This window comes from Flavobacterium yafengii (assembly GCF_030010375.1).
GTDB lineage: Bacteria > Bacteroidota > Bacteroidia > Flavobacteriales > Flavobacteriaceae > Flavobacterium > Flavobacterium yafengii.
Genome location: NZ_JASCRY010000003.1, coordinates 519,044 through 628,758, shown reverse-complemented (window position 1 = coordinate 628,758; position 109,715 = coordinate 519,044). Strand labels below are relative to the sequence as shown.

Annotated in this window: 89 protein-coding genes and 1 pseudogene (1 of these 90 cut by a window edge); 40 read left to right on the top strand and 50 right to left on the bottom strand. The window is 33.2% G+C overall.

Features of this window, described 5'->3' with window-relative positions; all coding sequences use genetic code 11:
- A partial coding sequence (locus QLS97_RS12955; RefSeq protein ID WP_282717210.1) for a T9SS type A sorting domain-containing protein occupies window positions 1-2,446 on the top strand: 2,446 nt, incomplete at its 5' end.
- Window positions 2,447-2,860: 414 nt separating this feature from the next.
- Here QLS97_RS12955 and QLS97_RS12950 read toward each other — a convergent pair.
- The 4 genes from QLS97_RS12950 to QLS97_RS12935 all read right to left on the bottom strand — a co-directional run bounded on the left by QLS97_RS12950 (window position 2,861) and on the right by QLS97_RS12935 (window position 9,280).
- Entirely contained in the window at window positions 2,861-4,177 is a 1,317-nt protein-coding gene (locus QLS97_RS12950) for an ammonium transporter (RefSeq protein WP_282717208.1), read from the bottom strand.
- 338 nt (window positions 4,178-4,515) lie between these two features.
- Window positions 4,516-4,893, bottom strand: coding sequence for a PH domain-containing protein (locus QLS97_RS12945; protein WP_282717206.1), 378 nt, complete (start codon window positions 4,891-4,893; stop codon window positions 4,516-4,518).
- Between the two features lie 9 nt (window positions 4,894-4,902).
- Window positions 4,903-6,207, bottom strand: coding sequence for an amidohydrolase family protein (locus QLS97_RS12940; RefSeq protein ID WP_428831793.1), 1,305 nt, complete (start codon window positions 6,205-6,207; stop codon window positions 4,903-4,905).
- Window positions 6,208-6,283: 76 nt separating this feature from the next.
- The gene (locus QLS97_RS12935) at window positions 6,284-9,280 is read right to left on the bottom strand and encodes an amidohydrolase family protein (RefSeq protein ID WP_282717203.1); all 2,997 of its coding nucleotides are present in this window, start codon (window positions 9,278-9,280) and stop codon (window positions 6,284-6,286) included.
- A 230-nt stretch (window positions 9,281-9,510) separates the two neighbouring features.
- Here QLS97_RS12935 and QLS97_RS12930 point away from each other — a divergent pair, with 230 nt between their 5' ends.
- Window positions 9,511-11,046 (top strand): YifB family Mg chelatase-like AAA ATPase, encoded by a 1,536-nt coding sequence (locus QLS97_RS12930; RefSeq protein ID WP_282717202.1) that lies wholly within the window; start codon window positions 9,511-9,513, stop codon window positions 11,044-11,046.
- Window positions 11,047-11,202: 156 nt separating this feature from the next.
- Window positions 11,203-11,901, top strand: coding sequence for a pseudouridine synthase (locus QLS97_RS12925; RefSeq protein WP_282717200.1), 699 nt, complete (start codon window positions 11,203-11,205; stop codon window positions 11,899-11,901).
- Between the two features lie 642 nt (window positions 11,902-12,543).
- Here the strand turns inward: QLS97_RS12925 and QLS97_RS12920 are convergent.
- Entirely contained in the window at window positions 12,544-13,572 is a 1,029-nt protein-coding gene (locus tag QLS97_RS12920) for an SHOCT domain-containing protein (RefSeq protein ID WP_282717199.1), read from the bottom strand.
- Window positions 13,573-13,638: 66 nt separating this feature from the next.
- On the opposite strand from QLS97_RS12920, the gene QLS97_RS12915 reads away from it, so the two are divergent.
- The gene (locus tag QLS97_RS12915) at window positions 13,639-14,076 is read left to right on the top strand and encodes a hypothetical protein (RefSeq protein ID WP_282717197.1); all 438 of its coding nucleotides are present in this window, start codon (window positions 13,639-13,641) and stop codon (window positions 14,074-14,076) included.
- Between the two features lie 515 nt (window positions 14,077-14,591).
- On the opposite strand, the gene QLS97_RS12910 is transcribed toward QLS97_RS12915, so the two are convergent.
- From QLS97_RS12910 to panB, 8 genes are all read right to left on the bottom strand, one after another.
- A complete protein-coding gene (locus QLS97_RS12910) occupies window positions 14,592-15,881 on the bottom strand; it encodes a DEAD/DEAH box helicase (protein WP_282717196.1) in 1,290 nt (429 codons plus the stop codon).
- A 199-nt stretch (window positions 15,882-16,080) separates the two neighbouring features.
- Window positions 16,081-16,941 carry a KPN_02809 family neutral zinc metallopeptidase gene (ypfJ, locus tag QLS97_RS12905; protein ID WP_282717193.1) on the bottom strand — a complete coding sequence of 287 codons (861 nt, stop codon included), beginning with the start codon at window positions 16,939-16,941 and terminating at the stop codon, window positions 16,081-16,083.
- An 86-nt stretch (window positions 16,942-17,027) separates the two neighbouring features.
- Complete coding sequence (locus QLS97_RS12900) at window positions 17,028-20,963, bottom strand: PAS domain S-box protein (protein WP_282717192.1); 3,936 nt, start codon at window positions 20,961-20,963, stop codon at window positions 17,028-17,030.
- Window positions 20,964-21,175: 212 nt separating this feature from the next.
- Entirely contained in the window at window positions 21,176-21,958 is a 783-nt protein-coding gene (locus QLS97_RS12895; protein ID WP_282717191.1) for a hypothetical protein, read from the bottom strand.
- 32 nt (window positions 21,959-21,990) lie between these two features.
- A complete protein-coding gene (locus QLS97_RS12890; protein WP_282717190.1) occupies window positions 21,991-22,728 on the bottom strand; it encodes a nitroreductase family protein in 738 nt (245 codons plus the stop codon).
- Window positions 22,719-24,047 (bottom strand): aldehyde dehydrogenase, encoded by a 1,329-nt coding sequence (locus QLS97_RS12885; protein WP_282717189.1) that lies wholly within the window; start codon window positions 24,045-24,047, stop codon window positions 22,719-22,721. Before QLS97_RS12885 ends, QLS97_RS12890 begins: the two co-directional genes overlap by 10 nt.
- 162 nt (window positions 24,048-24,209) lie before the next feature.
- Entirely contained in the window at window positions 24,210-24,899 is a 690-nt protein-coding gene (locus QLS97_RS12880) for an RluA family pseudouridine synthase (RefSeq protein WP_282717188.1), read from the bottom strand.
- A gap of 33 nt (window positions 24,900-24,932) precedes the next feature.
- Window positions 24,933-25,751: a 3-methyl-2-oxobutanoate hydroxymethyltransferase gene (gene panB / locus QLS97_RS12875; RefSeq protein WP_099715002.1), complete on the bottom strand. Its 819-nt coding sequence runs from the start codon at window positions 25,749-25,751 to the stop codon at window positions 24,933-24,935.
- 102 nt (window positions 25,752-25,853) lie between these two features.
- Between panB and QLS97_RS12870 the strand changes: the two genes are divergently transcribed.
- The gene (locus tag QLS97_RS12870) at window positions 25,854-26,285 is read left to right on the top strand and encodes a Cif family virulence factor (protein WP_282717186.1); all 432 of its coding nucleotides are present in this window, start codon (window positions 25,854-25,856) and stop codon (window positions 26,283-26,285) included.
- 48 nt (window positions 26,286-26,333) lie between these two features.
- On the opposite strand, the gene QLS97_RS12865 is transcribed toward QLS97_RS12870, so the two are convergent.
- The 8 genes and pseudogenes from QLS97_RS12865 to QLS97_RS12830 all read right to left on the bottom strand — a co-directional run bounded on the left by QLS97_RS12865 (window position 26,334) and on the right by QLS97_RS12830 (window position 31,552).
- Window positions 26,334-26,681: a hypothetical protein gene (locus QLS97_RS12865; RefSeq protein WP_282717185.1), complete on the bottom strand. Its 348-nt coding sequence runs from the start codon at window positions 26,679-26,681 to the stop codon at window positions 26,334-26,336.
- Between the two features lie 6 nt (window positions 26,682-26,687).
- Complete coding sequence (locus QLS97_RS12860; RefSeq protein WP_282717184.1) at window positions 26,688-27,320, bottom strand: SatD family protein; 633 nt, start codon at window positions 27,318-27,320, stop codon at window positions 26,688-26,690.
- Between the two features lie 113 nt (window positions 27,321-27,433).
- A complete protein-coding gene (locus QLS97_RS12855) occupies window positions 27,434-27,604 on the bottom strand; it encodes a hypothetical protein (protein ID WP_282717183.1) in 171 nt (56 codons plus the stop codon).
- Between the two features lie 291 nt (window positions 27,605-27,895).
- A pseudogene (locus QLS97_RS16940) lies at window positions 27,896-28,102 on the bottom strand (L-serine ammonia-lyase, iron-sulfur-dependent, subunit alpha); the annotation flags it as partial.
- Window positions 28,103-28,245: 143 nt separating this feature from the next.
- Window positions 28,246-29,121, bottom strand: coding sequence for an HAEPLYID family protein (locus tag QLS97_RS12845; RefSeq protein WP_282717182.1), 876 nt, complete (start codon window positions 29,119-29,121; stop codon window positions 28,246-28,248).
- Between the two features lie 84 nt (window positions 29,122-29,205).
- Window positions 29,206-29,595 carry a hypothetical protein gene (locus tag QLS97_RS12840; RefSeq protein ID WP_282717181.1) on the bottom strand — a complete coding sequence of 130 codons (390 nt, stop codon included), beginning with the start codon at window positions 29,593-29,595 and terminating at the stop codon, window positions 29,206-29,208.
- Between the two features lie 273 nt (window positions 29,596-29,868).
- Window positions 29,869-30,039, bottom strand: a complete 171-nt coding sequence (locus QLS97_RS12835) for a hypothetical protein (protein ID WP_282717180.1) — start codon at window positions 30,037-30,039, stop codon at window positions 29,869-29,871.
- 85 nt (window positions 30,040-30,124) lie between these two features.
- Window positions 30,125-31,552, bottom strand: a complete 1,428-nt coding sequence (locus tag QLS97_RS12830; RefSeq protein WP_282717178.1) for an L-serine ammonia-lyase — start codon at window positions 31,550-31,552, stop codon at window positions 30,125-30,127.
- 238 nt (window positions 31,553-31,790) lie between these two features.
- Here QLS97_RS12830 and QLS97_RS12825 point away from each other — a divergent pair, with 238 nt between their 5' ends.
- Complete coding sequence (locus QLS97_RS12825; protein ID WP_282717176.1) at window positions 31,791-34,298, top strand: M14 family zinc carboxypeptidase; 2,508 nt, start codon at window positions 31,791-31,793, stop codon at window positions 34,296-34,298.
- Between the two features lie 75 nt (window positions 34,299-34,373).
- On the opposite strand, the gene tamL is transcribed toward QLS97_RS12825, so the two are convergent.
- The 4 genes from tamL to QLS97_RS12805 all read right to left on the bottom strand — a co-directional run bounded on the left by tamL (window position 34,374) and on the right by QLS97_RS12805 (window position 44,493).
- Window positions 34,374-36,668 carry a translocation and assembly module lipoprotein TamL gene (gene tamL, locus QLS97_RS12820; protein WP_282717174.1) on the bottom strand — a complete coding sequence of 765 codons (2,295 nt, stop codon included), beginning with the start codon at window positions 36,666-36,668 and terminating at the stop codon, window positions 34,374-34,376.
- 12 nt (window positions 36,669-36,680) lie between these two features.
- On the bottom strand, window positions 36,681-41,663 hold the full coding sequence (locus QLS97_RS12815; protein ID WP_282717173.1) for a translocation/assembly module TamB domain-containing protein: 4,983 nt from the start codon (window positions 41,661-41,663) through the stop codon (window positions 36,681-36,683).
- Between the two features lie 167 nt (window positions 41,664-41,830).
- A complete protein-coding gene (locus tag QLS97_RS12810) occupies window positions 41,831-43,513 on the bottom strand; it encodes a Na/Pi cotransporter family protein (protein ID WP_282717171.1) in 1,683 nt (560 codons plus the stop codon).
- 167 nt (window positions 43,514-43,680) lie between these two features.
- Window positions 43,681-44,493, bottom strand: a complete 813-nt coding sequence (locus QLS97_RS12805) for an NIPSNAP family protein (RefSeq protein ID WP_282717169.1) — start codon at window positions 44,491-44,493, stop codon at window positions 43,681-43,683.
- Window positions 44,494-44,678: 185 nt separating this feature from the next.
- Between QLS97_RS12805 and QLS97_RS12800 the strand changes: the two genes are divergently transcribed.
- Window positions 44,679-45,527 carry a transglutaminase-like domain-containing protein gene (locus tag QLS97_RS12800; RefSeq protein WP_282717168.1) on the top strand — a complete coding sequence of 283 codons (849 nt, stop codon included), beginning with the start codon at window positions 44,679-44,681 and terminating at the stop codon, window positions 45,525-45,527.
- A gap of 33 nt (window positions 45,528-45,560) precedes the next feature.
- On the opposite strand, the gene QLS97_RS12795 is transcribed toward QLS97_RS12800, so the two are convergent.
- The 3 genes from QLS97_RS12795 to QLS97_RS12785 form a co-directional block, all read right to left on the bottom strand.
- Window positions 45,561-46,115 (bottom strand): hypothetical protein, encoded by a 555-nt coding sequence (locus QLS97_RS12795; RefSeq protein ID WP_282717166.1) that lies wholly within the window; start codon window positions 46,113-46,115, stop codon window positions 45,561-45,563.
- Window positions 46,116-46,209: 94 nt separating this feature from the next.
- Window positions 46,210-46,893, bottom strand: a complete 684-nt coding sequence (locus QLS97_RS12790; RefSeq protein ID WP_282717164.1) for a 2'-5' RNA ligase family protein — start codon at window positions 46,891-46,893, stop codon at window positions 46,210-46,212.
- Window positions 46,894-46,938: 45 nt separating this feature from the next.
- Window positions 46,939-47,376 carry an acyl-CoA thioesterase gene (locus QLS97_RS12785; protein ID WP_282717163.1) on the bottom strand — a complete coding sequence of 146 codons (438 nt, stop codon included), beginning with the start codon at window positions 47,374-47,376 and terminating at the stop codon, window positions 46,939-46,941.
- Between the two features lie 261 nt (window positions 47,377-47,637).
- Here QLS97_RS12785 and QLS97_RS12780 point away from each other — a divergent pair, with 261 nt between their 5' ends.
- Complete coding sequence (locus QLS97_RS12780; protein WP_282717161.1) at window positions 47,638-48,018, top strand: hypothetical protein; 381 nt, start codon at window positions 47,638-47,640, stop codon at window positions 48,016-48,018.
- Between the two features lie 118 nt (window positions 48,019-48,136).
- Here the strand turns inward: QLS97_RS12780 and QLS97_RS12775 are convergent, their stop codons facing one another.
- The 3 genes from QLS97_RS12775 to QLS97_RS12765 all read right to left on the bottom strand — a co-directional run bounded on the left by QLS97_RS12775 (window position 48,137) and on the right by QLS97_RS12765 (window position 51,332).
- Window positions 48,137-48,721, bottom strand: coding sequence for a hypothetical protein (locus tag QLS97_RS12775; RefSeq protein WP_282717160.1), 585 nt, complete (start codon window positions 48,719-48,721; stop codon window positions 48,137-48,139).
- Window positions 48,722-49,572: 851 nt separating this feature from the next.
- Complete coding sequence (locus QLS97_RS12770) at window positions 49,573-50,067, bottom strand: hypothetical protein (RefSeq protein WP_282717159.1); 495 nt, start codon at window positions 50,065-50,067, stop codon at window positions 49,573-49,575.
- 293 nt (window positions 50,068-50,360) lie between these two features.
- Entirely contained in the window at window positions 50,361-51,332 is a 972-nt protein-coding gene (locus QLS97_RS12765) for a C1 family peptidase (RefSeq protein ID WP_282717158.1), read from the bottom strand.
- Between the two features lie 696 nt (window positions 51,333-52,028).
- Here QLS97_RS12765 and dnaK point away from each other — a divergent pair.
- On the top strand, window positions 52,029-53,915 hold the full coding sequence (gene dnaK / locus QLS97_RS12760; RefSeq protein WP_282717156.1) for a molecular chaperone DnaK: 1,887 nt from the start codon (window positions 52,029-52,031) through the stop codon (window positions 53,913-53,915).
- A 254-nt stretch (window positions 53,916-54,169) separates the two neighbouring features.
- Here dnaK and QLS97_RS12755 read toward each other — a convergent pair whose 3' ends face one another.
- Window positions 54,170-56,743, bottom strand: coding sequence for a zinc-dependent metalloprotease (locus QLS97_RS12755; protein WP_282717155.1), 2,574 nt, complete (start codon window positions 56,741-56,743; stop codon window positions 54,170-54,172).
- Between the two features lie 344 nt (window positions 56,744-57,087).
- Here QLS97_RS12755 and corA point away from each other — a divergent pair, with 344 nt between their 5' ends.
- From corA to QLS97_RS12705, 10 genes are all read left to right on the top strand, one after another.
- On the top strand, window positions 57,088-58,158 hold the full coding sequence (gene corA, locus QLS97_RS12750; protein WP_282717153.1) for a magnesium/cobalt transporter CorA: 1,071 nt from the start codon (window positions 57,088-57,090) through the stop codon (window positions 58,156-58,158).
- 54 nt (window positions 58,159-58,212) lie between these two features.
- The gene (pta, locus tag QLS97_RS12745; protein WP_282717152.1) at window positions 58,213-60,306 is read left to right on the top strand and encodes a phosphate acetyltransferase; all 2,094 of its coding nucleotides are present in this window, start codon (window positions 58,213-58,215) and stop codon (window positions 60,304-60,306) included.
- 106 nt (window positions 60,307-60,412) lie between these two features.
- Entirely contained in the window at window positions 60,413-61,612 is a 1,200-nt protein-coding gene (locus QLS97_RS12740) for an acetate/propionate family kinase (protein ID WP_282717151.1), read from the top strand.
- A 97-nt stretch (window positions 61,613-61,709) separates the two neighbouring features.
- A complete protein-coding gene (locus QLS97_RS12735; RefSeq protein ID WP_282717149.1) occupies window positions 61,710-64,460 on the top strand; it encodes a helix-turn-helix and ligand-binding sensor domain-containing protein in 2,751 nt (916 codons plus the stop codon).
- Between the two features lie 242 nt (window positions 64,461-64,702).
- Window positions 64,703-67,699, top strand: coding sequence for a SusC/RagA family TonB-linked outer membrane protein (locus QLS97_RS12730; protein ID WP_282717148.1), 2,997 nt, complete (start codon window positions 64,703-64,705; stop codon window positions 67,697-67,699).
- A gap of 4 nt (window positions 67,700-67,703) precedes the next feature.
- The gene (locus tag QLS97_RS12725; protein WP_282717147.1) at window positions 67,704-69,161 is read left to right on the top strand and encodes a RagB/SusD family nutrient uptake outer membrane protein; all 1,458 of its coding nucleotides are present in this window, start codon (window positions 67,704-67,706) and stop codon (window positions 69,159-69,161) included.
- A gap of 82 nt (window positions 69,162-69,243) precedes the next feature.
- The gene (locus QLS97_RS12720; protein WP_282717145.1) at window positions 69,244-70,617 is read left to right on the top strand and encodes a glucoamylase family protein; all 1,374 of its coding nucleotides are present in this window, start codon (window positions 69,244-69,246) and stop codon (window positions 70,615-70,617) included.
- Between the two features lie 6 nt (window positions 70,618-70,623).
- Window positions 70,624-71,325: a carboxylesterase family protein gene (locus QLS97_RS12715; RefSeq protein WP_282717143.1), complete on the top strand. Its 702-nt coding sequence runs from the start codon at window positions 70,624-70,626 to the stop codon at window positions 71,323-71,325.
- A 1-nt stretch (window position 71,326) separates the two neighbouring features.
- Window positions 71,327-73,627, top strand: coding sequence for a beta-glucosidase BglX (gene bglX / locus QLS97_RS12710; RefSeq protein ID WP_282717141.1), 2,301 nt, complete (start codon window positions 71,327-71,329; stop codon window positions 73,625-73,627).
- Between the two features lie 235 nt (window positions 73,628-73,862).
- Complete coding sequence (locus QLS97_RS12705; RefSeq protein WP_282717140.1) at window positions 73,863-75,242, top strand: M28 family peptidase; 1,380 nt, start codon at window positions 73,863-73,865, stop codon at window positions 75,240-75,242.
- 39 nt (window positions 75,243-75,281) lie between these two features.
- Here QLS97_RS12705 and QLS97_RS12700 read toward each other — a convergent pair whose 3' ends face one another.
- The 4 genes from QLS97_RS12700 to QLS97_RS12685 all read right to left on the bottom strand — a co-directional run bounded on the left by QLS97_RS12700 (window position 75,282) and on the right by QLS97_RS12685 (window position 78,955).
- Window positions 75,282-76,373, bottom strand: a complete 1,092-nt coding sequence (locus QLS97_RS12700) for a PAS domain-containing sensor histidine kinase (RefSeq protein WP_282717138.1) — start codon at window positions 76,371-76,373, stop codon at window positions 75,282-75,284.
- A 250-nt stretch (window positions 76,374-76,623) separates the two neighbouring features.
- On the bottom strand, window positions 76,624-77,469 hold the full coding sequence (locus QLS97_RS12695) for a hypothetical protein (RefSeq protein ID WP_282717136.1): 846 nt from the start codon (window positions 77,467-77,469) through the stop codon (window positions 76,624-76,626).
- A gap of 17 nt (window positions 77,470-77,486) precedes the next feature.
- Window positions 77,487-78,305: a 3-deoxy-8-phosphooctulonate synthase gene (gene kdsA / locus QLS97_RS12690; protein ID WP_282717134.1), complete on the bottom strand. Its 819-nt coding sequence runs from the start codon at window positions 78,303-78,305 to the stop codon at window positions 77,487-77,489.
- 200 nt (window positions 78,306-78,505) lie between these two features.
- Window positions 78,506-78,955, bottom strand: coding sequence for a 2-dehydro-3-deoxyphosphooctonate aldolase (locus tag QLS97_RS12685; RefSeq protein WP_282717132.1), 450 nt, complete (start codon window positions 78,953-78,955; stop codon window positions 78,506-78,508).
- Between the two features lie 193 nt (window positions 78,956-79,148).
- Between QLS97_RS12685 and QLS97_RS12680 the strand changes: the two genes are divergently transcribed.
- Together QLS97_RS12680 and QLS97_RS12675 are read left to right on the top strand one after the other, a co-directional pair.
- Window positions 79,149-79,709 (top strand): YeeE/YedE family protein, encoded by a 561-nt coding sequence (locus QLS97_RS12680; protein ID WP_282717236.1) that lies wholly within the window; start codon window positions 79,149-79,151, stop codon window positions 79,707-79,709.
- 45 nt (window positions 79,710-79,754) lie between these two features.
- Window positions 79,755-80,171: a DUF6691 family protein gene (locus tag QLS97_RS12675; protein WP_282717130.1), complete on the top strand. Its 417-nt coding sequence runs from the start codon at window positions 79,755-79,757 to the stop codon at window positions 80,169-80,171.
- A 44-nt stretch (window positions 80,172-80,215) separates the two neighbouring features.
- On the opposite strand, the gene QLS97_RS12670 is transcribed toward QLS97_RS12675, so the two are convergent.
- From QLS97_RS12670 to QLS97_RS12635, 8 genes are all read right to left on the bottom strand, one after another.
- Window positions 80,216-80,887 (bottom strand): lysoplasmalogenase, encoded by a 672-nt coding sequence (locus QLS97_RS12670; RefSeq protein ID WP_282717129.1) that lies wholly within the window; start codon window positions 80,885-80,887, stop codon window positions 80,216-80,218.
- A 9-nt stretch (window positions 80,888-80,896) separates the two neighbouring features.
- A complete protein-coding gene (locus QLS97_RS12665; protein ID WP_282717127.1) occupies window positions 80,897-82,168 on the bottom strand; it encodes a sterol desaturase family protein in 1,272 nt (423 codons plus the stop codon).
- 93 nt (window positions 82,169-82,261) lie between these two features.
- The gene (locus tag QLS97_RS12660) at window positions 82,262-82,537 is read right to left on the bottom strand and encodes an ATP-dependent Clp protease adaptor ClpS (RefSeq protein WP_282716208.1); all 276 of its coding nucleotides are present in this window, start codon (window positions 82,535-82,537) and stop codon (window positions 82,262-82,264) included.
- Window positions 82,538-82,582: 45 nt separating this feature from the next.
- On the bottom strand, window positions 82,583-83,443 hold the full coding sequence (prmA, locus tag QLS97_RS12655) for a 50S ribosomal protein L11 methyltransferase (RefSeq protein ID WP_282717125.1): 861 nt from the start codon (window positions 83,441-83,443) through the stop codon (window positions 82,583-82,585).
- Between the two features lie 110 nt (window positions 83,444-83,553).
- Window positions 83,554-84,306, bottom strand: coding sequence for a triose-phosphate isomerase (gene tpiA, locus QLS97_RS12650; protein ID WP_282717123.1), 753 nt, complete (start codon window positions 84,304-84,306; stop codon window positions 83,554-83,556).
- Between the two features lie 52 nt (window positions 84,307-84,358).
- The gene (locus tag QLS97_RS12645; protein ID WP_282717122.1) at window positions 84,359-84,856 is read right to left on the bottom strand and encodes a TlpA family protein disulfide reductase; all 498 of its coding nucleotides are present in this window, start codon (window positions 84,854-84,856) and stop codon (window positions 84,359-84,361) included.
- A gap of 230 nt (window positions 84,857-85,086) precedes the next feature.
- Window positions 85,087-86,187, bottom strand: coding sequence for a BT_3928 family protein (locus QLS97_RS12640; protein WP_282717121.1), 1,101 nt, complete (start codon window positions 86,185-86,187; stop codon window positions 85,087-85,089).
- Between the two features lie 16 nt (window positions 86,188-86,203).
- Entirely contained in the window at window positions 86,204-86,752 is a 549-nt protein-coding gene (locus QLS97_RS12635; protein ID WP_282717120.1) for a DUF1599 domain-containing protein, read from the bottom strand.
- Between the two features lie 88 nt (window positions 86,753-86,840).
- On the opposite strand from QLS97_RS12635, the gene folP reads away from it, so the two are divergent.
- Window positions 86,841-87,665 (top strand): dihydropteroate synthase, encoded by an 825-nt coding sequence (gene folP, locus QLS97_RS12630; protein ID WP_282717118.1) that lies wholly within the window; start codon window positions 86,841-86,843, stop codon window positions 87,663-87,665.
- A gap of 2 nt (window positions 87,666-87,667) precedes the next feature.
- A complete protein-coding gene (locus tag QLS97_RS12625; protein ID WP_282717117.1) occupies window positions 87,668-88,300 on the top strand; it encodes a hypothetical protein in 633 nt (210 codons plus the stop codon).
- Window positions 88,301-88,314: 14 nt separating this feature from the next.
- Here QLS97_RS12625 and rlmH read toward each other — a convergent pair whose 3' ends face one another.
- From rlmH to QLS97_RS12610, 3 genes are all read right to left on the bottom strand, one after another.
- Window positions 88,315-88,788: a 23S rRNA (pseudouridine(1915)-N(3))-methyltransferase RlmH gene (gene rlmH / locus QLS97_RS12620; protein WP_114753979.1), complete on the bottom strand. Its 474-nt coding sequence runs from the start codon at window positions 88,786-88,788 to the stop codon at window positions 88,315-88,317.
- A 118-nt stretch (window positions 88,789-88,906) separates the two neighbouring features.
- A complete protein-coding gene (locus tag QLS97_RS12615; RefSeq protein WP_282717116.1) occupies window positions 88,907-89,398 on the bottom strand; it encodes a CIA30 family protein in 492 nt (163 codons plus the stop codon).
- Window positions 89,399-89,532: 134 nt separating this feature from the next.
- Window positions 89,533-90,009 (bottom strand): hypothetical protein, encoded by a 477-nt coding sequence (locus QLS97_RS12610; protein ID WP_282717115.1) that lies wholly within the window; start codon window positions 90,007-90,009, stop codon window positions 89,533-89,535.
- Between the two features lie 251 nt (window positions 90,010-90,260).
- Between QLS97_RS12610 and nadC the strand changes: the two genes are divergently transcribed.
- From nadC to priA, 4 genes are all read left to right on the top strand, one after another.
- Complete coding sequence (gene nadC / locus QLS97_RS12605; RefSeq protein ID WP_282717113.1) at window positions 90,261-91,118, top strand: carboxylating nicotinate-nucleotide diphosphorylase; 858 nt, start codon at window positions 90,261-90,263, stop codon at window positions 91,116-91,118.
- Window positions 91,115-92,023, top strand: a complete 909-nt coding sequence (locus tag QLS97_RS12600) for a YihY/virulence factor BrkB family protein (protein WP_282717111.1) — start codon at window positions 91,115-91,117, stop codon at window positions 92,021-92,023. The genes nadC and QLS97_RS12600 overlap by 4 nt, the downstream gene beginning before the upstream one ends.
- A 92-nt stretch (window positions 92,024-92,115) precedes the next feature.
- The gene (locus QLS97_RS12595; RefSeq protein WP_282717109.1) at window positions 92,116-92,544 is read left to right on the top strand and encodes a DUF2147 domain-containing protein; all 429 of its coding nucleotides are present in this window, start codon (window positions 92,116-92,118) and stop codon (window positions 92,542-92,544) included.
- 75 nt (window positions 92,545-92,619) lie between these two features.
- Window positions 92,620-95,070, top strand: a complete 2,451-nt coding sequence (gene priA / locus QLS97_RS12590) for a replication restart helicase PriA (RefSeq protein WP_282717108.1) — start codon at window positions 92,620-92,622, stop codon at window positions 95,068-95,070.
- A gap of 11 nt (window positions 95,071-95,081) precedes the next feature.
- On the opposite strand, the gene QLS97_RS12585 is transcribed toward priA, so the two are convergent.
- Entirely contained in the window at window positions 95,082-95,777 is a 696-nt protein-coding gene (locus QLS97_RS12585; protein WP_099715088.1) for a LytR/AlgR family response regulator transcription factor, read from the bottom strand.
- A 164-nt stretch (window positions 95,778-95,941) separates the two neighbouring features.
- Here QLS97_RS12585 and rpsF point away from each other — a divergent pair, with 164 nt between their 5' ends.
- The 7 genes from rpsF to QLS97_RS12550 all read left to right on the top strand — a co-directional run bounded on the left by rpsF (window position 95,942) and on the right by QLS97_RS12550 (window position 103,757).
- Window positions 95,942-96,283 carry a 30S ribosomal protein S6 gene (gene rpsF / locus QLS97_RS12580; RefSeq protein ID WP_035671622.1) on the top strand — a complete coding sequence of 114 codons (342 nt, stop codon included), beginning with the start codon at window positions 95,942-95,944 and terminating at the stop codon, window positions 96,281-96,283.
- A 5-nt stretch (window positions 96,284-96,288) separates the two neighbouring features.
- Window positions 96,289-96,585 carry a 30S ribosomal protein S18 gene (gene rpsR, locus QLS97_RS12575; protein WP_007138295.1) on the top strand — a complete coding sequence of 99 codons (297 nt, stop codon included), beginning with the start codon at window positions 96,289-96,291 and terminating at the stop codon, window positions 96,583-96,585.
- A gap of 65 nt (window positions 96,586-96,650) precedes the next feature.
- A complete protein-coding gene (gene rplI / locus QLS97_RS12570) occupies window positions 96,651-97,091 on the top strand; it encodes a 50S ribosomal protein L9 (RefSeq protein ID WP_099715089.1) in 441 nt (146 codons plus the stop codon).
- 98 nt (window positions 97,092-97,189) lie between these two features.
- A complete protein-coding gene (locus tag QLS97_RS12565; protein ID WP_282717103.1) occupies window positions 97,190-100,369 on the top strand; it encodes a TonB-dependent receptor in 3,180 nt (1,059 codons plus the stop codon).
- Window positions 100,370-100,474: 105 nt separating this feature from the next.
- Window positions 100,475-100,948: a DUF6495 family protein gene (locus QLS97_RS12560; RefSeq protein WP_282717101.1), complete on the top strand. Its 474-nt coding sequence runs from the start codon at window positions 100,475-100,477 to the stop codon at window positions 100,946-100,948.
- A gap of 75 nt (window positions 100,949-101,023) precedes the next feature.
- A complete protein-coding gene (gene ligA, locus QLS97_RS12555) occupies window positions 101,024-103,027 on the top strand; it encodes an NAD-dependent DNA ligase LigA (protein WP_282717099.1) in 2,004 nt (667 codons plus the stop codon).
- 13 nt (window positions 103,028-103,040) lie between these two features.
- Window positions 103,041-103,757: a hypothetical protein gene (locus QLS97_RS12550; protein WP_282717097.1), complete on the top strand. Its 717-nt coding sequence runs from the start codon at window positions 103,041-103,043 to the stop codon at window positions 103,755-103,757.
- Here QLS97_RS12550 and QLS97_RS12545 read toward each other — a convergent pair.
- The gene (locus tag QLS97_RS12545) at window positions 103,747-104,658 is read right to left on the bottom strand and encodes a bifunctional metallophosphatase/5'-nucleotidase (RefSeq protein WP_282717096.1); all 912 of its coding nucleotides are present in this window, start codon (window positions 104,656-104,658) and stop codon (window positions 103,747-103,749) included. The genes QLS97_RS12550 and QLS97_RS12545 overlap by 11 nt on opposite strands.
- A gap of 140 nt (window positions 104,659-104,798) precedes the next feature.
- Window positions 104,799-105,578 (bottom strand): 5'-nucleotidase C-terminal domain-containing protein, encoded by a 780-nt coding sequence (locus QLS97_RS12540; protein ID WP_282717095.1) that lies wholly within the window; start codon window positions 105,576-105,578, stop codon window positions 104,799-104,801.
- A gap of 47 nt (window positions 105,579-105,625) precedes the next feature.
- Here QLS97_RS12540 and QLS97_RS12535 point away from each other — a divergent pair, with 47 nt between their 5' ends.
- The 6 genes from QLS97_RS12535 to porD all read left to right on the top strand — a co-directional run.
- The gene (locus QLS97_RS12535; RefSeq protein ID WP_282717094.1) at window positions 105,626-106,144 is read left to right on the top strand and encodes a DUF6913 domain-containing protein; all 519 of its coding nucleotides are present in this window, start codon (window positions 105,626-105,628) and stop codon (window positions 106,142-106,144) included.
- Between the two features lie 7 nt (window positions 106,145-106,151).
- Window positions 106,152-107,039, top strand: a complete 888-nt coding sequence (gene dapA / locus QLS97_RS12530) for a 4-hydroxy-tetrahydrodipicolinate synthase (protein WP_282717093.1) — start codon at window positions 106,152-106,154, stop codon at window positions 107,037-107,039.
- A gap of 128 nt (window positions 107,040-107,167) precedes the next feature.
- Entirely contained in the window at window positions 107,168-107,962 is a 795-nt protein-coding gene (locus QLS97_RS12525) for an outer membrane protein assembly factor BamD (protein WP_282717091.1), read from the top strand.
- 8 nt (window positions 107,963-107,970) lie between these two features.
- Window positions 107,971-108,288 (top strand): DNA-directed RNA polymerase subunit omega, encoded by a 318-nt coding sequence (locus tag QLS97_RS12520; RefSeq protein ID WP_026709525.1) that lies wholly within the window; start codon window positions 107,971-107,973, stop codon window positions 108,286-108,288.
- 8 nt (window positions 108,289-108,296) lie between these two features.
- Window positions 108,297-109,508 carry a bifunctional phosphopantothenoylcysteine decarboxylase/phosphopantothenate--cysteine ligase CoaBC gene (gene coaBC, locus QLS97_RS12515; protein ID WP_282717090.1) on the top strand — a complete coding sequence of 404 codons (1,212 nt, stop codon included), beginning with the start codon at window positions 108,297-108,299 and terminating at the stop codon, window positions 109,506-109,508.
- Between the two features lie 78 nt (window positions 109,509-109,586).
- Window positions 109,587-109,715: the 5' portion of a type IX secretion system protein PorD gene (gene porD / locus QLS97_RS12510; RefSeq protein WP_282717089.1), read on the top strand. It continues 756 nt past the right edge of the window; 129 of the gene's 885 nt are visible here — the first part of the coding sequence; it begins with the start codon at window positions 109,587-109,589; its stop codon lies off the right edge, out of view.

Genomic DNA, 109,715 nt, shown 5'->3' with positions numbered 1-109,715 from the left:
ACCAGCATCAGGCACAATCTTAAATGCGGGTGTTGCACAAGACCTAACGGTTAATGTAGCAGGAACTGCTGATTATAACGCAGCAAGTAAAACAGTTCAGATCAATGTAAATAAAGCCAATTTAACAGTGGTTAACACAAATCGTTCGAAAGTATATGGAGCTGTATTAGCCAATGCAGATTATGCAGGAAGTATAACAGGTATCCAAGCGAGTGATAATCTTACTATTACACGTGCAAGTACGGGTGATGCAGCTAATGCAACAGTAGCAGGTTCTACTTATCCAATCGTAGGAACGTTAGTGGATCCAAATGGAAGATTAGCGAACTATACAGTAAGCAATCCTGATGGCGCCTTGACGGTGACTAAAGCGGACTTAACAGTGGTTAACACAAATCGTTCGAAAGTATATGGAGCTGTATTAGCTAATGCAGATTATGCAGGAAGTATAGCAGGCATCCAAGCGGGAGATAATATTACCATTACACGTGCAAGTGCAGGAGGTGTTGCTAATGCAACAGTAGCAGGTTCTACTTATCCAATTGTAGGAACGTTAGTAGATCCCGATAATAGATTAGCGAACTATACAGTAAGCAATCCTGATGGCGCCTTGACAGTAACTAAAGCAGACTTAACAGTGGTTAACACAAGTCGTTCGAAAGTATATGGTGTTGCATTAACGAATGCAGATTATGCAGGAAGCATAACAGTAATCCAAGCAAATGATAATATTACTATTACACGCGCCAGTACAGGTGGTGTTGCCAATGCAACAGTAGTAGCGCCGGGTCCAACATATCCAATTATTGGAACGTTGGCAGATCCTAATGGTAGATTAGCGAACTATAATATAACTAATCCAAATGGAGTATTAACTATAACTCCAGCTCCAGTAAATTCAACTGTATCTGTTAGTCCAACTGCTGTTCAATACAGTGATCAGGCTACGTTTACATCGAGAATTGTAGGTGGAGCTCCGTTAGTAAGTGGTGGTCCGCAAGCGGCAGTCTCTGCTACCTTTAAAGTAGGAACTCAAACAATGGGTACAGCTAATTTTAATGTAATTGGTTCAGATTTAGTTGCCACAAGTACCTATGCTTTAGTAGAAAGTGTAGTGGGTCAAATGTCTCCTGGAAGTAGAACAGTAACAGCTTTTATTAATGGTGCGGATAGTAATTTTGGCATCAGTAACTTAGCTCCAACAAATACTTTAACTATTAATAAAGAAGATGCATGGGTTGATTATACTGGTGATATAATGAAAGCAACAGCTAGTTCATCTACAAGATTTGCAACAGTTGAATTGAGAGCTAATATCTTTGACATTTCAGTGCCTGGAGATCCTGCTTATGATGTATTCCCTGGGGATATTCGAAATGCTAAAGTGAAGTTTGTAAATAGAGAGACTGGTGCAGATATATCTGGTTGGATTCCTGTAACTACTTTACTAAATCCAACAGATACGAAAGTGGGAACCGTATCCTATAACCATTTAGTAAATTTACCGAGTAATGCTGATTATATATTTCTTAACGTAGGTGTTATTGTAGATAATGGTTATTATATCCGTAATAATCCAGACGATAATACAGTTGTTACAGTTTACTTACCGGTAGGAGATTTTATAACTGGAGGTGGTTACATCGTACCTACACAATCAATTGGTACAATGGCTTCAACACCAGGTAAAAAAGTGAACTTTGGATTTAATGTGAAGTTTAATAAAACAGGAAAAAATCTGAATGGGAATATGAATATTATTTTCCGCAGATTAGAAAATGATGGTATTGTACATTCATATCAAATAAAAGCGAATGCAATGTTATCATTAGGAGTGAATGCAACTAATCAAGCGAGTCAGACAGCTGAGTATGTTTCAAAAACTAACTTAACTGATATAACTAATCCACTTTCAACTATTTCTATGGGAGGTAATAAATATCTATATGTTAAGATGACAGATAATGGAGAGCCTGGTTTAAATGATATGATATCTTTTGTATTAGTTGAAGGGACTGCAGATCCAACTGTTCCAGCAAATATTATTTTCTCTAGTAATTGGGTGTCATTTAAAACTCAACAAATGAAATTGGCAGGTGGAAATCTGAAAGTCCAAAGCGGATTTAATTTAGGAATTCCAACAGCTCGGACAAATTCAGGGCCGGATACTGTAAAACAAGAAATTGAATTACCAACAGATCCAATAAATTTCAATGTTATAGCATACCCCAACCCGTCAAACCAATACTTTAATGTAGAGATGAAAGGCGGCAGCACTGAAAAAGTTGACATAATGGTGTACGATGTTCTGGGAAGAACAATAAAACACATAGAAAGTATTGATGGTCAATTTATTAGGTTTGGGAACGACCTGCCATCTGGAACTTATATTGCAATAATCAGTCAGGGTATGAACCAAAAAACCGTTAGACTGATAAAACAATAATAGTTATTTTGCAAACAAATTTTAAACTAACTCCATTTCAATTTTAATTGGGATGGAGTTTTTATTGTTTTAGCATTTTAATTTTTCTGAAAAGGAATATATTCAGTTTTATTGATTAGGTATGGGTTTTCAATCGAATGATTTCAATTCAATTTCTATAAAAGTAATTCGAATATTTAAAAATAGAATAGTTATAAAGTAAACTGAGATTAGTTTGTAATATAATTTTATAGAAGCATATTGGGTTTATTTAATTTAAAATAAATAAGAAGTTCTGTTTTAATAGAGACATGTGTTTTTAACTGATGATGAAGTTTGATTTGTAGTTTAACACCACTTATTACTTAGATTTTAAGCAAAAAAAAACACTCTGAGACATTCAGAGTGTTTTTAATTTAATGTATGAAAATCGATTTATAGAAACTCACCATGTTGAGAAATATCTAAACCTAATTCTTCTTTTTCTTCACTTACTCTTAGTGGAGTTATTTTGTTTACAATAAAGAAAAGGAAATAAGACGCTGAAAATGCGAATACTGAAACTATAACTAAAGCAGTTAATTGGTTTAAAAACAATGTAGCATCACCAAAAATAAGTCCTTGATTATCTCCTACTACTGAGTTAACAGATTTAGAAGCAAACACACCTGTTAATAACATACCAACCATACCACCAACCCCGTGACAAGCAAATACATCTAAAGCATCATCAATTTTACCTTTAGGGAATTTACTAACAACTAGATTACTAACAATACTGGCAAAAATACCAATGAACATTGCATGAGGAATAGTTACAAAACCCGCAGCAGGCGTAATAGCTACTAAACCTACAACAGCACCAATACAAGCTCCCATTGCAGAAAGTTTGTGTCCAAGAATTTTATCAAGAAATACCCAAGCCATTCCAGCAGCAGCAGCAGCTACAGTTGTTGTACCTAATGCTTGTACAGCTAAACCATTAGATCCTAATGCTGAACCTGCATTGAAACCAAACCATCCAAACCATAATAAACCAGTACCTAACAATACGTAAGTAATACGAGCAGGATTAACTTTTTGTATTTTTCTTTTTCCTAAGAAAATTGCTCCTGCTAGTGCAGCCCATCCAGCGCTCATGTGAACTACCGTTCCTCCAGCAAAATCTAATACTCCCATTTTAAAGAAAACACCATCTGGATGCCAAGTCATGTGTGCTAATGGAGCATAAACAAGTAATATGAATAATACCATAAATAATAAGTAAGCCCAGAAACGAATTCTTTCTGCAAAAGCTCCTGTTATTAAGGCAGGTGTAATGATTGCAAATTTTGCTTGAAATAAAGCAAACAACATGAAAGGTATTGTTGGAGCAAGACTCCAAGCGGTATTTGTATTAACACCTTGAAAAAACAAATTAGGTAACGGATTACCAATTATCCCTCCTATAGTAGGGCCAAATGATAAACCAAAGGCGATAACTACCCATAAAACAGTAACAATTATCATAGCCATAAAACTTTGAAGCATAGTACTGATAACATTCTTTTTTCCTACCATTCCCCCGTAGAAAAAACCAAGTCCTGGCGTCATTATTAATACAAGTGCTGTTGCAACGATCATCCATGCTGTATCGCCGGTATCAAATTTTACAGCTTCTGTTGGAGCAGGAGTATCAATTATGAAATAATTTGAACAAAGGGTTAATACCAAAATCGTGATTAATATCACACTTAAAATAATTTTTCGCATTGTTTTTTAGTTTTAAATTTCGATAAAAATATAAAAATCATTAATAAGCCCCTTTAAAAATATGACTTAATGTTTTATTTTTGTCATTTTTTTAGTCTAGACCCTGTTTCATTATGGGTATATTATAATTTAAAGTTAAAATTTACAATTTGTTAAAGTAAGGTTAAGAGAAATTATCTTTTTAGGAGATTACAGCACAATAATTATAAGAATTTAGAGGTATTATATTCGAATGGGTTTTATTTTTTCTACTAAAAGTTGAATATCATTAAAAAAAAATGCACCAATCGAAATGAATACAATTGGTGCAATTATTTAAAGTTAATGAATAATGTTCTTTATTTTAAAAGATGTTGGCTTAAAATTTTATACACTTCATTGATGTTATTCCCTCCTTTACCAAATTGTTTGACAATTGGTGTATTATCGTTATTTAACCAAATTTTTAATTCAGCATCCATATCTAATATTCCAGCACTTTCTTTAGAGAATTTTTTGATACTGGAGTAGGGGATTGACATATAATCAACTTTGGTTCCAACCAATTGTTTTTCGACTAAGATTAGCCTTTTATTGGTAAAAATAAACATATCCCGAATAAGTTTGTATGCTTTTTCAATTATTTCTCCATCAATTAAGATTGGCTCAAATTCATTCGAAACATTTTCAATGTTAACTTCTGATGCATTGCCTAAGATGGCGTTAAATAGTCCCATTATATCACTTTATTTTTGATTGTATTTTGTTTTATATCTGTCGTTCAGCTTTGTTTGATGGGTGTCCAGACTAATCATTCTACCTTGAATAAAAGCATTGGTCAATTTATTGGTTCTCATATCCAAAGCATCCCCTTCGGAAATAAATAGTGTAGCATCTTTTCCTTGCTCTAAGGTACCACATTGCGCATCAATTCCTAATATTTTAGCAGTATTTGATGTAATTAATTGTAAAGCTTGTTCTTTGTCTAGTCCATAAGCTGCGCATGTTCCAGCTAAAAAGGGTAAATTTCTAGTGTTCATTCTTTCATGCGCACCACTATTTTCTAAACCTACAATAACTCCTTTGTCGGTCAATAATTTAGCTGATTTATATGGTAAATCAATATCATGATCATCATTTTCTGGCATGTCATGGACGCGTCTAAGCAATACGCCAATATTGTTTTTTTGTAATAATTCAGCCGTTTTATATGCTTCATATCCACCAACAATTACCATCTTCTTTACTCCATTTTCTTTGGCAAATTGCACGGCATCGATAATTTGTTTTTCTTCATTGGCATGAATATACAAAGTCTGGCTTCCATCAAATAATCCTTTTGTAGATTCTAAGACTAAATTTCGATCTTTTGAACTATCGCCTAAATAGGCTTTAGCATTTGATAAAAAAACGGATAATTCTAAAACTTGTTTTGAATAATCCTTATTGGCTTCGATATTTCCTGGTTCAAACCTAGAACCACCTCTTCTAAAGCTAGTAGGGAAGTTTACGTGAATTCCATCATTTTCTTTTATCAACGCATCATTCCAGTTCCATGCATCCAGTTGAACAATTGATGAAGACCCAGAAACTGTTCCGCCACGAGGTGTAATCTGTGCCATTAAAATCCCGTTTGGTCGTACTGTTTCTATTACTTTAGAATCAGCGGTGTAAGCAATAATACTTCTTACATTGGGATTCATAGTTCCAATTTCGTCTTCATCATCAGAAGATTTCACGGCATCAATTTCAACCAAACCCAATGTTGAATTAGGAGCAATAAATCCAGGATATACATGTTTCCCTGCGGCGTCAATTGTAACATCATAGGCACCTTCGGCTAATCGGATTACTCGGGCATCTGCAACCAAAGTAATTTTTCCGTCCACAAATCCTATGGCGCTGTTCTCAATTATTTCACCATTACCTAAATGTGCTGTAGCATTAAGAATTAAAACTGACTTTGATTGCTTGGGAGCAGGTGTTTGTTGTGCTTTTGTAAGTATTGATAAACTAAATACCAATAGCAATAGATATGTTTTTTTACTCATCATATTTGTATTTTTTTATTTGGAATTGCTTTGCCTCTTGGCAAAAGCGCTCGCAGTGAATTTTAGATTTTATTTTTTATTCTTCTAAAGTATCACAGTGGTATTCTCTCTTTTCCGTTTTTTTAGGCTCTTGAGTGATCATTCCTTTATTCTTTTCTTGTAATAATTGACCAATCAACTCATTTCGTTCTTTAGCGATAGCTACTCTTTGTTCTACATCTTTTTGAACATCATAATACACTACACCTTCGATTAACGTTTTTTCAGCTTTTGCATAAATAGACAACGGATTAGCGTTCCACAATACAATATCAGCATCTTTACCTACTTTTATACTTCCTACTTTATCATCAATATGCAGTAGTTTAGCAGGATTAAGAGTTACAAATTTCCAAGCATCTTCTTCTGAAATATTACCATATTTTACTGCTTTTGCTGCTTCTTGATTCAATCTTCTTGACATTTCTGCATCATCAGAGTTATAAGCTACTACAAGTCCTGCATTGTGCATAATTGGTCCATTGAAAGGAATGGCGTCATTTACTTCAAATTTATAAGCCCACCAATCTGAGAAAGTTGAAGCTCCTACGCCGTGTTCTTTCATTTTATCGGCAACTTTATATCCTTCAAGAATATGGGTATACGTATTTACTTTAAAATTAAATTTATCAGCTACATTCATCAGCATCAAAATTTCCGATTGTACATAAGAGTGACAAGTAATGAAGCGCTCTTTATTTAATATCTCAGCTAATGTTTGCAATTCTAAATCCACTCTAGGTGCTTTTCCTTTTGCTTTTTTGCCAGATGCATTGTAATTTTTCCAAGCGGTATCATATTCTTTAGCGCGTTGAAAGTAATCTGTAAAAACTTGTTCCACACCCATTCTGGTTTGAGGAAAACGGGTAGGATTAGTGATTCCCCAGTTTGCTTGTTTTACATTTTCTCCCAAAGCAAACTTGATAAATCCAGGTTGGTCTTTGTAAAGCATTTCTTCTGCTGAAGCACCCCATTTCCATTTTACAATCGCTGAACGTCCGCCAATAGGGTTTGCAGAACCGTGTAATAATTGCGAAGTGGTAACTCCACCGGCTAAGTCTCTGTATATATTGATGTCTTCAGAATCCACTACATCCTGAATGGTTACTTCGGCACTGGAATTGTGTCCGCCTTCATTTACACCATTAGAAATTGCAATATGAGAATGCTCATCAATAATTCCGCTGGTTAAATGTTTGCCTTTGGCATCAATAATAGTTGCTGAAGCGTCAGAAATATTTTTTCCAATAGATGCAATTTTTCCGTTTTTAACCAATACGTCAGTTTCTACTAAAATACCGTCTTTTTCGTTGGTCCAAACAGTGGCATTTTTAAATAAAAGTGTTTGTGTCGTTGGTTTTTTCAAATTACCATAAGCAACATTAGGGAATGTTGTTGGCATAATTGCGTTGTTCTTTTCAATTTTTGAGGAATCAATAGCTTTTATAAAAGGAGCTGTTTTTATTGCAGACCATTTCACTTCATTTCCATTGAATAAAACTGCTTTTCCTGAAAGAGTCTGATTGTCTTCAACGTATCCAATTAATCTTGTGAAGCTGGTTTTAGTAGAATCAATAGGTTTGATTACCGTTGAAATCCAGTTATTGGTAAACGTAAGTTTTGATTTTATTTTTTTATTATCAACTGTAGTTACCTCAGATTTTGGTGCTGCAACTTCGCCATCAATCTTCCATTTATATTTTTCGGTGTTAATGGTCAAATCATAGCTACCGCGAATATCTTTAATTGTAATATCGTTTATAACAAATTTGTTTCCTTGAACCCAGTTTTCATATAGTATTGTTTTTTCATTGAAAATCTCGCCGGATGCAATAATAAAATTAGCTAAACTTCCTATTTTCAAACTTCCTATTTCATTACTTTTCCCTAAAAGTGAAGCGGGAATAGTAGTCAAAGCTTCTAATGCTTTCGTTTTATCAAATCCGTATTTAATGGCTCTTAATAAGTTTGGTCTAAAATCTTCCAATTTCTTTAACTTGTCTGTCGTCAAAGCGAAAACAATTCCATTATGTGATAGAACTTTAAGATTCGTTGGTGCTTGATTCCAAAAACGCAAATCTTTCAATTCCATTTGGTTGGCTTGATTTGGGTCAGAAACATCATAAGCTTCCGGGAAATTGATCGGAATAATAAATTTCGAATTTGTTTTTTTGATTTCTTCAATTCGTTCAAATTCATTTCCGTTTCCTTTCAAGATATAATTTAACCCAAATTCCTTAGCTATTTTGGAAGCTCTCAAACTGTTTAATTTGTCTTCAGAAGCAAATATTTGAACTAGTTTTTCATTATTGGATAAGGCTTCCAAGGATAAATCTTTGGTTGTGGAATTTCCTTTTTTGTACCAATCCAAATCTAAATACATCTGACGAAGTAATGCCATCATTCCCATCAATGAACTTGGATAAGCTTGATTTGTTGTGGCACTTTTAGTAAAAGCAAAATGGTTGGTTACTTTATCGGATAATAATTGGTTGCTTTTATCAAAATTATTCAAAGCAATCAGTGTTCCTGATCCGCGAGCAATTCCGTCAGGAACGTGAGTTCCCACGATACCAAATCCTGCTTTTAATAATTCTTCGGCTTTAGGTTGGTCGTATTTAAAGCTTTCATATCCATTTACTTCTGAACGAATACTTTCATTCCAGTAATGCCCTGTTTTTTTGGTGTCATATAAAGGATTTCTTTCAGTACTGGTAATTCCTTTTGGTTTTTCGATTCCAAAACTGGTGTACATATCAATAAATGAAGGATAAATTGATTTTCCTTCTAAGTTAATAGTCATGCAGTTTTTAGGAATTGCGATGTTATTTCCTGCGCCAATAACTTTTCCATTTTGGATTAGTAACGTACCTTTTTCAATAATTTGTGTTGGTGTAACATAAATTTTTGCATTGGTAAAAGCGGTAAAATTGGTGTTTTTGTTTTGAACACTTTCATTATTAGGAAAGTATTCTTGTGCGTAGGTTTTTGGCAATAAAACACTGAAATAGAGTAGAAGTAAGATTTTTTTCATAGGATAGTTTCTAATTATTCTCTAAAAGTAAAAAAAGGAATATGTTAAGCATTATTTTTTTTTGATTTTAACATTTGTTTTTTGAAGAAAAAAAACAAATTGAGCGACTCCGTCATATTATTCTAATTATTTTGACATAATTTCTACTATTCTGTATCATTTTTAAATTTTGTAGGAATAATTATAATAATTAAAAATGTTTAGCTAATTTTAGAATCAAATAAGTAAACATGTTAGTTAAAGTTTTTGGTAGTGCTGTTTTTGGAGTGGAAGCCACAACAATTACCGTAGAGGTAAATATTGATAAAGGTATTGGATATCATTTAGTTGGTTTGCCAGACAATGCTATTAAGGAGAGCAGTTACAGGATTGCGGCGGCTCTCAAAAATAACGGATATGCGATGCCTGGAAAAAAAATCACCATCAATATGGCGCCTGCTGATTTGCGTAAAGAAGGTTCTGCTTATGACTTGACTTTAACCATAGGAATTCTAGTTGCTTCGGGTCAAATAAAAGCGGATGATGTTGATAAATACATCATTATGGGGGAACTTTCCCTTGACGGCAGCCTTCAACCGATACGAGGAGCTTTACCAATTGCGATTAAAGCCAAAGAAGAAGGTTTTAAAGGTTTTTTTCTTCCAAAGCAAAATGTAAAAGAAGCCGCAATTGTGGCCGGATTAGACGTGTATGGAATCGAAAATGTGCAGGAAGTAATTGATTTCCTGGAAGGAAAAGGTACTCTGGAACCAACAACAATTGACACGCGAGCCGAATTTTATAAAACATTAGACTTTCCAGAATTTGATTTCTCAGATGTCAAGGGACAAGAAAGTATCAAGCGGTGTATGGAAATTGCCGCTGCCGGAGGACATAATATTATCTTGATTGGACCACCGGGCGCAGGAAAAACAATGTTAGCTAAGAGATTACCCAGTATTCTCCCGCCCATGACGTTGCGTGAAGCACTAGAAACGACTAAAATTCATAGTGTTGCCGGAAAACTAAAGGAAGTAGGTTTGATGAATCAACGTCCGTTTCGAAGTCCGCACCATACTATTTCGAATGTTGCGCTTGTCGGAGGAGGAAGTTATCCGCAGCCCGGCGAAATTTCTATGGCGCACAACGGTGTTTTGTTTCTAGATGAGTTGCCGGAATTTAAGAGAGACGTTCTGGAAGTGATGCGTCAACCACTGGAAGATCGGGAAGTGACGATTTCCAGAGCTAAGTTTACCGTGACGTATCCATCGTCATTTATGTTGGTGGCAAGTATGAATCCGAGTCCGAGTGGTTTCTTCAACGATCCCGATTCGCCACAAACTTCATCACCACATGAAATGCAACGGTATTTGAGTAAAATTTCAGGTCCATTATTGGATAGAATTGACATTCATATTGAAGTGACGCCGGTTCCTTTCGACAAATTATCCGAAGATCAAAAAGCAGAAAGCAGTGTTGACATTCGGAAAAGAGTTACTGCGGCAAGAGAAATCCAAACGGAACGCTTTGAGCAAATGGAAAACATCCATTACAATGCGCAAATGAATACCAAACACATTCGGGAACATTGTGCGTTGGATGATGTATCCAAACAATTATTAAAAACTGCAATGGAACGATTGAATCTTTCCGCTAGGGCCTACGACAGGATTTTGAAAGTGGCACGCACAATCGCCGACTTGGATGCAGCTCCAACAGTAATTTCGAGCCATATTGCTGAGGCCATTCAGTATAGAAGTTTGGATAGAGATGGTTGGTTGGGCTAAAATAGATTTTAGATTTTTGATTAACGATATTTGATTTTAGATATTTAATAGCTGCAAAATTGAGAATACGCTCGCGCTAGTGGAGAAAAAAGAAAAGTATAGAAATAAATAAGTCAAAAAAGAGATTTCGATAGAAATCTCTTTTATTTTTGCCAAATGTTAGAAATTCTTTACCAAGACGAATATATTATTGCAATTAATAAACCAAGTGGATTGTTGGTCCACAAATCATTTTATGCGCGCGATGCAAAAGTTTTTGCGATTCAAGAATTGAGAAATCAAATAGGAGGGCAACACGTTTATCCTGTTCATCGGTTAGATCGCAAAACATCTGGTGTCTTGTTATTTGCGTTGGACAAGGATGTTTTAAAAATTATGAATGATCGTTTTGCCACACGCGAAGTCGAAAAAAAATATTTAGCAATTTTACGTGGCTGGTCACCTGAAGAACTAACGATTGATTATGATTTAACCAATGATGATGGCATTATACAAAATGCAGTAACCTACTTTCATCGATTGCAAAGTACCGAAATTGAGTTAGAATTTAACAATAAACCAACGTCACGATATTGTTTGGTAGAAGCGATTCCTGAAACTGGACGTATGCATCAATTACGAAAACATTTCAAACATATTTTTCATCCCATTTTAGGAAGTCGGCCACATGGTTGTAACAAACAAAATAAATTATGGTTGGAGAATTTTGAACTGAAAGGAATGATGCTTCATGCACATCAGTTAATTTTTAATCATCCAATAACAAATGAACCACTTATCTTGAATGCAAAGATTAATGAAGAGTTTAGTAGAGTAGGTACTATTCTTAATCTAGATTTGAATATGTACGAATAGCATACTAATTTGTAAATTATTGCTTTAAATATTTTTGTATTTTGAAACAACAGTTTTCAGTATAAAAAGGAACAGATTTCAGATATTTGATTAACGATTTTTGATTTCAAATGTTAATTACTACATTCCACAAAGTCTCAAATTTTGAGGAAGTGACTTTCGGTTTTTAACTGATTTTGTTTTTCATATATTTGAATTTTAAGGTCAGTCGGAGACTGAAAAACACATACTCAAAGTCGGAGACTTTGCGGAGCGGGTCTTAATTTATAGAAAGTATTGGTGTAATTTGTTAAGTAATGCTTTAAATTATTGTTGTATTTGGGAACAACAGTTTTCAGTATAAAAAGTAACAGATTTCAGATTTTTGATTAATTCTTGAGACATTTAGGGGAAAAGCCAGGAGACTTTTATATCGTTTTCGATTTTTAAGAATATTTAAATTAAAAACTCAAAGTCAGAGACTTTGCATAGCGGGGGGGCATATTTAAGGAATTTTTAAAGCTATTGAAAGAGACATTTTAGTTATTAAACAATGTATTCCTTTTTGTAATCTATTTATTAAAAATGCTGATTTAACAAGAATAGAACGAAAAATAGTCATAAGCAATACTTTTCAAAATAGTATAAAATTCTTTTAGTCAGTTAAAAATAAAAGAATGTGCTTAATGTTTTATCACAATTATTCATCTGATATTCATTTGCTTCATCCATAGTTACAAACGTTAAAACTTCAACTGTTTCTGGGTAGGTAAAATAGCCGTATTCTAAAGATGAGTTTGAGTGGTTATAATGTTGTACATCTACGGAAGAATAGAATTTTTGCTTAAACTTGGCAAGCTCTTCTTTTTTTATTTCAAAAACAGGTGAGCAAGTTTTACCTTCTTTTTTTAATGCAGGATAAGAACTATTTTCAAAATATTCAAGTTCGAAATACTTATAATCAACAGTTCCGTATACAAATATTTTTTCCTCTTCTTTTTGAGCCTCTTGATAATTTGTATTATTACTATTCGTATTGTAATTAGTAGAAGTATCAATTGCAGGAGGAGTAAATATATCTTCTGAATTACTTGTAGTTTTATTTGAGTATAGCATTATTCCCCAACTTACTAAAGCAAAAAATAAAATTGAACCTATATAAATAGGAATTAAACTTTCTTTTTTTTCTTCAACTACTTCAAAATAAGTTTTATTTGTTGAATCAATTTTTTTATTAATTTCTTTTGTGTTTACTTCTTTTTCTGAAATTTTTTGTAATAACTGAATCTTATTTTCAAATTCCTCTTTTGTCAAAATCCCACTATCAAATAAACTTTTTAGCTGTTTGTATTCTAAAGAGTTTTTTAAGTTCTGTTCTGTTTTTTCAACTTTAATTTTCTTAACTTTTGAGTTATATTCTTCATTGGATAAAATTCCTTTACTCTTTAACTCTGTTAAGTTTGAAATGGTAGACTCTAATTTCTTTTCAGTTTTTCTTTCGGGCGTGTTGTTTTCTATGTTAGAGTTGTAAACAGATATAATTAAAATACCTAGCCATTGCGCAGGTGGAAAAATAATACAAATTAATAATATTGTTTTTTGTGTACTACTGAATCTGTCATTATTCCAAACGTAAATTGAAGAAGCAAAAACCAAACCTACAATTGCACCAACACCAATACTATGTTCCATAAAGATTAATTTTAAACCGCAATTTATGAAATAATTTTCTTATGTTTGATTAAAATTTTTATTACTGTGAATGAAATACTTGCTTCGTTGATTAAAAATATTGGTAAAGGAACTTTCAAAACTATTTTTTACGTTGTTGTTATATCTATGTTTTGGCAGGTTGGAATTTATATGTTCAAGCCTGATTTTTTAAAAGAACTAATAGTAATTCAAATACCTTTATATTTTTCACTTTCTTTTATATGGTTTATGTTTTACTTCTTGGTATTTTTTAGAATGGAGCATTTTATTAGGCTCTATACAAAAGAATATATGGAGGAACTTCGTAACACTAGAGTGGATACATATATATCACTCTCTTTAGTTTTTAAGAGTTTATATTTAATAATAGGATACTATTATTCTTTATCTTTTACAGGTTATCTACAACTTTGTTCTTCAGCTACTTGTTTACTTTTATTATTATCTTACTCTGCTTACTATATAAAAAAACATGCTAATTAAAAAATCAAAATTAAAAAAGCACAAAATCCGCAAAGACTGTAATCTGTAACTTTTAAAAGAAAATCTCCTTTTTCTTCATTTTCAAAACTGTTAGCTACTTCATTTTCAAAATCTGGTAAAAACATTTTCTGTTTAGTTGTTTATAAACATCAATAGCTAATTTTTCTGATTTTCGTCTTTCTTAAAGAGTTTCTTTATAAGCTTACCACCAACTATTATATATGTATGACAAAGCCATACAAAAACACCCAATTTACAGTAGATAGGTATTGTGACAGTCATACTATTTATCCTAAATATGTTGTTTTTTTCTTACAATTTATTCGGCTATTGTTAATTTGGGGATGAATTTGCAAAATGGTATTATGAAGGTAAAAACGTTCTCAATAGCCCCGATAGAAATGAAAAACCTTCTTAGAGCTGGTGTTCAGCCCTAAGAAGGTTTGTAATGTATAGCGGGAAATACGTTCTAAAAAAACGAACTCGTTCTGCTCCTAAAAAAGAATAAAAATTAATTATCTATTAGAACGTCGGTCATTATTTTGACTTGGGCGTCTTGGACCAAAACTATTGTTGCTGCTACGGTTTGTAGTGTCTGTTTTTGGTTTCTTAGGAGTCGAATTGCGCTGTTGTCTTCCTTGCCCTTGTTTAATAGGTTCTTTGGAAGCGTTAGGATCGGGTTCGAAACCTTTGATGTTTTCTTTAGGCAAATTCAAACCCACTAATTTTTCTATATCGCGTAAAAAGACAGTTTCGTCCGGACTAAATAACGAAATAGCTTCTCCACTTGCTCCGGCTCTACCAGTTCTACCAATTCGGTGCACGTAATCTTCAGGAATATTAGGCAATTCAAAATTGACAACGTGCGGTAATAACGGGATGTCCAGACCTCGCGCTGCAATATCAGTGGCGACTAAAGCGGTCAGGCTTCCGTCTTTGAAACCGGCTAAGGCTTTGGTACGTGCGCCTTGACCTTTATTTCCGTGAATAGCAGCTGCTTTGATTCCGGCACTAATCATGCTTTCCGTCAGTTTATTGGCACCTTGTTTGGTACGGGTAAAAACCAAAATTTGTTTCCAGTTTCCTTCCGTAATCAATTTAATGATCAGTTCTGTTTTTTTCTCTTTGACAACAGGATATACTTTTTGAATAATAGCATCGACTGTTGTATTTTCTGGGGTTGCTTCCACATGAACTGGGTTGTGCAAAATACCCATTGCCAATTTCTTGATGTCTTTTGAAAAGGTTGCCGAAAACATCAAGTTTTGCCTTTTTGAAGGCAATACTTTTATAATGCGCTCAATGTCTCGTACGAAACCCATGTCCAGCATGCGATCTGCTTCATCTAAAACTAAGATTTCAACTTTTGCAAGCGAAATTAAACCTTGATTTTGCAAATCGATTAATCGACCTGGAGTGGCGACTAAAATATCGACACCTTGACGCAATTGCGTCACTTGTGGATTTTGGTTTACGCCTCCAAAAATAACGGTACTGCGTAAATCTAAAAAGGCACTGTATTCTTTTATATTGGCCAATATTTGTGCTGCTAATTCTCTTGTTGGAGTTAATATTAAGGCACGAATGGGTCTGCGGCTTAAGTGTTGCCCTTGTGATAATAATTGTAATATGGGTAGTGTAAAACCTGCTGTTTTTCCTGTTCCTGTTTGTGCAGATGCCAATACATCTTTACCTTCTAAAATGGGTGGAATTGCTTTTTGTTGAATTGGTGAAGGAGTTGAATATCCTTTTTTGCTGATGGCTTTTAATAAAGCATCAGATAAGCCTAATGAGTTGAATGACATAAATAGTGTTTATAAAGTAAACACTATTATTTAGGTTACTTTTTTAATTGGGGGCAAAGGTACTGCTAATTTTTCGATGTGCTTTTGATTGCTTGATTTTGTTTAAATAAAATCATAGTACTTCGTTTTAATCTGTTATAAACAAAAAAATAGGACAATTTGCCCTATTTTTTATCTGAATGTATTTTTAAATAAATTTTTATTCTAACTCTGCAAAAGTATTTCCTTGAGTGATATCACCCGTTTTGTATCCTTTCATGAACCAAGCTTTACGTTGAGCAGAAGTTCCGTGCGTAAAGGATTCCGGAACAATATGTCCTTGTATTTTAGACTGAATTGCATCATCACCTACAGCATGTGCCGCACTTAAAGCTTCATCAATATCGCCATCTTCCAAGAAATTGTTCATTTTTTGATTGTAATGGGTCCAAACGCCAGCATAAAAATCAGCTTGCAATTCTAAAGCTACAGATAATTTATTGGCTTCGGCTTCACTTTTTCCTTCTTGCATCTGTCTCATTTTAGCGGAAGTTCCTAACAAGGTTTGTACATGATGACCAATCTCGTGGGCAATTACATAGGCGGTAGCAAAATCACCTCCCTGAGCACCAAATCTAGTTTTTAGCTCTTCAAAAAAAGCTAAATCCATATACACTTTTTGGTCACCTGGACAATAAAAAGGTCCCGAAGCAGATGTAGCATTACCGCAAGCAGTTTCTACAGCATCTGTAAATAATATTAATTTGGGATTTGTAAACTGCATGTTATTTTCTTGAAAAATCTTTGACCACACATCTTCATTGTCTACTAATATGGATTCTATAAATTTGCCTTCTTCAATTTCCTGGGCGGTTAAGGCTCTTTGTTCAGTAGGAGCTCCATTTCCCTGATTCATTTGTTCTAATATTGGCGTAAGCATTTGGGCATTTTCTCCACCAAAAACATTCAATAACAAAATAATAATTCCAATAATACCACCTCCTACAATTGTTTTTCCTCCAGAGGACATTCCTCTTCGGTCTTCAAAATTTTCACTTGAACGTCTACCACTCCATTTCATATTGTGTTATTTTTAGCTGTTATTAAAAAATGAATATATATAAAAGTATAAAATTTTAAACGATAAATATTCTTTCTTAGAAGATGTTAACTAGTCCATTTAGTAATTGCTTCTTCAATGATTCCTTTTATAATTGGTTTTGGGATATAATCATTCATTCCTGCTGTAAGGCATTTTTCTTTTTCTTCTTTTTCGGTACCTGCAGTAATTGCAATGATGGGTACATTTTGACCGGATTTTAAATTTCTAATTAATTGGGTCGCTTCATATCCATTCATGATGGGCATTTGGATATCCATGAAAATAATATCAGGATTTATTTCCTCAAATTGATCTACAGCATCTTTGCCATTTGTAACTTCAAAAATCACCGGATTTATATCTAAGTTTTTAATTATTGTTTTAAGCAATAACATATTCACTTTGTTATCTTCAACAATCATTATTTTGATTTTTTTATTACTTATGTTTCTTTTAACGACTATATCTTTAATAGAATCAAAATCAGTTTCAAGTAAGTTAACCTTTTCTACTGGTTCGTTACTGGTTTTTAAATCCAAATCAAAATAAAAAGTACTGCCTAAATCAATTTCACTTTTCAGTTGTAAACGGCTGTTCATTAAACCCAATAATTGGTTCGAAATGGTTAATCCCAGTCCTGTACCCCCAAATTTTCTTGTCGTTGAGCTGTCTTCTTGAGAAAATGCCTGAAATATTTTCTTTTTGTTTTGTTCCAAAATTCCAATTCCTGTATCAATGACGGCAAAACGAATTTTTGAATTAGAATCGTCTATTTTTTCAAGAACAGTTACATCTAATTTTATAGAACCTTTTTCCGTAAATTTTACTGCATTGGCAAGGAGATTAATCAATATTTGTTTTAAACGTACACTATCCACCCAAAAATATTTAGGAATATCTGAGGCTATATTTAGTTTTAAATTTAATTTCTTTAAATTAGATTCATATAATATCAAATCAATAATTTGACTCAACATTTCTCCAACATCATATTTTTCTATGAATAACTCTAGTTTTCCGGCTTCTATTTTTGAGAAATCAAGAATGTCATTTATAATATCTAACAATGAATGCGCCGATTGATTTACCGTTGTGATATATTTCTCTTGGGTAACTCCTAGATTCGTATTCATCAATAAATCGGTGAAACCAATAATTCCGTTCAAAGGCGTTCTTATTTCGTGGCTCATATTAGCCAAAAATTCTGATTTTGCTTTGTTCGCAGCTTCAGCTAATTCCTTTTGCTGTACAACGGTTTCCGTTTGTTTTCTCTCCGTAATATCAATAAAAATACCTTCAATAAATGCAATTTTTCCGTCTTTGTAAATTGCATCTCCAAACTCTTCTACCCAAACAATATGGTTGTCTTTGTGTATAATTCGGTAGGTTAAGTGAATGGCTCTTTTGTTTTCAATGGCATCTTTTTGTGCTGCAATTGTACTCGTTTTATCCTCTGGATGAATTAAGTCAATGAAGGACAATTGATCATTCAGAAAACTTGATTTAGGATATCCTGTTAGTTTTTCAATTTCATCATTAATGTAAATTTTAGTGTTATTTTCATCATAATTAGATAAATAAACGGTCCCAGGAATATTATTAGCTAATAAACGGAACTTTTCTTCACTTTCATTAATAGCGGTCTCGTTAGCAATACGCTCAATAGAAGATGCGATGTTACTGGCTAATGTTTGCAAAATATTAACTTCATCTTCGGACCATATTCTTTCATTCTGAGTGTCATCAAATCCTAAAAATCCATGAAATTTGTTCCTCACAAAAATTGGAAAAAGAATTAATGACACTACATCTACATTAACTAATTTATTTCTCAAAGAAATATTTTCAATTTTAGGAATTATGGCTCTGTATATTTTATTCTTTAAAAGGGGCGTTATTAGCTCTTCAAAGTATTCATATGGTAAATTTTGAAGCTTTACATTGTTTTCAGTTAGTTTTATATTATGGATTATCCATCGGTATTTTTGACTTATTAATCCAGTGTTTACATCATTTTCATAGTAATACGCCCTGTGCGATTTAGTTGCTTGACCCATAATAATGAGTACATCTGAGAAAATGTCATTTATATCTTTACTATTTAAAAATTTCTCGGTACAAAGTGCCATTGCTGATAAAAGCTCGCTCTTGTATTCTAATTTTTTCTCAGTTTCATATCTACTGTGTGAAATTATGGTTAATGATATAATGTCCGAAATCGTTCTGGCAAAAATGATATCATCATTATCCCAATTTCTTTTGTTTTTTGAAGTTTCAAAACTGATAGTTCCCGTTAATTCTCCATTGATAAAAATGGGTATATCGAGTTGTGATTTGATATCGTATTTTAAAAAATAATTTTCTGTAAACTCGGATAATTCCCATTTGTCTAAAACATCTGGAGCACTAATTTGTTTTTTACTTTTTATAGATTCAAAGTAAATAGGATAATTTTCTTTTTCTAAAACATATCCTTTGCTATAGCTATTGGTTTCTAATTCATATAAATTTTCACAAGTAATCACATTTTCGGTATATTTCCAATAACTAACGCGACTGCATTTAGAGACTTTTGCAGCTGCTTCAATGATTTGCATTATACTACGATCCAGATTTTTATAATTACTGAAGTTTGTAGTCGATAGTTTTTTAATCGTTTTATTGTATTCTTCTACTTTTTCCTGACGAATTTTATTTTCAAATTCAATATCCTTGAATTTAGTGATATCCCTTGCAATACCGGAGTATCCTATTATCTTTCCTGTATCATTTCGATTAATGATTACCTTTTGGGAAACCCATAATTCTTCTCCGTTTTTCTTTAATAATGGGAATTCAATCGTTGGAAAGTTTTGCTCATTTTCTAATAGGTTTTGGTAAAAATCCATTATGCTATTGCTGTAATCTTCGCGTATGAATTCTAAATAATGCTTGGTTAGTATTTCTTTTTTTTTGAAGCCTAAAGTTTTAATAGTAAATGCATTGACAAATGTGAAATTACCGTTATCATCTACCTCAAAAATAAGATCGATTGCATTTTGAATTAAATTTTTATATTGATTCTGTAAATGGACTTCATTGGTTACATCCTGACCAATACCGATAATTAAATCTTCAGAAAATTTTTTATCATTCCATTGTATGTGCTTATATTCCCCATTTTTACATTTAATTTTTCGGATAAACAACCTGTCTATCTTAAATTTAGTATGATAATCTTCCCCGTAGAATTCAGTATCTTCAGTTTCTTTCCAGTAACCCAATCCCATAACTTGATCAACGGTATATCCCAAAATAGTTTCTACATTTTCGCTGCAAAAAACAATTTCACCCTTTTTATTTGTTGCCAGAATAAGTGAATTTCCTTTATTAATAATTTGATTGTTAAAACGAAATTCGACATCAATGTTTAATAATGATACGTGATGAATGTAGTTTACAATCAGAATTATAGAAGAATAAATAAATAGTGCAATGTTAGTTTTTAACGGTATTATTTCTAAAACGTAAGCAATACCTAAAAACATAAAAACAGATGTAACAAAACACCAATACACATTTATGGGTTTTAGCACATTATAAGCAAAGAAAAAAGAAACAACAAAAGCGGTTATAGGTATAAAATCAGTTGGAGAATAAATTAGATTTCGGGCTATAAAGCAAAAATAAATTATGAATAACGCAATGAAAATTTGTTTGATATGTCGAAATACTATAATAGATCTGGTACTTATAAAATACAATAAAATTAAAGAAAAGCCAATAGTACAATTGGGAATTAATAAACTTATAGGTCTAATTTTAAAAATTTCAAAAATAACTTCTATCGAAGGAAGTATAATCCCTAAAAAGAGTAAATAGAGCTGATATTCTTTGCTTTTAGTAGTAGTTTCGACTCCTTTGTCTAATAGTTTGCTTCTTAAAGTAGATTTTATGGTATAAATTTTATACGCTAGAAAAATAAATAAAGTAGCAATTATTACCCATAAAAGAGTATTCATAGTAAAAAAATTAGAAGCCCAAAATAAAACTAATTTTGAGTTGGAAATAGTCAATAGGCTACAGTATGACACCATAGAAGTATTTTAATTAGATTTGAAAGACTAGATTTGGGGTTCTACCTTGATATTGATTTCAATGTAAGGATTTATTTTAAATAAAAGCCAAAATTCATTAAAATTTAAATTTTGGCTTTTAGCATAAAAAATGTTTTTTAATTTCTATTTTCAATCTCAGTTTCAGGATCAAATCCTATTATTTCACTGTAAATAGCATAATACAATGAATTCAAGAAGGGTAGGGTAAAAACGATTCCGATGCAACATCCAATAAGGCCTACCAGTGTGCCAATAGATCCAACAACAATTAATCCTAGTAGAATTAAAGGTTGTTTAGAAACAATTAGAATACTAGCTTCTAAAGCTTCAATAGCTTTTAGTTTTCCAAAAATAATAAGTGGAATCATTAAAATGGTAAATAATTCTATAATTACTGTGACAACAAAACTAATAACTGGTATTTGTGTGTAATTAATTACAGTAGAGGATATGGAACTAATTATGGAAATTACAAATGTAGCTATGAAAATTTCCTTGAAATACGGTGCTTTATAATATTCAAACATCGTTGAAATATGGAATTCTTCATCTCTCTCAGCACAATATGCCATCTTTATTAGTGCTGCTGTCAATGGACTTATTAAGCAAGAGATTAATATAGAAATTCCAGAGAAAATCAGTAAGGTATTTAAACTAAATTCTTCCGGTTTTAAATTTTCCGGTTTTAAAAAATCTACAACTGCTGTGCCTCCAAAAATTGCAATCAGTACTCCAAATGCAAAAATGCTGAGAAGAACAAAAATGACAAAAATCATTAAACCGCCATACAATGCAATTTTTTTATAATTTTCGAATGCATGGTTGAAAACATTTCCAAAATCTAAGGTATAACCATTCTTTTTTATTTCCTCAATACGGTCTTGTGTAGTTTTAATCATTTGGTTTTGGTATTATTTGGTTTGTTAGTTTTTTATTTTTTAAAATATACTTCGTCAAAAGGAACTCTGAATCGTTCTCCGTAAACTCCTTGTTCTTCTCTTATTCCACAGCCTAAAATCATGTTTATTTCTGAACGAGCCGGTAAATGTAATATTTTTTTAATTCTCAGCGAATCAAAACCTTCCATTGGACAGGTGTCATAATTTAGAGCCGCCATGCTTATCATAAAATTCTGTGCAGCAAGTCCAGCGCTTTTCTGAGCTACGATTCGCATGTCGCTTTGTCTAGCCTGTCTGTAGATGGGTTTGAATATTCCAATAACTTGAAAAACAAGAAATTTTATCATTCCGATAATTCCTAAAAAATCAAAATAAAGGGCAGGAATAATTTTCTGATAATAATTTAACGCAAACTTTTCTCTCTTCGAATAATCCGCTTCCGGTTTAGTGCCATATTGAGTTTTTAAATGATCAATATTTGATTGTACTCTTTTGCGCCACAAATCTTTTCTCGCTACAACGACCACTATTTGTTGTGCTGTTTTGGCCGCATTCTGATCAAAACTGGCTTTGGCTATTTCTTGTATTATTTCTGGCGAAACAACATGGTAAAATTCCCAAAGTTGCATATTACTGCTCGTTGGTGCCAAAGTTGCTAATTGAATGCATTCTTTTACTTTTTGCTCATCAATAGCTTCGTTTTTAAAAACCCGAACTGAGCGTCGGTATTTTATGGCCTCGCTTACTGATTTTTCATTGGTTACAGCCACTTTAATACTTTTTGAATGGTTTTTAATTTGTCTTTATAAGGCGCATAACGCATTTGTAAATCCAGCCAAGTTCCTTTTTTTACAATCGCTTTTTTATGGGAAAAAATATCAAAACTTAATTTTCCATGATATGCTCCCATTCCGGAATTTCCAACACCACCAAAAGGCAGACGATTATTAGCCAAATGAATTACCGTATCATTGATGCATCCGCCACCAAAAGAATATTTTTGTAACACTTCATCGATAAATGATTTATTTTGGGAAAATAAGTATAAGGATAATGGTTTTTCGAAGCTTGAAATTATTTTTTCAATATCTGATTTCGATTCATAAGAAAGTATAGGAAGAACAGGGCCAAAAATTTCTTCTTTCATCACTAAACTATCCATTTTTGGTTCGTCAAGTAAAGTAGGAGCAAGGTACAATGTCTCTTTGTTGGATTGTCCGCCAAAAAGGATGGTCTGATTCTCCAATAAACGTAATTGGCGTTGCCAGTTTTTCAGGTTGATGATTCTCGCAAAATCAGGAGATTCTTCCGGGTTTGTTCCAAGTGCTTTTTCAATTTCTTGAATCAGTAATTTCACGAAAGTAGCCTTCATTTTATAGTGTACCAAAATATAATCAGGAGCTACACACGTTTGTCCGGCATTTATGATTTTCCCCCAAACAATGCGTCTGGCACTTAATTCTAAATTAGCGGTTTCATCAACGATACAAGGACTTTTTCCGCCTAATTCCAGCGTAACAGGCGTTAGGTTTTCGGCAGCAGCTTTCGCCACTATTTTACCAACAGCAACACTTCCGGTGAAAAATATATAGTCCCAACGCTGATTTAATAATTCCTGTGCAATTGTTGCATCTCCCGTTACAACCACAACATCTTTTACAGCAAAAGTTTCAGTGATAATTTTGGAAATTATATTCGAAGTATTTGGAGTGAGTTCAGATGGCTTTAAAGTTACTCTATTCCCTGCTGCGACAGCCGCAACAAGCGGACATAAAGCCAATTGAAACGGATAATTCCAAGGAGAAAGAATCAATACATTTCCGTAAGGTTCACTATAAATATAATCGGATGAGGGAAAATTTAAGAGAGAAGCAAAAACTTTTTTTGGTTTTACCCAGGAATCGATATTTTTTATGGTTTCTTTCAAGTCACTAATGACATAATTAGTTTCTGTTAAAACGGCTTCAAAAGCTGGTTTTTTAAAATCATCATACAAAGCCTTAATGATTGCCTCTTCATTTTCTATAATGTTGTGCAATAATTTTTTAAGGGATTCTTTTCGGAAAGCAATTTCTGTACGATACTTCATTGGATGATTTTAATTTAAAATTACATAATTATTATTTTAATCCAGCTGTATATCCTAAAATAAAAAAATAAAAAAAACAGGAATAATTATTCCTGTTTTATAATGTATAAGTCTGTAAAGTATTGTTTTTGTTACATTTTTAATTGAAACATAATAATCAAATTAAACTGCATTCCAAATCACATCATCCGGTGTCGGTGCTATGATTTCTATATTTTCTTTGGTAACAGGATGTACAAAAACTAATTTACGGGCATGCAAATGAATGCCTCCATCCGGATTGCTTCGATCAAAACCATATTTCAAATCGCCTTTTATGGGTGAGCCAATAACCGAAAGTTGTGCCCTGATTTGATGGTGTCTCCCTGTATGAAGATTAATTTCCAGAGCAAAATAATTGTTGAGTTCCTTGATGGTTTTATAATCTAAACTGGCTAATTTGCTCTCAGGAACTTCTTTTAAATGTGCTTTTGAAGTATTGTTTTTTTCGTTCCTTTTCAGAAAATGAACCAATTTATCCTCGGACTTTGAAGGTTTATTTTTGACAATACACCAATACGTTTTTTGAGTTTCGCGGTTGCTGAACAATTCATTCATTCTCGTCAATGCTTTACTGGTTCGAGCAAAAACGACTATTCCGGTTGTAGGTCGGTCCAAACGGTGTACCACTCCCAGAAATACTTCTCCCGGTTTGTTGTATTTGTCTTTGATGTATTCTTTCACCACATCAGATAATGGTTTATCGCCCGTTTTATCGCCTTGTACAATATCGCCTACACGCTTGTTTACCACAATAAGATGGTTGTCTTCGTGTAGCACTTGAAGGTTGTTTTTATTCGAAATTATTTTCATTTTTCAATTCCCCTTTAGGTAGGGTTTAGGGGCTTAATATTGTTCGCTTGAATTAGGAAAATCACTTGATTTCACATCAGCAACATATTGACCGATGGCAGTTGTCATTCCTTCGTATAAATTCATGTATCTTCTCAAGAAACGAGGACTAAATTCATTGTTCATTCCTAACATGTCGTGAATTACCAAAACTTGTCCGTCAACACCGCCACCGGCACCAATACCAATTACTGGAATCGAAATACTTTGGGCAACTTTTTCGGCTAAATGAGCAGGAATTTTTTCTAATACTAATCCGAAACAGCCTAATCTTTCCAGTAATTTAGCATCTTCAATAAGTTTATCTGCTTCTTCTTCTTCTTTGGCACGAACCGTATAGGTTCCAAATTTATAAATAGATTGTGGTGTTAAACCCAAATGTCCCATCACTGGAATTCCGGCGTTTAATATTTTTTTGATAGAATCTTTAATTTCTTTACCACCTTCCAGTTTTACCGCATGACCTCCACTTTCTTTCATAATTCTGATGGCAGAACGCAATGCTTCTTTAGGATCTGATTGGTAACTTCCAAAAGGTAAATCCACAACAACCAACGCTCTTTCGATTGCTCTCACAACAGATGATGCATGATAAATCATTTGGTCCAATGTAATCGGCAAAGTCGTTTCATGACCAGCCATAACATTCGAAGCAGAGTCACCTACTAAAATGACATCAATTCCGGCGGTATCAACGATTTTTGCCATAGTATAATCATAAGCGGTAAGCATGGAGATTTTCTCTCCATTGGCTTTCATCTCAATCAGTGATTTTGTAGTAATCCTTTTATAATCTTTTTTTGCGACAGACATATTTGTTGTTTTAAGATTGTAAAGGTAATAAAATGTATATTTTTAACTCAAAAATGTAACAGTAATGTTATTTGTAGAATCATTTAATTAAACTAAGATAAGATGAAGAAATTTTTATTGATTTTTGTGTTATTTATATACGCTAATTCTCAGGCTCAAAATCAAGAAATTCAAAAAGTCGTTGAAACTTTTTTCGAGGCTTTTCATGCCAAAGATACTTTGAAATTACAGGCTCTTTGTGACGATACGATGATTTTACAATCCATTGCTGAGAATGCAAAAGGCACCAAATTATCCAATGAAAAACCACAAGTATTTTTTAAATCCATATCTTCTATTCCTGCTGAATTAAAGTTTCAGGAAAAAATTCTGAGTTATTCTATTCAAGTAGATGGAAGCATGGCGCACGCTTGGACACCTTATGAGTTTTATCTAAATGGGAAATTAAGTCATAAAGGGGTGAATGCTTTTACACTTTTCAAAAAAGATAACACTTGGAAAATAGTGCATCTTATTGATACCCGAAGAAAGTAGTTTTGGTCTGGTAGTATTTTAAAGATTTATGAGATGTAGTTAATCGTTTTATCCAATGTATTTTTTATAAAGAAAAACGTAGAAAATTGCGATCATAACCGAAATAAAATTCCCCACTAAATAAAAATCGTTGTATAGAGATTGTTTTACTTTATCTTGTTCATCGTCCCTTTTTAATCGTGTAGCCAATTTTAAAGCACCAAATAAAGTAAGGGCATGTGGATAATCATTAATCATTGAAACTAATAAAAAGATTCGTTCAACGATTCCTTTAAGAAGGGATTTATAATCTATAAGTTTAGTTTTTCGAATTGATTTGGGCGTGATAATATAATAAAATATACCCAGAAGTACTTCTGTAGAAAGAATTAAAACCATAAATTGAAATACAGCCATATGCGTTTATTTTATTGAGGTAATTGTATGAAATATATTTTTTGTCGCATAATAGGATTCCATGTGTAATGTTTTTTCTCTTTTCCATATTAATGAGCGGGTTTTATTCATTTTTTCAGAAACGATTTTATAGTCTTTGAATTGTATGAAATTTGAGGCCAATTCATAGTCATTTTTTAAAGACCATTTGTCTGTAATATTTTCAAAAATTATGAAAGCATCATTCAAAATACTTCGTTGTAATAGATTGTCTATGGTAATGTTAAATCTAAATTTTTTATATTTCGAATCATTTAGTTTTAATCTTGCTTCCGTTAAACCGCTTCCTAACATTTCATAAGCAATCTTTTCATTTACGGGCGTTTCTATTTCGCCTTGATTCAAAACATAGCGTAATTTAAAATTTAATTTCTTGTGAATACAATTTTCCTCTAAAGTAAGAATAATTTGAATTGATGCGGCTAAGTTTTTTATTATGCCTTGAAATTCATCACCCAAAGTAATAGTCAAGGGGGATAATATATCCGTTTTATAGATTTCATTTACCTCTTCTATTAGATTTTTGAAATCTTCCATTAGTGGTTTTTGCTCCTTTTTTCCACTATTAATAATATCCGCCATTAAGATGTAGTGTTTCATAAAAAATGAAATTATATTAATTATTTCAAAAATAGTGAAATAATTAATATAATTTCATTTTTAGTGAAATTAAAAGAAAGATAAATTCAAATTCTAAAATTTAACAAGACAAATTAATACGTGTCGTCATTCAAGTCTGACTCTTCTTCTTTTGCTTTTTTGTAATCATTGTTCAAGAAATGAGTGTACTTCTTTTTATCTTTTTGATTTTTTCTAATAAGAAATACAATCAAAATAAGCACACAAATGATTACAATGCTAACTATTACCCAATTGATTTCCATTGCTTTTGGTTTAAGAATATAAATTAAATCTACTATAAATAGTTGAATTTTAGATTATCAGTATTTTAAATTTAGACTAGGTAAAATGAAAATTTACTCAGAACAAAAAAAGTAATTCTAAAAATAGAATAGTCCAATTAACAATTCACCATATTCATGGCAATTTCGGCAGGCATTCAACCTGTTGGGAGTTCCGCTCATAAATTCGCATAAAGCGGGTACAACCATCGAGGAAGAAATGCTAATTTCTCAGGCAGCTCTCAGTAATTATTTGATTTCCTTTTCTCAGGTATTATGGTTTTCAATCACTAAATAATACATTAAAACGGAATGAATAAAGCCCGTACTTCCATTTGTTGGAGCAGTAACTACGAAGCCTAAAGTAGCATTCACTTCATTTCCAGCAAGGGAAAAACAGGAAACACATTTCAGGCTTAGGTAAAATTTCACTTCCGTTTTTCTGATTTCTTCGAGTCAGGTTTGCGGCGAATCATAATTGAAATTAAAATAGTTTTCGACACATTTTGTTTTACTGCACCAAAAGTAAGAACAGACGCTTTCAATAATTTTGACTTACGAATTTATGACGCTTTATCACCGAAAATGTATGATTTAGAAAAGGGATAAAAACATTAATTTTTTTAATGTGAGGAGGGTTCATATATGAGTCGTAAAAAGGAGCTGAACCGCTGATTTTCTCTATTTATAGGGATTCCGGTTACTATTCCTATCAGTAAATTATCTGTGATTTCTACTCTCATTTGAGGTCGTATGGTCATATCAAAATCATTATTATTAATTTCTTTATTAAACTCAAGACCTACAAAATTCCGTGTTCCGGGAATCATGTAGTGGATATTTGAATTAATTTGCCAGTTGGTTTGTGTTGAATTATCTGAAAAATGGTGCTTAAATTGTGGCCCGGTATATAATAAGGTATGGAAATTTTGTCCCCAGCGTTTGGCAATCACTAAGAACGGATTATACCCATTTCCGGTTATCAAAGTGCTATTGCCGTAGCTGTTAAAATTCGGCAACATGAATTCATGAATATAGCCAATAGCCATCGAGATTTTCTTTTTTTCTGAAACAAAAAAAGTATACTGCGCTGCTAATTTTATACTGTTTAAGTTACTTTCAGGTGCATTCGAATTTCCAGTAGTGGGGTAATAAATTGAAAAAGGTAATTCTACTTCAAGCCCTAATCTATCAATTGGCGCCCATTCATATTCTATTAAAGCTGTGTATTCGTCATGAGTGATATTGTCTGTCAAACCAAGGCCTAGGTTCCATTCTTTTTCCCCTTTTCGGGCTCCCAAATCTCTAATTAGGTCAATATACAAGGGTTCAGCGTGTAAAACTTTTGTTCGTTTTTTTTTGCCTTCAACTTCTTGAATATAAAGACTGTCTTTAATACTGTTTTCTTGGTATTTTTCTGTTTGTGCTTGAGAATTGGCAACTGCAATTACAGTTAATAATAAGGTAAATACCTTTGTTTTTAAATATTGGGTAGTCATTTTAATCTGTTTTATTTCTGTTATACAAAATGAAGACCTTCGTTTTCATAAGAAAATAAAGGGGATTAATGATAAAAAAACAGATTAAGCTTCTGGAGGAGGGGTGTGAATTTTAAAATATGGGGTCAAAAGGATTGAATTTTGTACCGCTAAATTTTCCTTTTTTAAGCGCATATAATTTTTGTTTCCGCTAAGGGTAATGATTGGTAAAACAAAAAAATCTATGGAAAAATTGCTTTTTAAAGAGGAACTTTGGTTTATATCATTGTCATCGTATTCGGCTATAGCATTTTCAAATCCTAACACTTTTTCAACAAATATTTCAATAATACTTTCTTGGTCATTATAGGTTAGATCCTCAGTAAAGTAATCTGGTTGTACATCAGGGGAATCAACAAAGCAGTTAAGCAAGTATAACGACATGAAACACCAAAAATATCGGGTTAAAAAACTATGTCGGATTTGTTTAATCATTTTGCATAATTACAATATTTTCTTGCTTAATAGTTGTAAATTTTCGTTAAAATCCATTAGAATTTATGCGAGTCAAATTAAATTCCGTGGTTCAATGGTACTTTTCAGGCTGATTTTAAGTTTAAACAAATAGTGCTATTGCTATTTTCAAATCTCCTTTGTTTGCAGCGATTATACTAATCTGTTTACGGTTTTTTTATTTTTGGATTTCAGTAGTGCATTATGGCTTACTGGATTAATCAACTAAAAAATTAAAACCACTCAAAATACAAATTAATACGTGTCATCATTCAAATCTGACTCTTCTTCATTTGCTTTTTTATAGTCATTGTTTAAAAAATTGGTATATTTTTTTTTATCCTTTTGATTTTTTCTAATAAGAAATACAATCAAAATAAGCACACAAATGATTACAATGCTAACTATTACCCAATTGATTTCCATAGTTTTTGATTTAAGAATATAAATTAAATCTACTATAAATAGTTGAATTTTAGATTGTTTGTGTTTTAAATTTGTGTTATGAAATTTAACAATCCGCCATATTCACGGCAATAGCTAATCCGCCTTCAGAGGTTTCTTTGTATTTATTGTTCATGTCTTTAGCGGTTTGCCACATCGTGTCCACCACTTTGTCCAAAGGAACTTTTGCGTTTTTTGGGTCGGTTTCCAAGGCTAATTCAGCGGCATTAATCGCTTTTATGGCACCCATCGTATTTCGTTCAATACACGGAATCTGAACCAAACCGCCAATAGGATCACAAGTCAATCCCAAGTGATGTTCCATCGCGATTTCGGCAGCCATTAAAACCTGCTCTGGAGTTCCGCCCATCAATTCGCATAATGCGGCGGCAGCCATCGAGGAAGAAACACCTATTTCGGCCTGACAACCACCCATTGCTGCAGAAATTGTAGAACCTTTTTTGAAAATACTGCCTATTTCTCCGGCAACCATCAAGAATTGTTTGATTTCTTTTTCCCCGGCATTGTGGTTTTCAATCACTAAATAATACATCAAAACAGCAGGAATAACGCCCGCACTTCCATTCGTTGGAGCAGTAACCACTCGACCTAAAGCAGCGTTTACTTCATTTACCGCAAGGGCAAAACAGGAAACCCATTTCAAGATTTGGCGAAATTTTACTTCTGTTTTTCTGATTTCTTCGAGCCAGGTTTGTGGCGAATCATAATTGGCTAAACCGATGAGGTTTTGGTGCATATCAAAAGCACGGCGACGCACGTTTAATCCGCCGGGAAGAATCCCTTCGGAATGGCAACCAATGTACATGCATTCGAGCATCGTTTTCCAAATGCGCATCAATTCATGGTCGATAACAGTTTCGGTGCGCATCGATTTTTCGTTTTCATAAACGATTTCTGATATGGATTTGTTCTCTTTTTTGCAATAATCTAATAGTTCAGCTGCTTTCTCAATTGGATAAGGAAAAGCACATTTTATTTGTATTTTCTTCTTGGCGTTGATGCGTTCTTCTTTGACCACAAATCCGCCACCAATAGAATAAAAAGTAGAAACGTATTCGCTATCATCAGTCATGTAAGCCGTAAAAGTCATTCCATTGGCATGAAAAGGAAGGAAGTTTTTATTGAAAACGATGTCTTGGAGGAAATAAAAAGGAATTGTTTTTTCGTTTCCTAAAATGATTTCGTTTTTTGATTCAATGGATTTGATGATTGTATTAATATTTTCTATTGGAATGTATTCTGGATCTTGTCCGCTTAAACCCAACATTACGGCTAAATCTGTGGCGTGTCCTTTACCAGTCAAGGAAAGGGAACCGTATAAATCTATTTTTACCCTGTTTACAGAATGAATTAAATTTTCGTTTCTCAATTCACTAAGAAAGCGTTCGGCAGCTCTCCAAGGTCCAAGTGTGTGCGAACTCGAAGGTCCAACACCAATTTTTAGCATGTCAAAAACTGAGATACATTCTTCCATGTGTAGTGTGAATTTTGTTGTTTGCAAATATAATAGAATGTAGCAATGATACTAATCCAAAACAGAATAATATTGTTTATTTAATAATGAATATTGCTGTATTGTTATTATTCTTCAACAAAAAATAAATTAATAAAAACTAGAGGTTTGGTAAAATCAATATTTCACTAATCCGAAATTAAGCTTGTGCAATACTTCGTAAATGGCTATTTTTGAAGCATAACTAACCCAAAAAAATATGAAAAAGACCGTTTTTTCTTTTTATCTAATGCTAACTTTGGTGCTAAGCGTTCATTCACAAGTGCAAAGTCCTTCCCAGTTTTTACCCAATTACGGAAAACAAATAACCTATTATCATCAAGCTGAAAATTATTTCAAGCACCTTACGGAAAAGTCCACTTTGATCAAACACCAGAAATATGGAGTCACTCCGGAACAAAGAGACTTGAATGTGTATTTTATTTCCAGTCCGGAGAATTTAGCTAATTTGGAACAAATTAGAAACAACAATTTAGCAGCCATTGGTTTATCCGAAAATAAATCTCAAATGATTGGCGATAAATTAATTGTATGGTTGAGTTTTAATGTTCACGGAAATGAATTTGCCGGAACCGAAAGCGCTATGACTGTAGCTTACGAATTGGTAAATCCTTCGAATACAGAAACTAAAAAGTGGTTAGAAAATACCATTGTAATCCTTGATCCATGTATAAATCCAGATGGATATTCCAGATACGGAAATTGGTTAAGAGAAATTTCAGGTAAAAAAACGCACCCGGAATTGTCAGACAGAGAGCACATGGAAGTTTGGCCAGGTGGAAGATACAACCATTATATTTTTGATTTAAATAGAGACTGGGCTTGGCAAACGCAACCGGAAACGCAACAGCGTATTGCGTTATACAACCAGTGGATGCCTCAAGTTCATACGGATGTACACGAAATGGGATACGATTCTCCCTATTTCTTTCCACCATCAGCAGAACCGTTGCATGAATATATTGAGAAGTATCAAAAAGATTTTCATTACACTTTAGGTAAAAATATTTCTAAAAAATTCGATGCGCAAAACTGGATGTACAATACCGGTGAACGTTTTGATTTGTTTTATCCAAGTTATGGCGATACATATCCTACTTACAACGGAGCTGTAGGAATGACATTGGAACAAGGAGGAATAGGAGCGGGAAGAGAAGTTGTGATGAGTAATGGAATCAATTTGACTATAAAAGACCGATTGACGCATCACGCAACAGCAGTTTTGACGGTTGTAGAATCGGCGGCATCTCAAGCAGATGTTTTGCTGAAAGGATTCAGAGGTTTTATGAATAATTCCCGAAAAACAGTGAAGGGAAACTATAAAATGTACGTGATGAAAAACAATCCGAAGTTAGTTCAAATGGCGGATTTGTTGAAAAAGAATAATGTAGAATTCAGTTATGCTGATGCCAGTCAAAAAGCATCCGGATTCAATTACAATACAAAAACAGAGAAAGGTTTCACGATTGAGCCCAATGATTTAATTGTAAAAGTAGACCAACAAAAAGCTGTTTTTGCGCAGGTACTTTTTGAACCAAACCAAAAACTAAATGACAGTTTATCGTATGACATTACCTCTTGGGCATTGCCTTTGGCGTATGGAGTTGAAGGATATGCGGTGAAAAATAGTTTAGTCATTAAAACAAAAGCGTCAATTGAAGTACTGGAAAAAACGATTCCTCAAAATGTATATGCATTTCATATTCCGTGGAATAACAGAATCTCAGCCCAAGTTTTGTCTTTGTTGCACCAAAATAATATTAAGGTTAGGTCAGCGATGAAAAAAGCCGTTTTTGGTGATACAACTGTAGAGCCAGGAGGTTTGCTGGTTACCAAAACAGATAATCCTAAAGTAGTTGACTTTGAAAAAACGATTACAGAATTAGTAAAAATAAAAACAGATTTTAATTATATCTTAACTGGTTTTTCTTCGAATTCTAAAGATGTTGGCGGCGAAAATTTTAATTTATTGAAAGCACCTAAAATTGTTTTATTGTCAGGCAAAGGAGTTGGTTCTACTGAATTTGGTTCTGTTTGGTATTATCTGGAAGAAACGGTGGGTTATCCAGTAAGTGTTGTGGACGCGGATAATTTTAAAAGAATAAAATTATACAATTACAATACATTGATATTGCCTGATGGGTATTACAATTTCTCGGAAGATCAACAAAAACAAATTGGAGAATGGGTCAAAAATGGGGGGAAAGTAATTGCCATGAATAGTGCCCTTAGTTTATTTGAAGGAAAAGAAGGATATGCTTTGAGTCCTTTTGCTACGGATGAAGACAAACTTAGTTCTGAAAAAGAAGCCTCGGAAAACGAATTAAAAGAGCGATTCTTAGATTTCCAAGATACAGAACGCAGGTATATTTCTAAATCGATTCCTGGTGCTATTATTGAGAATCTTTTGAATAAAACACATCCAATGTCTTTTGGTTTAGGAGATAAATATTTCAGTTTAAAAACGGATGACAGACATTATTCATTATTGAAAAAAGCAACAAATGTTGTTTATGTGCCTAAAGATTATAAGAGTTATGGCTTTGTAGGTAATGAAATCAAAAAGAAATTGAATAACACCGTAAGCTTTGCTGTGGACAAAAAAGAAAATGGCGAAGTAATTTATATGGTAGATAATCCGCTGTTTAGAGGTTTCTGGGAAAACGGAAATTTATTGTTCAGCAATGCATTATTCTTGGTGGATTAAATAATAAAATACGAATACCTTTTATAAAAAAGAGCACGAAATCATCGTGCTCTTTTTTATTCAGACTGTATAGTTTTAAAAAGGGTAGCCAATAGCCAAGTTGAAAATCAAGTTTTCTTTTCGCCAAGCGCCACTTCCAAAATTGATTTGATCTAAAACCCAACGGTCACCATTGGGTAAATATGGTTTTCGAATAGGGAAGGCGAGATCTGTTCTCAGAATCAAAAACGAGAAATCGAAACGCAAACCGGCTCCGGCTCCAACGGCTATTTCGTTCAGGAATTTTTTTGAAAATTTGGCTCCGGGTTTATCCGGATTCTCATTCAATAGCCAGATGTTTCCAGCATCTATAAATAAAGCACCTTTCACCAATCCGTAAATTTTAGCTCGGTATTCAGTATTAAATTCCAATTTTATATCACCGGATTGATCAGGTAAAAAAGTATTGGTATTCGTTGATGCGCCATCAAAACTTCCCGGACCAATAGAACGTGCTCTAAAGGCTCGTAAACTATTGGTTCCACCAATGAAAAATTGCTTTATAAATGGCATTTCACGGGAGTTTCCGTAAGCATATCCAGCGCCTACAATAACTCGGCTGGCCAGTTGAGAATCTGGACTGAACTTATAATAATGTCTGAAATCATTTTCTATTTTAACAAATTGACTAAAAGGAACATCAAATAATTTAATGGCGTCCTTTTTTTCAATGTTTGCACCTGAAGCTAATCCGGCGATGTTACCGGCTAAGTCGATCGTTCCTTTGTAATAAAAGGTATTTTTCTTTCTTTTTTGAAGTGTATTAGTGTAGGTATAGGAATAGGTTGGTCCAAAAATTAATTGCTTTTCAATGACTTTTTCTAACGATGGGTTCGCATCGATTTGTTCCTGATACAACGCAGTTACATTTTGCGGACTGGCATACGTAATCTCAGTTACATTAAATAAATGCTCTTTTCGTTCGTTTTCTTTCCATAAATAACCAAACGAACCTTTGAAGGTTTGCAGGGAATATAATTTGGTTCTGTTTTGAAATTCATATCCTAATGTTGCCTTCGTTTTTGGAACAAAACCACTTGGAGAATTTAGCTTAAAAGGAGCGACCAATCGTGGCCAAACTAAATTCGCTTCGGTTCCAATGCGGTATACATTAAATCCATTATTCTGACCGGAAACTTGTACTTCAACACCTCCAAAAGCAGAGATGGTAAGCAATTCAGCACCTCTGAAAGTATTTCGATTGCTCCAGTTCAAATTGAGTTCCGTTCCTGTATAATTAGCAGAATTCGTTTTGGCTAATAATTCCAGTCGTATTGATTTTTTTGGTAATGGCGTCAGATAATAATACGCATCCAGATAATTTCCTGTTGTATCAGAAACTCTGAATTGATTTTTTACGAATTTGAAAGTCCCAAGATTTACTAATCGATTCAAGGATAAATTATGATCGGTGCGGTTGTATAAATCATTTTTTTTAAAATATAATGCTCTGTCAAAAATGCGGGGTTTAAATAAATTCTCCGGATCAATAATGGTTAAGTCATTGTATTTTTTGATGGAATCCATATTGTTTTTTACACTGTCGGAACCAATTGAATAGTTTGGATAAACAATAATTTTATTGATTTTGTATGGTGTCTCTGCCCGTTTTGGAGCTTCGTCTTTTACTTTTACAATAAGATCCACTTGATGGTTTGCAACAGTTGTATCCACTTGTACTTTAAGATAATCAGGATTAAAATAGAAGAATCCTTTTTCCTTCAGTCTGGCATCGATGCGAACTCTTTCTTCTTTGATGGCATCAAGACTGTATCCTTCTTCTTTTTTCAACAGACTTCTTCGTCTGGTATTGCGAACTGCAGTCGAAATTATGGAGGAATCCGTGGGGAATTTTACTTCTTTAATTTTATATTGTTTCCCTGGTTTTACACTATATTCTGCGGTTGCTTTTTTACCATGTCGGGTTGAATCTGCCGATGTTTTTGTGTTGAAATAGCCACTGTTTTCGGCAAAGTTTTGCAAAACACTTTTGTTGTATTCTAAATCTACTTGGCTGTATAAAACGGGAGCTTCGCCTACTTTAGTTCTCAACCAGTAGCGCCAACCTTTTTCTTTCTTTGGCGTCCCAGCCAAATTGTAGATGTATAGTTTCGGTTTTAATCCCAAAATCGAAGAATTAGGCTTTGGTCTAACTACTTCTTTTAATGCCGTTTTTAATGCTTTTTTTTCTTTTTTGGAGACTTCTTTTCCTTCCACGGTTACTTTTGCACCCGTATACAGTAGTTCTCCTTCAGGCAAAAATCTGGTATTGCTGCAGGAGGAAACGAACAATCCTAAAAAAAGAAAGTATATTAAAGGGCTCTTGTTCATCGGATTTATTTTTTAATTCTTTTTCTGTTTTTGCTTTGCTTTTTTCGCTTCACTTTTACGAAATAATTCACTGAATTTATTGTAATCCAGAGTGATGATAAAAGCAATTCCGGTCTCCACAACTTCACCTTGAAGTGCTACTTGATATTTATTTACGCGATACGCTCGTATTTTATACCTTCCATCTTTTGAAAGTTGGTAATCAATCGAAACATCACCCGCAATATTATTAGCGTTTTGATTCACTTGTTGTGGTCCTTCAATTCCAAAGCTGCTTCCTACAGTTACTTTCAATCGATCGTTCAATAATTTTTTTGAAATTCCTACACTTAAATCGGTTTTGTTTTCTCGTTGACCGGTTGTATAATCATCAGAAGTATTCAAATCGAAATTGAGTTCTACCCCTTCAATTAAATCACCCGCCAAATTATTAAGTTGTTGCGACAAAATTTTACTGGCACTTTCTCTTGCTAGTGACGAAACGCTTGTGCCTCCAGTTTCACTGGCAAATGGGTTTTCTCCAATAAAACGATTCAGCAGCAGTAAGGCAAAAACTTGTTTGTTCAATTCATCCGGTTGCTGACGCAGTTGGGTTAATTTTGCTTGTGTAGCATTGATAATTTCTGTTGAAACGCTATTGTTTCCATCGGGCAAAATGATATCAAAAGAAATGTTTGGCTTCATCAATTCACCATTCATTTTCAATTCGGTTTCAAAAGGAATTTTTTGTTTGTACGTGTTTCTTAGTTCGGCAGTAATATCTCCTAATTGATCGTTTACCAAATCAATCGGAGCAGCTTCTGTTTTGTAAACCGCAGTGATATTAATGTCTGCCGTTGTGGGCTCTCCAGTCCACAGGATATAACTTCCTTTTTTGATGTCAAATTTTCTTTTGATAGCATTAAAATTCATTTCATAATTACCTTCAGATAATTCATATCTTCCGGTCAAAGTCGTTTTTCCTGATGGATCAATACCGCCGTTCAATTGTGCCTCTCCTTTTAATTTTAGGTAATCTCCGTTGGCTTTATCAATCACCAATGATAATTCGGCGTCTTTATCTACTTCAATATTTACCGAAGCATTGATTCCTTTTATGTCCATTTCGCTATTCAAATCATCCATAACGATCGTCTCGACTAATTTCGGATTGTCTTGGTCAATGAATTCTACAATTCCTTCTCTGTCAGCAATTGACGGATCTGATTGAGGTAAAACAATAGTGAATTTAGTGTCTTTATTAATTTTGATATTTCCTTCTACAATAGGATTGTCTAAGTTTCCGGATAGTTTCAAATGATTGTCTAAGTACAATTCGCCATAATACAAATCATTGTCTTTTGCTTTAGAATTGACGGCTTTGAAATTATCAGCATCGATGGCTAAGTCAAAACCAAAATTGCTGAAATTGGCACTGTCAATCTTTCCATTGATGGCTAAATCATTGTCTTTTTCATCCTTTATAATAAAATTATCAAAAAGAATCGCATTGGGTGTAAATACAATTTTATCATTCAAAGATTTGAATTTTGCATTGAGTTGCTTCACTTTGAAACCAATTTCATTGAATTTCAATTCTCCAATTACATTGGGTTGAGTTGTATTTCCCGTTATCTTAAAATTCCCTGTCAAGAATCCCGTGCTTTCAGTAATGTTATCCAATGTAAAACCCTGAATGCTTTTTAAGTTCAATTTATCAATGTCGAGATTCATGTCAAAACTGCTGTCAGTCGTCTTGTAATTCCCTTCCAAATTGACTTGATTTCCTTGGCCAGTAATTGCGATTACGGCATCATATTGGTTGACAATAGCATTATTTACTTTGATGCTGATGTTTCCGATTGTATCTTTTTTGAAAGTGAAATTTTCAATGTTTAAGTCTGAAGTAAAAAGAGGTGTGGTGCCTATATTTTTGACCAATGCATTTCCATTGATTTTACCGCTCATTTGCAAATCATCTTTCTCAACGATACTGGTAATGGTTTTTATGTCAAAATCTTTGAAATCAATTGCGATTGGTGCATTTGCCTGCTGAGATTGTGATTGTATGAGGATTTTACTTCCGTCTTTACTCAATTCGAAATTATCGGCATAGATTCCTTTTTTGCCAAAGCGAATTAAATTGTCTTGTGCTATTTTCCAAGATTCATAGTTCAGTAACAAATTATTTGAATCAAGATTGATGTCGTTGTTTCCGTTGGTAGCTTTTAATGTTCCTGCAATTAAGTATCTTTCTTTGTCTTTTGAATCTTTTAATTGCACCGTATAATCTACAATATTGTTTTGCACTTTACCTGAAATACTGGTGTGGGGCAATTGAATTTGTTTGTTTTGAATATCATCAACTATGAAGCTGTAAACAAGATAGTTATCTTTAGTGTCTACTTTGAGGACAGCGTTTGTAATAGTGTTTTCTCCATAAATTAATTTTGGAATTGTACCATTCAAAACAATAGAATCGTTAACAGAGTTGTATCTTCCTTGTATATTAATAGGTTCCAGACTTTTCAATTCAGGAATAAGTTTCACTAAAATAGGACTGTCTTTTACGCCAATTTTAAAAACAAATTCTTGTTTCTCAACTGCTGTTTTTCTTGAATTTGGTTTGCTGTCATAATACTTGGAAATGGAATTTGACAATGCAGTCGCTATTTTTGACAACTTGTATTTTCCGTTGGCTTCCACATCCAAAAACGGTGATTTCAACACGAATGTATTCTTTTCAGAACTGGAAGTTGCCACTGCGCTAATAGAATCAATTACAAATTCTTCTTTTGCATTGACTATGGTAATGTTACGTGCATATACCGTTCCGTTGAGGTAATCGAGATTTACTGATTGAATATCAGCATCTACAACGCCTCTTATTTTTAAAGGACCAGCGTGCAGATTTAATTTTTCCAAATCAGCGATATCCACATTCAGTTTTAGTTTTCCGGTAGGATATTTGTCTTTAAAACTGCCGCTGCTCACGAAATCAAAAGTTAGATTAGGATCTTTTGCGAAAGCAGTTGCATTGAAATTTCCGTTGCGAATAGTTCCTTTTACGGCTACATTTTGGTACGTATATTTATTATAATACGCTTTTAGAATAGTTCCGTTTAAAGATGCAGTTGCTGTTTTTGGATCAAATCCAGTTCCTTTTATGTTGGCTTTTAAAGTTACTTTTCCAATGGAGTCGTTTTTGATAAATTTTCCTAAATCAAAATTAGTCAGTTCCGTTTGGGCATCGTATTTCTCGTAATTTTTTCTGCTTTGATCGAATGTAGCTTTGATTTTTGCATTTCCAAAACTACTTGCAATATTCATATTGGTAATGAAATTAGCAATGGTTCCTTTAAAAATTCCTTTAGCGCTGAATTTTGACGGCAATTGAATCGAATTAGGAATGGTACCTTTCGGTAAAAAGCCAACAAAATCTTTCGAACCGGATTGTAAATCTTTAATATTTAAATCAAAATAGGCTTTGTTGACATCTGGTAAACCAATGATTCTGCCGCTTGCCGCTACTTTTGTAGTTCCAATACCGCTAATTTCCATACTTGGAAACTCAATATTTTTTAATTTTCCTTTTACAGTTCCATTAATCAGTAATATCGCATTGGGATTACTCATAAACGGATTGGTATTATTCAAAGTCGGAGCAAAAAGTAAAATATCTTTAATCCCCAATTTACTTTTTTTCAAATTAGCAGTAAGTCCTAATTCACCCGGATTTTTGGCTAAAGATGCAATGGAAGGATATCCAATTCTAATATCATCTTTCAGTTCCGTTTGAGGAGTTTTTAAATATAATTTTTTAAAAAAGGCATTCTTTTTACCGTAGAAAAATTCAGTATTAAAGGATTGAATGTTTAACCCGCTTTTGTCTTTAACACTTAATGAATTGACAACACCGGAAATATTTACAGGATTGTAATTCAATACATCTACTTGTAAATTTAAACTGGTAATATTCAAATGGTTGTAATCAATTCCTTTTTGAACTTTTGCAATAGTATTATTATCGTAACGGAAATTTATTCGTTTGAATTCCGTTTTCTTTATTTTGACTTCCCAATTGTTCGATTCGGCATTTTCAGCTTCTTTTGCAGGTTTGATTATATCTAATTTATCAAAAGTCAAGGCACCTTCTACACCAGTTAAATCAAGACTTTCTATAATTGCGAATTGATTGTTAAGGTCAATTTTATCAATTTTAGCGAGCAGTTTTTTCAAATAAAAATTTGTGGATAACTTGGTTTCCTCACTTTTATAATCGAAATCAATTTTTGCCAAATCAATTTCGCCTAATTTTAATTTTAAGATGGATTCCGGTTCGTTTTTTATCGCTGCCACTTTGGTCGCATTGGATATTTGAACCAAACCTTGCTTTAATTTGAACTTTAATCCATTGATTTTAGCTTTTGGAATTTCAAAGTTCATTTCGTTTAAATCGAAAGTTTTAATTTTCGTTTCAAAATGCTTTAAATTGGCATAAATATCATTTTTTGTAACGGCATCGGTATACTTAAACTGGATGCGGTCGAGTATTATTTCTTCCACTGAAAACTGCATTGGTGGCGAATCACTCTTTTGTTTTTCTGGTGAAGCAAATGCTTTTATGATGTAATCAAAATTAAAAACAGCTTTGGAATCTCTATTTAAATTGGCTGAAATTCCTACTAATTCTAAGGAATTGATTTCGACTTTATTGTTTATCAATTGAAACAGACTGATATCGGCAGCCAACTTTTCTCCAGCAAAAAGAGTATCTTTTTTTTGGTCCTCAAAATAAACGCCTTTAAGAATTACTTTTTTGGGGAATTCAATTGTAAGGCTATCAACCCTCACTTTGGTTTTGATTTTTCCTTCCAGATACGTTACTGCTTTATCTTTGGCATAATTCTGAATAGAGGGAATTTGAATAGCAACAAACAGAATTAAGAATAACAGGATTATAATTCCTATTATCCAAAGGAAAATTTTCAAACTTTTCTTTAAGTATGTTTTCAAATGAGGTGTGTTTTTTGGTTAAAATTAACCAATTTAAATAAGAATTGCAATCTTGTCTGCAAATGGAATTACTTACAAAGATTAAAAATTGAAAACGAAATACATTATAAAATTCAAAAATAATGTTGCAAAATTACTAGATTATATAACAAGAAAATGCGTGATTTTTATGTTTTGTAGATGGGAATTTCATTAAAATTTTGAGCTTGTTTTTCATCTAATAAAATATCTTTGACAGCCATTAACATAGCTTTATTTGAAGTAAAAAGTTCTCTGTTGAAGTTTATTACCGTTGTGATGTCAATATCTTCAATAGGTGCAAGTTGTGCCTCAGTATAAAAGGTATTGAGTGCTGTTGTGTAATTTTTTTGAATCGTATCAAATTGAATTCTTAGTTCTTCAAAATCCGAGCTTTTTTCGGTGTTCAAAAACATATTTAATTTCAGGTACAGTTCTTCGGTTTCTTTTTTATGATGCAGGAAAAACTGATATTTAATTTCTTTTGATGAACTGCTGAGGTTTGTAATGTTACTTCCAATATCTTTTATACTTTTTACTGCATGCATGGAACTTCGCACTGCAGAAATCAGTTGGTTCAGTTCAGAATTTTGTTCACTGTTTAATTTCACTCTTAATTTCAAATAAAAAGCCTGTAATTCGCCTTGCAATTGTTTTAGAAATTCATATTTCTCTTCCGTAGTTTTTGAATTAAAATTTCTTTTATCATTGATTTCCTTGTAATCAATTCGTTGGTCAAGTTTATGGGTTTGGATTTTGAATAATTCCAAATTGAAAAGCATCGAGTTGTGAATAAAATATCTTGTCTCTCTTCTAAATAAATCCAACGCTGTTTCTGGCTCTGCGATTGATGCGTTGCTTATAAATGCTGCCGTCGAACCATCCGTGTTTTTGAAAAAGCGTTCCAAAAAGGTAGTAAATAAATCCAAAACAGGAAGAAATAATACAATAGCCAACAGATTTATTAAACTCGAAAAAGTAACCAACCCAATGAGCGGATCTTTGATTTTTATGATATCGGTTATCAGCAGGATAATAGGTCTTAGCAATATAAAAGCAATGGCAGTAATGAAAATATTAAACAATAAATTGCCCAGTGCGACTCGTTTTTTAGACGCATTTCCGCCAATAGCGCTCAATACTATTTTAATAATGGTACCCGTTTCACTACCCAGAACGATTGCAGCTGCCATGGGAAATCCTATCGCTCCAGCGTTGAGAGCACTCAATGTTAGTGCCATAGTTACAGAACTCGATTGAACAACCAGCGTAATCAAAAAACCAATTATCAGAAAAATTAGTAACGGTTTTGAAGCATATTGTGAAAAATTAAAATATTGAACCTGCGTTTCCATAGCAGTTTTCATGAAGGAAAGGCCAATAAACATTAAACCAAAACCCAAAAGAAAATAGGAAACATATTTTATGGTTTTCCGATTTCCAAGTAGGATTAAGAGAAAACCTCCCAAACAAACTGCCGGATAAGCAATAACTTCTATATTGGTTTTAAAACCAAGTGTTGCTACCAGCCAGCTGGCAAGTGTTGTACCCAGATTTGCTCCTAGAATAATAGCCATAGCATTTTTCATGGTAAAAACTCCTGCGCCAACAAATGCCAAAACCATCAACGAAACCATAGAACTACTTTGAAGAATACCGGTTACTATTGTTCCGCCGGCTACTGCACCAATGTTGTTTTTTGTAATTCGCTGCAGAAACAGTTTGAAATTTCTCCCCGAAAGATTCTTTAAGGATTCCTCCACAAGATACATGGCAAAAAGAAACAGTCCAACGCCAGCGGAAAGTTTTAATATTGTATTGAGGGTTTCCATAGCTAAAAATAGGACTAAAGATACTTAAAATTAATGATTTAATCTTTTCTTAACGACGTATTTACGCTTGTCTGGATTCGAAAAAAAGTAAAGGTTTTAAGCTTTTAAATAAAAAAACTACAGCTTTTTAGGGTTGTAGTTTAGGATTGAAATTAGGATTTGTAAAACTAATAATCTGAATAATCAGTTGGGTACAAAAAGGTAATGTCTATGTGAGAAATATTGTTTTTGTATTTTTCCTTAGCTATTAATCCTTTCCATTCCGGCGAATCTACAAAGGCTTTCCAATGCGAATCTCTACTTTCCTGATCTGCAAAAGTGGTCATGTACATCAAGTTTGGCATTTTGGCTCCTGAAATAACTTCGCCATAAAAAACAGCATTAAAAGCAAGTCGGTCAAAGAGTTTTATTTCTCCGCCGGCATTAAACATATCGACTTTGTTTTTATAAATCGCTTCGGTTGCTGATTCATAGCTTCTTAATTCATACACTCTATTTGCTCTTGGACTATTCAAAACGGGAGTTGACAAAATAGGATGATCTGAAAAAGCTTTCAATAAAATTGATTCGATACGCAAATAAGGCGCTTGTTTATAGGAAGCATTTAAATAATCTGTTCCAAAGGCTAAATAGTTTTTGTCTTTGGCTAGTTTATCTTCCAATTCCAGAAATTGAGTCATGGATGAAAACGGAATTACCAGCATCACTTTTTTTATTGTATCAGTAGCATTTGGTTTAGGTTTGAACACACCAATATTTTTAATTCCAAGTTTTTTCAACCCTGGAAGAAATGCCTCTTTTAGATATTTTTCGGTGGTTTGTACTTGCTGTTCCGTTTTGAAAATATAGGTTTTAATTTGGTAGAATTCCCTTGATTGCGCTACATTTTTTTCTGTGGTTGTATGATCAGTAGTTATTTTTTTAAAGCTACTCATACTTAAAATAATAACTACTATAAAAAGTAATTTGGTTAATTTCATTTTTAGTTTTTTTGATTGAAAATTGATTTCTATTAGGATTATAAAAGTATAAAAAAAAGTATCACTTTTTTTGAATTGTATAAATTGATTCCATCGAATTTAAGAATTTAATAAAAGGGGAAACTAGCCAATAATAAATCCAAAAATTGTATTTAGCGCTAATTGTAAAACTATATATTTACACTATGAAGTTTAAAGTATTTAGCGAATTATCATACGAAGTTTTTTCTCCAACCACCTTTATTTTTAATATACAGGCTGCAAAATCTGCTTGTCAAACTATCATTTCAGAATTACTTATTGTTACTCCTGCCATAAAATTTGAGGAATTTACTTTAAAAAATTCAGGCACACGATTTGTAAAAATGGAAGTGGGGAAAGGCGTATTTTTTACTTTAATTTACGAAGCAGAGGTAGAGGTCAGTTATACCGTTTATGATGAAAAAGTACTTTTACAATCTATACCAATCATAAATCTGGATCATGAAGTATTGCCTTATATTTCTCCAAGCAGGCATTGTGAATCGGATAAGTTATTGGAATTTGCCACTAAGGAATTTGGATATTTACCCAATGAATATGCTAAAGCAAAAGCCATAAAGGAATCGATTTTTAACACTGTCGAATATAAAACCAGCGTTACCAATTCGAGTACTTCAGCCTGCGATACATTACTTGATAGAGTAGGAGTTTGTAAAGATTTTGCCCATTTAGGAATCGCATTATGTCGAGCGTTAGACATACCGGCACGCTATTTTACAGGATATGCCTATAATCTTAATCCACCGGATTTCCATGCATGTTTTGAAGCCTATATCGGTGGACGATGGTTGTTTTTTGACCCTACTAAATTAGCGGTTGCTAATGGATTAGTGAAAATTGCTAATGGGAAAGATGCTTCAGAAGTAGCGGTTGCCAGTTACTTTGGGGATGTTAATTGCACGTTTATGAAGATTGAATGCCAACCCATTACAGCTGATTTTACCCCTTTTAATTCTGAAAACGATAGAATAGAAGCGATTTCTTATGAATGAAATTATATAGCTTAAATGTTTATTAAAGAGTTTTTAATCTAAATTTTTTTTGACGGTAATTCGGTTATCGTTTCCCATTTTCCAGATTTCTCCGAACAAAGTAACCTTTTCTCCTATTTTAAATTCACGGTATTTCTCTGCACTTCCAAGGTTAGGAATACTGATTACAGCAAAATAGATTGTTCCCTCAGTTGTTTTTATTTTGGCAGTATAGTCATCTTTTCCTTTTTCGACAGATTGAACTGTTCCAGTGATTTTAGCTTCGGTAATATTCTTGTGTTTCAGTTCCAATATTTCTCTGACAGTAATTTGTTTCTCTTTTCCCATTTTCCAAAGTTCTCCTTTTACCGTTATGGTATCTCCAGTTTCGGCTTGTTTGAATAATTGAAGATTTTTCAAATTAGGAATACTAATTGTTCCGTAATAAATGCGTCCTTTTGAATTTTCAATTGTTGCAGTGTAGCCATCTTTCCCTTTTTGAATAGCCAAAACTTTTCCGCTAACGGTAGCTGTTTTTACAGATGAACACGATAGAATACTTATAATAATCAGACTTGCAATACTTTTCTTTATTGGGAATATTTTCATGTTTTTTTGTTCAGTTTGTTACTATGTAATAATCACTAAATGTATCATTACTTTTGATAACATCATGATGCTACGGATAACAAATTATGATTTTTTATTTTAATCGAAATTCATGTATTTCTTTGACCAATTCGTCTCTTTGGTACCAATCATTATAAACTAAATGACATTCTTTAAAGTTGAATTTTCCAAAATCAAAATCCCGATACTTTTCTAATATTTCAAGCAGTTTTTCTTTATTCTTGATTTCTTTTCGAAACCTAGCAACAGTCGTATGAGCTGTTTGAATAGAATAACGTTCATCAATGCTTTGTTCCAGTCCAGAATTTATAAAATTAGTTCTCAGGTTGTTTCTTAAATCATTTAAGGAATTAGTATTGGTGAAGCCCTGTACCATTATAGCAGAAGGAGAGGCAGTGATTCCTTGAAAATTAATTGTTATATCTTGTATTCCAACAAGGCTTTTTTTGATAATTTTTACATAATCAGGAATCGAAATTGTTGCCAAATTAAAACCATCATAACAGGAAATAATAGAGAGCACGGTAATATGAACATCAGAATTTGGATAATAATATTGCTCAGGATCGATTGCTTTGAGTTCTTCTAAAAAACCTTGAATCTTATTTTTGATATGAATATCCGGCCGAATTAATAGGGTAATACCAAATCGATTGTCTGTCGCTGAATCAATTTGGGTGTCAATTTGATAAGTGTCTGCAGCAATTTTTTCTACAGATTCTTTATAGAGAGTAGTATAATGCTCGTTTAAATCCATTCGTATTAATTATGATTTTATTACTTTACGATTCAAGATATGATTTTAAAGACCTTCGAAATTATCACTTTTAGGAAAAATACTCAAGGTTTCAATGGCAATTTCAGGAGTAGGAGAAGCTAGTTTACGAAGTTTAGTATCCATCCAAGCGCCGTCAACTGTTATGGTCGCACAAAGTTTGTTGTCTTCATTTAAAAACTCATGCACAATGGACCAACGGGAAGCATCTGCATTTACTTTTGAGGTTTTGGTATGCATGAAAATTTTGTCCGAAAGTTTTATTTCTCTTCTAAAAACACATTCTTCCCTAAATAGAATAGGGCCAAAATTTTGTGCTTGCATGACTTTCATTGTTAAACCAAGACTCTCTAGAATTTCGATTCGGTGCTGTGCTCCAAAGTCATAATAAGCACTGTGTCGGACATGAAAATTTGGGTCAAGATCAGACCAACGGAAGGATAATTCTTTGCTAAATGAAGTCATTGTTGTTTTGTTTTTAAAATTATTTTTAGGATACTTTCAGGATTATATTTTAATGAAAGTAAGTAGGTTTTATAAAATCGAAAATACAAATAAAAACGGAATGTAATAATGGAACTCGATGCTTTTTAAGGCTTTTTTATGATAGCCACACAAAATTAAATAGCGTGTTTGTTAGTTATTCTACTCTAAAAAATATTGTGGCGTGTCTTTTGTATTAGAAAAAAGAATTATCCAATTCCGGATAATAGAAAATAACCATGTATGAAAAAAATAATTGTACTGTTGTTGCTAACGGGTGGTATGTATGCTCAAGAACAAGTGTTTAATGTGCAACGGTATTGCATAGATGAGCAACCTTTTAAACAAGGCGAATGTAATATCGCTGGAAATGAATATTCTTTTGTGTTCTTAGATACTCAAAAGCGTGATGTGGTTTTCTTTTTTACGACTACAAAAATGAAATATAAAATTGTAGACTCTGGTATTTTTTCTCGGGATAGGAATTTCACCTTCTATACTTTAGAAAATGAGAAAGGTCAAGTAGAAATGAGGATAAACCAGCAGCATACAAAAATTGAATTTCTGTATCCTAACAATCACATTTATTTGACGGTAGGAAAATCTACTAAGGCAGTGAATTAAAAATTAGATTTTAAATTGAATTAGTTTTTTCTTATTCATTATGATCCCAAAAAAGCATTACTAGGTTTTTTTAGGAGTTTAAATTTATTTTGCCAACTTGTTTTAGTTTTGCCTAAGATTAATCATATTGTTTTTCCTTAATCATAAATTCTATCAATTCTTTTGTTTGAAGATCAAGTTCTTGGGTAGTATTGTGTATGTGATTTAATAGTTCTTTTATTTCATCTTTTGAATCTATAGGGAGTTTAAGTAAGGTGTAGGTAAGTCCTAAGATTTGAGAAACGGAGTGTCTAATTTTATGATTTATTTTAAATAACATTTCAGTAATTGATTTATTATGTTCCAGTATTAGTTTTTCGGTTTTATTACGCTGAGTTTTGTGTGCAATTAAAATAAAGGTTACCACCCATAATGCAATCATAGATATTAATCGATCACTATAAATACTAATGTGTGTATTGCTATTTTGGAAATAAAAAAATTTAAATAAAATAAGTATAGTTGAAATGAATGAAAAAACATAAAGAGTTGATTTTTTCTGATCTATAACCATTGTCATTGGGATTAAATACAAAGCACCTATTGCTGTGCCTAGGGGAGTACAGAAATCTATAATAGAAAGAATTAGAATTGTTAAAATAGCAAGAGTTTTAAAGTTTATTTTTTTTATGCTAGTTGTTATTTTTGTATCTGGTATAGTCATTATTTTAACTTTTTAATTGAAATCAATGTTACGTTTTATAAATAAATTAAGTGCCAAACATTTATTGTTGTGCTAATGTAGTTTAATCTATGTTAATATTGATTGTGAAATTATTTAAGTATGTATGAGTGTTAAAAAAATATCGTAGAGCCCCTAGTAGTGTAAAAAAGCCTTGCAAGTTTTAAACGTATTTCTAACTAACAAAACAGATTGAAAACTTGAGAAATAAAATGAATAGTGGGAAATAACCATTGAAATGAATTCAGAATAAATACTGGGTTAGTTTACAATTTGCTTTTCGCCAGAATGACAATCAGATTGTTCGTATTTGCAGAGAAACGTTAGGGCGGATTTGCAAACAGAAGTGTTTGAAACCTCATTCGGGATTTAAAATTTCATTTACTTTATTGGGACTACCTCCACATTTTCTACAATATCTTTAATAATCATAACTTCTAATTCCTGTGAAAACTTCAGTTTTGGTATTTTATATTCTTTGAGATTATTGAGTTTTTTATAAATCACTGGAACTGCCCTTTTGAATATAGTTCAGATTCGAGTATTAAAGGGCGAACTGAAATAAATCATATGCCGATAAAAAATGAAATCAATATTACAAATGTGTGCTTTAGTGGCTGTAAAACATGATCCTCAACTCAAAGAATATTATGAAAGAAAAAAGAGGAAGGTAATAATACAATGCTGGTTTTAAACAATGTAAAAGACAAAATTATAGGTTGTGTTTTATCAGTAATCAACAGACAAACTTCCTATATGAATACATATGAATTTGCCTGTTAATTATGAAATTTTTACTTGTTTTTTATTATGGAATGCGCTGGTTATTTTGTTTAAGCAGCTGCAACAATAATTGTCAAATAATAATTTATACAGTGTAGAATAGTCAACAACATAAGTTCTTTATTTTCCATATTGTCTAATTCTGTTGAAGTTTCAATAGTATAGTCAAAATTTAATTTACTCCATTTGAAATCAGTATCAACAGTTAATATCTCATTTTCTTCTGCATCAATAAGTATAAATCTATTACTCAGCAGTCCTTTCAATTTTAATAAATATTTTTTTTTACTTTCATTAAAATTAGTTGTAATTAGAATTCCTTTCCAACCCATTTTAAATTCTAATAGTGTTTTTTCTGCTTTTTTTAATTCAATTTTAGAATCCCAAAATCCTTTTGGCTCAAGTTGATAATTCGAATTGTCTGCTAACTGTATTTCTGCTTTAAACGAATACCATTTCGTATAATTTAATTCTCCAATTTTAGTATTTTCTATTGTCAAACTGAAACTTTTAGAATTTGTTGAGTTTGCTTTATATTGTCCCATTTTTAGAATTTATTACGTAATTATTTTCTATAACATAACCTTATTGTTTGATAGCTAACGTTATCAAGCCTCTATTTGCTTGAAAATTATGAAATCGAGTGTTTTTAGCTAAACGAGAATAGGATTAAAAACGAGAATTCCATTAAAATCTAAATATGACAAAACAGGTGTTGTGCAACGTCACGTTAGAGATGTTTTAAATTAGCTTAACTCTATTTTGATCATAAACAAGTCTGCTTAAATCTTTAATTTTTCCTACTTCTAAAATTAATGAGAAATGGTATTTTATATATTTAAACCCAGATGCCGTATCCTTCGCAAAATGCTGCTGCAACATAATCGTTAGATGCATAGGCATAACCATTATCTCCCCAATCAGTTCCCCAACTGTTGCGAATGATAAAATGATTTTTAGTATAACCTACAATTGCAATTGCGTGTCCTGTATCTGGAACAACAGTTGTTAAATCATAAGAATCCAGTTTTCCGCCATTATTATAGTTTCTAAAGTTCCAGTCGGTATCAGTCATTGCTATTATTGGACCAATACTTGCTAACCACATTCTAAGATGATCTAAATTGACATCGTATTCCTTAATAATGCTGTAATAACTATTGATAGAAAATAGTGAAGCGATCGAATAAAAAGTTTCAGCATCCATTTGTGGGTCAATTATTCTTCCACCAAATGGAAGGTGTTTATCTAGAACAGCACCATACTTTTTTAAAACATTTAAAGCACCTTTAAGAGGTGTGCCTGAATTTTCAATAAAAGTTTCAGGGTAGGTTGTAAAATTATCAGTTTCTTTTGCAGCCATCCAAGTAAATTGGACTGAAAGCCTTTCTGTTTCGTTTATTTTCTTAGCTCTTACTAAATGCCATCTCAATAATGAATCTGTAGCAGCCCATGCAGTACAAGAACCTGTATAACCTTGATTACCTATTTCCCACCAATCATTACCTATTCGTAAATCTACTTCTTCGGGAAAATCATGCTTTACAATGCCATTAACTATTGCATGTATAATGGTCCAATCATTTTCTTTTTCTCTTGATCTAACACAGTGGGCAATTGGTTTTTTTATTGTTTCTTCTATAAATCCTCTTGCTTTTTCTTTTAAACTATCTTCAGTTTTTCCTCCCACTCTTCCTCCTGCCATCTCACTTTTTCCACCTCCTGTTCCGCCTCTTGTTCCACCTTTTCCGCCTTTTCCTCCGGATGTGCCTCCTTTTCCTCCTGAATTTCCTGCTATTCTTTCTGACATAATAATTTATTTAAGGGTTAAAATAGTTGCTCATTTTTAGGCTGAAATTGTGTGCCAGTTTTATAACTTGACGAATAACGAGCAATATGATTTTTTTGTAGTAAATATAGGTGTTTTTTGCTTTTTGAGAATAATTTAAGAGGATTAATACAAAAGTTCAATTCACTGAAATACTGTTTCTCCTTTACTCAAAGAGATTCTTACTGATTTGATGTATAAGCTTTTATTTTTCCTCTTTTAGATTGACTGTTTTAATATTAAAAGTCAATTTTTAAATTTTGAATTGGCTGATGCTGATTTTGACCCGTTATGTTTACTTGTTAAATCTTGGGAGCTTATTAAATTGGATTTTTTTGAAAGTATTAATAAAAATTCGTAATTCCAAAAATGTAATTTAATCCTAAATGCTCTAGCTCCGATAGCAATGGAACTCCTTTTTATTTTTATTGGAGTTCAATGAACTTCGTTTGCAATGAATAGCGGGACACGAGCGAAGCGAACTGACGAAGTAATCAGCTCCTGATTACGACTTCCGCCAAAATGGCAAACCCACTGAAATGTCATCTTGTCAGATTTTTTTACGCCAATTTTAACATAAACTGACAATTTAATAGGCCGTTTTGTATTGGCACAAAGATTGACTTATCGACTTCGAGTCATTAAAACAAGTATACAATAAAATTAAATATATTAAAAATGGGTAAAATAATCGGAATTGATTTAGGTACGACCAACTCTTGTGTTTCTGTAATGGAAGGTAATGAAGCAGTTGTTATTCCTAATGCAGAAGGAAAAAGAACAACACCATCTATCATCGCTTTTGTTGAAGGTGGAGAAATTAAAGTAGGAGATCCTGCTAAAAGACAAGCGGTAACTAATCCAACTAAGACTATTGCTTCTATCAAACGTTTTATGGGTCACTCTTTTTCAGAGGTTTCTGCTGAAGCAAAAAGAGTTTCTTACAAAGTAGTAAAAGGGGACAACAATACACCACGTGTGGATATTGATGGTCGTTTATACACTGCTCAAGAATTGTCAGCTATGACACTTCAAAAAATGAAAAAAACAGCTGAAGACTATTTAGGTCAAACTGTTACGGAAGCAGTTATTACTGTTCCAGCTTACTTTAATGATGCACAACGTCAAGCTACGAAAGAAGCGGGTGAAATTGCAGGTCTTAAAGTAATGCGTATTATCAACGAACCTACAGCTGCTGCACTTGCTTACGGTTTAGATAAAAAAGGTAAAGATCAAAAAATTGCTGTTTACGATTTAGGTGGAGGTACTTTTGATATTTCTGTTCTTGAATTAGGAGACGGAGTTTTTGAAGTATTGTCTACAAATGGTGATACTCACTTAGGTGGAGATGATTTTGACCATGAAATTATTGACTGGTTAGCTGCTGATTTCTTAACTGAAGAAGGTATTGACTTACGTCTTGATCCAATGTCATTGCAACGTTTGAAAGAAGCTGCTGAGAAAGCAAAAATTGAATTGTCTTCTTCTGCTGAAACTGAAATCAACTTGCCATACGTAACTGCTACGGCTTCAGGACCAAAACACTTAGTTAAAAAATTAACTAGAGCTCAATTTGAAAAATTAACTGATTCTTTAGTAAAACGTTCTATGGCACCAGTTGCTAAAGCGTTGAAAGATGCAGGTTTATCTGTTTCTGATATTGACGAAGTTATCTTGGTTGGAGGTTCTACTCGTATGCCAAGAATTGCTGAAGAGGTTGAAAAATTCTTTGGTAAAAAAGCGTCTAAAGGAGTTAACCCTGATGAGGTTGTTGCAATTGGAGCAGCTATTCAAGGTGGAGTTCTTTCTGGAGATGTAAAAGATGTATTGTTACTTGACGTTACACCTTTATCTTTAGGTATCGAAACTATGGGTGGTGTTTTGACTAAATTAATTGAGTCTAACACAACTATTCCAACTAAAAAATCTCAAGTTTTCTCTACGGCTGCAGATTCTCAACCAACAGTTGAAATTCACGTTTTACAAGGAGACAGAGCTATGGCAGTTGACAACAAAACTATCGGTCGTTTCCATTTAGATGGTATTCCACCAGCTCCAAGAGGTGTTCCACAAATTGAAGTAACGTTTGATATTGATGCTAATGGTATCATCAAAGTTTCTGCAACTGACAAAGGAACTGGAAAATCTCACGATATTCGTATCGAAGCTTCTTCTGGATTAACAGCTGAAGAAATCGAAAGAATGAAAAAAGATGCAGAAGCTAATGCTGATTCTGACAAACTTTTAAGAGAAAGAGCAGAAAAATTGAACGAAGCTGACGGAATGATTTTCCAAACTGAAACTCAATTGAAAGAATTAGGTTCTAAATTATCTGATGAAAACAAAGTTGCTGTAGAATATGCATTAACTGAATTGAGAATGGCACACCAATCTCAAGACATTCCTGCAATTCAAACTGCTCTTGACAACATCAACGCTGCTTGGAAAAAAGCAACTGAAGCGATGTATGCTCAAGGAGAACAAGGTCAAGGTGAAGCACAACCTCAAGGGGATGCTGCTCAAGGAGACAATGTTGAAGACGTTGAATTCGAAGAAGTAAAATAATAATTTCCCGTAGAGACGGACTGTTGTCCGTCTTTATAGTTGATTTAAAAACCGTTCGCCTTTGGTGAACGGTTTTTTTTTATGGGTTAAATAAAAACCCGACCTATTTTAGAAACGGGTCGGGTTTTGTTATTTATTATTATCATTATTATAACGTAGAGACGCACTGCAGTGCGTCTCTACAGTGTAATCACATCAAATACAGCATAAAAAAAAGGGAAAATGTTGTTGAACATTTTCCCTTTTTTAATTCATTATTTAGGATCTAAAGCTTGTCCTATTCTTGAAATTAAATCTTGTAAGTGATACCTACTCATTCGATCAGTCATTCTTGATGAGGCTAATTTCATCTCGTTTTTTAAACTATTCAATTGACCTCTTGCAATAGAAGGTAAATCAGTTTGAGCAAGATTTACTCTTCTTGTCGTGAAACCGTAAGTAACTCCTACAGGAACCGATCTAACCATGGCTGTACCTGGTTTAAGTAATTCGATCATTTTGTCAACATACAATTTTTGAATGTTTCTGCGATACACATCAATGGAACCGCTTCCTTTCAATTCAGAGAAGATTCCATTTTTTAAGTCGCTTACTAATTCATCAGCGGTATAGTTGTTTTTACTCATAGAAGAAGTTTCTATAAGGCGAACAATTCTATCTCCAGCCAATAAACTTGATAAGGTCGCATCTTGCATTCCTTTGATTGCTTCAACACCGCTTTCTGGGTTTATTTTCGAAAGGATATTTTGATCCAATAACCATTTTGGTGTGGTGAACAATTGAGTGTTCAAGAATAATACAGCATCTTTTTGGATAGCTCTTGGAACTACTTCAAATTGATTTCCTGTCATGTCATACGTTTTTGGAGAATCATAGATTCCACCTACGTTTTTAGTAACATGGCCCATATATCTTCTGAATTGTCCTGTAAGTGCACCGTAAAGTTCATCTAGTTCAGCGTAGCTTTCTCCGTTTTCTTTAGTCCACTCTAATAAATTAGGCAAAATTCTTTTTAGGTTTTTGATTCCGTACTCAGAAGCTCTCATCGCATTATCTCCAATATCCTCTGTTTGGTATCTTGGGTCATAAGGACTGCTTTCTGTACCAAACCATAAACGGTTATTTTTGTATGCTTCTTTTGTCATTTCATTCAACTTCGCTTTTTCCTCAGTTTCAGTTTTAGCTCCGTCAAAATAAGAATACCCCCATTTAATAGCCCATTTGTCATAATCCCCAATTCTTGGGAATAAGGCAGTAACACCATCTTCTGGTTGTGCCACATAATTAAAACGTGCATAATCCATGATAGAAGAAGTATGTCCGTTTTTATCTTGGTACGCTTTATCTCTTAGTTTTTCAACCGGAGTGGCAGAACTTGCTCCCATGTTATGACGTAATCCTAAAGTGTGTCCTACTTCGTGAGAAGATACAAAACGGATTAATTCTCCCATTAATTTATCATCAAACTTTTTTGTTCTTGCTGCAGGATCTACAGCTGCAGTTTGAATCAAGTACCAGTTTCTTAAAAGACTCATGATATTATGGTACCAACCAATGTGGCTTTCCAAAATTTCACCACTTCTAGGATCATGTACATTTGGTCCGTATGCATTTTGAATTTCAGCAGCAAAATATCTCAATACTGAAAAACGAGCATCTTCCAAGCTCATTGTTGGATCATTTTCTGGCCAATATTCGCCACGAATTGCATTTTTCCATCCTGCAGCTTCAAATGCTACTTGCCAATCATCAATACCTTGTTTAATGAATTTTTTCCATTTGTCAGGTGTAGCAGGATCAATGTAGTATACAATTGGTTTTAGTGGCTCAATTAATTCCCCTTTTTTTTGCTTTGCAGCATCTTCGGCAGATTTTGGCTCTAAGCGCCATCTTACAGCAAAAGTTTTAGTGTCTGATTTTTGAGATTCTTCTTCAAAAACTCCATATTCGTTTGCAAAATATCCTACACGTGCGTCAAATTCTCTTTTGCGCATAGGTGTTTTTGGCAATAAAATCATCGAAGTATTCATCTCAACCGTAATTACTCCAGCATCTAATGCAGAAGGTAAATTAACTCCAATTTGTGGTGTTGGAGTAATTGAAATACGAGGCGGAGTAGTTGTAAATGTTTTTACAGTTCTAATCTCAGTATTTATAGGATAACTACTTATTTTAGATATGAATGATTTATCCTTTTGAAAAGTTACAATGTTTAACAATTGTTTTTTAATTGGATCTAATGAAAAAGTCTGAATATCACCATCGAAAGTACTCGTTAAATCGATTACATATCCAGCATTATTTTTACCGGTTGAATCTTTTTTGAATGCCAAGATATCATAGTTTCCAATAATTGGATCTGAAGTTGAATTCTTAACCGCTTGAGCCATTGGTTTGTCGCCGTCCGGAGACATGATAACGTAGGTAACTGATCTAAGAAGAATGTTGTTGCTCAGCCCTTTTTCCCAACGAACCACTTGTCTGTTGATTTCTTCTCCTCCAAAAATCCCTCCTCCGGCTGGAGTTTTAGAATATCTGGTTATTGTCATTATTTCACTTCCTAAAAGGGAGTCTGGAATTTCAAAAAGATATTTGTCATTAATTTTATGAATGTCAATTAGTCCTTTTTGTGTTACTGCGGTTGAGTCAATAACTTTTTTGTACGGTTTAGGTTCTTTCTTACCGTCTTTAGATTCGGGTGCTTTAGCTTCTACTTTAGCAGGGGCATTTTTGTCTGCTCTTTTCTTTTTTTTGCTTTGTGCAAATGTGCCTTGCGCAAAACAAAATAACAGACAGGTAATAATTAGGGTTAGTTTTTTTTTTACCATTTAGTTAATGTATTAATAAAGTTTATAATTGGTTATGGTCTACAAGTCGTGTTTTATTGTGTTTTGTTACGACTTAAGTTCAAATTTATTGATATATTTTTTATAAAAGGCCCATTTTGAGGTGCGATTTTAAATAATTAACAATAATTAACAATCGTTTATTAATTGCTTTTTCCATTTCATAACATGATTTTTCTCATGTATGGAATTATTATTTCGAGGGATCTTTGTCTTTTTAAATACTAAATTAAACCCATTTTTTTTATTTTTAGGAATGTCAAAAGTACCGGAAAACGATTTTTTTGTAAAAGTTTTTTGTAATATTACTACATAAATCAGTTGGGATGAGAAAAATTAAGTACAAGAAAGGAAGGAAAATGCAACCTTATAATTTAGAATATACAGGAATTCATAAAAGTAAGGAATCGGAGATGCAATTGTTTGTGTATGATGATTTGAATCTTACCGAATATGATGATTTTAAGGTTTCAGATTTAGATAAATATATTGAGGAACAAAAAACAAATTGGATTAATATACACGGTTTAAATAATGTGGAGTGGCTAAAATCAATTGGCGATTATTTTGAAATCGATAATTTTATGTTGGCCGATATTCTAAATACCACCCGAAGAACTAAACTGGAAGAGTCTCATGATTTTTTATTTTTCAACATAAAATCACTGTTACCTGCGGAACATTCGGATAATATAAGTGTAGAACAAATTAGTTTTTTGTTGAAAGACGGGATTCTAATTTCTTTTCAGGAAAAACGAAGTGATTTTTTTACGCACATTCGAGAACGCATCCGAACGCATTCAGGAATTGTCAGAACCAAGAAAGCTGATTATTTGTTGTACATCCTTCTGGATGCTATCATGGAAAATTTCTACATCACTTTAGAGAACGAGGAAGATAAAATAGAGGAATTGATTAATCTTACCAAGGAAAGTGTTGATCCTATAATTTTAGAAAAAATAGAGAAGCACAGGGATAATTTAAATTTTTTAAAACGCTCCATTATTCCGCTTCGGGATTCTTTATATGATATAAAAAGTATAAAAGACGATAACATATTTAATGTTATGGAAGCAGATAGTTTTAGCTTTTTTGCCCGATTGCATCAAAAGAGTTTAGAACTTTTAGAACAAATAGAATCCGATATGGGGTCTTTGGAAAGTGCATCTAATTTCTTTTTCTCGGCACAGACGCATAAGATGAATGAGATTATGAAAACCCTAACCATTGTATCTGCGATATTTATTCCGCTTACTTTTATTGTGGGGGTTTACGGAATGAATTTTGAATATATGCCGGAACTCAAACGTCATTATGGCTATCATACCGTTATTGGCGCAATGTTTTTAATAGTAGTTGGAATGATTGTTTATTTTAAAAAACGCCGTTGGTTTTAGAAATTAAAAAGGAATGTATCCAATTAATTTGGAATTAAATTTAAAAATAAAGAAATGAATAAGGCCATATACATTGCAACAAGCGAGCAAAATAGTGGGAAGTCGATTATTACGTTGGGATTGATGAGTATGCTTATTGGCAAAATGGCCAAAGTTGGTTATTTTAGACCCATTGTTGAAGATTTTGAAGAAGGAGGATTTGATAATCACATTGAAACCGTGATTGGTCATTTTGGGATGGATATTGAATTTGAAGATGCGTATGCCATTACAAAAAGTAAATTAATTAAAAAGAAGAACAAGGGAAAAATAGGAGAGGTTCTCGATTTGATTATTGAAAAATACAAGAAATTAGAAGAACGTTTCGATTTTGTTTTGGTTGAAGGAACCAGTTTTACGGGAGAAGGAACAGTTATCGAATTAGATATGAATGTTTTGATTGCCAAAAATCTTGGGATTCCAACGATTATTGTCGGCTCTGGAGTAGGCAAAACATTGGAGGAATTAATTGACAGTCTTTATTTAGCTTACGATTCTTTTAAAGTCAAAGATGTCGAAGTTTTGGCTGTCATCGCCAATAAAGTGCAGCCGGAGAATATTGAGTTAGTAACTAACGGTTTAAAGAAAAGCTTGCCCGAAAGTATATTGGTAAATTCAATTCCTTTGATTCATAATTTGAATAATCCAACGGTACAGGAAATTGTAAATGAGTTAGATGCTAAAGTTTTATTTGGCTCGGCACACTTGAACAATCAAACCGGAAATTTTAGTGTAGGTGCCATGCAATTGTGCAATTATTTGTTGCATTTGAAAGAAAATAGTCTGGTGATTACCCCTGGAGACCGAGCTGATATTATTCTGGGGGCATTACAAGCAAATGAATCCCTTAATTATCCGACCATTTCCGGAATTGTTTTGACAGGGAATATCTTGCCCGAGATTAGTATTTTGAAATTGATAGAAGGACTTTCGACCATTGTTCCAATTATTGCGGTGGAAGAAGGCACGTATTATATTACCAATAAAATAGGTTCCATTAAATCTAAAATTTACGCGAACAACAAGCAGAAGATTGAAATTTCTATTACTACTTTCGAAAAATATGTTGACTTAGACAATTTGGCTGAAAAGCTAATTACTTTTGAAGCGGAGGGAATGACGCCAAAAATGTTCCAATATAATTTAGTGAAAAGAGCCAGACAGCATAGGAAACACATTGTTTTACCGGAAGGAAATGATGAGAGAATCATTATTGCGGCTTCACAATTGTTGACGATGGATGTGGTTGATATTTCGATTATTGGCAACAAAAAACAAATTGAAAGCAAAGTGGCAGAGTTGGGACTTCCTTTTGATTTTTCTAAAGTACAAATCATAAATCCGATAGAATCGGAACATTATGATGATTATGTAAATACGTATTATGAGTTGCGAAAAGCAAAAAATGTAACCATAGGAATGGCTAAGGATTTAATGGAAGATGTCTCGTATTTTGGAACCATGATGGTGTACAAAGGGCACGCGGACGGAATGGTTTCCGGAGCGGCACATACCACGCAACATACTATTTTGCCTGCTTTGCAATTCATTAAAACAAAACCAAATTCATCTGTAGTTTCATCTATATTTTTCATGTGTTTAGAAGATAGGGTTTCTGTTTTTGGAGATTGTGCCATTAATCCAAATCCTACAGCGGAACAACTGGCAGAAATAGCAATTTCTTCTGCCGATTCCAGTTTGGCTTTTGGTATTGAACCAAAAATAGCCATGCTTTCGTATTCATCTGGTTCATCAGGAAAAGGCGATGAAGTAGATAAAGTAAGAGCAGCAACTGAAATTGTGAGAAGAAAGCGTCCCGATTTAAAAATTGAAGGACCAATTCAATACGATGCCGCAGTTGATATGGCTGTCGGAAAAAGTAAAATGCCAAATTCAGAAGTAGCAGGACAAGCCAGCGTTTTGATTTTTCCGGATTTAAATACAGGAAATAACACCTATAAAGCGGTTCAAAGAGAAACTGGCGCATTGGCAATTGGACCGATGTTACAAGGTTTGAATAAACCTGTAAATGATTTAAGCCGTGGTTGTACGGTAGATGATATTATAAATACAGTCGTGATTACAGCGATTCAAGCACAAGGATTATAAATCAATTATGAATTGTGAATTATTAATTATGAGTTTTGCTTCTTTGAGCGTTTAGTGAAAAGATTCAGAAAATCAGAAAATTAGTGACTTAGCAACTTAAAAAAAAATGAAAATAGTAATTATAAACTCAGGAAGTTCCTCCATAAAATACCAATTGATTAACATGCCGGCAAATGAAGTTATTTGTTCCGGGATGATTGACAGAATAGGACTGGAAACTTCGAATCTAACGTATGTAACGTATACGACTAAATTAGAAGAAACGTTGCCTATTGCAACCCATAAAATTGGTCTGGAAAAAATTGCCAAATTACTGATGGATGAAAAAGCAGGGGTGATTAAAAGTACGGATGAAATAGAAGCTGTTGGGCATCGTGTGGTGCATGGCGGAAGCGCTTTTTCGAATACGGTGATCATTACCAGTGAAGTAAAAGATAAAATCAGACAGCTTTTTGATTTGGCACCTTTGCATAATCCTGCTAACTTGGAAGGAATAAATGTTGCCGAAGAAATTTTTAATTCAGCACAACAAGTGGCTGTTTTTGACACGGCATTCCATCAAACGATTCCTGTTGTGGCGCACAAATATGCGGTGCCAAATTACCTTTTGACGGAAAATAAAATACGCGTTTACGGTTTTCACGGAACGAGTCACAAGTATGTTTCGGAAAATGCGATTAATTATTTAAAACAAAATTCTCAGAATAAAGGGTCTAAAATTATCACGATACATTTAGGAAACGGTTGCAGTATGACCGCTATAAAAGACGGAAAAAGCATTGATCATACGTTGGGTTTTGGCCCAATGAACGGATTGATTATGGGAACCCGAAGCGGAGATGTGGATCAATCGGTGATTTTTTATCTGGTAAATACATTGGGTTATTCGCTTGAGGCGGTGAATACGATGTTGCAAAAACAAAGCGGAATGCTTGGTCTTACCGGTTACAGTGATTTAAGGGATATTGAGGCCAATGCGGAGAACGGAAATGCGGATTGTCAATTGGCCTTGGCTATGAATGCGTACCGAATTAAGAAATATATTGGTTCGTATACCGCTGTTTTAAATGGACTCGATGCCATTATTTTTACGGCCGGAATTGGAGAAAATTCCTCTTACATTCGAAAATTAGTGTGCACGGATATGGATTATTTCGGAATAACATTGGATGCATCCAAAAATGAAATTCGTTCGAAAGAAATTAGAGAAATAAACACACCTGATTCCAAGACTAAAATATTGGTCATTCCTACCAATGAAGAAATTGAAATTGCCAATCAGGTATTTGAATTGTTAACGAATTAAGAAAATAACCAACTCAAAAAAAGCTTCTGTAAACAGAGGCTTTTTTATACCTTTTATTTGAGAAATCTAATTATATTTGGATATAAAATACCACATTTTGAAAGCAAGAATTACAACAATAATCCTACTCTATTTAATCTCATTTCCACTTTATTCACAGGAATTACTCCCTTTTGTAGAGAATTACAGCAAATCTGATTATCAAGGCGATAATCAGATTTGGAGTGTTGCACAAGGAAATGATAACGCCATGTATTTTGCCAATAATTATTATTTATTGCGGTATGATGGCGTAAAGTGGGAGAAATATAGTTTGCCAAACAAAACGATTATTCGCTCTGTAATGGTTGACGGTGACCGCATTTACACCGGTTCTTATAAAGAATTTGGCTATTGGTTCCGAGAAAAAGGAAAGATGCTTTACGTTTCTATTTCCAATTTTAATAAAACCAAAGTTTTTGACGACAGTGATAATGAAGAGATTTGGAAGATATTTAAATTTAACAATAAAATCTACTTTCAGTCTTTTAATGGGCTTTTCCAGTTTGACGGAAAAGTAATTAAAGAAAGCAAGTTTGATTTTCTGGTTTCCTATTGCTTCGCGGTTGGTAATGAATTGCTAGTTGCTTCGGTGGAAAAAGGAATTTATAAAATGAAGAATTCCAAGTTTGAAAAGATAGAAGGTTGGTCCGTTTTAGAGAATAACGTCATCCATGCTATTGAAAAACACCAAAACAAAACGTATTTTTTTACTAAAAAAAATGGGGTTTATGTGGAAGAAAATGGTATTCTGAGTGCTTGGAAAAGTTCATTAAATGATGTTTTGAAAGCAGCAAATATCAACGTTGCCAAATTTATTAAAAACAACAAATTAATCATAGGAACGGCTAATAAAGGGGTTTATATTTTTGATTTGAATTCTGGTTCGTATAAAAACATCAATCGAAATAATGTATTGATGAACAATTCCATTTTGAGTATTGGCCTGGATAAAGAAAATGATTTGTGGTTGGGGTTAGACAACGGAATTGCTCATATCGAGGTTAATTCTCCTATTTCTATTTTTTATGATAATTCAGGGATTTTAGGCTCCGTTTATTCCGTGGCAAGTACTCCAAAAGGCTATTTGATGGCTTCCAATCATGGCGTTTTTAAATATGAAGACAAGCTGCTTTCGTTAATTCCCAATACACAAGGACAAGCTTGGAACATCAGTAAAATAAATAACAAATACCTGATAGGTCACAACGAAGGGACTTTTGTTTACGAGAATGGATTATTTTCTAAATTAAGTACGATAAATGGAGGTTGGAATTTAGCAAAAAGCAGTATCAATAATTCATATTTGCAAGCAACATACAGCGGTGTAATCATTTATAATGACAGTAATGATTTGAATCAAAAGATTGTTATCGAAGGAATACTGAAGCCTATAAAATACGTTGCCCAAAACCGGAAAAACGAAATATGGGCTGCGGATAATAATAGAGGTTTGTATCGAATTTTGTATAATGATGCATACGAAACAACCGATATCAAGAATGTTACCCAGCACAGTAAGATAAGTAATGATTTTGGAGTAAAAATATTTGAGTTCAGAAATGAAATCCTTTTTTTGATTAATAAATCTTGGTATACTTATAATTCAATCACGAATCAATTAGAAGAAAATGAATTGTTTAATACTAATTTCAAAAATGTATCAAACATTGTTTCTATTGATGAAAATCACTTTCTGATACTACAAGAAGGGCTTTTATATCACATTTATGCTCATGACAATAAATTTATTCGCACTATTATTCAAGAGAAATATTACAAAGGAAAAATCATTAATGACAATTTAAAAGTATTCAAAAACAAAGACAATTATCTGTTGAATCTGGATGATGGTTTTATCTCGTTGCAATTAAAATATACAAACAAGAAAGAATCGAATATAAGCGTTGAAGCTTTTGTTAATGATGGTTTGGTTGAAAATAAATCAAAGATTCCATACAATTCAGAACTTCGCATACATGTATTATCAGGTGTTTTTGGAGCAACAAGACCTAATTTATTTTATAAAATCAATGGTGCCAAAGAATTTATTCCTGTGAATGAAGGTTTGATTGTTTTGAATAATTTGAATAGTGGTTCCAATGAGATTGCCGTTTATTTTCATGATGGACTGAATTATGATAAAATTTCCAACTTTCAATTTGTAGTGGCTAAGCCATGGTATTTTTCTCTTTGGATGATTTTACTGTATCTAGTTGTGATTGGAGGTATTCTGTATCTGTATTACAAATGGAATAAAATGCGATACATACAGAAACTGGAGTTGCGTGACGAAGAGTTAAAACATCAAAAGAAAATTCTGGAGATGAAATTGAAGGCAGAAAACGAATTGAATATTCAAGAATATGAAAAACATATTTTAGAGCTAGAATTGCAATCTAAATCTTCAGAGGTTGCCGGTAAATCACTTTCGATTGCGAAACAAAGTGAAATGATTGAAAATATTCAAAGTATTCTGGATTCAGATATGGATTTTAATAAACTGAAAAGTGAAATTAAAAAAGCCATAAAAATCAATTCTGTTAACAAGCATGAATGGGAAACGTTTGAAACAAATTTGAATCAAATCCACAATGAATTTATAATTAACCTTTCAAAAAAATATCCGAACCTGACTTCAAAGGATATTAAGCTTTGTATTTACTTAAAAATGAATCTTTCGTCCAAGGAAATTGCACCCATGATGAATATTTCTTTTAGAGGTGTAGAACTGCATCGCTACCGTTTAAGAAAGAAATTAAACCTTGTTCAAGATGAAAATCTTTCTAAATTTTTATTAACTGTATAAATAAGCTTTATTTTTTATAGATACTATATTATTTCAGCATATTTATTACGGAATCGCAACACATCATTACTACATCATATAGATGTAGTGTAGTATCTCATAACCGCTCTTATCGGCAGTAATACATAGATTTATGATTGTGTTTTACTATTTTGATGTATTCGTGTAGTATCGCCGTTTTGCTTACTATAACGTTGTAATTATTTACTTTGGCTCCACTAACTTTAACAAATCATTAATATATGAGAAATATTATTTTTAGCTTTTTAGCACTCATTTTACTACCGGCATACATGTCTGGACAAGTAATTAAGGGAAAAGTATTAGATAAAGATGGAATTGGTATTCCAGGAGCCATGATAGTTGCGGCTGATTCTAAAACTTCAACTGATACCGATTTTGACGGTAATTTTAGTATCAATGCCAAAGTAGGTGAGGTATTAAAAATTAGCATGGTAGGTTTTGACGCTTTATCTGTTCCTGCAACAGCAGCACCGATGAGCATAAATTTACAAGAATCCAAAGACACTGAATTAAAAGAAGTGGTTATCATTGGTTATGGAACCAGAAAAAAGATTGACAACACTACGGCAATTACTTCATTAAAAGCAGAGGAAATATCTAAAACCAAAGTATTGAATGCTTCCCAAGCCATACAAGGTAAAGCGGCAGGTGTTCAGGTAATTTCTTCAGACTTACCAGGAAGTACTCCTTCGGTAATTATTAGAGGTTTGGGTACTGCTTTAGGTGGACGAACTCCTTTGTATGTTGTAGATGGAATGCCTACTGATAATATCAATAACATAAATACAAATGATATTACCTCTTATGAAATCTTGAAAGATGCATCTTCCTTAGCCATTTATGGTACAAGAGCAGCAAACGGTGTTATCATAATTACGACTAAAAAGGGTAAAGGAGACAAGGTTTTAGTTGAATTTGAAAGTTTTGCCGGTTTTAGAAAACCATTGAGAACGGTAAAAATGGCAGGAAGTGAGGCATATGCCCGATATTCAAATGCTGCTTTAAACAACACTACTTTTTCTGAAAATCAACCTGTTAATACAAATTGGTTAGATGCTATTACAAGAACAGGTTCTTACACTCAAAATAATGCATCCATTTCTGGGTCAACCGAGAGTGTAAAATACTTTTTCAGTATTGGGAATTATGAAGAAAAAGCAATTTTAAACGGTCTTGATTATAGTCGTTTTACTTTTAGAAATAACAACGAATATAAAATTTCTAAAAAATTGACTTTAAATCAAAACTTTAGTTTTACATCAGCTAATTCAAGTCCAAAACCATTAGGTGCTTTTACTAACGCTTACAAACAATCTCCCATCGTTCCGGTACGTTTTGCATCAGGTCAATACGGGGTTTCTTTTGTAGATGCTAATGGTGTAGCTAATACGAGTGGTTCTTCTTTTAATAATGTTGGAAATCCAGTTGCTCAATTAGACTTTTATGATGAAGAACAACGTAGTATAAGTTTACAAGGAGGTTTAAAATTAGATTACGATATTTTAAAATCATTAAAATTTACCTCACAGTTTAATGGTGAATATTATTCTTGGAAGCAATATAATTTTGATGATACAAGAACTATTGATATTGCTGGAGATCCAAGTCCAGGAAATACTTTGCCAACGAATATTAATGAGTTGACTAAAGGAAGAGAGCAATATTTTAATTGGAATTTATCAAATTATTTAACCTACAATAAAGTATTTAATGAAATTCATGATGTTGAACTAACTGCAGGTATCGAAACATCCGTTAAAGGAGCAAGAGAAAAATTGACGATAAGAAGAAAGAATGTCAATGCAAATTCTAATTATTGGTCATTAGCAGGTGTTGATAATGTAGCGAATGTAATCAGTTATAGAGATGAAGTATTCAATGAAACCAGATTGGCATCATACTTTGGTCGTTTTCAATATAAATTAATGGACAGATACTTAATTACAGGAACAATCAGACGTGATGGTTCCTCTAATTTTGCTAAAGATTATCGTTGGGGAACTTTCCCTGCCTTTGGTTTAGGATGGGTTATTACCAAAGAAGAATTTATGGCTAATGCAACAGGAATAGACTTGTTGAAATTAAGAGGAGGTTGGGGTAGATTAGGAAATCAAACCGTACCGCTTAACAACCAGGCTTATGCATCAGGACTTACCAGTTATTTAGGAGGTTCAATATTAAATGAAGGAACTACAGTCAATTCTCAAGTAGATCCAAGTCTTTCTTGGGAAATCACGGAAGAAACTTCAGTAGGTTTAGATTTTGAATTATTGAATAAGAGATTAAAAGGATCTTTTGATGTTTATGAAAAAAACACAACAAATGTAATTTTGAATGTGAGACCTTATCCAACTTCAGGAATTGTTGTAGCTACGCCAGGACATGTAGGGGAAGTATCTAACAAAGGGTATGAAATTGCATTGCGTTGGGATGATAAGTTAACGGACAACTTGAGTTACTGGGTTGGAGGAAATTATTCAAAAAATATAAATAAACTTTCAGGTTTGAAGGATTTTGATATTTCTCCAATTATCGGAGGTAATTTAGGTAACGGTCAGGATACTAAATTGCTTAATAGCACCTCTGTAGGTCAGCCACTGGGAAGTTTTTATATCTATGAATTTGCTGGTATAGATCCTGCAAATGGTAAAATGTTATATTATAATGCAAGTGGTGCAAAAGTGACTCAAGATGCTTTATCTGCAACTAATGATAAAAAATATGCAGGCTCAATATTACCAAAATCTAATTATGGGGTAACAGTGGGTTTAAACTATAAAAACATTGATTTTTCTGTTGACGGATATGGTACAGGTGGGGCAAAAGTTTACAATGGTAAAAAAGCACAACGGTTTACAGGCGAAAATATAGAGCAATCATTAGCTACAGACTTCTGGAGTGTGAGTAATACAAATGCTTCAAATCCGGCTCCATTCAATCAAGTGCCGGTTGCTTCTACATACTATTTAGAATCGGGTGATTTCTTCAGAGTCAATAACATTACTTTAGGTTATAAAGTTCCAATGAAGGAAAATCAATTTTTAAGCTATTGCAGGATATATATGAATGCTATAAATCCATTTATCACCCAAAAATTCTCAGGTTTCTCTCCTGAACTAAATGGAGATGGTAATCCTTACGGTAATCAAGGAATTGAGTTGGATGCTTATCCTACGTTAAGATCTTTCGTTATTGGTGCTAATTTAAAATTTTAATATTATGAAAAAGATATATATAACAATGTTCGCGTTATCCGCTTGCTTTTTTTCGGGATGTGCTGATGATTATTTAGATGTAGACCAAACAGAATCTATTTCTACAACAGATATTGAATTGTTCAATAATGACGCTGGTGCAACCACTTTTGTAACTTCAATTTATAGCAAATTTTTAGATTGGGATATGACTTCTTTTGGTTGGATCGGACTCTCAAGCATTACTTCTGACGATGCCGATAAGGGCTCATCTCCTGGAGACACAGGAACTGATAAAGATGTGTTAGATGCATTAACATACAACGCATCAAACCCTTCAGTAGAAAGTACTTTTAATGCCAATTATGATGGAATTAACAGATGCAATCAAGCTTTAAATATTATTCCTAAATTAGATAAAGCAGATGCAAATTTAAGAGCGAGGCTACTTGGGGAAGCTAAATTTTTAAGAGCATTTATGTATTTTACATTAGTAAAAGCGTATGGTGGTGTACCTATTGTAGATCATTTACCAAATCCTACATCTGAAGAGGATAAAATAATGTTGTTGACTCGTAAAACTGCTGCTGAGGTGTATGCTTTTATCGAAAGCGATTTGAATGATGCAATTGCAGTATTGCCTAATAAATCAGTGTATTCAGCTGATGAAAAAGCAAGAGCTTCAAAAGGTGCAGCCCATGCTTTATTGGCTAAAGTAAATTTATATCAAAAAAACTGGCAAAAAGTGGTAGACAATTGCAATTTGGTTACAGGTTATTCTATTGTTCCAGATTACGCTGCTATGTTTAGACTATCGGGAGAAAACGGCGATGAATCTATTTTTGAAATCAATGGTGTAGGTTCAGTTCCTGCAAAAGGGATTCAAGGGTATTCAGCTAGTCAAGGAGCTCGTGGTGCTGGTGGATGGGGTTGGGGATTCAATACTCCATCTCAAAGTTTGGTAAACGCTTATGAAGTAGGGGATGTGAGAAAAAATGCAACAATCATTTTTAGAGGAACGACCTTATACGATGGTAGAGTAGTACCAGTTACTGTTGAAAATGAAAGATACAACTTTAAAGCATATTCTTCTGCTTTTACAGATGGTTGGGAAACAGATGTAAATATTAAATATTTGAGATATGCTGAAGTACTTTTAATGAAAGCTGAAGCGTTAAACGAATTGAACCAAACTCCGGCGGCTATTCTTTTGTTGAACCAAATCAGAAACAGAGCAGGATTAGCAAATACAACTGCGGTATCTCAAGGCGATGTAAAAACTGCAATCTGGAAAGAAAGAAGAGTAGAAATGGCTTTTGAGCACGACAGATTCTTTGATTTAGTAAGAACAGGACAAGCGGCAGCTGCATTTGCTGTTGATGGTAAAACATTTACTGTAGGTAAAAACGAGTTATTTCCTATACCGGATTCTTTTATTAGACAAGCTGCTGGTTTGTCAAGTCAAAACTCGGGGTATAATTAAAAGATAATAATCTCCCTTCTGCAAAAAAAAAGAGCAGAAGGGAGATTTATTTCAAATAACATAAATTGTTTAAAATCCAAAGATGATTAAAATCTCCGTTTTATTTATAGCTTTTACTTTTCTCGGTTGCAGCTCCTATAGTGATAAATCAAATGAAAGTGAAAAAGCAAAAACTCCTATTGTGCAAGTAACAGATGAGGAACTTATAGATCTCGTACAGAAGCAAACTTTTGCTTATTTTTGGGAATATGTAGAGCCAAATTCTGGTTTGGCACGGGAACGCTACCATCCTGACGGTATTTATCCTGAAAATGATGCTCATGTGGTTACCACCGGAGGTTCCGGGTTCGGATTGATGGCAATAGTTTCAGGTATGTCTAGAGGCTATGTCACGAAAGAGGAAGGTATCAAAAGATTGAATAAAATCGCCAATTTCCTTGCTAATGCAGATCGTTTTCATGGAGCTTGGTCACATTGGATTGATGGAAATACTGGTAAAGTAAAACCTTTTGGGATAAAAGATAATGGAGGTGATTTAGTAGAAACTTCTTTTTTGGCAGCCGGTTTTATAGTTGTCAGGGAATACCTCAAAAACGGAACAGCCGATGAAAAGGCCGTCAGCCAAAAATTTGATGAACTTTGGAAAGGAATTGATTGGAAATGGTACACGAACAATCAGAATAAATTATACTGGCATTGGTCTCCTAATTACAACTGGGATATGAATTTTGCCTTAGAAGGTTATAATGAATGTTTGATTACGTATGTCATGGCAGCATCTTCGCCATCACACCCTATAACTCCTGCAGTTTATCATGAAGGATGGGCAAGAAATGGAGGCATAGTTTCAACCAAAACCAAATACAATTTGCCATTGATTTTAAAACACAATGGAGCTGAAGAATTTGGAGGACCTTTATTCTGGGCTCATTATTCTTATTTAGGATTAGACCCAAATCAGTTAACCGATAAATATGCTAATTATTGGGATTTAAATTCGAATCATACTAAAATCAATTATTTATACGCAATTGCTAATCCTAAGAATTATAAAGGATATGGTGCTGATTATTGGGGTTTAACAGCTTCCTATTCTAGAAATATGGATGGCTCAGTAGGCTATGATGCACATATGCCAAGCAATGATAAAGGGGTTGTTTCTCCTACAGCGGGAATAAGTTCAATCGTTTATACTCCTACAGAATCAAAAATATTTATAAGAAATTTATATGAAAATCATAAAGCGGAAACCTTTGGTGTTGCTGGATTTTATGACGCTCACAGTTTACAGTATCAATGGACAACAAAACGGTATTTAGCTATTGATCAAGGACCGGAAATGGTTATGTTAGAAAATTATCGTACTGGTTTAATATGGAATTTATTCATGAATGCACCAGAGGTAAAACAAGGTTTAATTAACCTTGGCTTTCATTCTGGGAAGTATAATTTCTAATTGCATATGAAGCATCTAATTATAGCAACAGCCTTTTTAGTATCGTGGAATTCCTTTTCACAAAGTGATGTAATTGGTACTATAAAAACCGAAATCGTACAAGAACGCGAATTAACTTTTGCTTTGCATATTCCAAAGAATACTAAAGAAAAAAAGCCGCTGATTGTTTTTCTTCATGGTTCTGGTGAAAAAGGAACCGATATCGAAAAAGTAAAAGCGCATGGACCATTCAAGTATTTGAAAAGTCAGGAATTAGATGCGTATGTTCTGGCACCGCAATGTCCGGAGAATGAATATTGGAATGAAGAAGTTGTATATCGTTTGATTTTAAAAATTCAAAAAGAGAACAATATCGATAGCAACAGAATTTATCTTACAGGTCTTAGTATGGGTGCTTGGGGCGCTTGGAATCTAGTTTTTGCACATCCTGAAACCTTTGCCGCATTAGTTCCTATTGCCGGATATGTGGATAGAATTCCGATGATAGAAAACTGTAAAATCGCAGCCATTCCAACTCGGATTTTCCATGGTTTACTGGATGATGTCGTGAATGTAGAGTATTCGATTGCGATGTATAAAAAATTGAAAACCTGTAATATGAATGTGGCACTAACGATTTTTGATGATGCAAATCACGATAGTTGGACAAGAGTATATGACAACCAAGAAATTTATGATTGGATGTTCAAACAAACAAAAAACAGATAAAATGAAAATTAAACTTATTATATTCCTTATTGGCTTTTCACTTTTTGGCTACAGCCAAAAAAAGACAACTAAAAAGGCAGTTACAATCAAACCCAAAACAGAATTCGTAGCTGAATTACTTTCGAAAATGACTTTGGAAGAGAAAATTGGCCAATTGAATTTACCAACTTCTGGTGATATTACAACTGGTGCTGCCAGTAGTTCTAATGTAGCTAAAAATATCGAAGAAGGTAAAGTTGGCGGATTATTCAACATCAAATCAGTTCAGAAAATAAAAGAAGTACAGAAAATTGCTGTCGAAAAAAGCCGATTGAAGATTCCGTTGCTTTTTGGAATGGATGTTATTCACGGGTATGAAACAACCTTTCCAATTCCGCTTGGATTGTCTTGTACTTGGGATATGAAATTAATTGAAAGAAGTGCTCAAATTGCAGCACAGGAAGCCAGTGCCGATGGAATCAACTGGACTTTTTCTCCTATGGTTGATATTTCTCGTGATCCACGCTGGGGAAGAGTTTCAGAAGGTTCGGGTGAAGATCCGTTTTTGGGAAGCCAAATTGCGAAAGCAATGGTCAACGGGTACCAACAAAATGATTTGTCAAAGAACAATACCATTTTATCATGTGTGAAACATTTTGCTTTGTATGGCGCGCCAGATGCAGGACGTGATTACAACACGGTTGATATGAGCCGAATAAAAATGTACAACGATTATTTTCCTCCATACAAAGCTGCTATTGATGCCGGAGTTGGTTCGGTTATGGCGTCTTTCAATGAAATTGATGGGATTCCCGCTACCGGAAACAAATGGTTAATGACTGATGTGTTGAGAAAACAATGGGGTTTTAATGGTTTTGTGGTGACTGATTTTACAGGAATTCCTGAAATGATAGAACACGGAATGGGGGATTTACAAACTGTATCAGCTTTGGCATTAAATGCCGGAATTGAAATGGATATGGTGGGTGAAGGTTTCCTTACTACTTTGAAGAAATCATTGGAAGAAGGAAAAGTGAGTATCGAACAAATTGATAATGCGGCTCGCCTTATTTTGAATGCCAAATATGATTTGGGATTATTTCATGATCCTTACAAGTATTGTGATGAAAATAGAGCAAAAACTGAAGTCTTTACAAAAAGCCACAGATCAGAAGCTAGAGCTATTTCAGCACAATCTTTAGTTTTATTAAAAAACAACAATCAATTGCTTCCTTTAAAAAAATCAGGAACAGTTGCAGTTATAGGCCCATTGGCTGATGCCAAAGAAAATATGGCGGGTACTTGGAGTGTGGCTACTAATATGGATAAATCCATTTCATTAATAGCCGGAATCAAAGAAGTTGCCGGTGATGCTACAAAAGTGCTTTACGCCAAAGGAAGCAATTTGGATTATGATGCAGCTTTCGAAGAAAAAGCAACTATGTTCGGAAAAACGTTGCACCGCGATAGCAGAACTACCGAAGAATTATTGGCGGAAGCCTTGAAAATAGCCAATCAATCTGATGTTATTGTGGCCGCTTTAGGGGAATCAGCAGAAATGTCCGGAGAAAGCAGCAGCCGAACTAATTTGGAAATACCACAAGCTCAAAAAGACTTATTACAAGCATTATTGAAAACAGGAAAACCAGTTGTTTTGGTTTTGTTTACAGGACGTCCATTGGTATTGGTTCAGGAACATGAAACTGTTCCGGCAATATTGAATACTTGGTTTGCAGGAAGCGAAGCTGGAGCTTCTATCGCTGACGTTTTGTTTGGAAATGAAAATCCTTCCGGAAAATTAACAGCTACATTTCCAAGAAGCGTAGGTCAGGTGCCTATTTATTACAATCAAAAAAATACCGGAAGACCACTTGCGAATAAAGAAGGGAAGTTTGAAAAATTCAGATCGAATTATATTGACGAAAGAAATGAGCCTTTATATCCTTTTGGTTTTGGATTGAGTTATACCACTTTTGGCTATTCAAACTTGAAAATTTCATCTGATAAAATAAATTTCATCGAAAAAGTAATGGTTAGCGTTGATGTTACAAATACTGGAAATTTTGATGGGAAAGAAGTAGTTCAATTGTACATAAGAGATTTAGTAGGATCGGTTACAAGACCTCTAAAAGAATTGAAAGGATTCCAAAAAGTAGTCCTTAAAAAAGGAGAAAAAAGAACAGTAACTTTCGAAATTTCTGTTGAAGAACTAAAATTCTATAATTCTGATTTACAATTTATTGCTGAACCGGGTGCTTTTCAAGTTTTTGTAGGTACGGATTCCAGCACTGATAATAAAGTTGATTTTGTGTTGATTAAGTAAATGTTTGGTTTGTTTATTTATGATCAGCCCTTCGGTATTTATATCGAAGGGTTTTTTTATGAAAAAAATGCTTTTAAAAGCGCCAAGAAGATCAATGGCTTTTGTTTGTTTTTTTATAAATCTAGAAAAATAATTTATTAGTTTTTTTTTAATCTGCTATCAAATATTCATTAAGAATCACGAAATTGCCGTTCCTATTGAAACCGAAAAATTAAAACCATCATTGTATTAAATTATGAGAAAATCAATTTTATGTGTTGCACTATTCCTTAACGGAATTGTTCTTTTTGCTCAAACTAAAGAAGAACAAACGATGAAGGAAATTTATAAATCTTCCTTAACGAATGCTAAATGTTATCCATGGCTAGACCATTTGTCTAATAAAATTGGCTCTCGATTATCGGGCTCAACTGGAGCAGAAAAAGCAGTTTTGTATACCAAAGCGCAATTGGAAACACTTGGATTAGATAAAGTATACCTTCAGGAAGTGATGGTTCCAAAATGGGTTAGGGGCGAAAAAGAAATCGCTTATTTACAATTTGGAAATCAAAAAATCACTTTTCCAATATGTGCGCTTGGCGGCTCTGTTGCCACTCCAAAAAAAGGATTACAAGCGACAATAATTGAAGTAAACAGTTTAGAAGAATTAATAGCATTAGGGGAATCAAAAGTAAAAGGGAAAATTATTTTCTTTAACAGGCCTATGAATCCTGAATTCATAGAAACTTTCAAAGCGTATGGTAGTTGTGTGGACCAAAGATCCTCAGGCGCAAAAGAAGCGGGGAAACTGGGTGCATTGGCCGTTATCGTAAGATCAATGAATTTGCGATTGGATGATTTTCCACATACCGGTGCAACCAATTATGGAGAAATTTCAAAAGAACAACGAATTCCTGCTGCTGCGATTAGTACAAATGGAGCCGAACTTTTAAGTAAAAGTTTAAAAGAAAAACCCAACGCACTATTCTATTTAAAACAATCGTGTCAGACATTTGATGATGTTTTGTCTTATAATGTTGTTGGTGAAATGACGGGTTCAGAACATCCAGAAAGAATAATGGTCGTTGGAGGACATCTTGATTCTTGGGATTTAGGGGACGGATCTCATGACGATGGCGCTGGATGTGTGCAAAGTATGGAAGTATTGAATATCTTTAAGAATATAGGATATAAACCTAAAAATACGCTTCGTGTGGTATTGTTCATGAATGAAGAAAACGGTGTTCGCGGCGGAAAAGAGTACGAAGATCAATCCAATAAAAATAAAGAGAACCATATTTTTGCTTTAGAAAGTGATTCAGGAGGATTTTCACCAAGAGGTTTTTCAATTGATGCTGATGAAGCAAATTTCAATAAAATCAGTAGTTGGGCAACTTTATTCGAACCGTATTTAGTTCATAAATTTGTAAAAGGACATTCTGGTGTTGACATTGGTCCATTGAAATCAAATCACATCGTAAAAGCTGGATTACAACCAGATTCACAACGTTATTTTGATTATCATCATGCTGCAAATGACACTTTTGATGCTATCAATAAAAGAGAATTAGAATTAGGAGCGGCTACTATGGCTTCATTGCTGTATCTGATAGATCAGAATGGAATTGTAAAATAAAAACACCAAATTTGTGAAGGTGCTACAATATGTTTTTTTTCAATATTTGAAGGAAATAATGAATGTAGCACCTTCATTTATTTTACTCTCCACGGCTATTCGGCCACCTAAACTCGTGATGTGATTGTAGACCAGATATAATCCTATACCATTACTGTCAACGTTATTATGGAATTTTTCATATAAACCAAAAATCTTATCTTTCACTTTATCCATATCAAAACCTAGTCCATTATCAGAAAAAATTAATTGGTTTACGCCATTAACTTTTCTAGATTGAATGGTAATAATAGGTGCTTGATGAGGTTTTGCATATTTAATTGAATTGGTTAGTAAATTCAAAAAAATACTTTTGATATATGCCTTGTTAAAAGTAACATTTTCAAAAGCTGAAAAGTCAACATTAATAATTGCTTTTGAATCACATACCAAAGAATTTATGGATGCAAGAACTTCAGCAAGTGATTCAGTTAAATTTATTTCTTCAATTTGAGTGTTGATACTCTCGTTTTCTACTAATTGATCAATAGAATCATTTAAAGTTTGTTTTAAATTTTCACTGGTTAATTTAAGAATTTCTACTAACTCCAACGTTTCTGGATCATTGATTTTAGAGACATCGATAAGACTAAAAACCGAAAGCATGTTATTAATAGGTGACTTTAAATCATGGGATGTTTTGTGTGATAAAACGGTAAGTTCCTTATTGATTTGTGTAAGATTTGCCAAAAGTAAATTGCGTTCCTCTTCTACTTTTTTTTTGTGAGTGATGTTCTTGGCTATTGCATATACTAATTTTTCGGACTCGACAGGCATAGATGTCCAAGATAGCCATACAATGGCTCCGCTTTTAGTTAAATATCTATTTTCGAAATTTAAAAGAGGCTTGTTTTTATATACTTGCTCTCTGGTTTCTATAGTGATTTTAAGGTCTGGAGTATAAACAAAACTGCTGATAGGTCTCTCATATAATTCTTCTTCTGAAAAGCCTAATAATTTTGAAACAGCGGGATTTATTCTCTTGAAAAAGCCATCAAATCCTGCGATACAAATAAAATCAGCTGAGATATTAAAAAAATTATCAAAGTGATAGATCCCTTCTGAATCAGGATTACTTTTTTTTACAGTCATTGATTTTAAAAGTTACTTATTATTCGGATTTTGGGCAAATACAAATTTTATGAGTTGTTTAATTTTGTTCTTTTGAAAAAAAACCTAATATCCAAATTTAGCTAATAATTATTTATAATAAAAGCGATGCTGCAAACAAATTTATAATTAAAATATGCGTATCCAATCCATTAAAATAAAAAAAATAGATTAAACAAAACAAGGCTGTCATTTTACAGACAGCCTCGTTTTGTTATAGTTTAGATAGTGTTTATATTCTGAAAATTCCTCCCACAGCAATGATTCTCTGAAAAAAGAAAAAATCTTGTGAGGCAGTATCCTCTGAGCTTTTTGTAGTTCGTATATCTTGCATGTTGATATAACCGCCTTTAAGTTCTCCTTGAATATAAAAGTGCTTGAAAAAAGTAACATTCAATCCTGCTTTCAAAGAAGTTCCATACCCTGAAACATGAAAATCGTCATGACGTTCTTTTCCTAATAATGTTGTATTAGTTTTTGGATACAAAAGACCAAAACCTACTCCTTCAGTTAGATTAACTTGAATTTTGTCTGTATTTTTAATTTTGAAAACAGAAGAAATATCATCGTGTCTTGAAAATTCTGTATTTACATAATTTAAACCATCGGTGTGTTCATACATTAGAAACTCTTCGGTCAAAAGCACCTGATTGTTTGGCAATAACTCATTATACGATCCTGGATTAGGATAGTAACCATCAATATTTACGGCTTTATCTTGTGTCATCACATATTTCATGTGATCCACTCCTATAGCAACACTATAATGATCATTTATAAAGTATCCCAATCTAAAATTAGTTTGAGGAATGGTCATTCTGGCTGGATTGAGGTAGTCAACATGCCATCCTTTTGGTTTGTCATGCGCTTGAATGTTCTCCAAAGTAAAGTTGTAGTCTTTACCGCGAAAAGTCACGTCAGATTTAGAATAGCTGTCTCTATTTCCACCCCATGAAACAAAAAATTTCCCTTTGTTATGACTGGTGTATCGATCTTGTATTATTGTTTTTTCCTGTGCAATTGTAGTATTAGTAAATAGTATAATTAGGAATGCTGAAAATAAAAAAAAATGCTTCAATGAATTTGGGCCTAAAGTTAAAATGTATTTATTGTTTTTCTAATGGCAACTAACTTGGTCATTAAGGATTCAAAGTAATCTAAATGCAACATATTTGCTCCATCGCTTTTTGCATTAGCAGGATCAAAATGAGTTTCAATAAAAATTCCATCCACACCTACAGCTATACCAGCTTTGGCAATGGTTTCAATCATATCTGGTCTTCCGCCAGTTACACCAGCCGTTTGGTTGGGTTGTTGCAGTGAGTGTGTAACATCAAGAACAGTAGTAGCATATTGTTGCATCGTAGGAATTCCTCTAAAATCAACAATCATATCTTGGTAGCCAAACATCGTTCCTCTATCCGTAACCATCACGTTTTCATTGTGACAATCCAATACTTTTTGAACTGCATGTTTCATACTTTCCGGACTCATAAATTGTCCTTTTTTCAAGTTGACCACTTTTCCGGTATTGGCAGCAGCCACTACTAAATCGGTTTGACGCACTAAAAAAGCAGGGATTTGCAATACATCAACATATTGAGCAGCCATATCCGCATCTTCATTCGTATGAATATCCGTAACAGTAGGAACTTTAAAGGTTTCCGAAATTTTTCTAAGGATTTTCAATGCTTTTTCATCTCCAATTCCTGAAAAACTGTCAATTCTAGAGCGGTTTGCTTTCTTGAAAGAACCCTTAAAAACGAAAGGGATTTGTAAATTATCAGTAATACCGACTAGTTTTTCGGCAATTCGCATCGCCATTTCTTCACCTTCAATGGCACAAGGACCAGCAAGTAGGAAGAAATTACCACTGTCAGTATATTTAATTTGTGGAATATGTTGTAGGTTCATAATATGAATTTTTTAGAAAGTGCAAAGGTAGTTATGATTTGCGATTTCCGATTTATGATTTGCAAATAATTTATTGATTAACTTTTTATTAGGAGCTTTTTCCTGCTGTACGTTGCAATCTCCCTGAAAAACGGGAGGATTTCCACTGCCATCAGGGCTAGGGAATTGGTTTATAAGGATATTTTGGGATTTGAAGTCTATTATTTTTTCAATGAAAGTCCCGTTGGAACCATCAAAATTCCTTTTTCATAGATGTTCAAATAGAGTAGTATTGGTTTTTTTTGGCCAACCCATTTTAATTCATAAACATCCAGAAATCCGGCACCCATTTCACTTCTTTTTGTTGGAAAGGGACAGCAGCTTTCTAATTTAGTAAACGTAATTTTTTCACCATTAGGCCCTGCTAATGCGTTCAAAAACCGACCTTGATTGATTGTTTCGTTTTTAGTGTTATTAAAGAAAATATTGATGGGATAATCTTTATCATAACCATATTTTTTGTCGTTACTGTATTCCGTAATTACAAAAGTATTGTCTTTAGAAAGAGTAAGGTTTGGTGCATTATCATCCGTATTTTTCAAAGTAGATTGTGTACTGGTGCAAGAAGCTATACTAATTAGTAACGCAATAAAAAAGATTGATTTGTTCATGTTCAGTGTAAATTTATTAGGTAAAATTAATTAGCAATTACAATACCATGTAATTTAAATAATACAAATATAAACAGAACTTTAGACCTTAGTGCGTGTTCCCGTAATAATTTGGATACACACTTTTTTACCGAATGTAGCATTTCTTCCAAAATCTCGTAAAATGCTTCTTATCTTTGCACAAAAAAACAACATGGATATTATTTTTCAAACATGGTCCTGGTATATTTCTGGATTTTTGATTGGTATGATTATGCTTTCTTTGATTTATTTCGGAAAGTCTTTCGGGATGTCTTCTAATTTGCGTTCGCTGTGCTCTATGGCTGGTTTAGGAAAACGAGTCGCTTTTTTTGATTTTGATTGGAGAGCACAACGCTGGAATTTAGTAGTCGTTCTTGGAGCTATGTTAGGTGGTTTTGTTGCCGTTCATTTTTTGAGCGATACTTCAAATGTGGACATTAATCCTAAAACAATTGCACAATTAGCACAACTTGGTATTGAAGCTCCAAACGGAAAATTAATGCCGGATGCACTTTTTGGAATCTCCATTTTAGAATCTCCAAAAAGTATTTTTATACTGCTTATAGGTGGCGTTTTGATTGGTTTTGGTTCTCGTTATGCCGGTGGTTGTACTTCAGGACATGCCATTTCAGGCTTGAGTAATTTACAAATCCCTTCTTTGAAAGCGGTTATTGGATTTTTCATCGGCGGATTGATAATGGCGCATTTTTTATTGCCATTGATTTTAAAATAAGAATTACTAAGCAATCATAATGACCTTAATATTAAAATAAAAATCATGAAAAATATAATAAAATATGTATTAGTTGGATTTGTTTTTGGAATCGTACTGACTAAATCTGAAGCCGTTTCTTGGTATCGCATTTATGAAATGTTTCAATTTCAGTCGTTTCACATGTACGGAATTATTTCTGTGGCTATCTTCACGGGAATTATTGGTATTCAAATCATAAAAAGAAACAACATAAAAGACATCAAAGGAGAATCGATTGAAATTCCAGATAAAGAAAAAGGTTCTGCTCGCTACTGGATTGGCGGATTGTTTTTTGGATTGGGTTGGGCTTTGGTAGGTTCTTGCCCGGGACCAATATTTATATTGCTTGGCGCTGGTTTTTGGACCGTTTCTATAGTACTTTTCGGAGCTCTTTTGGGAACTTATTTATATGGATTATTGAAAAATAAATTACCTCATTAATCGATAAATAGCTTGTATCAAAGTAGCATTCTCGTATGAAAATGCTACTTTTTTTTGTTTAATTTCAAAATGCCGGTAACAATCAAGTATTGTGCAAGTAAGTAGGTTGACATAATCAAGAAGGAACTGTATTGCAGCGGTGCATAAAATTTATCAAATGCCAAAATACTATCTGAAGCTACAAAAATGGTAGCACCAATTAAAATATATATACTGGCAGGCTTTTGCCAATTTAAAAAGCCTTTGAGCGCAAATAACAACATAATGGAAATTGTGAGTGCATATAGAAAAACAGGAATTTTTAAGTCTCCCAAACTTGGTAATAAAATCAGCATCATTACGATTAAATAAAAGGCAATTGCTGTAACTCCTACCCAGAAAATGATTTTACTTTTCTTTAAATAAATCTTTAATTGTTTGCTGAACAGTATAATATAAGAAATATGCGAAAGTAGAAAGGCAATCAGCCCTGCAATAAAATATAATTCTCCTTTGTCAGCAAACATCAAAATAATATCACCTATCCATGACAAAGTCAAGGCAGTTAAAAGAATTTTCTTAGTAGTAAATCTTTCGTGTAAATAAACTGCCAGAATTAGAAACGGCAATAAAAATGGTTTTAAAAACCAAACAATATCTTCTCTTCCAAAAAGAATTATCAAAAGATAAACAAGACTAAACCCTATAAAACTCTTTAATATTATGTTGTTTTTCATATATTCTTTTTAAGATTGAGCTACAATCATAGTTTCTTTTTCAAAATTACTGTTGACAAAATAAATGGTTACTATCAATGACAAAACAAGATAGCTTACAATAACGTAACTCGCAAAAGGAAAAAATTGATTCATTCCAAACCAATCTCCAAAATAGAAAATTAGTCCAATCCCAAATGCAAAACGGATACTTTCCCAGAATACAGAAATTTTGCGGGTATCCATTAATTCCGTGTAACTGTAAACGGTCAGAAAAATGAATGCGCCGTAAATAAATACATTTGGCAAACCTATTATCGCAATGGAATTATACATATAACTAATAAGTAACAACGTAATAATAGCTTGAAATAAGGACCAGTACATCAGTTTTTTAGAATGTTGAACGCCGTATTTTTCAAAATTATAGACATCGGTGATTTTAGTAACGGGATATTTTTCTTCAAAATTTTCTGGACGCCAGCCAGTTGGTTTAAACCAAATGGTAAACTTGTCTTTCCAGTTTTCGGCGCGCCAAGCATCTGTAATGAGTAACCATAAATGTTGAAAATTAATCCGAATAGGATTCCAGGTTCTCGCTGGTCTTGTTATTCCAAAAACGGGTGGAACAGTTTCTAATTCTGCTTGAAAAGTACCAAACAATTTATCCCAAATGATGAATATCTGTGAATGATTTTTATCCATATATTCTGGGTTAATAGCATGATGAACCCTATGATGTGATGGAGAAACCAGTATGTTTTCCAGAAAACCAATTTTTTTTATGTGCTTAGTGTGATACCAGAATTGCAGGAATAAATGAATCGGTAAGGTTATCGCAATCACTTTGGAGGGAACTCCTAAAAGAGCGGCTGGAATCAATAAAAAGGTAAACAGATTGACAAAACTGGAAACGGGTTGGCGAAGGGCACAGGCCAGATTGAATTCCTCACTACTGTGATGAATGGCATGTTTGTTCCATAAAAAATTAATTTGATGAGACAAACGATGACTCCAATAGCCATAAAAATCAATAGCGATAAATCCTATGAGATAAGTAAAAAAGGTCGCTTCAAGATCGAATAAAGCTATTTTAGAGACAATCCAATCATAGGAAACTAGCGTAATGCTGAGCCCCAAAACATCTTTTAGGGAGTTAACCATTCCAGAGCTTACGCTCGAAACAGAATCCATATTTGGTGCGGTGTCTTCCCCTTTATAATGCCCGTAAATTTTTTCGATAATAATTAATATTAAGAAAATGGGCATTACAAAAACTAAAATTTTACCATATTCTTCCATAAAAACACTTTTTTTTATTCAAATATAGAATAAAAGAGAATGTTTTTGAATTATTCACAGTAATTTATTTTTTAAAGGGAAGTTTTATTAGTCTTAAATTATCTCCGCATTTAATCCTGCTTCTAATAATTGGGTGCATTGTGGTTTTAATTTTTCGTAAGGACCCGTTTTCACGGTACACTTCCCATTATAATGCACAATTAATGAACATTGTTCGGCTTGTTCCGGAGTGTGATTACAAACGCGAATCAAAGTTTCAATAACATGGTCAAAAGTATTTACATCATCATTGTAAACTACTATTTCATTGTCCAGACTTATAGCTTCCTTGACGCTAACTCTTTCTCTTACTTTTTCTTTAGTACTCATTTTGTAGGTTTTTGTACTTTCGTAATTAATAAAAAAATAGTACCACTAATTTACATATTTTAAAGATACCCAATTGTTTCTTTCAAATTTTTTAACATAAGTTAATCCTTTTTCAGTACATGAAGCATCAATAAATGGAATGTCTTCTTGGTAGAAACCACTTAAAAGTAGTGTTCCATTAGGATTTAAACTATCAACATAACTTTGCATATCGTTCAACAAAATATTCCTGTTAATGTTAGCTATAATCAAATCGTATTTTTTGCCTTCTAGTAATGCAGCTTCACCTTCATAAACTGTAATGTGCTTGCAATTATTGCGTTGTGCATTTTCTATAGAATTCAAATAACACCAGTTGTCAATGTCAATAGCATCAATTGGTTGCGCACCTTTCATCTCGGCAAGTATTGCTAAAATGGCAGTTCCACAGCCCATATCAAGGGTTTTCATTCCAGTAACGTCTATTTCTAATAGATGCTGAATCATCATGTGAGTAGTCTCATGGTGACCTGTTCCGAAACTCATTTTTGGTTCAATTACAATGTCAAATTCGGCATCTGTTTTGGGATGAAAAGGTGCACGTACATGACAATTTCCATTGACATCTATCGCTTCAAAATTCTTTTCCCATTCCTCATTCCAGTTGACTTGTTCGATTTCTTCAAAAGTATAATCGATTGTAAATTCCTCCGATTGTAAAATATGAATATCCTCCAAAATAGTTTCGTCCCACAAATCCTTTTGAACAAAAGCAGAAATACCGGTTTCAGTTTCTGTAAAACTCTCGAATGCTTTTTCTCCTAATTCTGCAATTAATATTTCAGACCCTAATTGCTTCGCCTGTTCGCTACTGCTCGAGTCTTTAGGTTCAATAGTAAAATGATACCCAATATAAATGTTTGACATGCTTCTTTTTTTTACAAAGGTACTATTTCTCTTTATTCTCATGAATAATTTAAACTATAAAAAAAGCGGTGATTCATTTCACCGCTTTTTTTATAATCTAAAAATGAAATTTAGATAGCATTTACAATTGCTACAAAATCATCTGCTTTTAGGGCAGCACCACCAATAAGACCACCATCTACATCTGGTTTTGAGAATATTTCTTTTGCATTTTCAGGTTTTACACTTCCGCCATAAAGGATGGATACGTTTTCAGCGATATCACTTCCAAAAGCTTTACGAACTGTTTCTCTGATGAATTCATGCATTTCTTGTGCTTGTTCCGGAGAAGCTGTTTCTCCAGTTCCTATTGCCCAAACTGGCTCGTAGGCCAAAACAATACTTTCCCAGTCTTTGGATTCAATATGGAATAAACCATCTCGCAATTGGTTTTCTACAACATTAAAATGATTTTTTGATTGACGGTCTTTTAATTCTTCGCCGAAGCAAAAAATGACCATCATATCATGCTCTAAAGCTGTATTTACTTTATTAGCAATCAAAGCATCCGTTTCATGGAAAATAGCTCTGCGTTCTGAGTGTCCCAGAATTACAATATCTACACCAACACTTTTTAACATATCAGCTGAAATTTCGCCTGTAAAAGCGCCACTTTCCGCTTGATGTACGTTTTGTGCTGCAACATCAATATTTGTGAATTCTAAATGATCAACAGCAGAAGCTAAGTTTACAAATGTTGGAGCTACAATTACTTGTGCTTTTGTATCAGTTGGTATTTTTGCTATTAATTCATTCAATAAATCTTCAGTTTGCTCTGCATTTTTATGCATTTTCCAGTTTCCGGCAACAATCTTCTTTCTCATTTTAGTCGTATTATATTTAGTTTTTGGTTATGTTTTTCAATATTGCAATGAATTATTTTAAATTTTTAAGCGTTTCATTGATTTTATCAAAATCAGTTTCTATGGCACGGTATAAAACAATTTTTCCGTTTTTGTCTACAATGATGTATCTTGGAATCCAATCAATATCCATAGCTTTTGCAAATACCCCTTTCATTTGGTCATTTGCCATGAAATGATCCCCTTTCAATTGGTGTTTTTCGATTCCAGCTTTCCATTTATCGGCAGTTTTATCCATCGAAAGAAATAGGTAAGCGACATCAGGATTATTAGCTTGTAACTCCTTTAGTTTAGGCATTGCTTTTACGCAATCACCACACCAGGAAGCCCAAACTTCGATTACCAAGGTTTTTCCTTTGTGTTTTTTTAAAATATCCTTAAAAGCAACTTGACTTCCATCAGTGGCTAAAAGGGTTTCAGATAAAGCTTCTTTGGAGAATTTAGTTTTTTGCGCAGTAGATGTGCAAGAGAAGGTGACAAACGCAATTAATAGAGCTATTATTCTTTTCATTATAGTATTGTTTTTAAACAAAGTTAAACAAACAATTTGAATGCGTTATACAGAATAAGAAATTTTGAAAGCATTATTCGAAAATGACAAAGCAATATCGTTATAGTTTAAAAATAATGGAATGATTTTGATTTACCGGTTTATTTAGAAAGCATTTGTCATTCTTTTTAAGTATAAAGTCGTAAAGTTTCCTCTTTTGGACTTTACGACTTTATACTTTTATAGTTTATTTAGAATTTCAAATCTGCAATATCGTTGTGATGAACCTTTTGTTTTATTGTTCCTTTTTCAATTAGTACAATACTTGGGTTCGCTCTTTCGATGGTTTTTACGGTTATGGCATCGCAAAAATAGAAGTCAAATGTTAATCCGAATTGTTTTTTTGCAGCAGCTATTTCTTCTGGTGAAGAGGCCGTCATTGCAACTACTTTATATCCTTTTGCTTTAGCATCCTGACTCAGTTTTTCCAATTTTGCCATTCCACTGTGATCTGCATTGACTAAATCATAAGCTGTAATCAACATCAATTTTGGTTCTTCTAAAAACTCATCTTTGTAATCTGAACCATCTTTTTCCATTGTAAAATCATGAATAGGAGGAACGTAACCTTCTGTGATAACTTTGTCTTTTCGGTCTACAAATACGGCACCTTCAGGAATCGACATCAAATCTTTTTCGGTAAACTCTTTATCGACACCGCCAACTTTGTAAATAAAGACCATTTCTACTACTGATTTTTCAGCTCCATCAGGGATTCGCATTCCTTTTTGAATATTGTTTCCTACTTTATAAGGTCTGAAATCGATCAATGGCAAATGGTTTAAAACCCAAACTCCCATAAGTGATGATAAAACAATACTGGTATAAATGACTATGTTTTGTACGTTATTGCTAAACAACGGTTTTACCAATTTTTGATTAAAAAATAATATCAGAATAAAGAAAAGTAAAACAATATCCTTTGTAAAAGATTGCCAAGGCGTCAGTTTTAAAGCATCTCCAAAACAACCACAGTCTTTTACCACATTAAAATAAGCCGAATAAAAAGTCAGGAAAGTAAACAGTACAATCAAGATTAATAAACTCCAGATAGTGAATTTGGTTTTGTAACCTATGAGCAACATAATCCCTAGAACCACTTCAAGAATTACTAAAAACAAAGCGATTCCCAATGCAAACGGAACAAAAAATGGCATGTTGAAAACGGGTTCACTGAAATATTCAGCCAGTTTGTATGAAAACCCGATTGGGTCATTCAGTTTAATTAATCCGGAGATAATGAATAGGATTCCAACGAAAATTCTAGAAAATTGAGTAATTATATTTTTCATGTTTAGTTATTGCTTTTTATTGTTTATTTCCAAAACCCATTAAAATCAAGGCGAAAACCGAATAATTAATCATATCCTGATAATTCGCATCGATTCCTTCAGAAACTAATGTTTTTCCTTTATTGTCTTCAATTTGTTTGACACGAAGTAGTTTTTGCAAAATCAAATCCGTCAATGAACTCACGCGCATGTCGCGCCAAGCTTCACCGTAATCATGATTTTTGTCTTCCATTAAATCTTTGGTCAGTTTAACTTTGGCATCGTATAATTCGGTTGCTTTTTCAACACTTAAATCAGGTTGGTCTGCAACGCCTAATTCCAATTGAATCAACGCCATAATAGAATAATTGATAATTCCGATGAATTCACCTGTTTCATCTTCATCAATTTTGCGGACTTCATTTTCTTGTAAGCTTCTAATTCTTTGGGCTTTTATATAGATTTGATCTGTCAACGAAGGCAGTCTTAAAATTCGCCAAGCACATCCGTAATCTTTCATTTTGTTGATAAACAGCGTACGACAAGTCGCAACCACAGTATCGTATTCTTTTGAAGTATTCTTCATTATTGGTGTATATTTGTATTCAAATTTTTTCAAAAATAAGATAATTTTTTTGAATGTAGAATTTTGAAGTCTTTAAAACTGTAAACGAATGACTATTAACTGCAAAGGAATACTTGTTGACTTATCAACTCCCAAAGTTATGGGGATTTTGAATGTGACGCCCAACTCTTTTTTTGATGGTGGAAAGTATAAGAATGAAACCGAAATACTTTCGCAAGTCGAAAAAATGGTACTTGAAGGAGCTACTTTTATAGATATTGGCGCTTATTCCAGTAAACCAAGTGCAGAATTTGTCTCGGAACAAGAAGAAATTGCGAGAATTGTTCCTGTTGTAAATTTGATTCTAAAACATTTTCCAGAAACGATAATTTCGATTGACACCTTTAGAAGTGAAGTGGCAAAAGCTTCCATAGAAAGTGGTGCAGCAATCATCAACGATATTGCAGCAGGAAATCTGGACGAAAAAATGTTTGAGATAATTGCAAAATATAATGTTCCGTATATTATGATGCACATGCGAGGAAATCCTCAAACGATGCAAACACTAACGGATTACGATGATATTGTAAAAGAAATGTTGTTCTATTTTTCTGAAAAAGTTGCCAAGGCCAGAAGTTTTGGTATCAATGATTTGATTATCGATCCGGGCTTTGGCTTTGCCAAAACAACAGATCAAAATTATGAAGTTTTTCAAAAAATGGAATTGTTAAATATATTGGAACTCCCACTTCTTGTTGGGATTTCCAGAAAATCAATGATCTATAAAACCCTTGGTACTACAATAGAAAATGCGTTAAATGGAACGACGGTTTTGAATGCTTTGGCATTGACCAAAGGAGCAAAAATCCTTCGTGTTCACGATGTAAAAGAAGCCATGGAATGCGTTACTTTATTCAATAAAATTAATTTATAAAAATGAAATATTTTACTCTGATTGTTCTTTTTACTTTGTTTTCTTGTGGGAACAAAGAAGATATTTTGTTGCCAAAAGCAAATACTTCAATTGTCAAAAATATAGATGATCTTTCTCCAATCTATATTTTTTTTAGAACAAAAGGAAAAGATACATTAGCAGAAGTAAACCGTAAAAACAGTATTATTTCAACTAATTGGATTCTAAATGTAGACAAACGTTTGCCACTAAGACTTGCCATTCCGGAAATCATGAAATTGCAACAAAAAAAGCGAGAGGAAAAAGCACATAAGAATGAAAAGGCTGAAAATTATTATTCCTACGCCGATACGATCGGTAAAAACCTAGCCTTTATTGCTTTTACTAATGTGTATTACAAACTGGAAAAACCAAAATCAGAATTCGTGATTTTTTTTACCAAAAACAATGAAATTTTAGTAAATACTATTGCGGTAAAACAAGGAGAATTGCAAGCCTATTTGAATAAGTTACCAAATAATAAAGCTGTCCAATATGTTTTTTGCTTTGACAAAAACACAACTTTTGGTAGTTATATTCAAAATAAAATTTTCATAAATAGTTTGAAACTGCCATCGTTAGAATTTAATATGAAATATGAAGAGTTTGTTTACTAAACTTCACAAAATAATTACTGATGATGATACGGTTCATTTCTTAAAATCGTGAAGCCGCGATACAATTGTTCGATAAAAAACAACCGTACCATTTGATGGGAGAACGTCATTAAAGACAGTGATATTTTTCCTTGTGCTTTGGCATAAACGGTATCTGAAAATCCATAAGGACCGCCGATAACGAAAACTAAAGTCTTTACTCCAGAGTTCATTTTCTTTTGTAATTCTTCTGAAAAACCTACACTGGAGAAATTTTTTCCGTTTTCGTCCAATAAAATAAGTTGGTCTGTTGGTGTAATTTTTGCCAAAATTAATTCTCCTTCTTTTTCTTTCTGCTGACTTTCGGATAAGTTTTTTACGTTCTTGATATCAGGAATGATATCTAAATCGAACTTGATATAAAAAGACAATCGCTTGGTATAATCGTCTATTAAAGATTGTAAGGCTTTGTTATCAGTTTTACCGATAGCAATCAATTTGATGTTCATTTTGTTGGATTTCAGAGGCGCAAAGATAGAAAAATTAACAGTTTTAAAGTGCATTCTCTTTAATGGAAATTAATATTCTGACTTTAAATCCATAAAATTACGAAAGCTAAGATGATATTTATTTTACCTCAATGCTATCAATTAGCAATTGAAATGACTCTTCTTTTTTATTACCTATCAGGAAAGTGATTTCTTCTAAATTAGAACCGTCATAATTAGGCAAATTTAATTTTTGTCCTCTGAATGCAGGATACAATTCCGTGATTGGAATTTCAATCGTTTGCCAATCTGTGGTAGTTTGAAAAGGAAATACATACGAATGTGAATCAGTTCGATTGGTCTTTACTCTAAATTGATATTGTTTACCGTCTCCTTTAAGCCGAATGCAAAAATGTGTAGCGCTTTTTAAAAATAATGGCTCAAAAACATATTTTACAGCACAAAATCCGCCATTATTTTCTAAAGAAACTTTACCTTCAAAAGTCCCAATTCCATTTGTATTCAGATAGAATTTACTTTCGGATACTCCGCCCATTACAGCGTCATTTACAACTTTCCAATTTTCAAGGTCGCTTTCTAAATTAAAATCAAAAATTTTTATGGCATTCACTGTTATTGAGTTTGTAAATTATTTTTTTCTAGAAAAGTTCTTGTTTTACTTTGTAAAATAGTATTGATTTAAAAAACAAAACTGGTGTAAACTCTTTAGAATTTACACCAGTTTTATTTTGATAATTAATTCAATTATGATTTAGGCAATGGAGCACCAACAGCAATATCACAGCGGTGATTGGTTTGACCATGTGGCGGGTTCATTCCTTCAGAAGTTGGTGTTGTAGCAACAGGTGTTGATGTTGTTGTAACAGCAGATGTAGGAACGGGCTGATTTTGTTGTTGCACCACAGGTTTGCTTGCAGTTGAGGCTGGTGGAGAATTCAATGGAGCACCTACGGGAATATCACAACGGTGTGATGGTTGACCGTGAGCAGGATTCATTCCGGTAGCTACAGGACCAGAAGTTGCTACAGCATTATTTGGATTTACCGTGGCTGTGGTTTGTTGAACCTGAGTTGCTGTTGAAGCTTCGGTCTTCATTTGTTTACCAACCTCAGTAAAGGGAACTACATTTGTTGGAGTTGCGTTGTTTTGCGATTCAACTTCTTTTTTGCAAGAAGTCAATAGTATCGAGGATACAAAAAGAAGGCTTAAAAAAGATTTCATAATCAGTTTTTTAGTTACTAGTTCAAATATAAGATTTTAAACAACACAGCACCATATAAAATAATTGATTTTATTGGATGAAAATGACAGAATAGATGCTAGAGTAATGACACTAATATTCATATCTTAATTAAGATGTAATACTTTGTTAAAACACATTGGTTTATCTCTTTTTTTTAAAGAACAGAGTGTACATATTTTCAAATCCACAAAATAAATCTTACTTTAGCATTCCATAAATTTTCTATAAAATGATTAGCGATATACAGTTTAAAAATGAGTTAGACATACTGATACAAAATGCCATTCGGGAAGATGTAGGTCCGGGCGACTATAGTTCTTTGGCTTGTATTCCAGCTGCTGCAAATGGAAAAGCGAAGTTGCTTGTAAAAGAAGACGGAATTATTGCAGGTGTGGCTTTCGCCAAAATGATTTTTGAGTATGTAGACCCTAATTTACAAATAGTAACTTTTATCGAGGATGGAACTCCGGTAAAAAAAGGAGATGTTGTTTTTCATGTTTCGGGAAGTTCACAATCCATTTTGAAATCGGAACGTGTAGTTTTGAATTCAATGCAAAGAATGTCAGCGATTGCCACTAAAACCAAAGAATACGTTCGTTTATTAGAAGGAACAAATACTAAAATTCTCGATACGCGTAAAACGACACCAGGATTCAGAGTTTGTGAGAAATGGGCGGTGAAAATTGGCGGAGGCGAGAACCATCGGTTTGCCTTGTATGACATGATTATGCTCAAGGACAATCATAATGATTTTGCTGGCGGAATTACTTTGGCTGTAGCCAAAACCAAAGTCTTTTTAAAAGAAAATAATCTGGATTTAAAAATCATTGTCGAAGCCAGAAATTTAGATGAAATCAAAGAGATACTGGAAAGTGAAGGTGTTTTTAGAATTTTAATAGATAATTTTAATTATGACGATACTAAAAAAGCAGTAGCTTTGATTGGTGATAAATGCCAAACAGAATCTTCGGGAAATATAAACGAAAATACCATTCGCCATTATGCAGAATGTGGAGTAGATTATATTTCATCAGGAGCTTTGACACATTCTATTTATAACATGGATTTGAGCTTAAAAGCGATATGAGTAAAGAAATAGAAGTAAAATTACAAAGAATTCCAATAGTACGGAATCTGGTTAATGTGCTAAAAAAGATCGAGCTTCCTTGGTTACAAGGATTGTCGTTATATGATTTGTTGGAATTATACGGATTAGGAATTGTCGAAAGCGCATTAACGTATCATGCCAGTGCGATTGCATTTAGTTTTTTCATGGCTTTATTTCCTTTTGCGCTGTTCATTTTAAACCTTATTCCATACATTCCTATTGAAGGTTTTCAGGATGATTTTTTACTGTTTGTAAAAGAAGGTGTACCGCCCAATACGTATGATGCTATTTATAAAATCATCAATGATATTCTTAATAATAGTCACTCTGGATTAGTGTCTTATGGGTTTTTATTGTCTATTTTGTTGATGGCAAACGGTTTAAATGGAATCCTTGGAGGGTTTGAAACTTCCCGTCATGTTCTTATAAAAAGAGGGTTTATCAGGCAATATTTAGTTGCTTTGGGAATGTCTCTATTATTGTCCTTTTTGTTGATTGTGACCGTGGCAACAATAGTCGTTTTTGAAGTTTTTATTCAAAAAACAATACTGAGTGATCAAATTGCGTTAATTGTTTTAGGAAGATATGCATTTGTAATTTTAATGATTTTAGGAACAACGTCTATACTTTTCAAGTTTGGTACAAAACACGATAAAAACAGAGCATTTATATCGATAGGATCCGTATTCACTACCATATTGATTCTTTTGGATTCGTATGCTTTTGGTATATGGGTCATAAAGTTTTCTAAATACAATGAATTATACGGGTCAATAGGAACATTATTAATTTTGATGTTTTACATTTGGATTAACTGCATGATATTGCTGTTGGGTTTCGAATTGAATGCTACGGTAAATAAATTAAAAGCAAAAAAAGAATAATTTTTTAAATTAAAACAGTTTCAAAATTAGGAGCTATTTCCTGTTATTGGTTACAATCTGCCATTGCTATCAGGGCTAAAAAAAATACTACAATGAAAAAAAGCATAACAATACTCGCATTATTTATTTCGATAGTTTTCTATGGTCAAAATCATACCGTTATCGGGAAATGGAAGACTATTGATGATCAAACTGGAAAAGCCAAATCAATTGTGGAAATCTATGAGCGTTCCGGAAAAATTTATGGAAAAATCATCGACATTTTAGATGCTGAAAAGAAAAAAAACTTGTGTGTAAATTGTCCCGGTGATGAAAAAAATAAACCAGTTCTAGGCCTTGTTATTATTAAAGGACTTACAAAAGATGGCAATGAATACAACTCTGGAAAGATTCTTGACCCAACATCAGGAAAATTATATAAATGCTTTTTGGCTCTCGAAGGAAACGACAAATTAAAAGTACGCGGATATGTCGGCGTAGCATTATTTGGAAGAACACAAACCTGGAACAGAGTAAAATAATTATAAATTGTAAGTTATGAGTTCAAAATAAAGAATCAGCATAACTCAAAATTCATAACTCATAATTAAATACAAATGCATTTCGTCGAAGTAATTTTACCGCTTTCTTTAGCCAAAACCTTTACCTATAGCGTCTCTGAAGCGGAGTTCCATTATATAAAAATTGGGATGCGTTTGGCGGTTCCTTTTGGAAAAAGTAAAATTTACACGGCATTAGTAATTGAAATTCATCAAAACAAACCCACTTTATACGAAGCAAAGGAAATTCATCAAATTCTGGATGAAAAACCCATTGTAACTGAAATCCAAATTGCACACTGGCAATGGATTGCTTCCTATTATATGTGCGCCATTGGTGATGTGTATCGTGGTGCCATGCCAAGTGCACTTTTACTGGAAAGCGAAACCATAATTTCTCAAAAAACAGATTTAGTTGTTGATACAAGTCTGCTTTCGGATGATGAATTTTTGGTTTACGAAGCCTTGCAACAGCAAAATTCCTTGAAAGTCCTGGATATAATGGCTATTTTGAGCAAGAAAAATATTTTTCCTGTTATTCAAAAATTGATTGACAAAAACATATTAGTGCTTCAGGAAGAAATACAGGAAACCTACAAACCTAAGTTAGTTCGCTATGTTCGTTTGCATCCTAAATATGAATCAAAAGAGGGATTAAGCGAATTACTCGAAACGCTTAAAAGTGCCAATAAACAGAAAGAAATCGTATTGAATTATTTTCAATTGAGTGCTGTGGAGAAAAAACCTATTACCGTAAAAAAACTGGTAGAAGCGGCTAATTCTTCTTCGGCAATTGTTAAGGTATTAATAGAAAAAGAAATATTCGAAGATTATTTTCTTCAGGAAGATCGAGTAAATTTCACAGGAAAAATACGCGAGGATCAATTGCAGTTGAGTTCAGCTCAGCAAAAAGCTTTTGAGGAAATCAAAGAAAGTTTTACTCAAAAAGAAGTGTGTTTGTTGCATGGTGTCACTTCTAGCGGGAAAACAGAAATCTATATTAAGCTCATCGAAGAATATTTAGAAACCGGAAAACAAATCTTGTATTTATTGCCGGAAATTGCTTTGACTACTCAATTGGTTGGTAGATTACGAACTTATTTTGGCAATAAAGTAGCTGTTTTTCATTCGAAATATAATAATAATGAACGCATCGAAGTTTGGAATCAAGTTTTAGTGAATTCAGAAAAAGCGCAAGTGGTAATAGGTGCGAGGTCATCTTTGTTTTTACCATTTTATAATCTTGGATTCATAATTGTTGATGAAGAACACGAACAAACTTTTAAGCAAGTAGATCCGGCACCGCGTTACCATGCTCGCGATGCGGCTATAGTTTTGGCTCATTCGCATAAAGCAAAAGTGCTTTTGGGTTCGGCTACGCCAAGTATTGAAACGTATTTCAATGCTAAATCAGATAAATTTGGTTTAGTCGAAATTTCGGAGCGATTTGGAAATGTCATGATGCCGAATATTGAATTGGTGGATTTGAAAGATAAATACTTTCGTAAAAAAATGACAGGACATTTTAGTGATGTTTTAATTGAGGAAATCAATATCGCTTTGTCATTGGGAGAACAAGTTATTTTATTTCAAAACAGACGCGGATATTCTCCTGTAATTGAATGTATGACTTGTGGTCACGTACCACAATGTCAGCAGTGTGATGTGAGCTTGACGTATCATAAGCATAAAAACCAGTTACGCTGTCATTATTGTGGATATACAATGGCAAAACCTACACATTGTCATTCCTGTTCCAGTGTTGATTTGACTACAAAAGGCTTTGGAACGGAACAAATCGAACAAGAATTAGTGTCTGTTTTTCCAAATTCTAAAATTGGAAGAATGGATCAGGATACGACTCGAGGAAAATTTGGATTCGAAAAAATTATCGATAGCTTTAAGAATAGAGAAATGGATATTTTAGTAGGAACTCAGATGCTGGCCAAGGGTTTGGATTTTGATAATGTGAGTTTAGTGGGAATTATGAATGCGGATAATATGTTGTATCATCCTGATTTTAGGGCTTTCGAAAGAAGTTTTCAAATGATGACTCAAGTTGCAGGAAGGGCTGGACGTTCTGAAAAACAAGGAAAAGTTGTTATCCAGACATATAATCCGAATCATAATACAATACAGCAAGTCACTAATAATGATTATTTGGGTATGTACAAAGAACAATTGTATGACCGCCAGATATATAAATACCCGCCGTATTTCAGAATTATAAAGCTTACTTTGAAACAGCGTGATTTTGATAAATTAAAAGAAGGTTCGATGTGGTTGTATCAAGTGATGAGCCAAAATCTGAATATGCCGGTGCTGGGACCTGAAGAGCCTGCAATCAGCAGAATAAGGAATGAATACATTCGTACGATTATAATTAAAATCCCTCAGAATGCATCAATTGTAAACACAAAAAAAACTATCCAAAAAATGTTGAATAGTTTTGAAGCTGTTGCTCAATACAGAGCTATAAAAGTTACGTCAAACGTCGATTTTTACTAAAATTCAGTTGTCTATGAAAAGGCAAGTGCTTTTACTAAATCTTCTTTTTTGTGTCTGCTCAAAGGAATTTTTGTAACTCCAATTTCAGCAAATTTACTGTTGAAACGTTCTACTTTATCAATGTTGATAATATAGGACTTGTGTACGCGTACAAATTTTTCTTTTGACAAATCATTTTCAAAAGATTTCATGGTAGAGAGTACCAGATTGCTGTCTTCTTCGGTAACTACTCTTACGTAATCACCAAAAGCTTCAATCCATTTTATTTTTGAAGTGAATATTTTCAATTTTTTCAAATTACTTTTAATGAAAATATGTTCTCCTTCTTCTTCTTTATTTTCTTTTTTAAGTAGATGTAAATCAATGGCTCTTTTAACCGAAGCGTTGAATCTGTCGATTGCAATTGGTTTTTGAAGATAGTCCGTAGCATCATAATCAAAGGCTTTCATAGCATACTCAGCTTTTGAGGTTATGAAGATAATTTGAGGTTTTACTTTTAAACCATCCAAAAAATCAAAGCCGCTAATTACCGGCATTTCGATGTCTAAAAATATAAGGTCTACATTGTGTATTGACATACAACTTCTAGCTTCGATTGCATTAGAAAAATCACCGATTAAATGTAAATTTTGATGATTATTAACTAACTTTGCGATAATCATTCTTTGAATAGAACTATCATCTACTACAACACAGTTTAGTTTCATAATTTAGTATTTTAGATTTGGCAGAGTAAATGTATTACTTTTTTATTTAAAAAAAACTAATTGAGCGGATTTTTTTACCATACGTCGAATAAAATGAAATAAGACTTGTTTAATCAGATTAATTAATTACTTTTGCACCCAAAATAACAAATAAATATATATTTATGAATCATTATGAAACTGTTTTCATTTTAAATCCCGTTTTATCTGAAGTTCAGGTAAAGGAAACAGTAAGCAAATTTGAAGATTTTCTTACTAGTAGAGGAGCAGAAATGGTGTCGAAAGAAGACTGGGGCCTTAAAAAAATGGCTTACGAAATTCAAAACAAAAAAAGTGGTTTTTACCATTTATTCGAATTCAAAGTAGCTGGAGAAGTTCTTATTGCTTTTGAAACTGAATTTAGACGTGACGAAAGAGTAATGCGTTTCTTGACTGTAAGTCTTGACAAACACGCTATTTCTTGGGCTGAAAGAAGAAGAACTAAATTAAAATCTACAAAAGCTTAATTATCATGGCAACATTACAACAATCGGCTTCAGGAAAAAAAGACGGAGATATCAGATATCTTACTCCTTTAAACATAGAAACAAACAAGACTAAAAAGTATTGTCGTTTCAAAAAATCAGGTATCAAATATATTGACTATAAAGATGCTGATTTCTTATTGAAATTCGTTAATGAGCAAGGAAAAATTCTTCCTCGTCGTTTAACAGGAACTTCATTGAAATACCAAAGAAAAGTTTCAGTTGCTGTGAAAAGAGCACGTCACTTAGCTTTAATGCCATATGTGGCGGATTTACTAAAATAATAATTTAACTCAGTTGTTGGTTTTCTGAAACATGAAACCTAACTTCTATAACAAAGGACAACAACATGGAACTTATATTAAGACAAGACGTTCAAAATTTAGGATTTAAAGATGATATTGTAACGGTAAAAAATGGTTACGGTCGTAACTTTTTGATCCCACAAGGTCACGCTCATTTAGCAACTTCTTCTGCAAAGAAAGTGTTAGCTGAAAACCTAAAACAAAGAGCGCACAAAGAAGCTAAAGTTGTAGCAGATGCAAAAGCATTAGCTGAAGCTTTAAAAGCTATCGAAATTAAAATCTTTGCAAAAGCAGGTGGTGAAAAATTATTCGGTTCAATCACGAATATTGATATCGCTGAATCTTTAGCTAAAGGTGGACAACAAATCGAAAGAAAATTCATCACTAGCGGAATCGTTAAACGTACTGGTAAATATACTGCTAGCGTTCGTTTACACAGAGATGTTATCGTTGAATTAGATTACGAAATTGTTGCTGAAAAATAACATTTAGTTAACATTTTGTTAATAAAATATAAAAATCACTCTTAGGAGTGATTTTTTTTTGCCTAATTTTGACCCACAAATAACACATATTCAAACAAATGAAAAAAATTATTACATTATTACTAATCTTTGGTAGTTTTTACTCAGTTATTGGGCAAACGACTACTTCTAGTATTAAAGGACTTGTAAAAAGTTCCAATAATGAGACGCTTCCAGGAGCAACGGTACAAGCAATTCATATTCCAACAGGTTCTAAGTATTCAGCGTTATCTAATGCTGATGGAAGGTTCAGTATGTTGAATATGAGAATTGGTGGTCCTTATAAAATTGTAGTAACTTTTGTAGGATATCAAAGTGAAGAGTTCAATGATGTTTACCTTGATTTAGGTAAAGTATTCAGTCTGGATGTTCTTTTAAAAGATGAAAGTCAGAAATTAGAAGAAGTAAAAGTTGTTGGGACTAAAAATAAAGTTTTTCAAAGTGGAAGAACTGGTGCTGAAACAACTATTGGACGCAGAGAATTATCGGCATTGCCTTCTATTTCCAGATCAGCAGATGACTTCACCCGTTTAGAACCAACTGCAAGTGGAGGTTCTTTTGGAGGAAGAAATGATCAGTACAATAATTATTCATTAAATGGTGCAATATTCAATAATCCTTTCGGATTGGATGCTGCAACTCCTGGTGGACAAACTGGTTCTCAGCCAATTTCATTAGATGCAATCGACCAAATTCAAGTGGCGACTGCTCCTTATGATGTTACTTTATCGGGTTTTACAGGAGCTTCTGTGAATGCAGTTACTAAATCCGGTTCAAATGAATTTCATGGTACAGCTTATGCGTTCTATAGAAATCAAGACATGACGGGCAGTAAAATAAAAGGAGAAAAGATATTTGTACCTTCATTAGAGCAAACACAAGCTGGTTTTAGTGTTGGAGGACCAATTATTAAAAATAAATTATTCTTCTTCACCAATTTTGAAATTGACGAAAGAAGTGATTTAGGGTCAAACTTTGTGGCTAATAACGGAGATGCTGTTACAGGTGTTAACGAATCAAGAGTTTTAGAGACAGATTTGATTAATGTTTCAAATGCTTTGTCTTCATTAGGATATAATACAGGTGCTTATCAAGGTTTCTCTCATAATTCAAACTCAAGAAAAGGGATTGTAAAATTAGATTGGAATATCGATGATAATAATAAATTAGCAGTTATTTATAACTTTTTGGATGCTTCCAAAGACAAACCGGCTCACCCATCAGCTTTAGGATTTAGAGGTCCAAATGCTTCTACTTTGCAATTTCAAAATTCAGGATATCAAATCAATAATAAATTGAGTTCTTTTTTGTTAGAGTTGAACTCTAAGGTTAATGAAAAAGTATCTAATAAGTTACAGGCTGGTTACACGCATTTTGATGACTTTAGAAATCCATTTTCTACACCGGCTCCAGTAATTAACATTCAAGACGGAGCAGGATCAAATTATATTATTGCAGGTCATGAGCCATTTTCTATCAATAATACATTAGATCAAAAAGTTTTTCAAATTACAGATAACTTAAATTATACTGTAGGGAATCACTCTTTTACTTTTGGTGCGTCATTTGAAAAATTCCAATTTCAAAATTCATTTAACTTGGCTGGTTACGATAATTTTGGTAATCCGAATGGTTATGCTGGAACTTTTTATACACCTTATTCAAATGTAGCGGCATTTTTAGCTGATGCGGCTAAGCCTTTTGCAACAAGTATAATTGCTCAGAATTTACTTTATGCACAAAATCAATTTGATGCTAAAAACTCTTTTGGAGTGGGAGAAGATAATGGATGGAAATTATCAGAGTTGAACGTAGGTCAAGTTGCATTCTACATGCAGGATGACTGGAGTGTAAATGATAATTTTAAATTGTCATTTGGATTAAGAGCTGATAAACCATTGTATTTTAATACAGCTGATTTGATTCAAAAGTATATAGATACAGAAAATGGTTCTACCAGAAATAATGCGACTCAGTATTATGACCCGGAAACAGGTAATCAAGTTCCTTTAATATCAACAAAATTACCAAGTGATAAATTGCTTTGGTCTCCAAGACTTGGATTTAACTGGGATGTAAATGGAAGCAAAACAACACAAATTCGTGGAGGAACAGGGATTTTTACAGGAAGAATTCCTTTTGTTTGGTTAGGAAACCAAGTGAGCGGTGCCGATGATGGTTTTTTTCAAATTATGGATCCAGATTATAAATGGCCGCAAGTATGGAGAACAAGTTTAGGTGTTGACCATAAATTTGAAAACGATTATATTGTAACTATTGACATGTCATATAACAAAGATATCAATGGAGTTCACGTGCAAAACTGGGGTTTAAGAACGCCATCAGGAACTCTCGCTGGTGTTGATAACAGGTTAATTTATGATAATGCTACTGATAAGCAAAGTAATAATGCTTACGTAATGACAAATTCCGATAAAGGAAGTGCGTTTAACTCTTCTATCAAAGTGCAAAAGAATTTTGATAATGGGTTGTTTGCTAGTTTAGCCTATAACTATTTGAAATCTCAAGATGTGAATTCAATTGAAGCAGAAATTACAGGGGATGCTTTTGCATTTAACCCTGCTTTAGGAAACGTAAATAATGCCGTTTTATCTAATTCTAAATATGGAGATACACATCGTTTTATTGGTGTAGCTTCAAAAAAATGGAAATATGGTAATGACAAATGGGCGACTACTGTTTCTACTTTCTTTGAATATGCTCAAGGGGGGCGTTTTAACTATATTTATGGTGGTGACATCAATAATGACGGATCTGGAACAAATGATTTAATTTATATTCCAACAACTGCAGAGATTAGTTCTATGGCTTTTTCTGGTGTAGGACAAGGGGCAGCTTTTGATGCATTTATCAGTCAAGATGATTATTTGAATGAAAGAAGAGGTCAGTATGCAGAGCGTTACGGAGCTTTATCTCCATGGAGAGGAAAATGGGATTTTAAAGTAATGCAAGATTATAATTTTAAAGTTTCTTCTGCTTCTACTAAAACGAATACAATTCAATTTAGTATTGATGTGTTGAATTTAGGTAATCTGATTAATTCTGATTGGGGATTGGTGCAAGTGCCAACAAGTGTACAACCAATTGGTGTATCTGTAGATCAAACTACAAAAATACCAACATACACTTTTAATGGAACTCAAACTAAAACGTTCAACTATGATGCAAGTTTATTGTCAAGATGGCAAGCGCAGTTTGGAGTAAGATATATTTTCTAAAACAGCTAAAATATATTAAATTTGCCCTCTCGTTTGAGAGGGCTTTTTTTTGATCCAAAATCTAAAAAGAGAATTAAAATATACGTTAAATACTAAAATACAATAATGAAATACTCAAGATTGACAAAAGAACAATTTGAAGAATTGAATCAGGAATTCAGTACTTTTTTAGCAACTCAAGCGATTGATAAAGCCGAGTGGGATAAAATAAAAGCTGAAAAACCAGAAGTTGCCGAACAAGAATTAGATGTTTTTTCTGATTTAATTTGGGAAGGTGTTCTTTCGAAAGCAACCTATTTAGAACATTTTTCTAAAAATCATATTTTCCTTTTTCATTGTTTTGATACCTATGTTCAATCGATTGTTTTGAAATCATTGGTTCCTGAAGTTGATTTTTTAACCAAAGAAGGATTGCAATGGCTTAGCGATAATATGTTTACGGATACTATTGAAATGAAAGTTGGAAAAAAAGAGTTTACAGAAGAGCGTAATACTTCCATTTTTGAATTAATACAACAAGGTTCGTTTTTGAGCGATGGTCTTTTATACCAGCAAATAAATACTATTATAGCATCATAATTGTATTGCTAATTATTTTTAATTGGTTATTTTAGTACACTTTTTCAAAACTAAAATAGCCAATTTTTATTTTCTATGGATATTCAAAATACGATTCAAAAAATAAGGGAAGAATTAAATCTACACAACCATAATTATTATGTGTTAGATACACCCACAATTTCCGATTTTGAATTTGATTTAAAATTGAAACAACTTCAGGATTTAGAAAATAAATACCCGGAATACTTTGACGAAAATTCGCCTTCTCAACGAGTAGGAGGTACAATTACCAAAAACTTTCAAACAGTTGCTCATGAGCATCGAATGTATTCATTGGATAATTCCTATTCTAAGGAAGAATTAATGGATTGGGAAAAGCGTATTCAAAAAGTTTTAGGAGATGTTCCATTAGAATATACCTGCGAACTAAAATATGATGGCGCATCCATCAGTATAACCTATGAAAATGGAAAGTTAAAACGTGCGGTTACTCGTGGAGATGGTTTTCAAGGAGATGATGTTACTAATAATATCAAAACCATAAAATCCATTCCGTTAAAATTAAAAGGAAATTTCCCTGATAAATTTGATGTGCGTGGTGAGATCATTTTGCCTTTTGCCGGTTTCGAAAAAATGAATCAAGATTTAATCGAAATTGGTGAATTACCGTATTCAAATCCCAGAAATACTGCTTCGGGAAGTTTAAAATTACAGGATAGTGCTGAAGTTGCAAAACGGCCGTTAGATTGTCTATTGTATTTTTTAATTGGAAATAATCTTCCTTTCAAATCTCAATTCGAAGGATTAGAAACGGCCAGAAATTGGGGTTTCAAAGTGCCGAAAGAAGCAAAATTAGCCAATAATTTAGCCGAGGTTTTCGAGTTTATAGATTATTGGGACATTCACAGACATGACCTTCCGTATGAAACAGACGGTGTGGTGGTAAAAGTAAATTCTTTCCACTTTCAGGATGAATTGGGCTTTACAGCCAAATCTCCGCGTTGGGCAATTGCTTATAAATTCAAATCAGAACAAGTTTCAACACGATTAAATTCAATTTCGTATCAAGTAGGACGAACGGGGTCCATTACTCCTGTGGCCAACTTAGAACCGGTACAATTAGCAGGAACCATTGTAAAGCGGGCTTCTTTACATAACGCGGATCAAATTGAGAAATTGGATATTCGTGTTGGAGATACCGTTTTTGTAGAAAAAGGAGGCGAGATAATCCCTAAGATTATTGCTGTTGATTTGAGTAAGCGTCCAGAAAATACAGAACCAACAAAATACATCACGCATTGCCCGGAATGTAATACGGCATTAGTGAGAACCGAAGGCGAAGCAAATCATTATTGTCCTAATTTTTATGGTTGTCCCCCGCAGATTATTGGAAGGATTCAGCATTATATTTCTCGAAAAGCAATGGATATTGAAGGTTTAGGAGGCGAAACTGTTGCCTTGCTTTTCAATAATGGATTGGTTCATAATTATGCCGATTTATATGAACTGACTGTGGATCAAATTCTTCCTTTGGAACGAATGGCTCAAAAATCTGCTGAAAATTTGGTGAAAGGTGTTGAGAATTCAAAAAATATTCCTTTTGAGCGCGTTTTATTCGCTATTGGAATTCGATATGTTGGTGAGACAGTAGCCAAAAAACTAGCCAAACATTATAAAAGTATTGATGCATTGCGTCAGGCTACATTGATGGATTTGATTTTGGTGGACGAAATTGGAGAACGAATTGCGCAAAGTGTAATTGACTTTTTCGAAAATCAAGAAAATAGAATTATAATTGATAGACTAAAAAGTTTTGGTGTTCAATTTGAAATTGTTGAACATATAAATCCAAACGCCACAGATAAACTTTCTGGGAAAACATTTGTAGTTTCAGGAGTCTTTGAGAAATTTTCCAGAGATGATTTGAAAAAGGCAATCGAAGATAATGGAGGAAAAGTGGGAAGTTCTATTTCGGCAAAAACGGATTATGTTGTTGCAGGAGATAATATGGGACCTGCTAAATTGGATAAGGCAACCAAGTTGAACATACCAATAATCTCCGAGGATGATTTTATGAATCTAATTAATGAAGGCTAAAAAAGAGATTCTAATGTTAACTAAAAAAAATAAAGCGTTACTTGAAAGCGGAACCATTCTGTTATTATTTTCTTTTGTTATCATAGAAGTTATTGCCGAGTTGTTTTCATTCAAAGTAATTCTATTTGCTTACAGACCAGTTGTAACAATTTTATTAATGGGGCTTTATTGGATTACTTCAAAAGAAAGAAATGTGCTTTTTTTTATAACAATGTTCTTCTTGTTAGTTACCAGTTTTTTTATTTTATCAGATTCGAAAACAGCTATAATAATTGGATTAATTGCTTTCTTGGCGCATCGATTGTTGCTCATTTTTTTTATAATAAAACTGAATAAGCTTAAGGATTTTGTACCAATATTGATTGGATTTATACCGTTCATTTTTATTTTTTCTTATATGCTGACTCTTTCTGATGAAATCACGGAAAATAGTTATTATTCTCTTGTTATTCAAAATGCGTTAGTGTCCGTGCTTGGAGGGATTGTTTTGTCAAACTATTTTATGAACCAAAATGAATATACGCCTTGGTTGTGGATATTCGGGGTATTATCAGTGGCACTCTATTTTACAGTTTTTATTGAGAAATGCTTTTTGTCTAATCTGCCACCAACATACTTTAGGCCGCTTGCAATGATTTTATACGTTACAAGTTATTATTCCTTTTATAGATTTGTAATTGATACAGAAATGATACATGCCAAAAAAGAATCGATTATCGTTATACAATAATCGATTTCCCTTCAAAAGCTTTTGCTTTATCGTTATCCAGATAAAAATCAATTCTTCCCAGATTTATACCGTAACAACCCACTTGGTTTACTAGAACTTCCTTACCGGCAAGATTTTTTACAACGGTAGGCTTTTCTAGAAAAGTGTGTGTATGTCCGCCAATAATCAAATCGATGTCTTGCGTTAGTTCCGCTAATTTCAAATCGCATATCTTATTTGGTTCGTCTCTGTATTTATATCCTAAATGAGACAAACAAACTACTAAATCGCACTTTTGTTCTTTCTTTAAAATCCGAACCATATCCTGAGCCGTTTCAACAGGATTATTGTAAACGGTTTCTTTGTACATTCCTTTATCAACTAAGCCATCAAGCTCTATTCCAAGTCCAAAAACACCCACTTTAATACCATCTTTGTTGAATATTTTATACGGTTTTACAAAACCATCCATCACCGTATTTTTAAAATCGTAGTTGGCAGATATGAACTCAAATTTAGCATGTGGCATTTGTGCGTGCAAACCTTCAACGCCGTTATCAAAATCGTGATTTCCTATCGTAGAAGCATCATATTGCATCATGCTCATCAATTTGAATTCTAATTCTCCACCATAATAATTAAAATAAGGTGTTCCTTGAAAAATATCGCCCGCATCCAGTAATAATACATTTGGATTCTCTTTTCGAATGGTTTCAATCAAAGCGGCTCTTCGTGCCACGCCACCCATATTTGCATTTCTGGGATGATCAGCAGGAAACGGATCTATGTAACTGTGTACATCATTCGTATGTAAAATAGTAAGATGTCTTTTTTGTGAAGATTCAAAGCTGCTTAATGATAAACCTAAACTCAGTAAAGCTGAACTCGCAGCTGTTTTTTCTATAAATTCTCTTCTTTTCATTTTATATTTTTTTGGAGCTATTTCCCGCTTTTCGTTGCAATATTTTTTATCGTGAAAAACGATAAAAAATGATTTTCACTTCAATCGGGGCTAGGGCTTTATGTTTTCTAAAACTATTTTGGTATCTAAATTCGAATTTCTTATTCAACAGTAATTCTAACATCATTTATCACAGGAATTGTATCTACAGCTTTGAAATAATCAATAAGAATATTTCGTAGTTTATAGTCTAAATCAAATTTCTGAACCCCTTTTTTTAAGAAATTCATGTTGTCACCGCCATTAGATAAATAATCATTGGTTCCCACATAATAAATGGTCTCTTTTTCAACAGGTTTTCCTTGTACTAATATGTTTTTAGGAAGGCTGTTTTTGCCAATGGTAAAAGTTAGTCCAGCCAGTGAATGTGGTTTTTTTTCGGCGATAAAATAATCGACCATTTCAAGAATTTGCTCTCCTTTTAAAGCAATCACAACCAAACTATTTTCAAAAGGCATAATTTCAAAAGCCGTTCTTGCAGTTACATTTCCCTTTGGAAGTATAGAACGAATCCCTCCGCTATTGAGCAAACAAATATCAATACTCTTTTTTTCTCTCGCTTGAAACACGGTGTTTCCTCTCATTAAAGTAACGTCCGCCATCAAATTACCAATTGTAGTTTGCCATTTGCCTGTGCTTTTATCTAATGTTTCCGGGCAATAAGCAAGAACGCTGTCTAAATCTTTATTGATATGTTCTCTGTAAGGTTTGATAAAATTTTCAATTTGAGGGACTTGAATTTCCTTTTCGGTGATTGGAATTCGTTTGCCTTCTATCTTAGTAACGTAGTAATTTTGTTTGCTGCAGGAAGCAACAAAAAAAAATGTTAAGAATATAACAAAAAGTTTAGAAACATCGTTATACTTTTTTAGATTTACCATTTTAAATGCGACTTAATTAATTAATTTTGTAATCAAGTAAAAGTAATATGTTTTTGAATTATATAAAGGATTTTTTTGTAAAAAAAACATTAAAAAAAAGCTTTCAAAATTTAAAAAATATTGAGTCAGTTAATGTTGTAAAAACAATTGGTTTACTGGTTGATGCCACTCGTTTTGCCGAAACGGAATTATTGATGACAGCTTTAATAGCAAACGGAATCGCACCAGAAAGTATAACAACAATTGTTTACAGAGATAAATTTAAAAAAACAGCAGAGAAAACATATCCTGTATTCAATTCAGGAGATTTAAAATGGAATGGAGAAATTTCTTCACTGGAAGTAAATGATTTTATCAATGAAAAATTTGATTTGTTAATCAGTTATTACGACATAGAAAAAGCAATTTTATTAAAAATCACTCATAATTCAAAAGCGCAATTTAAAGTTGGTTTTTCATCAATAGACAAAAGATTAAATCATTTTATGATTAAAACAGATGTTGATAATTATACGCTTTTTGTAAGTGAGCTATTCAAATATTTAAAATTATTAAACAAAATATAAATCTAATATGCAATCATTAATAGGTACTGGTGTTGCTCTTGTAACCCCTTTTAAAGAAGATTTTTCGATTGACACCGAAGCATTAAAAAGAATTGTAAATTTTTCAATCGACGGAGGAATTGAATATCTTGTGGTTTTGGGTACAACTGCCGAAAATGCTACATTGTCTCAAGACGAAAAAGAATTAGTTATTAGTACCGTAATCGAAGCTAATAATGGTGCTTTACCATTAGTGCTTGGAGTAGGAGGAAACAATACTTTAAAAGTTGTAGAAGAGTTGAGAACAAGAGATTTGTCTTCATTTGCAGCAATATTATCGGTTTCTCCATATTACAATAAACCTACACAAGAAGGTATTTACCAGCATTTTAAAGCAGTTGCTGAAGCATCTCCAATTCCGGTTATTTTATACAATGTTCCGGGAAGAACGGCAAGCAATATGTTGCCTTCAACGGTTATACGTTTGGCTAATGATTTTGAAAATATCGTAGCCATAAAAGAAGCAGCAGGAGATATTGTTCAAGCCATGCAATTGTTGAAAAACAAACCAAAAGATTTTCTGGTAATTTCAGGTGATGATATGATTGCTTTGCCGATGGTTTTGGCTGGAGGATCAGGCGTTATATCTGTAATTGGGCAAGGTTTTCCTAAAGAATTTTCTGAAATGATCCGATTAGGTTTGAATCGTAAAGTGGATGAAGCATTCAAATCACAATACCTTTTAGCAGATTGTATTGATATGATTTTTGAGCAAGGAAATCCAGCAGGAATCAAACAAGTGTTTCTATCACTGGGAATTTCAGAAAACACTGTACGTTTACCACTGGTAAAAGTAGACGATTCACTAGCAGAGAGAATTGATCAATTTGTCAAAAAAGTCAATAAACAAGGATAAAAAAAGAGTCTTTTTTTAAACAAAAAATATATTTTGAAGTCGCTAAATTAATAACTAAATTTGCCACCGAAACTTCGGTATGATTTTATGGGTTGTTTCAACCAAGAAATCATAAAAAAAGTAAAAAAATGAAAAAAATAATATCTCTATTGCTTCTTGTAGCTTTATTCAGTTCTTGTAACGAATATCAAAAAGCATTGAAAACCGAAGATGTCGCTGTTAAATTTGAAATGGCTACTAAATTATACGATGCAGGGAAATATTCTAAAGCGATTCGTATTTTTGAACAAATTGCTCCAGCGTACAGAGGGAAACCTCAAGCTGAAAAATTGTTTTATATGTTTTCTCAATCGTATTACAAAACGCAACAATATTACTTGGCAGGATACCAATTTGAGAGTTTTGTTTCAGGATATCCAAAAAGTGAAAAACTGGAAGAAGCAGCCTATTTGGGAGCAAAAAGCTATTCTATGTTGTCTCCTGTTTATAGTTTAGATCAAACGGATACTACTAAAGCATTAGATAAATTACAAACATTTATTGATAATTATCCTAATTCAACGTACTTGGCAGAAGCGAATGCAACTGTAAAAGTACTGAGTGAGAAAATAGAGAAAAAGGTTTTCGAAAATGCTAAAGGATATAATACAATTTCTGATTATAAATCAGCAATTGTTGCTTTAGACAATTTTGTAGCAGATTATCCGGGAACTCCATTCAAAGAAGATGCTTTATATTACAAGTTAGATTCAGCCTATCAATTGGCTATTAATAGTATTCCATCAAAAATGCAAGATAGACTAAATGTTGCAAAAGCGGCACAATTAAACTTGATTAAATTTAAAGCGGATACCAAATACAAGCAAGTAGCAAACGAAATGTTAGCTCGAATAGATAAAGATTTACAAAAATTTACTAAATAAATAAAGTCATGGATTTAAAAAAGACGAATGCTCCAGTAAATACAATAACATACAACAAAACTGTTATTGAAGAACCTACTGGTAATGTGTATGAAGCGATAACCATTATGGCTAAAAGAGCAAACCAAATCAATTCTGAAATTAAAAAAGAATTGACTGAGAAATTGGAAGAATTTGCTACATATAATGACAGTCTTGAAGAAGTTTTTGAAAACAAAGAGCAAATTGAGGTTTCAAAATTTTACGAAAAATTACCTAAGCCACACGCTTTAGCAGTTCAAGAATGGTTAGATGGTAAAATCTACCACAGAGATTCTAATAAATAATAGTTACTATGTCAGTTTTAAGCGGTAAGAAAATTCTACTTGGAGTTTCAGGTGGAATTGCAGCCTATAAAACAGCCACATTAGTACGACTTTTCATAAAAGCAGGTGCACATGTCCAAGTGATAATGACACCTGCTTCTAAGGATTTTGTAACTCCTCTTACGTTATCTACGTTATCCAAAAATCCTGTACATTCCAGTTTTTATAATCAAGACGACGAGAATGAAAAATGGAATAATCATGTTGAATTAGCACTTTGGGCTGATTTGATGGTTATTGCTCCAGCAACTGCAAATACTTTGTCTAAAATGACAAACGGTACTTGTGATAATCTTTTGATTGCGGCTTATTTATCAGCAAAATGTCCAGTGTATTTTGCTCCTGCAATGGATTTAGACATGTACAAACATCCTTCTACTATTGCTAATTTCTCTTCTCTGACTCAGTTTGGCAATGTCATAATTCCTGCTGAAAGCGGTGAATTGGCAAGCGGATTATCCGGTGAAGGAAGAATGGCGGAACCTGAAAACATTATCGCTTTTCTGGAAGCAGATTTAAACAGTAAATTGCCTCTTAAAGGAAAAAAAATATTAATTACTGCCGGTCCCACATACGAAGCAATAGATCCTGTGCGTTTTATAGGAAATCATTCTTCGGGAAAAATGGGTTTTGATATAGCGATAAGCGCTGCAAATCTGGGTGCTTCGGTGATTTTGGTTTCGGGACCTACAAATTGTAAAGTTTCAAATCCATTGATAAATGTGATTAATGTTGTGTCTGCAGAAGAAATGTATGTGGCTTGTCATCAGTTTTATGCTGATGTGGATGTTGCGATTGCAGCTGCGGCCGTTGCAGATTATAAACCCAAGAATGTTGCACATCAAAAAATAAAAAAAGCGGCTGATGATTTTACAATAGAACTCGAAAAAACGAAGGATATATTAGCTTCTTTGGGGGAACAAAAGAAAAATCAGTTTCTGATAGGTTTTGCTTTAGAAACAGAAAATGAAATTGAAAATGCGACCTTGAAAATTCAGAAAAAAAACTTAGATTTGATTGTTTTAAATTCGCTTCAAGATCAGGGTGCTGGTTTTGGTAAAGCAACGAATAAAGTTACCTTTATTGATAAATATTTCAATATTGAGCCAATGGAATTGAAATCGAAAGAAGCTGTTGCTGATGATATTCTGGAAAAGGTGAAAGTACATTTTATGAAATAGGGTAACGGATTGTAATACAAACGCAATGTTTGGTATTTGAATTACAGATAACCGTTAAGAAATAATACAGATCTACAGATGAATAAAATAATTATTTTTTTTCTGCTTTTTACTTTTGGGCTTATGCAAGCGCAACAATTAAACTGTACGGTAACGGTTGATTCCCAAAAATTGAGTGTTACAAATCAGCAAGTTTTTAAAACCTTG

Excerpts from the sequence above, each read along its gene's own strand:
- dapA (WP_282717093.1), top strand. The coding sequence starts at position 106,152 with ATGCAATCATTAATAGGTACTGGTGTTGCTCTTGTAACCCCTTTTAAA.
- QLS97_RS12625 (WP_282717117.1), top strand. The coding sequence starts at position 87,668 with ATGAAATATTTTACTCTGATTGTTCTTTTTACTTTGTTTTCTTGTGGG.
- QLS97_RS12600 (WP_282717111.1), top strand. The coding sequence starts at position 91,115 with ATGAGTAAAGAAATAGAAGTAAAATTACAAAGAATTCCAATAGTACGG.
- QLS97_RS12675 (WP_282717130.1), top strand. The coding sequence starts at position 79,755 with ATGAAAAATATAATAAAATATGTATTAGTTGGATTTGTTTTTGGAATC.
- QLS97_RS12520 (WP_026709525.1), top strand. The coding sequence starts at position 107,971 with ATGGATTTAAAAAAGACGAATGCTCCAGTAAATACAATAACATACAAC.
- QLS97_RS12645 (WP_282717122.1), bottom strand. The coding sequence starts at position 84,856 with ATGAAAAGAATAATAGCTCTATTAATTGCGTTTGTCACCTTCTCTTGC.
- rlmH (WP_114753979.1), bottom strand. The coding sequence starts at position 88,788 with ATGAACATCAAATTGATTGCTATCGGTAAAACTGATAACAAAGCCTTA.
- QLS97_RS12860 (WP_282717184.1), bottom strand. The coding sequence starts at position 27,320 with ATGAAACACTACATCTTAATGGCGGATATTATTAATAGTGGAAAAAAG.
- tpiA (WP_282717123.1), bottom strand. The coding sequence starts at position 84,306 with ATGAGAAAGAAGATTGTTGCCGGAAACTGGAAAATGCATAAAAATGCA.
- rplI (WP_099715089.1), top strand. The coding sequence starts at position 96,651 with ATGGAACTTATATTAAGACAAGACGTTCAAAATTTAGGATTTAAAGAT.
- QLS97_RS12790 (WP_282717164.1), bottom strand. The coding sequence starts at position 46,893 with ATGGATTTAAACGAGCATTATACTACTCTCTATAAAGAATCTGTAGAA.
- QLS97_RS12560 (WP_282717101.1), top strand. The coding sequence starts at position 100,475 with ATGAAATACTCAAGATTGACAAAAGAACAATTTGAAGAATTGAATCAG.
- nadC (WP_282717113.1), top strand. The coding sequence starts at position 90,261 with ATGATTAGCGATATACAGTTTAAAAATGAGTTAGACATACTGATACAA.
- kdsA (WP_282717134.1), bottom strand. The coding sequence starts at position 78,305 with ATGAACCTACAACATATTCCACAAATTAAATATACTGACAGTGGTAAT.
- QLS97_RS12670 (WP_282717129.1), bottom strand. The coding sequence starts at position 80,887 with ATGAAAAACAACATAATATTAAAGAGTTTTATAGGGTTTAGTCTTGTT.
- QLS97_RS12865 (WP_282717185.1), bottom strand. The coding sequence starts at position 26,681 with ATGGCTGTATTTCAATTTATGGTTTTAATTCTTTCTACAGAAGTACTT.
- QLS97_RS12840 (WP_282717181.1), bottom strand. The coding sequence starts at position 29,595 with ATGATTAAACAAATCCGACATAGTTTTTTAACCCGATATTTTTGGTGT.
- ligA (WP_282717099.1), top strand. The coding sequence starts at position 101,024 with ATGGATATTCAAAATACGATTCAAAAAATAAGGGAAGAATTAAATCTA.
- QLS97_RS12540 (WP_282717095.1), bottom strand. The coding sequence starts at position 105,578 with ATGGTAAATCTAAAAAAGTATAACGATGTTTCTAAACTTTTTGTTATA.
- QLS97_RS12870 (WP_282717186.1), top strand. The coding sequence starts at position 25,854 with ATGAAGAAATTTTTATTGATTTTTGTGTTATTTATATACGCTAATTCT.
- QLS97_RS12545 (WP_282717096.1), bottom strand. The coding sequence starts at position 104,658 with ATGAAAAGAAGAGAATTTATAGAAAAAACAGCTGCGAGTTCAGCTTTA.
- QLS97_RS12780 (WP_282717161.1), top strand. The coding sequence starts at position 47,638 with ATGAAAAAAATAATTGTACTGTTGTTGCTAACGGGTGGTATGTATGCT.
- QLS97_RS12660 (WP_282716208.1), bottom strand. The coding sequence starts at position 82,537 with ATGAGTACTAAAGAAAAAGTAAGAGAAAGAGTTAGCGTCAAGGAAGCT.
- QLS97_RS12740 (WP_282717151.1), top strand. The coding sequence starts at position 60,413 with ATGAAAATAGTAATTATAAACTCAGGAAGTTCCTCCATAAAATACCAA.
- QLS97_RS12595 (WP_282717109.1), top strand. The coding sequence starts at position 92,116 with ATGAAAAAAAGCATAACAATACTCGCATTATTTATTTCGATAGTTTTC.
- QLS97_RS12785 (WP_282717163.1), bottom strand. The coding sequence starts at position 47,376 with ATGACTTCATTTAGCAAAGAATTATCCTTCCGTTGGTCTGATCTTGAC.
- QLS97_RS12635 (WP_282717120.1), bottom strand. The coding sequence starts at position 86,752 with ATGAAGAATACTTCAAAAGAATACGATACTGTGGTTGCGACTTGTCGT.
- QLS97_RS12935 (WP_282717203.1), bottom strand. The coding sequence starts at position 9,280 with ATGAAAAAAATCTTACTTCTACTCTATTTCAGTGTTTTATTGCCAAAA.
- QLS97_RS12720 (WP_282717145.1), top strand. The coding sequence starts at position 69,244 with ATGATTAAAATCTCCGTTTTATTTATAGCTTTTACTTTTCTCGGTTGC.
- coaBC (WP_282717090.1), top strand. The coding sequence starts at position 108,297 with ATGTCAGTTTTAAGCGGTAAGAAAATTCTACTTGGAGTTTCAGGTGGA.
- QLS97_RS12800 (WP_282717168.1), top strand. The coding sequence starts at position 44,679 with ATGAAGTTTAAAGTATTTAGCGAATTATCATACGAAGTTTTTTCTCCA.
- bglX (WP_282717141.1), top strand. The coding sequence starts at position 71,327 with ATGAAAATTAAACTTATTATATTCCTTATTGGCTTTTCACTTTTTGGC.
- QLS97_RS12920 (WP_282717199.1), bottom strand. The coding sequence starts at position 13,572 with ATGGAACATAGTATTGGTGTTGGTGCAATTGTAGGTTTGGTTTTTGCT.
- rpsR (WP_007138295.1), top strand. The coding sequence starts at position 96,289 with ATGGCAACATTACAACAATCGGCTTCAGGAAAAAAAGACGGAGATATC.
- panB (WP_099715002.1), bottom strand. The coding sequence starts at position 25,751 with ATGTCTGTCGCAAAAAAAGATTATAAAAGGATTACTACAAAATCACTG.
- QLS97_RS12705 (WP_282717140.1), top strand. The coding sequence starts at position 73,863 with ATGAGAAAATCAATTTTATGTGTTGCACTATTCCTTAACGGAATTGTT.
- priA (WP_282717108.1), top strand. The coding sequence starts at position 92,620 with ATGCATTTCGTCGAAGTAATTTTACCGCTTTCTTTAGCCAAAACCTTT.
- QLS97_RS12895 (WP_282717191.1), bottom strand. The coding sequence starts at position 21,958 with ATGATTAAAACTACACAAGACCGTATTGAGGAAATAAAAAAGAATGGT.
- QLS97_RS12885 (WP_282717189.1), bottom strand. The coding sequence starts at position 24,047 with ATGAAGTATCGTACAGAAATTGCTTTCCGAAAAGAATCCCTTAAAAAA.
- QLS97_RS12725 (WP_282717147.1), top strand. The coding sequence starts at position 67,704 with ATGAAAAAGATATATATAACAATGTTCGCGTTATCCGCTTGCTTTTTT.
- QLS97_RS12795 (WP_282717166.1), bottom strand. The coding sequence starts at position 46,115 with ATGAAAATATTCCCAATAAAGAAAAGTATTGCAAGTCTGATTATTATA.
- pta (WP_282717152.1), top strand. The coding sequence starts at position 58,213 with ATGAATAAGGCCATATACATTGCAACAAGCGAGCAAAATAGTGGGAAG.
- QLS97_RS12825 (WP_282717176.1), top strand. The coding sequence starts at position 31,791 with ATGAAAAAGACCGTTTTTTCTTTTTATCTAATGCTAACTTTGGTGCTA.
- QLS97_RS12640 (WP_282717121.1), bottom strand. The coding sequence starts at position 86,187 with ATGAAAAATATAATTACTCAATTTTCTAGAATTTTCGTTGGAATCCTA.
- QLS97_RS12585 (WP_099715088.1), bottom strand. The coding sequence starts at position 95,777 with ATGAAACTAAACTGTGTTGTAGTAGATGATAGTTCTATTCAAAGAATG.
- QLS97_RS12835 (WP_282717180.1), bottom strand. The coding sequence starts at position 30,039 with ATGGAAATCAATTGGGTAATAGTTAGCATTGTAATCATTTGTGTGCTT.
- dnaK (WP_282717156.1), top strand. The coding sequence starts at position 52,029 with ATGGGTAAAATAATCGGAATTGATTTAGGTACGACCAACTCTTGTGTT.
- QLS97_RS12730 (WP_282717148.1), top strand. The coding sequence starts at position 64,703 with ATGAGAAATATTATTTTTAGCTTTTTAGCACTCATTTTACTACCGGCA.
- QLS97_RS12830 (WP_282717178.1), bottom strand. The coding sequence starts at position 31,552 with ATGGAAGAATGTATCTCAGTTTTTGACATGCTAAAAATTGGTGTTGGA.
- QLS97_RS12950 (WP_282717208.1), bottom strand. The coding sequence starts at position 4,177 with ATGCGAAAAATTATTTTAAGTGTGATATTAATCACGATTTTGGTATTA.
- QLS97_RS12700 (WP_282717138.1), bottom strand. The coding sequence starts at position 76,373 with ATGACTGTAAAAAAAAGTAATCCTGATTCAGAAGGGATCTATCACTTT.
- QLS97_RS12775 (WP_282717160.1), bottom strand. The coding sequence starts at position 48,721 with ATGACTATACCAGATACAAAAATAACAACTAGCATAAAAAAAATAAAC.
- QLS97_RS12945 (WP_282717206.1), bottom strand. The coding sequence starts at position 4,893 with ATGGGACTATTTAACGCCATCTTAGGCAATGCATCAGAAGTTAACATT.
- QLS97_RS12525 (WP_282717091.1), top strand. The coding sequence starts at position 107,168 with ATGAAAAAAATAATATCTCTATTGCTTCTTGTAGCTTTATTCAGTTCT.
- folP (WP_282717118.1), top strand. The coding sequence starts at position 86,841 with ATGACTATTAACTGCAAAGGAATACTTGTTGACTTATCAACTCCCAAA.
- QLS97_RS12665 (WP_282717127.1), bottom strand. The coding sequence starts at position 82,168 with ATGGAAGAATATGGTAAAATTTTAGTTTTTGTAATGCCCATTTTCTTA.
- QLS97_RS12855 (WP_282717183.1), bottom strand. The coding sequence starts at position 27,604 with ATGGAAATCAATTGGGTAATAGTTAGCATTGTAATCATTTGTGTGCTT.
- QLS97_RS12680 (WP_282717236.1), top strand. The coding sequence starts at position 79,149 with ATGGATATTATTTTTCAAACATGGTCCTGGTATATTTCTGGATTTTTG.
- QLS97_RS12755 (WP_282717155.1), bottom strand. The coding sequence starts at position 56,743 with ATGGTAAAAAAAAAACTAACCCTAATTATTACCTGTCTGTTATTTTGT.
- QLS97_RS12910 (WP_282717196.1), bottom strand. The coding sequence starts at position 15,881 with ATGTCATTCAACTCATTAGGCTTATCTGATGCTTTATTAAAAGCCATC.
- QLS97_RS12810 (WP_282717171.1), bottom strand. The coding sequence starts at position 43,513 with ATGGAAACCCTCAATACAATATTAAAACTTTCCGCTGGCGTTGGACTG.
- QLS97_RS12930 (WP_282717202.1), top strand. The coding sequence starts at position 9,511 with ATGTTAGTTAAAGTTTTTGGTAGTGCTGTTTTTGGAGTGGAAGCCACA.
- QLS97_RS12765 (WP_282717158.1), bottom strand. The coding sequence starts at position 51,332 with ATGTCAGAAAGAATAGCAGGAAATTCAGGAGGAAAAGGAGGCACATCC.
- QLS97_RS12940 (WP_428831793.1), bottom strand. The coding sequence starts at position 6,207 with ATGAGTAAAAAAACATATCTATTGCTATTGGTATTTAGTTTATCAATA.
- tamL (WP_282717174.1), bottom strand. The coding sequence starts at position 36,668 with ATGAACAAGAGCCCTTTAATATACTTTCTTTTTTTAGGATTGTTCGTT.
- QLS97_RS12805 (WP_282717169.1), bottom strand. The coding sequence starts at position 44,493 with ATGAAATTAACCAAATTACTTTTTATAGTAGTTATTATTTTAAGTATG.
- QLS97_RS12770 (WP_282717159.1), bottom strand. The coding sequence starts at position 50,067 with ATGGGACAATATAAAGCAAACTCAACAAATTCTAAAAGTTTCAGTTTG.
- QLS97_RS12550 (WP_282717097.1), top strand. The coding sequence starts at position 103,041 with ATGTTAACTAAAAAAAATAAAGCGTTACTTGAAAGCGGAACCATTCTG.
- rpsF (WP_035671622.1), top strand. The coding sequence starts at position 95,942 with ATGAATCATTATGAAACTGTTTTCATTTTAAATCCCGTTTTATCTGAA.
- QLS97_RS12925 (WP_282717200.1), top strand. The coding sequence starts at position 11,203 with ATGTTAGAAATTCTTTACCAAGACGAATATATTATTGCAATTAATAAA.
- QLS97_RS12715 (WP_282717143.1), top strand. The coding sequence starts at position 70,624 with ATGAAGCATCTAATTATAGCAACAGCCTTTTTAGTATCGTGGAATTCC.
- QLS97_RS12900 (WP_282717192.1), bottom strand. The coding sequence starts at position 20,963 with ATGAATACTCTTTTATGGGTAATAATTGCTACTTTATTTATTTTTCTA.
- ypfJ (WP_282717193.1), bottom strand. The coding sequence starts at position 16,941 with ATGAAATGGAGTGGTAGACGTTCAAGTGAAAATTTTGAAGACCGAAGA.
- QLS97_RS12685 (WP_282717132.1), bottom strand. The coding sequence starts at position 78,955 with ATGAACAAATCAATCTTTTTTATTGCGTTACTAATTAGTATAGCTTCT.
- QLS97_RS12535 (WP_282717094.1), top strand. The coding sequence starts at position 105,626 with ATGTTTTTGAATTATATAAAGGATTTTTTTGTAAAAAAAACATTAAAA.
- QLS97_RS12610 (WP_282717115.1), bottom strand. The coding sequence starts at position 90,009 with ATGAAATCTTTTTTAAGCCTTCTTTTTGTATCCTCGATACTATTGACT.
- prmA (WP_282717125.1), bottom strand. The coding sequence starts at position 83,443 with ATGTCAAACATTTATATTGGGTATCATTTTACTATTGAACCTAAAGAC.
- QLS97_RS12845 (WP_282717182.1), bottom strand. The coding sequence starts at position 29,121 with ATGACTACCCAATATTTAAAAACAAAGGTATTTACCTTATTATTAACT.
- corA (WP_282717153.1), top strand. The coding sequence starts at position 57,088 with ATGAGAAAAATTAAGTACAAGAAAGGAAGGAAAATGCAACCTTATAAT.
- QLS97_RS12565 (WP_282717103.1), top strand. The coding sequence starts at position 97,190 with ATGAAAAAAATTATTACATTATTACTAATCTTTGGTAGTTTTTACTCA.
- QLS97_RS12880 (WP_282717188.1), bottom strand. The coding sequence starts at position 24,899 with ATGAAAATAATTTCGAATAAAAACAACCTTCAAGTGCTACACGAAGAC.